This window comes from Bradyrhizobium huanghuaihaiense, assembly GCF_007830635.1.
Taxonomy (GTDB): domain Bacteria; phylum Pseudomonadota; class Alphaproteobacteria; order Rhizobiales; family Xanthobacteraceae; genus Bradyrhizobium; species Bradyrhizobium huanghuaihaiense.
In genome coordinates this window covers 223,429-334,975 of record NZ_VLLA01000004.1, presented here as the reverse complement: position 1 = coordinate 334,975, position 111,547 = coordinate 223,429, and the positions used below count along the sequence as shown (strand labels likewise).

The window sequence follows — 111,547 nt, the reverse complement described above, 5'->3', positions numbered from 1 at the left end:
CAACATCGAATCCAAGATGGAGACCGAGGCGGTCGACGTCGCGGTCGCAGTGGCGCGCAAGCTGTGCGCCGACCTCGTCGCCGCCGAGCCGCTCGGCGAGATCGTCGCGCTGGTCAAGGACTGCTTCTCGCATCTGGTCGCGACGCCGCATCTCGTCGTCCGCATCAACGATTCGCTCTACGACAGCGCGCGCGAGAAGATCGAGCGGCTCGCCAAGCAGAGCGGCTTCGAAGGCCGGCTGGTGATCCTGGCCGAGCCGGAAATTGCCACCGGCGACTGCCGGATCGAATGGGCCGACGGCGGTGTCGTGCTGGAGCGCGGCGCCATCGCGGCCAAAATCGACGACATGGTCGGACGCTATATCGCGTCCCGGAGGGGGAGCTAAGCCATGAGCGACACCGACGGACAGGTCCCGCTGCCCGATCTCAACGGCCCGATGCCGCCTGCCGGCACCGATGTCGGCTACAACGAGGATGAATATGCGGCGCGCGCCGCCGCCGACCTCGAAGCCGTGTTCGACGTACCGGTGCAGGTCTCGGCCGTGCTCGGCCGCTCCAAGATGGACGTCAGCGAGCTATTGAAGCTCGGACCCGGCACCGTGCTCGAGCTCGACCGCCGCGTCGGCGAGGCCATCGACATCTACGTCAACAACAAGCTGGTCGCCCGCGGCGAAGTCGTCCTGGTCGAGGACAAGCTCGGCGTGACCATGACCGAAATCATCAAGACCGAACGCACGTGATGACGCGCAATAGCGCGACCAGACGGACAGGAGACTGACATGCGGCTTCTCATCGTTGGCACATTGAAGGGGCAGCTCACCACCGCCACCAAGATCGCGATGGAGAACGGTGCGACCGTGACCCACGCCGAGGATCACGAGCAGGCGATGCGCGTGCTGCGCGGCGGCAAGGGCGCCGACCTGCTGCTGGTCGATGTCGCCCTCGACATCCGCGACCTCGTGATGCGGCTGGAAGCCGAGCACATCCACGCTCCGATCGTCGCCTGCGGCATCACCAACGACGCCCGCGCCGCAGTCGCCGCGATCCACGCCGGCGCCAAGGAATACATCCCGCTGCCGCCGGATCCAGAGCTGATCGCCGCGGTTCTGGCCGCCGTCGCCAACGATTCCCGCGAGCTGGTCTATCGCGACGAGGCGATGGCGAAGGTGATCAAGCTCGCGCAGCAGATCGCTGGCTCCGACGCCTCGGTGATGATCACCGGCGAGTCCGGCACGGGCAAGGAAGTGCTGGCGCGCTACGTCCACAGCCGCTCGGCCCGCGCCAAGCGTCCGTTCATCTCGATCAATTGCGCCGCGATCCCCGAGCATCTCCTGGAGTCCGAGCTGTTCGGCCACGAGAAGGGCGCCTTCACCGGTGCCGTTGCCCGCCGCATCGGCAAGTTCGAAGAGGCGACCGGCGGCACGCTGCTGCTGGACGAAATCTCCGAGATGGACGTCCGCCTGCAATCGAAGCTTCTGCGCGCCATCCAGGAGCGCGTGATCGACCGCGTCGGCGGCACCAAGCCGGTTCCAGTGGACATCCGCATCATCGCGACCTCGAACCGCAACCTGGCTGAGGCCGTGCGTGAGGGCACGTTCCGCGAGGACTTGCTGTTCCGCCTCAACGTCGTGAACTTGAAGATTCCGCCGCTGCGCGAGCGTCCCGCCGACATCCTCGAGCTCGCCCAGCACTTCGTGAAGAAATATGCCGAGGCCAACGGCGTGCCGATGCGCCCGCTCTCGGCGGAGGCGCGCCGCGTGCTCTCCACCAACCGCTGGCAGGGCAACGTCCGCGAGCTCGAAAACACCATGCACCGCGCCGTGCTGATGGCGCAGGGCGACGAGATCGGCCCCGACGCGATCATCACCCCGGACGGCGATCGCCTCGATCTCGCCAAGACCGCGCCGGCCGTGGCGCACGCGACCATGGCCGCCGAGCAGGTGACGCGCGCGCTTGTGGGGCGCACCGTCGCCGACGTCGAGCGCGATCTGATCCTGGAGACGCTGAAGCACTGCCTCGGCAACCGCACCCATGCCGCCAACATCCTCGGCATCTCCATCCGCACGCTGCGCAACAAGCTCAACGAATACGCCGACGGCGGCATCCCGATCCCGCCCGCGGGCACGCCGGGCGAATATCCGCGCGTGCCGATGATGGGGTGAGCCCTGATCTTCAAGCTCGACGTCTGCACAAAGGCCCGGAGCGCCGCAAGCGTTCCGGGCCCGATCATGTCGCGATCTGTCCGAACTATTTGCCCGGCGGGACGTAGGAGCTTGCGAGCTTCGCGGCCTTTTCCGCGATGCTCTTGAATTCCCCCATCTTCCAGGCGCGCACGGTTTCGATCTTGGAGACGGCGCCACTGGCGGCGGCAACCATTCCAATCGCAATAGCATCGGAGCCGTCGGGAAACTCCGTGACGAGCACTGCGTCGTGCTGACCGGTCGTCATGAAAGCTCCCTGGAGCTTTCCGCCGGCTTTTTCGACCAGCGCACCGATGACTGAGGTACGATCGATCGGCTTGTCGACCATCCCCTTGATGCCCGCGTTTGAGTATGAGACGTACGAGATGAACAGCGGCATGGTTTCTCTCCGTCGAAGTTAGAGCGACAACACCTGTAATTTTGGAAAGAGCCCTCCGAGCGAGAGCAAGGCACGGCCTGCCGACAGCATGCGAGCTGCCTTGAAGATAGAGCTGCGGACCTCGGCACGTCCAACCGGCAGCTTGCGCCGATTGTAACTGACTCAGCAATACTGCGCGAACGGTCAGCCAAGCCTACCCATTTGGAGCGCGACTATCGTGCCGCCGCGAGTGAAGCAGTTCACTATCGATGCGCATCAGGATCGGTAGAATTCTGGAGTGAGATGCCGCGTCCGCCTTCGCGAAAGGCCTTCAAATCGAAAGGGCAAGTCATGAAATACCCTTTGTGGACGATCTCCCGCCTGTCGCTGATTGCAACGCTGATCACAGCCTCGGCGCCGCTGGCGCGCGCCGATATGATCATGGACTGGAATGCAAAGGCCGACGCGATTGCGGCCGAGAAACAGATTCCTCCGGCGCCGCACAGCCGCGCCTTGTCCTTGATGCACGTTGCAATGTTCGAGGCGGTCAACGCGATTGAGCACCGCTATGCGCCATACAAGATCTCGTTGTCGGCAGATCGTTCGACGTCGCGAGAAGCTGCAGCCGCAGTTGCGGCGCACGATGTGCTGCTGTCGATCTATCCGGACCTCAAGCCAGACCTGGATGCGACACTGACGAACGCGCTGGCGCCGATTGCCGATGGCGAGTCCAAGACCGCCGGCATCACCCTCGGGAAAGAGGCGGCAGTGCAGATCATCCAGCTTCGCGCTACCGATGGCAGCGCCGCCGTGGAAACGTACCGGCCCCTGACCACGCCGGGCGCCTATGTCCCAACCGTGGTCCCGCTTTTCTCGACCACGGGTGCGACAACGCCCTGGGTCATGACGTCGGGATCGCAGTTCCGCCCCGGACCGCCGCCCGCGCTCGATTCAGAGGTCTGGACCAGGGACGTGAACGAAATCCGCGAGGTCGGCGGCCGAGGCAGCGCGACCCGGACGCCCGAGCAAACGACGATCGGTCGATTCTGGTTCTTTGTCGGTGCCCGCACCTACAACCCGATCGTGAGGCAGGCCGCTTCGGCCAAGGGAATGGATCTCGTCGACTGCGCTCGCCTGTTCGCGCTGACGTCGATCACCGGCAACGATGCCATCGTCGCCGTGTTCGACGCCAAGTATCACTACAATTTCTGGCGCCCGATCACGGCCATCCGCAACGCCGATCTGACGTCGAATGCCGCGACGCCTCGCGATGCCTCCTGGCTGCCGCTCGGGGACACGCCGATGCATCCGGAATATCCCTGCGCGCACTGCATCGTCTCGGCCGCGATTTCGACCGTGCTCCAGACCGTGGTCGGAGATTTTGGCGAGTTCTCCCTGACCAGCCCGACGGCACCCGGGGTCACGCGCAAATGGTCGCGGCTGCAGGACTATAGCGACGAAGTCTCCAATGCGCGCATCTGGGCCGGCTTTCACTACCGCTTCTCGACCGAAGTCGGCAAGGACATGGGCCGAAAGATCGGTGCGCTGACCGTCGCGACGCAGCTTCGCGGTGTGGAGGCAATGGCGCAGCCAAGCCGCTAGGCCGGCGGCCGTTATGGAGCACCGAACACATAGCCGCACCGCATCCGGCGACTATGTTACGCCCGCACAAGGTCCTATAACCCTGCGTGAGAACCACGAGGGTACATATGTCTGAAGCTCAAATCACGGACTGGCTGGCGTCGCAGAAGCAGGCGATGATCGATCTCTTGCGCGATGTCGTGAACATCGATTCCGGATCCTATGACAAGGAAGGCGTCGATGCGGTCGGTACGCGGTTCGAGCGGCACTTTGCCGAGCACGGCATTCCGGTCCGGCGCGAGGCCAACACCACTTTCGGCGATGCGATCCATGCCGAGGTGGCAAAGCCCGGCAGCAACGAGAAGCCGGTGCTGTTGATGGGCCATCGCGACACCGTGTTCGGCAAGGGCGAAACCGGGCGGCGCCCGTTCACGATTCGAGACGGCCGCGCCTATGGGCCGGGCGTCGCCGACATGAAGTCCGGCCTCGTCATGAACGTGTTCGTGGCGACAGCCTTCCACAAGTTCGGGGGCAGCCCACACCCGATCAAGGTGCTGATCACCTCCGACGAGGAGATCGGCTCGCCCGCCTGCCGCCCCATCATCGAGCGCGAGGGACGGGCCGCGCGCGCCGTGTTCAACTCCGAGCCGGGTCGCCCGACAGGCAATGTCGTGACGGGGCGCAAGGGCGGCATCTTCATGCACATGGCCATCACCGGCAAAGCCGCGCACTCCGGCGCCAATTTCGCCGCAGGCGTCAGCGCGATCGGCGAGCTCGCGCACAAGATCGTCCAGATTCACGCGCTGACCGATCTCGACAAGGGCATCACGCTCAATGTCGGTCTCGTCTCGGGCGGCCAGTCCGTCAACACCACTGCGCCTTACGCCGAAGGCCAGATCGATCTGCGCTATGTCGATCCGGCCGATCGCGCGCGGATCATGGCCGCGATCGAGACCATCGTTGCAACCTCCTACGTGCCGGGCACCAGCGCGACGCTGACGATCAAGGGCGAGTTCGTGCCGGTGGTGCAGAGCGCGGAGTCGAAGACGCTGTTCGAAGGCTATCAGGCTGCCGCAAGACAGGTGGGCCTCACCACGCTGCAAGGCGAGTTCTCCGGCGGCTGCGCCGATTCCGGCTTCACCGCCGCAGTCGGCACGCCGACCATCTGCGGCCTCGGCCCGGTCGGCGGGCTCGCGCACACGCCGGAGGAATATCTCGAGGTCGACAGCATCGTGCCGCGCGCGCAGGCGCTGGCGCTGGCGATTTTAAGGGGGTGAACACAGGTGCCGTAGGGTGGGCAAAGGCGCACTTGCGCCGTGCCCACCATTATCTTCATCGGATGGAACTGGTGGGCACGCTTCCGCCTTCGCTCTTCGAGCTACGGCGGACAAGTCGCTTTGCCCACCCTACGAGACCTGCCGGGTTCTACGAATAACTCGGCGCATCGGGCTTGCGGAAGATGTGGATGGGATCGCCCGGCACGATCGGGCGCCCTGAGAACATCGCGTAGGCGTAGAGCGCGAGATAGGCGACCGCGAGCGCGCCGATGGCGTAGAAGGCTAGGGTCGCGACGCGCTTCATCGATCCGCTCCAATGCCGTCCCGGCGGGACGGCTTAAGCAGCGCTTCTAGAGCGATGAGGCGGAAAAGGCCAGCCGGCACCTACCGGCGGCGATCAAATGCCGCGCCGGCCGCGCGCGGGAAGGCTGACATCGGCGAGCCTTGCGGCGTCCTCGTCCTGGTCCACCGCCACGTACTGGCCGTGCCAATAAGCGAGCGCCGCGTTGCGCGTCGAGTTCCTGACGTCCCTGACACGGCCGATGACGATGCCGTGCGAATGCCGCTCGACGATCTCCTCGACCTCGCAGTCGAACACCGACAACGCACCGACGAGGAGCGGAACGCCTGAGACCGCCGTCACCCATTTGGCGCCGGCAAAGCGGTCGGCGCCCTTCAGCCCGCCCTTGCCGGCAAAGCGCTCGGCAATGTCGAGCTGATCAGCGTTGAGGATGTTCACGCCGAAGGCGCCGTGGCGCTTGATCAGCGGGAAGGACGAGGCATCGCGGTTGATGCTGACCAGCAGCGTCGGCGGCTCGACCGACAGCGAGGTCACCGAGGTCACCGTCATGCCGGTGATGTCCTTGCCCCGCCCGGCGGTGATGACGCTGACGCCGCCGGTGAGGTGGCGCATGGCGCCGCGAAAATCGGCGGGCGAAACGGGGATTTCGGTCATGAGATCGCGGGGCACTACATTCATGGCATGGTCCCCGAAATGGGGTTCCCCTGTATTTAGGTACGATCGTCCGCCGACAAAAGGTGGCTCAGGATCGAGCCTTCGAGCCCCGCGAGCTCGGCCGAGCCGCGTTCCCGCGGCCGGGCGGCGTTAACCACGACATCGTGGGCGATCCGGCCCTCCTCGATCACCAGCACCCGGTCGGCCAGCGCCACGGCCTCGGAAACATCATGCGTCACCAGGATCGCGGTGAAGCCCTGGTCGCGCCAGACCCGCTCGAGGAGGCGCTGCATCGAGATGCGGGTCAGGGCATCGAGCGCGCCGAGCGGCTCGTCGAAGGCGAGCACGCGCGGACGGGAGACCAGTGCGCGGCCGAGCGCGACGCGCTGCTTCTGGCCGCCCGACAGCACCGAAGGCCACTGGTCGCGCTTGTCGGCGAGGCCAACCTCGGTCAACGCCTGCTCGGCGCGCGCATGCGCATCCTTCGATGCGCGATCGCGGCCGAGGCCGACCTCGACATTGGCGAGCACGCGGGCCCAGGGCAACAGCCGCGGCTCCTGGAACATCACGCGGATGTCCTCCGGCTGAACATCCTGGCCGAAGCTGATGCTGCCGGCATCGATCTTGTCGAGGCCGGCGATCAGGCGCAGCAGCGTGCTCTTGCCGCAGCCGCTCTTGCCGACGATGGCGACGAACTGCCCGGCGGGGATGTGCAAATCGATGCCGCGCAGCACCTCGTTGCTGCCGAAGGACTTTCGCAGGCCGCGGATGCTGAGCGGAAGGCCGCTGGCCTGCGCTAGGCGTTCTTCTTGCCGCTCCTCGCGCACGATTCGGGCGTGAGGGGCGAAATTGGCGCGGCTGGCGAGCTCGGTTTCGGGAAGGGACGTACGAAGCGCTGTCTGCATGTGATTCCCAGTATTTCTGCTCAACGTTTCTGGAAGGCGGGGTGCCAGGAGAGTGTCGCCCGCTCCAGCACGCGGGAGGCGCTGTCGGCGAGCTTGCCGAGCAGGGCGTAGATCAGGATCGAGAGCACGACGACGTCGATCAGCATGAACTCGCGGGCCTGCATCGCCATGTAGCCGAGGCCCGATGACGCCGCGATGGTCTCGGCCACGATCAGGGTCAGCCACATGATGCCGAGCGCGAAACGGATGCCGACGAAGATCGAGGGCAGCGCGCCCGGGAAGATCACGCGGCGGAACAGCTCGCCGTCGGTCATGCCGTAGATGCGGCCCATCTCGATCAGCTGCGGATCGACGGTGCGGATGCCGTGCAGCGTGTTGAGGTAGATCGGGAAGAACACACCCAGCGCCACCAGGAACAGCTTGGCGCTTTCGTCGATGCCGAACCACAGGATGACCAGCGGGATCAGCGCCAGATGCGGCACGTTACGGACCATCTGCAGCGTGGTGTCGGTGAGCTTGGCTGAGAGCTGCGACAGACCGTTGGCGAGGCCGAAGGCGAAGCCGATGCTGCCGCCGATCAGGAAGCCGATCGAGGCGCGCCAGAACGAGACCCAGATGTTGCGGACGAGCTCGCCGGAGAGCAGCAGCTTCCAGCCCGCCAGCGCGACGTCGCTCGGCGCCGGCAACACGCGCGTCGGCACGAAGCCGGTGACGCAGGCGATTTGCCAGATCGCGATGATGGCGAGCGGCACGATCCACTGGACCAGGCCATCGACCCGCGGCAGGCGGACGCTGCGCGGGAGAGAGATGCTGTCGATGAGGCTCATGATTGCGATGCCTGTTTGTGCGGGCGGAAGTCGTTGCCGACAGTCTCGCCGAACGGGCCATGGTTGGGATGTAGCCGCGTCACGTTGCTGCCATGACCGAGCGAGAGCAGCGGGAAGACGAGCTCGGCGAAGCGATAGGCTTCCTCCAGATGCGGATAGCCCGACATGATGAAGGTATCGATGCCGATGTCCTGGTACTCCTTGATCCGGGCCGCGACGGTCTGGGCGTCGCCGACCAGCGCCGTGCCGGCGCCGCCGCGGACGAGGCCGACACCGGCCCACAAGTTCGGTGCGATCTCGAGCTTGTCGCGCTTGCCGCCATGGAGCTGCGCCATGCGCTGCTGGCCGACGGAGTCCATGCGGGCAAAGTTCTTCTGCGCGGTGGCGATGGTGTCGTCGCTGACATGCTTGATCAGCTCATTCGCGGCGCGCCAGGCCTCTTCATTGGTCTCGCGGACGATGACGTGAAGACGGATGCCGAAGGAGAGCTTTCGGCCACGCGCCGCGGCGACCTCCCTCACCTTCGCAATCTTCTCCGCAACCAGGGCCGGCGGCTCGCCCCAGGTCAGATATTTGTCGACGGCGTCGACGGCGACGTCGATGCCGGCATCGGACGAGCCGCCGAAATAGAGCGGCGGCCGCGGCGACTGCACCGGCGGGAACAGCAGCTTGCCGTCCTCGATGCGGATGTGCTTGCCCTCGACATTGACCACCTTGCCCGCGAGCAGGTCGCTATAGACGTTGAGGAACTCCCGGGTGACCTCGTAGCGTTCGTCATGGGCGAGGAAGATACCGTCGCCCTTGTTCTCGACGGGATCGCCGCCGGTGACGACATTGATCAGCAGCCGGCCGCCCGTGATGCGATCGAGCGTCGCCGTCATGCGCGCGGCGACGCTCGGCGATTGCAGGCCGGGCCTGACAGCCACGAGGTAGCGCAGTCGTTCGGTGAACGGCGCGACTGCGGAAGCAACGATCCAGGAATCCTCGCAGGACCGTCCCGTCGGCAGCAGCACGCCGAAATAGCCGAGCTGGTCGGCGGCCTGCGCGACCTGGCGCAGATAATTGAAATTGACCTCGCGGCCGCCCGTTGCGGTGCCGAGATAGCGGCCGTCGCCGTGCGTCGGCAGGAACCAGAGGATGTTGGCGCTGGATTGGCTCATGGATGTGCCCCTAGCCGTAGGTCGTGCCGACGGCGGCCGCGACGATGCCGATCGACATGACGATGGCTGCGATCACGCGTTGAACGATGCGCTTCATGTTCAGACCTTTTGAGATGGGAAGATCGGTCGGCACGGTCAGGCTGCCGGATTGCGCCAGACGATGTCGCGGATGACGATCGGCTTGGGGATCAGGCCGAGCTTGTGGAAGCGGTCGGCGACGCCCTGCTGGGTCGCGACGATGTCGTCGGTGACGGGACCGACCACGAAGGACGAGCGGTTGGCGGCGATGGTCTGGATATCCAGGGGGATGCCGGTGACGGCGGCGAGGGACTTTGCCACGTCATCGCGATGCTGCTCGGCCCATTTGGCGGTCGCGGTGGTGACGTCGACGATCTGCTGCAGGATCGCGCCGTGGTTCTTCGCAAAGTCGCGATTGGCGATGTAGAACGAGTTGGCCTTGGTGACCTCGCGCGCGTTGATCAGGATGCGGCCGTTCTGCTTGGTCTCGCCGATCGCGAAGTAAGGATCCCAGATGGCCCAGGCCTCGATGCTGCCATTGGCGAAGGCCGGGCCGGCATCCGGCGGGGTCAGGTAGACCGGGGTGATGTCCGCATAGGTGAGGCCCGCCTTCTCCAGCGTCTGCACCACGATGTTGTGGGCGCTCGAGCCCTTGGTGAAGCCGACGCGCCTGCCCTTCAGTTCGGCGATGGAGCGTATCGGCGACTCCTTCGGCACCAGGATGCCCTGGCCGTTGGTGATCGGCTGTCCCGCGGCATAGACGATCGCGGCGCCCGCGGCCTGGGCGAACACCGGCGGGGAATCGCCGACGGCGCCGTAATCGACGCTGCCGACATTCATCGCCTCCATCATCGGGGGACCTGAGGAGAACTCGACCCATTTCACCTCGATGCCCTGGGCCGCGAAATGTTTTTCCAGGGCGGCCTGCTGGCGCGTGATGACCAGCACGCCGTTCTTCTGGTAGCCGATACGAATTTCCTTCACCGCGCCTTGTGCTATGGCAGGTGACGCGAAGGCAGCGGCGGCTGCTGTTCCAATCGACAGTTTCAGAAAGTCCCGACGCTGCATTCCACACTCCCGGCCGCATGCGGCCGTCATTTCATCTGCGTTCGGGAATGATGGTGCGCCTTATCGGAGGTGTCGAGACGTGCGGAAAAATAGCGATGCGAGCACTGCGCGTGTGGCCGAGTGCATGATTAATCTTTCAAGCGGCCGCGACGATGCAGACGGAATTTTTCCGCACGCGAATGTGAGAGCCGCCCGGATTCGATCCGAGGCCCTGACGGCCCGAACAAAAAAGTCGCAAAACAACCCCATGCACAGTAGCCGGGGCGTGCGAAAACAATGGCTTACGTATTATCCGAAGCTCGTTTGACCCGTCGGGCAAAACAGGGGCATAATGGCATGATCGCAAAGTGGATGCTGAGACGCGCAGGTCCCTCCACCACCGCTGTCATTCCCCGCGACCCGGCTACGCCAAGGCTTCGCCGGGGTTAAGGTCCATGGGCGCCGAAGCTTTAGCGAAGGCGGCAGGCGGGGAATCCAGTACGCCGCAGCCTCTCCGTATCCTCGCACTGCCTCTGGAATACTGGATCGCCCGCCTGCGCGGGCGATGACACCGAACGTATGATGGGATGCGTGCCACGGTCCCCGGGTGCGCGCAGGCATGGGCCGTCCTAGTGCACCCATCTCACCGGCAAATTCTGCAGCCCGCGAAACGCCCAGCCGCCGATCCGCACCGGCTCGTCATCGGCGATCTCGATGCGCCGCGCGCGGGCGAACAATGTCGGCAGCGCGACGTCGGCGATCATGGCGCGCGAAGCGAAGGCGCCGGCGCAAAAGTGCGGGCCGGCGCCGAAGGCAACGCTCTTGGTGGTGTCGCGTCTCACATCGAATTCGTCTGCGCGCTCAAAATGCGTCTCATCGCGGTTGGCGGAGCCGAACATCAGGAACACGCGCTCGTCGGTTTCGAATGCGACATCGCGGATAGTCCACGGCTTTGCGATGCGACGCGGCGACATGCCGATCGGCGAGATCCAACGGGCATATTCCTCGAAGGCCTGCAGCCAGGACACCTCACCACGCAGGACCAGATCGAGCTGGTCGGGATGGGTGAGCAGCGCCCACACCGTGCCGGCAATCGCCTTGCGCGGCTCGTTCTGGCCGCCCGATATCGCGAGTTTTACATTCGCGCGTACGCTCTCCATGGCCATGCCCGAGGCAATGAGCACGCCCAGAATGCTCTGGTCGGGATGCTTGCGCATCACCGGCAGGATGTCATCGATCGCCGCATCGATGCCCGATGTCGCGGCGTGACAGCGCGCCTCGACCGCGGGATCGCCGGCATAGTTGGCGATGCCCTCGATCATGCCCTGCGACCACGCATCCATGTCCTCAAAGCCGATATTGGTGAGGCCGGTGATCGATTTCAGGCATTCGCCGGAGAACGGCAGCGCGAAGTCGCGCATGAAGTCGATCCGCCCCGGCTCAATCGCGTCGAGGATGCGATCGGCATGGGCCTGGAACAGCGCGGTCCAATGCGCCTTCACCGTCTTCGGCGACACCGTCGGGAACATCGCGCGACGCTCGACCTGATGCGCCTCGCCATCCTTGCGCATCATGTTGTGGCCCATCAGCCGGTTCATCAGGCCGGCCGGCTGGTGCGAGGAGAACACGTCGATCTGCTTCTCGGAGATCGAGATGTCGTCACGGCTCGTCAGCAGCGTCGAGCCGAGCTGCGGCACGAAAGCGATCGGCGCTTCCTTTCGCATCTTTGCGAGCATCGGATAGGGATCGGCCCAGAACGAAGCAGGGTCGATGTCGATGCGCGGCGCGGTGCTCAAGCTTCGCTCCCTTGTTGTCTCCTCGGTACCAAGGCTAGCGCGTTCGGGAACGGCCGTCTGTCCCCAGCGATTGGGACAGGCGGCCTGCTAAGACCCTCAAATAGTTGAAATATGGGCATGATTTCTGCTCGGCGTCCATCTGGGCCAACCCGGGAAAAAGTAGCAATTGAGTTCCGCTGAAGGGGGGTATCAAATGCCTTGGACGAGCGAAGCACGAAGGCTCATGCAGCAATGCACGCCGCGCGTTTGAAAGATCGGTCGAATCTGATGGGTCCAGCGCGGCAATGACGGGCATCGATTTCGAGCAGATTGTGGATCGCATCCATGAGGCCGCGACTGTCCCGGAGCTCTGGCCGGACGTCCTGGAGGAAATCGCTCATGCCGCAGGTGCGCATGGCATGGTCATGATCACCACGGACTCCGATCAGTGGTCCGGTGTCTGGAATGGTGTGGTGACGTCGCCGTCGATCCGCGAGGCATTCTCGGCGTTCCTGCGTAGCGACCTCTCAAGCCGGACGGAGACGACCCCGAGACTCCTGGCGCTTGATCATCCCGGCTTCGTCGGCGAGCATGAGGCGTTTTCGCCGGAAGAATGGGAGCGCGATCCCTATCGGGTGGAATGGAATAAGAAATGGGGCTTCGAGCACGCTTGCGCGACGGCCGTCCGCAGCCCTTCCGGTGAGATCATCGTGTTCCATATGGAGAGATTGGCGGGCCGCCCCGCTTTTTCGCGGCAGGATCTCGATTTTCTCGACCGGTTTCGCCCCCATCTCGCGCGGGCAGCTCTGCTGTCGACGCGCTGGCGTCTCACCCGGATGCGGGCAGCGACCGAGGCGTTGTCGCTCGTCGGCTTGCCAGCCCTCGCGATTGCGCGCTCCGGACGGGTTCTGGCAGCGAACGCCTTGATCGAAGGCATGACGGACGTTCTGCACTGGTTGCCGAAGGACCGGATCGCCATCAGGGACCGCGCGGCCGACACCCTGCTGCGCGCCGGCTTGGCTCAGCTGGATTCGCCGGACAAAGCCGTGTGCTCCTTCGCCGCGCGTCGCACAAGCGATCTTGACCGGGTGGTCCTTCATCTCGTCCCGATGCCGGGTGAAGCGCGCGATTTGTTCGATGGGGCGGTTGGCCTCCTTGTTGCGACGCCAGTCACCGCCTCCCAGGCGCCGAGCCTGGCGCTCATTCGGGGCCTGTTCGATCTCACCCCCAGCGAGGCGCGCGTTGCCCGCGGAATCGCGCAAGGACAGACGATCGGCGACATCGCGGCGCATCACGGGCTAAGTCGCGAAACGATCCGCACGCAGATCAAGGCAGTGCTTGCCAAGACGGGAACGCGCAACCAGAAGAGCGCAGCTGCGCTCTTCGGTGCCATCCCCAAATTGCCGCTAAAAAACTGAAGCCGGACTCCTCCAGCCGGATCAGATCTACCTGGTATGAGCAAGCTCCTCTTCACCCAAATGGGTGAAGACACAAATCGGCCCTCCGGGTTCAACTCCGCCCAAATTGGATGCCTGACGAGAAGCGGCGGGGATGGTGACACCGGAGTTTCCGATTTTCGAAGTGACCCTGGCACGGCGCAGGCGGAGGAAATGGAACTGGAGCGTCTGCACCGTCCAGGGCGTGGTCGTGATGCGAGGCCGGGAATCCAGTCGACCTGCCGCAAAGTACCAGGCGGAAAGAGCGCTTTTCATGCTGCTGCTGACCGCGCCCTATCGGTCGCAACTTTCCGTATAGCGCAACGCTCACTTCCGCGGAAGGCAGAGAGGCTTACGCCTCTGCGCAGGCCCCTCATTGCTCACGAACGCCCGCTCTTCTAAGTCCCTCGACAATGTCGTCGTACTCACGACGAAACTGCGGATTGCTCGACCGTGCGTAGCCTATTCTCTGGAACCATTGGACCGTGAAGTCCGGTCTGATTGCATTCAATTCGGCCACCATTTGCTGGGCCATTTCCGACTTACCAGTAGCTCCATATGCTGAAATCAGATCCACATAGGGAAACCAGTCTAGTTTGTTCAAATTGATCGAGCGCCTGCATTCCTCAATGCCTTCGCTATATTGGTGCAGATGCACGTGAGCATGACAAAGGAAAAAGCGCCAAGTACTAGCGGCCGGATCCTTGGGGCTTAGGCGCAACGCAATCTGAACAGGCGCAAACGCTTCGCGCGCGCGTCCCGCCGTAATAAGTGCGATCCCCTTGGATGCATAGGCGACAGGCGAATTGGGATCAACTTCCAGAGCTGCGTCGTATTCAGGTAATGCTTCCTGAGGATCTCCGTAGTTCAAGATATTTCCCTTGCCTATGTACGCGTTTGCGGTGGCCGGGCGTTTTGCAATAACTTGATCGAGTAATTTGATCGCGGTCTTTTTGTCCTCAACGGCGGACGTTGACCATCCGTAGATCACGTCATGGGCTATGCACCACGCTTTCCCGAGCATTGCATCGACGTTGTCCGGATCGAGACGCAGCGCGCTGTCGAACATGTCTTTGGCCTGTGCGTTGGTCGACCTGATCCGGGGTTCATAGAGTTTCGCCCAGCCACGCATGCTGAAATCCACCGCATCTGGATTCCTTGATTGGTCCATTTGGCTGCGCCGGCTTTCAGCCTGGACGAGTTGGACGTTGAGAGAGCGGGCGAGCCGAGCCGTGACCTGCTCCTGCAGGGCGGCAAGATTCGTCCGATCACTGTCGAAGCGGTCCGACCAGACGTCGCGGCCGGTTGACAAGTCGGCAAGCGACACATTCATCCGGACCTGATCGCCGGCCCGCTGCACGGAGCCTTGGACGGCCCAGCGAATGCCAAGGTCCTTGCCGAGGGTTTTGAGATCGACCTGCTTGTTCTTATAGGTAAAGGCCGTCCCGCGCCCGATCACAAATGTACCGGGCATCTGTGCGAGGTCGGTCGTCAGGTCAGTCGTAATACCGTCCGCGAAATAGTCCTGCTCGGGATCGTTGTTGAGGTTCGCGAACGGCAGGACGACAAGAGACAAGCGGGGAGCGATATCGGGCCTGACCGCTGCTTCCTTTTGTGTGTTTTGCCCTTCCCGTAAGACGTCAGTGCGGATCATCTTCAAGAGGACGAGGCCGCCGGCCACCGCACCGACGGCGACAATCGAGGCAAGCACGCCGCGGACAGGCATCAGACGCACTCGCATCCGACCCGCATGACCAGGCCTTGAAAGCGCGCCCCGTCGCGCGCATTCGGCCTGGGCGGCCGGGCCAGGTCCATCCCGAACTACGGCATAGGCCCGCACCGCTCGATCGATATTCTTGAGATTCTGCTCGCCCAGATCGGCGAACTCAACGCCGACCTTCCCCTGGACTTGATCGTAAGCAGAAGCCGAGACGCAGATGCCGCCCGGTTCTGCGATACCCTCCAACCGCGCCGCAATGTTGACGCCATCTCCAAAGATGTCGTGGGGCTCGACGATGATGTCGCCGATATTGATACCCACGCGAAACGCAATGCGCCTATCTTCAGCATCTCCGATCGTCAGTTCATGGACGCGAGCCTGGAACTGTACAGCGCTTCGAACTGCTTCGACTGCGCTTGGAAACTCTGCCAACAACCCGTCGCCGGTGTTCTTCACGATGCGACCGCCGTGCTCGGCAATTGCGGGATGGACAACTTCCATCAGGAGAGCCGTCAGTTTGGCATGCGTGACCTCTTCGTCTTGGTGCATGAGCCGCGAATAACCAGTCACGTCGGCGACCAATATCGCCGACAACCTGCGCTCGACCCGGTCCGGCCGCTCTTGCACCATGCCTGCGATCCAACCTAGACGCGATGTTGTACAACAGGCCACCTGAGATGCCCATACGGGCTGATGCCGCAATTGGGTCACAAGGCGACGGCCTCGGGGGGCGGGCTGCGTGTCCGCTTTGCTCCCGGAAGCAGAGATTGCAGGCTCGGAGTATCCCTCAGTTCAAGCTGCCAGGCCCGGCTAGCAAGCCCAGCACGATCGCAAACAATTCATTCTGCGAGGAGATGCCGAGCCGCTCATAGGCGCGCTTGCGGTAGGTCAGGGTCGAATGCAGGCTGATGCCGAGTCCTTGCGAGATAGCTTCGGAGCTGTAGCCTTCGAGGATACGCCGGCAGACCTCCTGCTCGCGCGGCGTCAGCGCGGAGAGCGGCGCGCGCGTTGCGAACAAGGCGGCGAGAGACTGATCGGGCGTCGTCCTCTCCTGAAAATGACGCGCGACGCTCGCCGCGATCGCCGGCGCGATGGCCTCGAGCCGGTCGCGCTGCGCGGCGCTGAAACGGCCCTGCGCGGCGATGCGATAAAAGTTGACGTAGAAGCAGGTGTCGCCGGTCCAGATCGCGGTCGCGCATTTGTCGACGATGCCGGAATCCTGGAAGAAGATTTTTCGATAACGCGCGCCGTACATGCGCGGCGCGAATGCCGGCAGCATGATCGGCGCGCCGCCCTCGCCTTCGAACAGCGCATCGCGGTTGGGATCGGATTCGTGGAACTGGCCGGCATAGGCCGCGCCGAGATCGCCGCCGATCGGGATGTTGCCGGCATCGAGCAGGCAGCTCGCCAAGCCGGCGCGCGTCAGCGCGAACACCATGCAATGACCGAAGTCCGCCTGCCGGCGTAGGGTATCGATCAGGATTTTTGGGAAATCGGAGCGGCCGATGGCGAGCACCGCGGACGTGACATCACCCGTCGCCAACCCTGAGCCTGTCCCGTGGGACCGCATCGCTTCCTCTGTCAGACGTTGTTTTGCGAAAGGATAGCAGCAACGGGATATCGACGGAAGCCGCGGCGGCCTCAAGTCCGCCTACGAGCGGTCTACTTGCCATCGTTCCATATGTCGGTGGTGAGCTTCCAGTCATTTCCAACCTTTTCCCAAACAACGACGTACTTCCCGGTCACGTCCTGCGGCGTCGGCGCTTTGGTCTTCAGAGCAAACGTGCCGATCTCGCGCGCCGCCAAAGGGCCAAGCGCCTTCACGTCAACAGTCGCGAGCTTGGGATCGCCGACCTGCTCCGCCATGCTTTTCCACATTCCCTCGATGGCTGCTCGACCCTGCACCATCGAAGAACCGGGCGGCAGCACGATCGCATCGTCGCTATAGAGCGATGCAATGCCGGAGAAATCGCCCTTGTTGAACAATTCAACAAATTTGGCATTGATCGCTTCAATCTCGGGCTTCTGTGCCAATGCCGGAGCCGCCAGCGCGATCACGAATACAATCACCAACCCGATGCGCATAATCACCTCCAACTCAAACTACGACTCGAATGCAGCGCGGCCGTCGCACCACAGGGAATGCGTTGAATGCGGCATCCCAGACCGCGTTTGACCAAACAGCAACTCCGGAGGATTACCGTAAGCCATATTGACGAGATGCAGGATGCGGCAAACGAGATGACCGGCGCGACAAGTGTCCGCCGAAGAACCGAGAGCCGGCCCGCGAATTCGCTCAATGGCGCAACAGCACGATATCGCGCAGCGCGCGGCTCGAGCTTAAGACAGAGCCAATACCTAAGGCCATCAGCAGCAAGCCCACCCAGGTTGCCATCCAGCCCCCCTCGTCGGCCGCCTCCGCAACGCGGATGCTCACCGGTGGCACCTGGATAGAGGCCGCGTCGCTCGCGGGCGCACCAAGCTTTTGCACATCCCCTATGGCGGGCACGGCGTTCTCGGGCGTGAGCTGGCCGGCTGGAAGAGGGGCAGGGGTAGCGGCCGCGGCCGACATCAAGGGCGTCGTGCTCGTATCGACAACGAAAGCGGCATCAGCGACCTTGACCTTGCGCGGAGGCTGCGGCGGCTCGACGCCCTCTGCCGGTGCGGAGCGCGCCAACTCGGCGCGCGCATCAACGACCGAGATCCGCCGCCTGGGCGGCGCAGTTTCGTTCTCGACAGGATTGGCGCGGCGATGGGCCACGCGACGATGAGCCGGCTTTTTCACCGTGCTGACATGCTCGGTCAGGAACCAGCATCTGCGGCCCTGGTCTCGCCGATAGACCCAGTGCTGGTCCGCACCGGCCGAGTTGCCGGGCCGCGACAAGCATTCGGCCTGCGCCGGAGCGGTCGCCGCCGGCTCGCGCGCAGGGCTATTGAAAAGATCGGCCAATGGGTCGGAGAACGCAGGTTGCGCTGCCAGAACCCCAACAAGAACCAAACTCGCCTGACAAAGTCGCAAATGACCGGACATCGAAAACTCCCGGTGTTGCGCCCCCACCGGCATGACCCTTCTCGGCGAGATGGGCCGCCATGCGGCTCAAATCTGGCGGAGCCATGGATTCATTGTGCGCGGGTAGCGAGGAACCGTCGGGCGAATGAAAAGCCCGCCCAGTAGCGCCCGGGTGGCAACGCGATGCATCTGATTTGCTGCCCCGAAACGAACCCCAAAAGGAGTTCGGAGCTTCCGACATTGAGAAGCGGTTGGCAGGTGGATTGCGAGCCATCAACGGAAGCCGACTGCCGGTCGACTAATTCCGATTCACCAGTCCAAGCCCAAGCCTACCTAGGTATGTCCCCTTCATACCCCTGCGCAATGGCGCCAATCGAGGGCCTGATGCTACCAATAAGTCCAGAGTGAAAAGCAACGGAACCGGTCTCGCGGGCCGGCAGTTGCGGAGCAGGGTCGGCGGCGTAATGCCCGCCGGCCTTCCTCGACCAGGCGGACTGCCACGGCTAACTGCAGAGAGTACGCCATGAGAAACATCGCCGATCTCCTGATGCGGTTTTGGCAAGGGAGCCAGTCCACATCCGATACCGCGGTTGCGGCTTTTGCCGAAAACCTGGATCGATCCAGCATGGCTGATTTCGTCCGGATCCTGCAGTCCTACGATCAAGACCAGTACGGCAGGAGCTAGAGGCGACCGCGTCAGTCCGTGATGCGATTGTCAGAGCCATCGAAGCTCAGAACTCGAGACCGCCCGCGTCCAGCTTTTCATGTCTGTCATATCCGTTGCGGGTCGGGTCACCCGCGGTGCGGGAGCCATCAAAGTGGCCCCGCTGATCGACGTACACGACCTCTTCCGCGCAGGATGATCAGCCCACCGGCCCCAGTGTCCAGTTGTCCCCTGCAAGCGGGCTGACTTTCACGTCCTTGATGACTCCGCGCTCCAGGCTCGGATCGAAATGGCGCATCGTCCGCTCGTTGAAGTCGATGATGCGGCCGGGCCTGAGTGGTCCCACGTCATTGATCTTGACGATGACCTTCTTGCCGACGGCCTCGACCAGTGCAAATTTCGGCCTCGCACCAAATAGCACTCCACCGAATTTCCGACGCAAGGTCGTCTTGATCGCAGCCGCCCAATCGGAGGGATCATAGCGCTCGCCGGAGGCTGTCTTCGGACCGCCCTCCTCCTTGCCGGGCTTGAACGGATTGTAGGTGGATGCAGCGCCAACGACCGCCTCCCCGGAGGCGGCATCGACGACGGCGTTTGCGTGACCCCCACGCGTTTCACTTCGAGCAACGTTGACAGAAACGGCAAGCGCAATCAGGGCGCCGCAAAGTGCGGCGCTCGAGCGGAACAGCATCATAACTCCTGTGTTTTTTCGTCGACCGGTTCCCGTCCCCGCAAACAGGGCAAGCGAACGCGAAAGCGTTCATGAAGCTTGCGCCGGATTTTTACGGGTTCGTGCCAACCCCTTGGCTATGGAACCGTTGTGCGAACCAAAATGGTTCCCACGCAGTGTTTTACGTTGTCGCCGGTTAAGACAGAGATTGCGTCAGCAACATGACCTGACGAGCGGCCTATTCCGCCGCTGCTTTCACTGGGGCGACATTGATCGCGAGCTTGCCGTAGCGATCCGTAAAAGCCACGGTGTCGATCTCTTCCAGCTTGATCTCACCGCTCATCACGCCTTGCTTCCACGCAGCTTGTGCCGGATCGTTCTGGAACTCCGGCATCACTTCGCGACTGAACAACTCCAGCGATTCGCAGATGTGCTCGTGGCTGTTCTTGCCCGCCTGATTTAGCAAGATGACCTGATCGATATGCGACGACTGGAAGCGCTTCAGCTTCCTTCGGATCGTCTCGGGCGAGCCGATCAGGCCGCCGCGCAGCGCCGCCTCCTGCGCTTCCGGGTTGTCGCGCTTCCACTTGTTGTACTCGTCCCACATGTTGACGGTGTAGGGCGCGGGACGCTGGCGATTTTGCGCGGCGCCGTAGTAGCGCAGCGCGAACTGGAAGAAGGTGGCGCCGTCGGCGCGCGCTCGCGCCTCTTCGTCGGTCTTCGCGCACATGAAGAACGACACCAGCGCCATGTTCGGGTTGATCTCGTAGTCCGCGAGCTTGTGCAGGCGCTTGGTCATGGCGTTGTAATAGGCGTGCACCCAGGCGTGCGCGGCATCGGCGCTGACGAACTGGAAGCCGAGCGCACCAAAACCGTGGCGGCCGGCGCGCTCGATGGTCGGCAGTTGCGAGCAGGCCATCCACAGCGGCGGATGCGGCTTCTGCACGGGCTTCGGCACGACGTTGCGCAAGGGGATGTCGAAATACTTGCCGTGATGCTCGCTGCCTGCGTCCTTGAACATCGGGAAGATCGCGGCGACGGCCTCCTCGAACACCTCCTTCTTCGTCTCCATGTCGCGGCCGAACGGTGTGAGCTCGGTGATGGACGCGCTCTCGCCCATGCCGAACTCGCAGCGGCCGTTGCTGAGCAGGTCGAGCACCGCGACGCGCTCGGCGACGCGCGCCGGATGGTTGGTGGTGAGCTGGAGGATGCCGTGGCCGAGGCGGATGTTCCTCGTGCGCTGGCTGGCGGCGGCGAGGAAGGATTCCGGCGAGGGCGAGTGGGAATATTCCTCGAGGAAGTGGTGCTCGACCACCCAGGCGTGGTCGTAGCCGAGCTTGTCGGCGAGTTCCATCTGCGAGAGGGCATTCTGGTAGAGCGCGAGCTCGTCGCCGGCCACCCAGGGCCGCGGCAGCTGCAGCTCGTAGAAGATGCCGAACTTCATGACGCCTCTCCCGCTTATTGTTGTTGAGGTCATCTTAAAGTGTGAGGCGGAGCTGTCTACGGAGCGGCAATTCCACCGTGCGGGAGAATGATCCCGGTCCTGATATGGCCACGCATGCCCGCCCCGGCGCCGCCGCTGCGACATCCGCGCAAGTCGAGAGATTGATCCAGATCAACGCCGCGGCGGCCCAATTGCAGCAAAAGTGCTGCAAGGCAACGGCCCGGATGCCGTCCCGATGATTCCCATACCATCCCGAAGAGACCGAATATGTCGGCCCCTGACGACACGACCTCGCGCGTGCGCCGTAAGCGCATGGAGATTTTTGCGTTCCTGTTCCTGACCGCGGTCGTGATGCCCGTCCTCGCGGTCGGAACGGTCGGCTCCTACGGGCTCGGCGTCTGGATCTACCAGATGTTCGCCGGCCCTCCCGGCCCGCCGACCTCCGCGCACTGATCGTTCGAACAGCGAAAGACAGGCATCATGGCCCAAGCCAGAGTCACCAGAGCCAAACTCAACCGCCGCGCCCTGATCACCGGCCGCGTGCTCGGCGCCGACCGCATCGTGGCGCCACCGGGCGCCGAGATCGCCAGCATCATCGTGCAGGCGCGCCCCGAAAAGCTCGCCGAGGTCGAAGCCGAGATCACGGCGATGCCCGGCTGCGAGATCCACGCCCGCGACGTGCGCGGCAAGCTCATCGTGGTCACCGAAGCACCCGATGCCGGCAGCCTCGGCACCATGCTCAACACCATCCAGTCGCTGCGATACGTCTATTCCGCGGCGCTGGTCTTCCACGCCATCGAAACCGCCTGAGTCAGGAAGAGCCATCATGACATCGCCGAAGCTCGACCGCCGCCAGATGCTGAAGCTCGAGGCTGCCGCGATCGCCGCGGCCGCTGCCGGGCTCCCGGCGCCGGCGCTCGCCGCCAACCTCGCCGCCGAGCGCGAGGTGAGCGAATTGAAATGGGACAAGGCCGCCTGCCGCTTCTGCGGCACCGGCTGCTCGGTGATGGTCGCGACCAAGGACAACCGCGTCGTCGCCACCCATGGCGACATCAAGGCCGAGGTCAATCGCGGCCTCAACTGCGTCAAGGGCTACTTCCTCTCCAAGATCATGTACGGCCACGACCGCCTGACCCAGCCGATGCTGCGCAAGACAAACGGCAAGTACGACAAGAACGGCGACTTCACGCCCGTGTCCTGGACCGAAGCCTTCGACATCATGGAGCAGAAGTGGAAGGAGGCGATCAAGAAGCGCGGGCCGAACGGCGTCGCCATGTTCGGCTCGGGACAGTGGACGATCTGGGAAGGCTATGCGGCGTCAAAGCTGTTCAAGGCCGGCTTCCGCACCAACAACATCGACCCCAATGCGCGGCACTGCATGGCCTCGGCCGTCGCCGGCATGATGCGCACCTTCGGCATCGACGAGCCGGCCGGCTGCTACGACGACATCGAAGCCACCGACGCCTTCGTGCTGTGGGGCTCCAACATGGCGGAGATGCACCCGATCCTGTGGACCCGGCTTGCCGACCGCCGGCTGTCCGCGCCGCATGTCCGCGTCGCCGTGCTCTCGACCTTCGAGCACCGCTCGTTCGACCTCGCCGACATCGGCATGGTGTTCGTGCCGCAGACCGATCTCTACATTCTCAACGCCATCGCCAACCACATCATCACGACCGGCCGCGTCAACAAGGACTTCGTCAACGCCCATACCATCTTCAGGCGCGGGCAGACCGACATTGGTTATGGCCTGCGGCCCGAGCATCCGCTGCAGAAGAAGGCGACCGGCGCAGCCAAGGCCAACGACTCCACCGAAATGAGCTATGACGAATACGTCAAGTTCGTCTCGGATTACACGCTGGAGAAGGCCGCAAAGATGTCCGGCGTGCCGCTGAATCGTCTGGAGGCGCTGGCGGAGCTCTACGCCGATCCCAAGACCAAGGTGATCTCGTTCTGGACCATGGGGTTCAACCAGCACACCCGCGGCGTCTGGGCCAACAACCTCGTCTACAACATCCATCTTCTGACCGGAAAGATCTCCTCGCCCGGCAACAGCCCGTTCTCGCTGACCGGCCAGCCCTCGGCCTGCGGCACCGCGCGCGAGGTCGGCACCTTCTCGCACCGCCTGCCCGCCGACATGGTCGTGACCAACAAGGCGCACCGCGATCACGCCGAGCACATCTGGCAGCTGCCCGAGGGCACCATTCCCGACAAGAACGGCGCACACGCCGTGCTGCAGAGCCGGATGCTGAAGGACGGCCTGATCAACGCCTATTGGGTCCAGGTCAACAACAACCTGCAGGCCGGTCCCAACGTCAACGAGGAGACCTATCCGGGCTTCCGCAACCCCGACAATTTCATCGTGGTCTCGGATGCCTATCCGACCGTGACGGCGCTCGCCGCCGACCTGATCCTGCCGACCGCGATGTGGGTCGAGAAGGAAGGCGCGTACGGCAATGCCGAGCGGCGCACCCAGTTCTGGCACCAGCTCGTCACCGCGCCGGGCGAAGCCAAATCCGATCTCTGGCAGCTCATGGAATTTTCAAAACGCTTCAAGATCGAGGAGGTCTGGCCCGAGGAGCTGATCGCCAAGAAGCCGGACGTTCGCGGCAAGACGCTGTTCGACGTGCTCTACAAGAACGGCCAGGTCGACAAATTCCCTGTGACGGAGATCGAACAAGGCTACGCCAACGAGGAAGCCAAGGCGTTCGGCTTCTACGTGCAGAAGGGCCTGTTCGAGGAATATGCCCAGTTCGGCCGTGGCCATGGCCACGACCTCGCGCCGTTCGACACCTATCACCGGGAGCGCGGCCTGCGCTGGCCCGTGGTCAACGGCCAGGAGACGAAGTGGCGCTTCCGCGAGGGCAGCGACCCCTACGTCAAGCAGGGCACCGACGTGCAGTTCTACGGCTATCCCGACGGCAAGGCGCGCATCTTCGCGCTGCCTTTCGAGCCGGCGGCGGAATCGCCCGACAACGACTATCCCTACTGGCTCTCGACCGGCCGCGTGCTGGAGCACTGGCATTCCGGCACCATGACGCGCCGCGTGCCCGAGCTGTACAAGGCGTTCCCCGAGGCCGTCTGCTTCATGCATCCGGACGATGCGCAGGACATGAAGCTGCGGCGCGGGGATGAAGTGAAGGTGGTCTCGCGCCGCGGCTTCATCCGCGCCCGCGTCGAGACCCGCGGCCGCGACCGGCCGCCGCGCGGCCTGGTGTTCGTGCCCTGGTTCGACGAGTCCAAGCTGATCAACAAGGTGACGCTGGACGCCACCGATCCGATCTCGCTGCAAACCGACTTCAAGAAATGCGCCGTGCGCATCGAGCGGGTGAACCTGTCATGATGAAACGATTTGGTATCGCCCTGCTCGCGGTCGCGATCGCCGCCGGCGCGAGCTCGCTGACCGCGCAGACGGTGACCTCCGGGCTGCGCGGCGCAGCGCCGCTCAACGACGAGGGCCCGGCGCCGCCGATGCTGCCCAACCGCAACACGTCCGAGAAGGAGGTGCGCAACTATCCGGAGCAGCCGCCCGTCATCCCGCACACGATCGACGGCTACCAGATCGATCTCAACGGCAACAAATGCCTGTCCTGCCACGCGCGGGCGCGCACCGCGGAATCGCAGGCGCCGATGGTGTCGATCACGCATTTCATGGACCGTGACGGCCAGTTCCTGGCCTCGATCTCGCCGCGCCGCTTCTTCTGCACCGAATGCCACGTGCCGCAGAACACGGCCAATCCGCCCGTCAGCAACGATTTCACCGACATCGATACGCTGCTGTCGCGTGCAAGCCCGGGTGGCCGGCGATGACGACGACTGCTGACGAGCCCAAGGAGAAGCTGGAGTCCAAGCGCGGCTTCATCGCGCGAAGCTGGGATTTCCTGCTCGAGCTCTGGGGCGTGCTGACCCGCCCGAGCTCGGTGTTCGCGCTCGGCACGCTGGTGCTGGCGGGCTTCGTGGCCGGCGTGATCTTCTGGGGCGGCTTCAACACCGCGCTGGAAATCACCAACACCGAGAAGTTCTGCACCGGCTGCCACGAGATGAAGGACAACGTCTTCGCCGAGCTGAAGTCGACCATCCACTTCACCAACCGCTCCGGCGTTCGCGCGACCTGCCCGGACTGCCACGTGCCGCACAACTGGACCGACAAGATCGCGCGCAAGATGCAGGCCTCCAAGGAGGTCTGGGGCAAGATTTTTGGCACGATCGACACGCGCGAGAAATTCCTGGATCACCGGCTCGAGCTCGCCGCGCATGAATGGGCGCGCTTCAAGGCCAATGACTCCCTGGAATGCCGCAACTGCCACAGCGCCGATTCCATGGACATCACCAAGCAGTCGCCGCGGGCCTCGGTCGCGCACCAGCGCTTCCTGTTCACCAAGGAAAAGACCTGCATCGACTGCCACAAGGGCATCGCCCACCAGCTGCCGGATATGCGTGGCGTTCCGGGCTGGCAGTAGGGGCGCGGTCAGCCGGATTCGCCCCGCTTGAACCGGCCGGGCGAATGGTTAGTTTTGGGGGATGGCGAATCGCCTCGTTTCGCCCCTCCTCAAGACAGACATGGCCACTTTCACCCCGCATCAGGATGCCGCGCTCAAGGCCGTCGGCGATTGGCTCAAGGCCAAGCCGGGACGGGGCGGCACGCCGCCCGTCTTCCGCCTGTTCGGCTTTGCCGGCACCGGCAAGACCACGCTGGCGCGGCATATCGCCGAAGGCGTGGACGGCGAGGTGAAATTCGCCGCCTTCACCGGCAAGGCTGCGCTCGTGATGCGCAACAAGGGTTGCGACGAGGCCTCCACCATCCATTCGCTGATCTACCGCGCCCGCGAATCCGGCGAGGAGCAGCCGAGCTTCGAATTGTGGGACGACGCGCCGGCGTCGAAAGCCAAGCTGATCGTGATCGACGAATGCTCGATGGTCGACGCCGAGCTCGGCCGCGACCTGATGTCGTTCGACTGTCCGCTGCTGGTGCTGGGCGATCCCGCGCAGCTGCCGCCGATCCAGGGCGGCGGCTTCTTCACCAATTCAGAGCCCGACGCGATGCTGACCGAGGTGCACCGCCAGGCCCAGGACGACCCGATCGTGCGGATGTCGATGGACGTGCGCGAGGGCCGCGAGCTCGACATCGGCCGCTACGGCGAAAGCGAAGTGGTGTCGCGGAAAGAACTCGACCCCGATCGCGTCATGGGCGCCGACCAGGTCCTGGTCGGGCGCAACAACACCCGACGCGCGTACAACATGCGGGTGCGGCAGCGGCAGAACATCGAGGACGTCTTTCCGGTCGCCGGCGACAAGCTGGTGTGCCTGCGCAACAACCGCAAGAAAGGCCTGTTCAACGGCGGCCTGTGGCGCGTGAAGTCGCGCAACACCTCGCGCTCGAAATCGCGCATCCTCTCCATGCGGCTGTCGCCGGACGAGGATTTCGGGCACAAGGTGACCAAGGTGTCCGTGCGCGCCGACTGCTTCGAGGGCGGCATCGAGCAGATCGCCTGGGAGCAGCGCAAGCCCTACGACGAGTTCGACTACGGCTACGTGCTGACCGTGCACAAGTCGCAGGGCTCGCAATGGGACGACGTCGTGCTGTTCGACGAGAGCTTTGCGTTTGGGGAGAGCCGGGCAAGGTGGCTGTATACGGGGATCACGCGGGCGGCGAAGCGGCTGAGCATCGTCGTTTAGAACTCCGCTGCCGTAGGGTGGGCAAAGCGAAGCGTGCCCACGCGCTTTATAGCTTATCGAGAGAGATCGTGGGCACGGCGCGTTGCGCCTTTGCCCACCCTACGGCACTGAATTCGCCGCACGGGCATCGCGCCTCACACTGAGTATTGTTGTCTAACGTCGTCCCGGCGAAGGCCGGGACCCATACCGCGTGATCTATCCGCATCCTGCGGTGCAAGTACCGCGGAAGGTTTGATCACTGCGAGTCTTCGCCAAACTCTTCCCTGTGGTTATGGTCCCGGCCTTCGCCGGGACGACACTGAGTGTGGAGCTCCGGCGTCGCGTCACACCTGCAGCCTACTTCCCCACCACAAAATAGAAATCCTCCCGTCCCGGCGGCGAGCCGTAGGTGAACGGCTGCTGCTCGTGCTTGGTCGCGGCCCAGACGTCGTCGCGGACGATGTCGAACAGCTTTCGGATCTCGACTTTCGGCTCCTTGATCTCGCGGGCGAGCGCGGTGGCGAACGGGCTGTTGGCGGCACCGTCGCCGTCCATGGCGGTCTCGCCGTGCTTGGCGGCATAGACCACCATGAAGCCGGCGCCGGGCTCGATGTTGGAAAAACCCTTGTCGACGAGCTTCAGCGACAGCGTGCGCTGCATGGCCGGCGCGAACGGATTGTCGCGGCAGGCATCGAGGACCACGAGCCGCATTTTTCGCGCGGCACCGACTGCGGCGATGACCTGCTCCAGCGCGACGGCCTGCGTCTCGGCGTCCTTGTCGGCGGCGAGCTTGGCATCGACGGGGACGAGATAATTCACCCCGCCGATCTCAAAACCGTGGCCGGCGTAATAGACCACGGCCCAGTCGGCCTTCTCCGCCTCCTCCGCGAAGGTCTTGAGCGCGTCGAAGAACTTGTCGCGGGTGAGATCGCTGACGGAGATCACGGTCTGGAAACCGACATCCTTCAGCACGCTCGCGATCAATTTCGAGTCGCGCGGCGGATTGGGCAGGGCGTGCACGTTCTTGTAGGCGCCGTTGCCGATCACCAGCGCGACGCGGCGTCCGCTGGGCGTGCCCACTGGGGTCTGCGGCGTCAGCGCCGCGAGCCGCTCCTGCGCGATGGTGCGGGCGCGCGCGACGTCGATCTCGTCGAATCTCGTCAGCGAGTAGGCCGCGGCGCGATAGTCGGCTCTAGCCTGGGCGAGATCCTTCTTCCGCTCGTAGATCTGGCCGCGGCCTGAATGTGCCCGGACATTGTTCGGATTGATCTCGATCGCCGTGTTGTAGTCCTTCAGCGCGGCGTCGAGGTCGCCCTTCATCATGCTGACATCGGCGCGATTGTTGATCGCGAAGACGTTCCTGGGCTGCTTCTGGATCAGGCCGTTGCAGTCGGCAAAAGCCTGCTCAAACTTGCCCATCATGCCCCAGGTGATGCAGCGGTTGCTCGCGATCTGCGGCGCGGCCGGATCGATCTTCTCGGCTTCCGCAAAGTCGGCGATCGCGCCGTTGAAATCCTTCATCAGCGTGCGCACGCGGGCACGATTGGTCCAGCCGAGCAGGAATTTCGGCGTGTACTTGATCGACAGGTTGAAATCGTCGAGCGCGCTTTGCAGCGCGCCACGGCGCAGCTGGATCACGCCGCGATTGTTGTAGGGCACGCCATAGGTCGGCCGCTTCTGGAGCGCGAGGTTGTAGTCGGCCATCGCGAGGTCGTCCTGGCCCTTGCGCTCATAGGCGAGGCCGCGCAGGTTGAGCGCAATGACGTAATCAGGATCGAGGTCGACGGCCATGGACAGGGTCTCGATGGCGTGGACGTAGTCGCGCTTGTTGATCAGGGTGTTGCCGCGCACGGACAGCGCGACGGCCTTGTCCTTGCCGGTCACGCGATCGGCGTTGAGCAGATTGTCGCAGGCCGGTGCGCGGACCTGCATGTCGGCCTGGCGGTCGCGGCAGAGGGCGAGATCGTCGCTGACTTGATCTGCCGCGGCGATCACGACGGTGGCGATCAGGGTGACGAGGGTCAGGGAAACGACGCGCAGCATGTTGTCAGGCCAGCTCCAGCCACCATTTTTCCAGGTCGATCGTCGATCGCGCGGCTTCATCTAGCGCGGAGTTCCCCCCTCGCCAAGCGGGCTGTCTGAAGCAGACACTTTCACAGACTCGTGTCCATCCCGGCGTAACATTCGGCACCCGCGCCCGTATCTCCAGTGACTGAAATGCGGCCGGGCAGGCTGTTCGCCCGGTGCCAACCGACCTAGACTGTCGCAACCTTCCGCCAAAGAGGCTCCGCCATGCGTCGTCCTGCCCTCCTGACCCTGCTCGCCGCCACCGCCGCCGCGACACTGGCCTTTGCCGTGCCGTCCCGGGCCGCCGAGGAAGCCGTCGTGATCCCCGCCCCGGCCGTGGACGCAGCGCCCGCGAGCGGCATCCAGACCGCGGTGGTCGCCGGCGGCTGCTTCTGGGGTGTGCAGGGCGTCTTCCAGCACACCGCCGGCGTCGTCAACGCGGTCTCCGGCTATGCCGGCGGCACCAAGGCGACCGCCGACTACCAGACCGTCTCGGGCGGCCGGACCGGCCATGCGGAATCGGTCGAGATCAAGTACGACCCGAAGAAGATCTCGTACGGAAAGATCCTCCAGATCTACTTCTCGGTGGTGCACGACCCGACCCAGCTCAACCGCCAGGGCCCCGACATCGGCACGCAATATCGCTCGGCGATCTTCACCACCTCCGACGAGCAGAAGAAGGTGGCGGAGGCCTATATCGCCCAGCTCAACGGCGCCAAGGTGTTCGGCAAGGCGATTGTGACCAAGGTCGGCGCGCTGGAGGCGTTCTATCCGGCGGAGGCCTATCATCAGGACTATCTGACGCTGCACCCGAACCAGCCCTACATCGCCTATAACGACCTGCCCAAGGTCGAGAACCTGAAAAAGCTGTTCGCGGATAACTACATCGAGAAGCCGACGCTGGTGAATGCCAGCAAGGCCACCAACTGATCGCGAGATCATCGAAGCAAGATCATCGAGAAACGGGAGACCCATGCCCGACACCAAGGCGAAAACCACCGACGACAAGGTCATCAAGAGCGAAGAGCAGTGGCGGCGCGAGTTGACGCCGATGCAGTACGCGGTGCTGCGCGAGAAGGCGACCGAGCGTCCCTTCACCGGCGAATATGAGCACGACCCTCGCGCAGGTACCTATGTCTGCGCCGGCTGCGGCAACGTGCTGTTCGAATCCGACGCCAAATTCGATTCCGGCTGCGGCTGGCCGAGCTTCACCGCGCCTGCGGTCGAGAGCCATATCGACGAGGAGCGGGATGTCAGCCACGGGATGATCCGCACCGAGGTGCTCTGCTCCAAGTGCAGCGGCCATCTCGGCCACGTCTTCCCCGACGGCCCCGGTCCGACCGGCCTGCGCTACTGCATCAACTCCGCGGCGCTGAAGCTCGAGCCCAAATAACCCGGCGCGCCGTCGGGTTCCCCCATGGAACCCGCGGGCGCGATGTGCTTTTCTTCCTTGGCGGTTCCTTGGCGGTGCGCCGATTAGCGCATTCCGGCGGGCCGCCAGGGAGGATGCCATGACCCTTGGGACCGTCCTGATCATCCTGGTGATCATCTATCTCGTCGGCGGCCTGTCCGGCCGGTTCGGCGGCTACGGCTATGGCCTCGGCCATTCCGGCATGGGCATTGGCGGGGTCGTTCTGGTGGTGCTGATCGTGCTGCTGCTTGCTGGCAAAGTTTGAACCAAATAAGCCATTGAAATAACTTATGTTTATGCGGCTGCGGGGCTGCCATGCGTTGATTCATCATCTCGCATCGCGGGGGTCGCATTTCTGTCAAAACGGCCTATATTAGGGGGCGAAAATGACATGTGCGGCGGGCCCACCCGACGGTGGCCCCTGCCCTCCCAAACCCCACGCGCTTAAAGCCCCAGAGAGATCACGAGGTCTTTGACCATGCGTCCACTGCGTCCGTTCAACTTCAACACTTCCGCCGAACTCTTCCCCGCTGCGATCCGCAAGAAGAAGCGCGCCGGCTTCACCTATCGCCGGTTCGGCACCGCGGCCGAGGCCGTGCAGTTCGCGATGGAGCAGTTGCCGACGGACTCGCTGAACGGCGCCTATCTCCAGGTCGAGGAAGCGCGCTTCGACCAGAACGGCATCCGCTCGCTCTATGAGAGCGAAGCCTTCCCGCTGCCGCGCCGCCCCCGGCCGGCGCCCGCCGCCGAGACCGACGCCGACGCGGCGTAAGTTTTCGCAAAACTCCGATGTGCGCGCAAAGCGCGATGGCCGAAAGGCTGTCGCGCTTTTTGCGTTTTGGACTGCCTCTCCCCCCGTCATTGCGAGCGCAGCGAAGCAATCCAGAATCTTTCCACGGAGGGAATCTGGATTGCTTCGCTACGCTCGCAATGACGACGCAGAGAAATCCGGCGCATTGTCGACCAGATGGAATCGTGGCGAGCGCCCTACATCCGCGGCTGCTTGTCGAGCCAGCGGCGGAGCAGGCGGACGTTGCGCATGTTGGCGCGGAACATGACGTCGAAGGCATCGCCTGCGAACGGGACCATGCCGACCACGCCGTCGACCGCGACATTGCCGAGCATGCGTGCGGTGATGTACCAGGGCACCCCCAGCGCCCTCGCCTCGCGTACCAGCCACAGCGAGATCGCGGTCGTGATGATGTCGCCGACCACGGGGATCAACCCGATCAGCCCGTCGATACCGTAGCGGATCTTGGTGCCGGGCAGGATGAAGGCGACGTCGAGCAGTTTTGCGATGGCCTCGAGCCGCGCGATGCGCTGCTCGCGCGTCAGATTGCCGAACGGATTGCCTTGCCCGAACTCGAAGCGAAACTCGCGAAATCCCTGTTCGAGCGTCTCCGGGCGGATCTCATGCCCTTCCTGATCGATGATCGGTCCGCGCGCCTCGGCGCCTGAAAAGGTCGTGCGCGAATGGCTCCCGGAACGGGATTTGCGGGGCGCAAGAATGTCGTCGTCGGACATGGTCATAACCTGATGGAAACGCGCCAACGCGGCGGAGGTTGCTGCACCGCGCCCGAACGCCGCGCGTTCAGGTCGGTGCCGCCGCGGATTGCGGCTCCTCGACATATCTATGCACGAGCCAGGAGGAAATCACCGACGGCACGAAGCCGACCATGCCGTACAGGATGAACTGCACCACGCCCGAATCCGGCCCGCGCGAGCTGTAGGTCAGCGAGGCCAGCACGAAGGCGAACAGGCCAACGAGGAGCATCCGCAAGGTGGGGCCGATCCGGCGGATGTGGATCAGGATATCGTCGACCGCGCCGATCATCAGCGAAGGCAGGAAGCCGAACAGATAGCTGTATTGCAGGGTCTTGAAGAACACCACGAACAGCTTGCCGACCTCGCCGAGAGTGGTCTGGGTCCAATAGCCGGATTGATACGTCGTCGTCAGCAGCAGCAGGAACCCGCCGACGAACGGTCCAACCAGCGCAAACACCAGATAGCGTTTCATCAAATACCCTCACACATCGCCCCGTTATAGCAGCGCGGCGGGAACCTTGAACAGCGGGGCGCCGGCCGCCTCGAAGGGGAACAAGTAGCAAGGCGACGAGTTCAAACAGGGATCTGAATCATCCCAGTCGGACTGGAGCCGCCGATGTCCCATAAATTCATTCTGGCGACGATCACCCTGGTCGCCCTGAGCGGCCTGCCGGGCGCACCCGCTTTCGCCCAGGGCCACATGGGCACGCCGCAGGAGCAGAATGCCTGCTCGCGCGATGCGTCGCGGCTGTGCCGCAAGGAACTCGGCAATGACGGCGCGGTGCAGAGCTGCCTGCAGGCCAACCGGGCCAAGCTGTCGAAAGGATGCAGCAAGGTGTTCGCCAGCCACGGCATGTGAGGATCGAAAAACGCCCCTGCGAACGGAGAGTGAAGCCATGCTGCGCGACGAACAACTCTCGATCCTCAGGGACATCAGCCAGTCCGTCGCCTTCGCCGACGACAGGCAGGGCAAGATCGGCGAGTTGATCGCCGACGGCTATGTGATGAAGGACGGCGATCTGTTCGAGCTCACCGCGAAGGGCGTCACGGCGGTCGAGGAACATGCCGCTTCGCTCGGTGCTGATGATGCGGAACAGGCGAGCGCATCATCAGACCGGCTGATCTGATCGCGCCACCTCGCTTGTTGCGTGACGTGCGTGCAACAATTGCGAATTCCTTTGCGCTGACCATTGCAGGCCCGTGACAATGGCGCATACTTCGCTCGGGCGGCGCAGCACTTTCGATTCGACATCAAGTAATCGAGCGACCACATGCGGGATCAGGATCCCGGCGTGAAGGCTGTGACATGCGGCAGGTCAAGCCGCGTGCGGCGCCCCAAAACCAAGCGGCTCAAGCCCTACGGAACTCGGGGACCCATCCTTCATGACACGCTATCAGACCATCGCTTCGCTCGTCGCACTCGCCACCACCCTCGCACTCCAGACATCACCCAGTCTCGCCTTCTCGCAAGAAGCCCAGCAGATGTGCTCGGGCGATGCGATGCGGCTGTGCTCCAGTGAAATCCCTGACATCCCCAGGATCACCGCCTGCATGGTGCGGAAAAAGGCCCAAGTCAGCCCCGGCTGCCGCGCGGTGATGGACCGCGAGCACGCAGCCGCTACGGCGGCGCGGAAGCGGGAAGCGGCGGCGCAGTAGGAGGGGTGGCGACGCCTGCCGCTCCGCCGTCGTTGCGAGGAACGCTTGCGACGAAGCAATCCAGAACTGTCACCGTGGAAAGACTCTGGATTGCTTCGCCCGCAATGACGGAGTGTGTGGCGACACCTCCTGCCATGCAGGCCGCGGTCTCTCGGCGCTAACCTAATCGCCCCACTGCGCGAAGGCGTCGTTGAAGGCGCGCTCGCCGGGGGCGCCCTTCTCGATGGCGATGATGGCGCGGCGCTGGTTGGCATAGACCAGCGGCACGTCGAACCAGGAACGCTCCTTCAGGAGCTGGACGTTGCGGGCGCGGTCGGCATCGACATTGGAGAGGCCGACCAGGAAGAAGCCGTCGGTGACCTTGACCGCGAGGCCGGCGAGCGGCGTGCCGCGGGCCTGCTCGTTCGACTTCATCAGGATGCCCGGCACGTTGGAGACGCTGCCGCCCGGAAAATCCGGCGGCAGGATGAAGGTCAGTTCCGCGGTGTGGCTCGCCGGCAGCGAGGAGTCGGTATTGCGGCGGAACGACATCGTCATCTTGAACTTGCGGTCGGGGATCTCGATCTCGGCCCGCACGGCAACGTCGGCCTTCTGGTTGCCCGACGCCTTGATCGGCTCGAGCCGCCACACCACCGAGCCGACATATTGCTTGCCCTTCGGATCGGACGGATCCTCGTCATAGAGCACGACCTTCTGCGCCACCGGCGCAACCGGCTGGTCGCTGGCCGAGGGCTGGCCGACGCGGTCGGGGATCTTCGGCTTGCTCTGCGGCTGCGACGGATCCTTCGGCGCCTCCACCACCTGGGTCGGCGAGGACTTGAACAGGTTGGTGGCGGTCTGGAGCAGCGGCTTGCCCCAGAGGATGCCGGCACCGATCAGGATCAGCACGATGCCGACGGCGATCGCGCTCTTGAACGGGAACGCGGAGCCGCGGCGCTTGGCCTTCTTGGCGTCGCGGTCGAGGACGGGGATGTGCGGGCGCGGCGAAGGCGGCTGCGGCGTGTAGCGCTCGGCCTCCTCGACCGACTCGTCATAGGAATAGGGGGCGTCCTGCTCGCCGGCGCGGTTCTCCAGGCTCGGCTCGAGCCGGTCGAATTCCGGCGAGGGCGAGGGCACGTTGGCGTAGGTGCGGCGCGCGGCGCGGTTGGCCTGCGCGGCCGCGCCGCCGAGATCGTTGGCATCGGCCGTGATGTCGCGGAAGCCGCGCACGCCCGGGGCCGGCGGCAGCGCCGGCGGCGGTCCGATATCAGGCGGACGGCGCCCACCCGCACGGCCTGCCGGTGGCGGCGCCGGCGGCTCCGGCGTCGGCGCCGGCGGACCCGGCTGGCGCGGCGCGTCGAAACGCGGTGCGCGCGGCGGACGCTGGGCATCGCCCTGGTCATCGACGTTGAAGGACGGGCGGTCGGCCCGCGGCGGCGTCGGGGCCGGACGGGTGCGCGGCTGGGACGGGGGCGGGCCCGCCTCGGTGGCACGGGTGCTGGCGCGGCGGAAGGCATCGCCGCTGCCGCCGCTGCGGCCACCACCAGCACCACCACCGGGGCGCGAGGCGTCGCGGGCGCGCTGGGCGGCTTCCGATTCGACCTTGCGGACGGCCTCTTCCAGCGACAGCCGTTCGCGGGTGATCTCGGACTCGGAGAGCGGCGGCTGCACGCTGCGCAGCTGCGCGATCAGTGCCGTGCGCGCCCGCTCATAGAGCGCGCGACGGCTTTCGCCGGGAGCGTTGGGGTCCAGGGCGGCAATAGCGCGGGCGATCAGCGGATAGTAATCAGCCATTTCTACTCAACTATACGCGCGTCCCGGTAAGATATCGTTAAGCCTCAAACGGATTTTGCACCAGGATAGTATCCTCGCGTTCGGGGCTGGTGGAAAGCAGCGCGACCGGACACCCGACCAATTCCTCGATCCGGCGGACATATTTGATGGCCTGGGCCGGCAGTTGCGCCCACGACCGGGCATTGGCGGTCGGCTCCTTCCAGCCCTCGATGGTCTCGTAGATCGGCTCGACCCGGGCCTGGGCGCCCTCACCGGCCGGGAAATGGTCGATCTCCACGCCGTCGAGCTTGTAGCCGGTGCAGACCTCGATCGTGTCGAAGCCGTCGAGGATGTCGAGCTTGGTCAGCGCGAGACCGTTGATGCCGCAGGTGCGGACCGCCTGGCGGACCAGCACGGCGTCGAACCAGCCGCAGCGGCGGGGCCGCCCGGTATTGGTACCGAACTCGCGGCCGCGCTCGCCGATCTTGCGGCCGATCTCGTTGTCCTGCTCGGTCGGGAACGGGCCCTGGCCGACACGGGTCGTGTAGGCCTTGCACAGGCCGAGCACATAGCCGACCGCGCCCGGCCCGAGGCCGGCACCGGTCGCGGCCTGCGCCGCCACCGTGTTGGACGAGGTGACATAGGGATAGGTGCCGTGGTCGACGTCGAGCAGCGCGCCCTGCGCGCCCTCGAACAGCATGCGCTTGCCGGCGCGCCGCTCGATGTCGAGCAGGCGCCACACCGTCTCGACATAGGGCAGCAGCTGCGGCGCCAGCGCGCTCAATTCCTTCAGGATCTCCTTGCCGTCGAACTCCGGCAGGTTGAGACCGCGGCGCAGCGCATTGTGGTGCGCCAGCAGCCGGTCGATCTTGTGCGGCAGGGTGTTGAGGTCGGCGAGATCCATCAGGCGGATGGCGCGGCGGCCGACCTTGTCCTCGTAAGCCGGACCGATGCCGCGGCGGGTGGTGCCGATCGCGGTTGCCGCGTTCGAGGACTCGCGCAGGGCGTCGAGCTCGCGGTGCAGCGGCAGGATGAGGGTGACGTTCTCGGCGACGCGAAGATTGTCCGGGGAGACCGCGACGCCCTGCGAGCGCAGCTTGGTGACCTCGTCGAGGAAGGCGGTGGGATCGAACACCACGCCGTTGCCGATCACCGACAGCTTGCCCTCGCGCAGGACGCCGGAGGGCAGCAGCGCAAGCTTGTAGGTCTTGCCGTTGATCACCAGCGTGTGGCCGGCGTTATGGCCGCCCTGGAAGCGGACGACGATGTCCGCCTGCTCCGACAACCAGTCGACGATCTTGCCCTTTCCTTCGTCGCCCCACTGGGCGCCGACGACGACAACGTTGGCCATTCGCGGGTAATCCCTGTTCAATCTGTCTTCAGGAGGCACGATCCTCGCGGAAAACCGGTGTCCACTTTTCCGGGATCATGCCTGACGCCCAGCCGATCCGCGGCCCAGGACCGCTCGCACGCAAGGCAGCCAACCGGATAAAGGAAGCGGCCCCTCTAGGCAAGCAAGAACGGGGCTTTTTCGAGGTCCGGGGGCCGGTCCAAGCCTTTGATATCCCCTTAAAATCTCGCAACCTTTGCCGCCGGCGCCAGGGCTTCGACCAAAGCCTGAGAAGCCACCTTCGCCGCGGCATGGGCGCGATGCATCCGCCCCCCGTTGATGCAACCGCGATTTCCGTGTCTTTGGACCGTGCCGGGCGATTGAAGCCGGCCCGGATATCGCCGGGCCGGGGCCTCGGCGCATGACGCGGGGCCATAACAACCACAATGTCCGCCACCGGCCAGACCACGAGCGCCGACACATCCGGTCACAACTGGGTCGCCAACCAGCCTTATCTGCTGCTCAGCATCACCGCACTGTGCTGGGCCGGCAACGCCATCGTCGGGCGGCTCGCCGCCGGCCATATCCCGCCGGTGACGCTGTCGTTCCTGCGCTGGCTGCTCGCCTTCCTGCTGGTGCTGCCGTTCGCCTGGAAACACCTGGTGCAGGATTGGCCCGCGATCCGCGGGCGGCTCGGACTGATGGTCACGCTCTCGATCACCGGCATCGGCGCCTTCAACACGCTGCAATACTGGGCGCTGGAGCATACGCAGGCGCTCAACACACTGCTGCTGCAGTCGGCTGCGCCGCTGCTGGTGGCGCTGTGGTCGCTGGTCATCCTCGGCATCCGCCTCACCGCGGCGCAGGCCTTCGGCGTGCTGCTGTCGATGTGCGGCGTGCTGACCATTCTCCTGCATGGCGACTTCACCACGCTGTCGAACATCGAGTTCAACAAGGGCGACCTGATCTTCCTGCTCGCGCTTCTGATCTTCGCGCTCTATTCGGTGCTGAGCCTGAAGCGGCCGGCGATGCACGGCCTGTCGTTCCTCGCCTTCACCTTCGGTGCCGGCGCCGCTTGCCTCATCCCGCTGGAGATCTGGGAGCTCTCCGCGCGTCCGGTGATGAAGCTCGATGCGCAGAACCTGCTCACCCTGCTCTACGTCGCGGTGTTCCCCTCGACCCTCGCCTATCTCTGCTTCAATCGCGGCGTGCGCCTGATCGGCGCCAACCGCGCCGCGCCGTTCTTCCACGTCGTGCCGGTGTTCGGCTCGATCATGGCGATGGTGTTTCTCGGCGAGCACCCGCAGGCCTTCCACTTCATCGGCTTCGCGCTGGTGCTGTCAGGCGTGTTCGCGGCGTCGAGGAAGCAGGCGGGTTAATTCGCTCTCGTAGGGTGGGCAAAGCGAAGCGTGCCCACCATGCCAGCTGCAACGGAGAGGATGGTGGGCACGGCGCGCGAAGAGCGCGCCTTTGCCCACCCTACGAATCTGTCAGACGCGGAGAGCCAGGCCTTCGATGTTCAACATATTAGCCGCCAATGACACCTCCTCAGGTGATGCGCGCATTGTAGCATTGCGGCCCTGTGACTTGTGCCACGGCGGCGATCGGGCGCAAGTTGTATCCGACACCCATGACGATTGCTTCGCCCGCGCCACCGGCCGCCAATCCGGCCAGCTGGCTCAACAACCAGCCTTATCTGCTGCTCAGCCTGAGCTCGCTGTTCTGGGCCGGCAACATCGTGCTCGCGCGCCATGTCGGCGCGCATGTGCCGCCGCTGACGATGACCACCATCCGCTGGTTCGGCGTGTTCCTGATCCTGTTGCCGTTCGCCTGGCCGCATCTGAAGCGCGACTGGCCCGCACTGCGCAGGAGCCTGCCCTTGATGCTGTTCCTGTCGCTGGTGGGCTTCGCCTTCAACAACGCGATCTCGTACTGGGCGATGCAATACACCGAGGCGCTGAATGCGCTGCTGATCCAGTCGGCAGGTCCGCTGTTCGTGGCGCTGTGGTCGCTGGTGCTGTTCGGCGTGCGGCTGACCGGCGGGCAGCTCGCCGGCATCGCGATCTCGCTGCTCGGCGTGCTGATCATCATCCTGCGCGGCGATCTCGCCGCGCTCGCCGGTATCAGCTTCAACCGGGGCGATCTCATGTTCGCCTACTCGCTGATCGCGTTCGGCCTCTACTCCGCCTTCATCCCGCGCCGGCCCAAGGTCCACCAGCTGTCCTTTCTGTCCTTCACCACCTGCTGCGGCGCGATGATGCTGCTGCCCACCGCGATCTGGGAGGCAATGAGTGGCCGCGTCCTGCATTTCGATGCGCTGACGCTGGCAACGCTGGGCTACATCCTGATCTTCCCCTCGACGCTGGCCTATCTCTTCTTCAACCGCGGCGTCGCGCTGATCGGCCCGAACCGGGCCGCACCGTTCTTCCATCTGGTGCCGGTGTTCGGCTCGGCGATGGCGATCGTCCTGCTCGGCGAAAAGCTGCAGCCGTTTCATTTGATCGGCTACGCGCTGGTGCTCGCCGGCGTCGTGATCGCCTCGCGCCAGGGTTCGGCGGCGAAGTAATTCCGCAGCGCGGACGCAAGTCTCGTGTCCCGGACGCGGCGCAGCGCGAAGCGGTGCGACGCAGAGCCGGGACCCAGATTCCGCAGAGATAGGCCCCGGTTCAGCAGCGCATCACTACGTGCTGCGCTGCGCCCGGGGCACGAGACCAAGTTGACTCACGTCTTCCGATTTTTACGAGGACAAGCTAGGTTCCCCGCCAACGAAAAAGAGGGAACGACCAGACATGCTTTCAGCGTTGATCCGAAACCTGCGCATCGTCGGCACGGCCGCGCTTTGTCTCGCCGCGTCAGCCGCTCAAGCCGACACTTACCCCAGCCGCAACATCACGCTGGTGCTGCCGTTCGCGGCCGGCAGCGGCACCGACACCACGACGCGGCTGATCTCGCAGCACCTGTCGCAGGCGCTCGGCGTCGGCATCGTGATCGAGAACAAGGCCGGCGCCAACGGCATGATCGCCGCGACCTTTGTCGCGCGCGCCGCTCCCGACGGCTACACGCTGCTGGTGACCACCAACACCACGCATTCGGCCAATCCCTATCTGCTCAAGAGCCTGACCTACGATCCGGTCAAGGATTTCACCCCGATCGCGCGCACCGGCGATCTGCCCTTCATGCTGGTCATTCATCCCGACGTCCCGGCCAAAACCGTCGGTGAGCTCGTCGCTTACGGTAAGGCCAATCCGGGCAAGCTGAGCTACGCCTCGGGCTCGTCCTCGGCGATCGTGTCGGGCGCGACCTTTGCGCACAATGCCGGGCTCGATTTGTTGCACGTGCCCTACAAGAGCTCGCCGCCGGCGCTCAACGACGTCATGGGCGGCCGCGTCTCGATGATGTTCGTGGACATCCTGACCGGCCTGCCCCACGTCCAGGGCAACGCACTACGCGCGCTCGCCGTCACCACCAAGGACCGCTCGCCGCTGGTGTCGAACCTGCCCTCGATGCAGGAGGCCGGCGTGCCCGATTTCGACATCTCGTCGTGGCAGGGCTATTTCGGCCCCGCCGGCATGCCGAAGGAGATCGTGACGCGGCTCAACGCCGAGATCCGCAAGATCGTCGAGAAGCCGGAGATCAAGGCCCAGCTCGCCACGCTCGGCATGGACGCCTTCTCAGGCACGCCGGAGCAGCTCGGCACGTTCGTGAACGAGCAGCTGGTGCTGTGGGAGAAGCTGATCACCAACGCGAAGATCGAGAAGCAGTAGGACGGTCTCGTAGGGTGGGCAAAGCGCAAGCGTGCCCACCGAGACGTCACCGCGAACTCAAAAAGAGAAGGTGGGCACGACGCTTCGCGTCTTTGCCCACCCTACGAGATCAGTGGGGGAATTTACGCCGCCCGCACCTTGGCGAGGAAGCCATCCACCGCGTTGCGCAGCGCGCCGGATTGGCTGTCCAGCTCGCGGGCGTTGGTCAGCACGTCGCCGGCCGCCGCTCCGGTCGCTTCCGCGGCCGAGGTGACGCTGCCGATATTGGCGTTGATCTCGCTCGAGCCGGCGGCGACCGACTGGATGTTGCGGGCGATCTCGCGGGTCGCCTCGCCCTGCTGCTCGATCGAGGCGGAAATGCCCGCCGTGATCTCGCTCATCTCCGCGATGGTCTGGGTGATGCCGCCGATCGCCGCGACCGCATCGCTGGTCGAGGTCTGCATCGCCGCGACCTGGGCGGAGATTTCCTCGGTGGCCTTGGCGGTCTGGTTGGCGAGCGCCTTGACCTCGGAGGCGACGACCGCGAAGCCGCGGCCGGACTCGCCGGCACGCGCCGCCTCGATGGTGGCGTTGAGCGCGAGCAGATTGGTCTGCGCCGCGATCGAGTGAATGAGCTTGACCACCTCGCCGATCTTCTCGGCGCCGGTGGAGAGTTCCTGCACCGTGGCGTTGGTGCGCTCGGCATCGCTGACGGCGCGGCTCGCGACTTCCGTCGAGCGCGTCACCTGGCGGGAGATTTCCGCAACCGAGCTCGACAGCTCTTCGGCCGCCGCAGCAACCGTGCCGACGTTGCCGGAGGCCTTCGACGAAGCGGCACCAACCGTTGCAGCACGCGAGGAGGCGTCGCTGGCGGTCGCGGTCATCGACTGCGCCGTGCTCTGCATGCCGGCTGCGGCCGAGGAGACCGAGCGGACGATGCCGTTGACGCTGCGCTCGAAGTCGCTGGCGATCTCTTCCATCGCGCTGCGACGTTCCGCCGCGGCGCGTTCCTTGGCATCCGCCTCGGTCTTCTCGAGGTCGCGGATGCGGACCGCGTTGTCCTTGAAGATCTGGACGGTCGCAGCCATCGCGCCGACCTCGTCGCCGCGACCGACGCCGGGAATCTCACCCTCGAGCTTGCCGTCGGCGAGATCCTTCATGCGCGTGCCGAGCAGGGCCAGCGGACGGCTGATGCTGCGGCCGATCATCCAGGCGACGCTGCCGGCGACGATGACGATGCCGAGCATGGCGAGGCCGAGCAGCCAGTAGACCGGACCCATCTTCTCGTCGATGTCCTCGAGATAGGCGCCGGTGCCGAGATACATCTCGAAGCCGGGGACGGCGACCGCATAGCCGAGCTTGCGGATCGGCTTCTCCTGGCCGGGCTTCATGTATTCGTAGAAGAGCAGGAGTTCACCGTTGGCCTTGACGCCGTCCATGATCTCGCGGGACAGCTTGCGGCCGTTCGTCTCCACATCCATGCGGTTCTGGCCGATCACCTTCGGATCGGGCGCAAGCTGCGTGATGCCGTCATAGCTGGTGCCGAACAGATAGCCGGAGCCCTTGTCGTAAGTCATCGCGTTGCCGTAGCGGCGCAGTTCCGCAAACGCGGCGTCCTTGGTCATCTCGCCGGCATTGACCCGCTTCATCAGCGTCGCGGCGTAGTTGCGGGCCAGTTCGACGATCGCTTTGGTCTGGTCGATGCGCGCATTCACCATCTCGCGCTTCATCAGGTAGCCGGCGAGAACTCCGGAGATGCACAGGCCGAACAAGGTGACGCCGACAAGGATGCCAAGCTTGGGGGCGATCTTCAGATTGCTCAACTTCACGGGATAGCTCCGGCAAAAAAGGGATACGGGCACGCGAGTGAATCGATCGAAATTGAATCAACCTTTAGTGTGAGACCCCTTAGCAAGTTACTTACGCGCCTCCGTAGAAGCCCCGACAATGCCGGCAAAACCGGCAATATTCATCGGTCCGGACAACCGGCAATTGTACGCACCCGCCTCGATTTCGCGTAAAAGACGCAAAGGCCCGGGAGAAGGCCGGGTCACAACAAGAAACCAAATCGGGAGCAGGAAATGCCGAAATACAAGGTGGTGACGCCGAAGGGCGCGAGCTTCACGGTCGCGGGCAGCGATTATTCCTTTGAGCGCGAAGCGCTCGATCCGATCGATGCCGAGATCGTCGAAGCCCCCGCGAACGAGGCCGAGTTCATCGCCGCCGCCAAGGATGCCGATGCCATCTATGCCAAGGGCATCCCGATCACCAAGACCATCATCGACAGCCTGCAGAGCTGCAAGGTCATCACGCTCGGCTCGGTCGGCGTGGACAGCGTCGACGTGAAGGCCGCCACCGCCCGCGGAATTCCCGTCACCAACATTCCCGACACTTTCATCGAGGAGGTCGCCGACCACGCCATGATGCTGCTGCTCGCCGGCTTCCGCCGCCTGGTCGAGCAGGACCGCATGGCGCGCGACGGCCGCTGGGCCGAGGGCCGGCCGGCGCTGCTCAAGATCCCGAGGCTGATGGGCCAGACGCTCGGCTTCATCTCGTTCGGCCGCGTCGCGCGCGCGGTTGCGAAACGCGCGGCGCCCTTCGGCCTGCGCATGATGGCCTACGATCCCTTCATCCAGGAAACGCTGATGTACGACCACGGCGTGATCCCTGCGACACTGGGCGAGGTGCTGTCGCAATCCGACTTCGTCTCGATGCACGCACCCGCGCGGCCCGAGGTGCACCACATGCTGACCGAGAAGCACTTTCGGCAGATGAAGAAAGGCTCGATCTTCATCAACACCGGGCGCGGCGCCACGGTGGACGAGGAGAGCCTGATCAAGGCGCTGCAGGAGGGGTGGATCGCGCACGCCGCCCTCGACGTGCTGGAGAAGGAACCGCCTTCGCACAACAATCCGCTGCTCGGCATGGAGAACGTGACCCTGACCGCCCATGTCGCCTCGGCCTCGGCACGGTTCGACGAGGCGCGCAAGCGCCGCGTGGGCTACGAATTGTCACTGGTGCTTCAGGGCATGTGGCCGGTAAGCTGCGTCAATCCGTCGGTGCTGCAGAACACCGCGCTCCGCCGCTGGCAGCCCGTCAGCATGGACCGCGGACCGAACAGCTAGGCGGCCGGCGCAACAAGCGCCGAAGACCGAAACGGCCGTTCACCGGCGATCAACGCCGGGAAGGGAACACATAGGGAGGTACTGATGAGGAGCGACATCACACGTCGTGATGCCTTGGCGCTGGGCCTGTCCGCTGCAACGCTCGCGGCCACCGGTGCTGCAGCGCAAACATCCAATATCAAAGCGGCCGATGTCACGGCCCCCAAGTTCGAGATCGAGAAGGGCGCATCGCTGCGCATGCTGCGCCCGGTACGCTTCGTCCAGGCCGACGAGGACGTGTTCCGCGCCAATGCGGCCAAGTTCACCAAGGACACCGGGGTCGAGGTCAAGGTCGACTTCGTCGGCTGGGAAGACATCAACCAGCAGACCGCGGTGACCTCGAATTCCGGCGCCGGCCCCGACATCATCATCGGCTTCTCCGACGCGCCTCACATCTACATCGACAAGCTGATCGAGCTCACCGACGTCGCCGACTATCTCGGCAAGCGCTATGGCGGCTGGCTGCCGCTGGCGCAACGCTACGGCAAGAAGAACAAGAGCGAGGCCTGGATCGGACTGCCGTTCGGCGCCACTGCGGGTCCCCTGATCTACCGCAAATCGGCCCTGCAATCGGTCGGCTTCGACAAGGTGCCGGAAGATCATGCCGGAATTCTCGACCTGTGCCGCAAGCTGCACAAGGCCGGCAAGCCGGCCGGTTTCGCACTCGGCAACGCCAAGGGCGACGGCAACGGCTTCGCCAACTGGGCGCTGTGGTCGCACAACGCCTCGCTGCTCGACGAGGAAGGCAACGTCATCATCAACAGCAAGGAGACGATCGCCGCCCTGAACTGGGTCAAGGAGGTATACCCGACCTTCATCGCCGGCACGCCGTCATGGAACGACGTCAGCAACAACCGCGCCTATTCCTCGCAGGAGATCTTCCTGACCGCCAACGGCGTCTCGCTGTATTTCTCACTGAAGAACGACCCGGCGACGAAGGCGATTGCCGAGGACAGCGAGCATCAGCTGCTGCCCAAGGGTCTCGCCAAGGTCTCGCCGATGGCGGGCCTGACGCTGAACGCCATGGTGTTCAAGCACAGCCCGTACCCCAACGCCGCAAAGGCCTTCCTGCAATACATGCTGGAAAAGGACCAGTACGAGCCGTGGCTCAATGCCAACTCGGGCTACTGGTCCCAGCCGCTGGCCGCCTATGCCGAGGCCGCCGTGTGGTCGCAGGATCCCAAGGTGAGGCTGTTCAAGGACACGATGAACAGCACCTACTATGACGGCTACAAGGGCCCGATCTCGACCGCGACCGGCGCGGTCAGCGCCGACTATGTGCTGATTCAGATGTGTGCGTCCGTCGCCACCGGCGCTGCCACGCCGGAAGCCGCGGCCGCGGAAGCCGAGCAGCGCTGCAAGCGGTACTTCCGGCGGCAGAGATAGAGACCGTCATTGCGAGCGAAGCGAAGCAATCCAGTCCGTCCCCGCAGCGACAGCCTGGATTGCTTCGTCGCTTCGCTCCTCGCAATGACGACGTGGTGAAAGCTTAGAACAGGACAACGCCCTAATGTCCGTGACGACCCTCTCTTCCCCCGCGCTGGCGCAGCGGCAGCCGTCGTGGCTCGTGCGGCTGTTCGACTACAAGCCGTTCCTGATCGTGATGTGCCTTGCGCCGGCGCTCGGGCTGCTCGCCGTCTTCCTCACCTATCCGCTCGGCCTCGGCGTCTGGCTCGCCTTCACCGACACCACGATCGGGCGGCGCGGCATCTTCGTCGGCCTCGAGAATTTCCAGTATCTGCTGACCGATCCCTTGTGGTGGAACGCGGTGTTCTACAGCGTGTTCTACACGGGGATCGCGACCTTCGGAAAGTTCGCGCTCGGCTTCTGGCTCGCGCTGCTGCTCAACAACCATTTCCCGTTCAAGAGCGTGCTGCGCGCCATCGTGCTCTTGCCCTGGATCGTGCCGACGGTGCTCTCGGCGCTGGCGTTCTGGTGGATCTACGATCCGCAATTCTCGATCATCTCGTATCTGCTGGTCGACGTGCTGCACTGGAAGTCGAGCAATATCGACTTCCTCGGCTCGCCCTGGCCGGCGCGGTTCTCGCTGATCGCCGCCAATATCTGGCGCGGCATTCCCTTCGTCGCGATCTCGCTGCTGGCGGGCCTGCAGACCATCTCGCCCTCGCTGTACGAGGCCGCGATGCTCGACGGCGCCAGCGCCTGGCAGCGTTTCCGCTACATCACCTTCCCGATGATGATGCCGATCCTCGCCATCGTCATGACGTTCTCGATCATCTTCACCTTCACCGACTTCCAGCTCGTCTACGCCATCACCCGGGGCGGTCCGGTGAACTCGACCCACCTCTTGGCGACGCTGGCGTTCCAGCGCGGCATCGCCGGCGGCGAGCTCGGCGAAGGCGCCGCGATCGCGGTGTCGATGATCCCGTTCCTGGTGTTCGCGACGCTGTTCTCCTATTTCGGCCTGGCGCGCCGCAAATGGCAGCAGGGAGAGGCCAATGACTGACACCCTCGCGCAAGGCTCCGCCGTCACCAAAGCCGCACCCGACACCATGGCCTGGGATTCCGGGCTGCGGCGGCTGATGATGATCTATCTGCCGCTCGGCTGCTTCGTGCTGATCCTGCTGTTTCCGTTCTACTGGATGGCGATCACCTCGTTCAAGCCGAACGCCGAGCTGATGAACTACCGGGATAACAACCCGTTCTGGATCTCCTCGCCCACGCTCGCGCACATCAAGCATCTGCTGTTCAACACCGCCTATCCGCACTGGCTGAAAACGACGATGCTGGTCGCGATCGGCTCGACCACGCTGTCGCTGATCGCGTCTACGCTGGCGGCCTATGCGATCGAACGCCTGCGTTTCCGCGGCAGTCCCTATGTCGGCCTCGGCATCTATCTGGCCTATCTCGTACCGCCGTCGATCCTGTTCATTCCGCTCGCGACCGTCGTGGTGCAGTTCGGCCTGTTCGACTCGCCGTTGGCCCTGATCCTGGTCTATCCGACCTTCCTGGTGCCGTTCTGCACCTGGCTCCTGATCGGTTATTTCAAGTCGATCCCCTACGAGCTCGAGGAATGTGCGCTGGTCGATGGCGCCACGCGCCTCCAGATCCTGCGCCGGATCACGCTGCCGCTGGCGGTGCCCGGCCTGATCTCGGCCGGCATCTTCTCCTTCACGCTGTCCTGGAACGAGTTCATCTACGCGCTCGCCTTCATCCAGAGCGGCGCCAACAAGACCGTGCCGGTCGCGATCCTGACCGAGCTCGTCACCGGCGACGTCTACCAATGGGGTGCGCTGATGGCGGGCTCGCTGCTCGGCTCGCTGCCGGTCGCAATCTTCTATTCGCTGTTCGTGGACTACTACGTGTCGTCCCTGACAGGTGCGGTAAAGGAATAGCCAAATTAGGCCAGCCGGGCCTTGAGGCGCGGGGTGGCCCAATCCAGAAAGGCGCGGAGCTTGAGCGGCGCAGGCTTTCGCTCCGCATAGATGATATGCACGGGCCAGGGCTCCTGCTCGAATTCCTCCAGCATGAGGACGAGCTTGCCGGCACGCCGCGCAGCCTCCATCTTGTAGGACATCACGCGCGTGATGCCGGCACCTGCGACGGAAGCTTCGATCGCCGCCTCCGAATCGCTCACCGTCAATCTCGACCGTATCGGCACCGTGACTTCGCTGCCGTTTTGGACGAACTTCCAACTCTTCTGCGCCGCATGGCTGTCGACGCCGATACAATCGTGCGACGCGAGATCGGCGGGCTCGTTGGGATGCCCCCGCTTCGTGAGGTATCCGGGACTGGCGCAGAGCACGAACCGGACCGAGCCAACCCGGGTCGCGATCAGGTTGCTGTCCGGCAGACTGCCGATTCGAATCGAAACATCGATATTCTCGTCGACAGTGTTGACGATGCGGTCGGTGAGGACGAGCCGCAGTGCGATCTCGGGATAAGCCTCCATGAACTCGAGCGCAATCGGCAGAAGATGCATGTGGCCCAGTCCCCACGGCGACGTGACCGCGAGATCGCCCCTCGGACTTCTGTACTCGCCGGAGACCTCCCTCTCGGCATCGTCCACCTGCTCGATGATCCGCTTGCAGGCCTCGATATAGGATCGTCCCGCATCGGTCAGCGTCATCTGGCGCGACGACCTCTGAAACAGCTGGGCGTTCAGTCGCGTCTCCAGCTCGGCAACCGTTCGGCTGACTGTTGCGACCGGCATATGGAGGCGCCGGGAGGCTGCCGAGAAGCTTCCTGTATCATTGACGGCGATGATCACCGACATCGCCTCCAGCCGGTCCATCAGACGCGTCTTTCCGTAACCTGAGAAGTAGCTTCTCGATCATATGGACTGATCCGGGCGGTCGCAATCGGTTACCCGAAGCTTGCCGCGGACTTTGGAATGGGACGGCTGGAAGCTTGCCTGGAAAATAATCATGACCGAGAACATCACACGTCTATCAGCCGGCCTCGATCGCCGACACCTCGTCCTTGGCTTGTCCGGGGTTGCCGTTGGCGCCGCTACGCCGGCTGCCGCGGCGAAACCGCAACACGATCGCTCCGGGACCGGCGGCTATCCGGTCACGTACCATCGCACCAAGACCATCGACGGGATCAATATCTTCTACCGTGAAGCCGGGCCGAAGGATGCGCCCGTGGTGCTGCTGCTGCACGGCTTTCCGACCTCCTCCCACATGTTTCGCAACCTGATCCCGGCGCTCGCGGACCGGTACCATGTGATCGCTCCCGATTATCCCGGCTACGGCCAGAGCGACATGCCGCCGCGCGCCTCATTCAAGTACACGTTCGATCGCTTCGGCGAGCTCGTCGATGGTCTGCTCGACCAGCTCGGCGTCAAGCGCTACGCGATGTATGTCATGGATTACGGTGCTCCGGTGGGCTGGCGGCTGGCGCTGAAGCATCCCGAGCGCATCAGCGGCCTCATCGTCCAGAACGGCAACGCCTACGATGAAGGACTGAAGGAGTTCTGGAATCCGATCAAGCAATACTGGGCCGACGGGTCAGCGACAAGCCGTCAGGCGTTGATGAAACTGCTGACGCTGGAGACGACGAAATTCCAGTACACCGACGGCATGTCGGACGCGGGCCGGATCTCGCCGGACAACTGGGTCCATGATCAGGCGCTGCTGGACCGGCCGGGCAATAACGACATCCAGCTGGACATGTTCTACGATTACCGGACCAATCTGCCGCTGTATCCGGCGGTGCAGGCCTACTTCCGCAAGCACAAGCCGCCGACGCTGATCGTCTGGGGCAAGAACGATTTCATCTTCCCTGCCGATGGCGCCCATCCCTACAAGCGCGACCTGCCCCAGGTGGAGTTTCATCTGATCAACTCCGGCCATTTCCTGCTCGAGGACAGGTTCGACGAGGTCACTCCCCTGATCCGCGATTTCCTCGCCCGCAAGATCGCCTGACCTTGTCGGATTTCGCGAGGTTGCCGCGCCGGCGGCTACGCTGCCGGTTGCGATCTTCTACTCGCTGTTCGTGGATTATTACGTGTCGCCATTGACCGGCGCGGTAAAGGAGCATCTGAAACCAAGCCTTGAGGCGATCGAAGGCGCCGTACAAGCACGCCTTCGCGCTTCCGCGACGTCTTTACACCCGACGATCTCCTGCATAGGCTCCAGGGCATTGTCTATTTTTTCTGGAGCATTTGACATGAAGACTTTGGCCCTGATCGTCGTCGCGACTTTGCTTCTCATCCCTGCCGCATCCAGCGTGCAGGCGCAGACCGGAGGAAGCTCGACTTCCGCCAAGAAGAGCACCAAGCAACCACAGGCGAACAACCTCCCGCGATGCAGCCGCGCTATGAAGATGTCCGGCAAACCGTGTTACGGCGGATAATGCTCGGCAGCAGGTAAAGCCAAGCCCCGGACGTCGTCCCGGGGCCCGAGCTGCGGCCTTTCGCCCGGCTTCACAAAACTGCAATACGCCATCCGCATAAGGCGTGCGTCCGCCAACAGGAGACGCACATGCGCGCGACTTTTCTCAGCACCGTCGCAACGATCATTCTCACCGCGAGCACCGCGCTCGCCCAGAACGAGGGCGAATTTCCGGCCAAGCTCGCCGGCCACGTGGTGATGCCGGCCGCTACCTTCATCGACGCGCCGGCGGATGCGCCGGCCGATCTCAAGACCTCCGGCAAGTACACCACGGGAAAACGCGTCGACGCGCTCGGCACCGTCATGGGCAAGTCCTATGAGCGTCCGACCGGCGTGTCGCTGCCGTTCAAGGGCCAGCCGCTGCAGGGCCATTCCGGCATCAAGCACATGCCCGACGGCAGCTACTGGGTGATCACCGACAACGGAATGGGCGCACGCGCCAACTCGCCGGATTCGATGCTGTACCTGAACCGCTACAAGATGGACTGGGCCAACGGCAAGATCGAGCGCCAGGAGACCATCTTCCTGCACGACCCCGACAAGAAGGTCCCGTTCCGCATCGTGCATGAGGACACGCAGAAGCGTTACCTCACCGGCTCTGATTTCGACACCGAGGGCTTCCAGATCATCGGCGACACCTTCTGGATCGGCGACGAGTTCGGCCCCTACATCCTGAAGGCGGACAAGACCGGAAAAATCCTCGGCGTGTTCGAGACGGTTGCCGACGGCAAGCCGGTGCGCTCGCCGGACAACTGGGCCGTCGCGACGCCGGGCGCGCCGGGCGCGACCTACACCAACGTCAACCTCCGCCGCTCCAAGGGCTATGAGGGCTTCGCCGCGTCGAAGGACGGCAGGTTCCTCTACGGCCTGCTCGAGGGGCCGCTGTGGGATGCCGACAAGAAGGACTGGGAGAAGGTCGACGGCAAGGAAGCCTCGCGCATCCTCGAATTCGACGTCGCCGCCGAGAAGTTCACCGGCCGCTACTGGCAGTATGTGTTCGAGCAGAACGGCAACGCCGTCGGCGACTTCAACATGATCGATCAGGCCTCCGGCCTCATCATCGAGCGCGACAACGGCGAAGGCACCGCCGACAAGGCCTGCCCGCAAGGCCAGCGCGGCGAGAACTGCTTCCCCGACATCGCCAAGTTCAAGCGCGTCTACAAGATCGAGCTCTCCGACGCCAATGTCGGCAAGCCCGTACGCAAGATCGGCTATATCGACCTGATGAAGATCCAGGATCCCGACAAGAAGGCGAAGAAGACGCTGAATGACGGCGTCTACACCTTCCCGTTCTTCACCATCGAGAACGTCGATCGCGTCGACGACACCCACATCATCGTCGGCAACGACAACAACCTTCCGTTCTCCTCCAGCCGCGATCCCAACAAGGCCGATGACGACGAGTTCATGCTGCTCGAGGTCGCGGACTTCCTGAAGGCGAAGTAAGGCGACGCTCTCTCCTCTCCCGCTTCGCGCGGGAGAGGAGCCCGGTCACCTCCCGAAGATCACCGGGATGTTGATGGGGACCGTCGCATAGGTGATCTCGGGCGGCATTGCTGGAAATGGTTGCGCCTGACGCACCATTGCCGCGGCCTGGGCGTCGAGCGCCGCAACGCCCGACGATCCGCTGACGCGGCTGGACAGCACCTGGCCGCCGCGGCCGAGCGTGAAGCTCAGCCTGACGACACCTTTCTGACCATTGGCACTTGCCGGATACTGGTGGAAGCGCATCAGGTGCGCACGGACGCGCTGGTAATAGGTCGCCATCGCGGAAGCGACCGCGCCCGCACTCACGGCGGAGGCCAGCGGGGCCTGGCGTTCCGCGCGCGGCGGCGCGCTGGTGCGGGGAGCGGGCGGCGCCTCCGACGGCTTCCGGGCGTCGGGGCGCACCACCCTGGGCTTTGCCGGCGCCGGCTTCTCCACGGGCTCAATTTTCGCAGGCTCAGGCTTGGGCGGACTTGGCTCGAGCTTCTGCTCCGGCGGCGCAACCACATCCGGCTTTTCCTGCGGCGGTGTCGGTGCAAGCATCTCTTCGACCGCCTGCTGCTGCACCGGCTCGGGCGGCGACGCATCCGCCTGCTCCATCACCGGTCCCGGCGCGATATCCAGCGGCGTCGATTGCGGCGCCGACGTCTCCGGCGTCATGTCGATGAGGATCGCCGGCATGTTGACGCCCTGGTCCGGCACCTGCTTCAGCCAATTCATCGCAAGCAGTGCGACAGCAAGATGCAACGCCACGATCACCATCGCCGATACACCCCAGCGCGCGGTTTCGCGTTCGCCGGGCGGTTCGTGCAAGGCAAAGGCGTTCGCGGCCATCAGCTGCGTCCGTCGAGGCCGACCAGAGCGACCTTGAGATAGCCGGCATTGCGCAAGGTGTTCATCACCTCCATCAGGTCGCCATAGCTCACGGCCTTGTCGGCGCGCAGATAGATGCGTTCGTCCTTGCGGCCCCTGGTTGCGGCGTCGAGTGCGTTGACGAGACCATCGCGGGTCATTCTGTCCTCGCCGACGGCAACGGTGAGATCCGGCTTCACCGTCACGAAGGTCGGCTTGTCCGGCCGCGGCTGCGGCTCGGCCGCGGTCGCGGGCAGCTCGACGCCGATGTCGACGGTGGCGAGTGGAGCTGCCACCATGAAGATGATCAGCAGCACGAGCATCACGTCGATGAACGGCGTGACGTTGATCTCATGGGTGACGTCGAGATCACCGGGGTCGCCGCGCTTGAGTGGCGAACGTGCGCCGAGCTTCGCAGCCATGGCCTACTCCGCCGCCCGCGCCAGGCGGAACTCCCTGTGGTCGCGCTGGCGGCTGACCAGCAGCATGAGTTGCGCCGAGGCGTCGCCCAGCAGCGCGCGGTAATTGGCGATGCCGCGGACCAGATGGTTGTAGATCACCACCGCCGGGATCGCGGCGACGAGGCCGAGTGCGGTGGCGAGAAGCGCTTCCGCGATGCCGGGCGCGACCACGGCAAGGCTCGTGGTGTGGCTCTCGGAGATGCCGATGAAGGCGTTCATGATGCCCCAGACCGTGCCGAACAGGCCGACGAAGGGCGCGGTGGCGCCAATGGTCGCGAGCACGCCGGTGCCGCGTGCGATCTGCCGCGACATCGCCGCCTCGACGCGCTCCAACCGCAGCGCCACGCGTTCCTGAAGGCCGTCGTCGATGATGCCGCCGGAGAGCTCCGCCTCCTTCGCGCAGGACTGGATGAGCTGGGCGACGGCATCGTGCGCATCTCCGGTCCGCTCCGCTGCCTCAGCGAGCTTCATCCTGCCTTCGAGCGCGCGCGTGCGCGCTACGGCGAGCGTGCCCTTGCGGCGCAGCTCGATGCTCTTGGCGAGCCACACCGTCCACGTCACCAGCGAGGCGACGGCGAGCCCGACCATCACCGTCTTCACGACGATGTCGGCACCGAGAAACATGCCCCAGGGCGACAGATTGCGCGGCAGCAACGCCTCGTCGATGGCGAAGGCCGGCGCCGGCGCGAGCGTCATCGCGGTTGTTAGGATCACGTGCCGAAATCTGGACCTGCTTTGCATCCTGATCTCCCGACAAAAACAGAAGCTACGCCGCGATCCGATCTGCGAGCTGACGGAACCGCAGCAGCTGGTCGCTGCGCAGCGCGCGCGTCTCGTCGCGGCCGACGAACACCTTGAACATGATGCCGCCGTCGGCATTGACGAAGGCGATGAAGGCGGACGTCTTGCCCATGAAGGGCCGCTCGACGAGAGCGACGGCCGCGCAACGCTCGTGGCGGAGATGACCGTGCAATCCCTTCGGCTGCATCAGGTTGAAATAGCCGCGGCCGATCTCGCCCTTGGGAATTGCGCCCGTGAACTCGAAGATCGCGTCATCCGTGTGGACGATCAGCGTCACCTCGCCCCATTCCACGATGTCCTGCATGGCGGCGGCGAAATGCTCGCCGCTGCCGATGCGCACCATGGACGGCGGCAGCGCCTCGATCACCGCACGCGGTGTGACCTTGCGCTCGCGCGCAACGTCCTCAATCACCGCGCCGGGATTGTCGGCCATGTATGCCTCGAGATCGGCGAGATCGGTGCTCAGCATGTCCGGCTTCCTTTCGTGATCAGCCGCGATCTCAAGCGGCTGCGCTCGCCTTGCGCTCGGTCATGATGACCTCGAACCCTTCGAACTTGGGATGGCCCAGATAGAGGCTTTCGCCGGTCTTGTTGTCGGCGCGCGCATGCGCGCGGCGGAATTCCTCCGAACGCGTCCAGGCCTCGAAGGCCGCCTTGTCGACCCACACCGTGTGCGAGGAATACAGCGTGTGGTCCTCGGCGACCGGCCCCTTGAGCAGATGGAATTCGACGAAGCCCGCCATGCTGCCGAGATAGGATTCGCGGGTGCGCCAGACGGTCTCGAACGCGGCTTCCGAGCCGAGCTTCACCTGGAAACGATTCATGGCGATGAACATAAAGGTCTCTCCTTGTTATCAAGACGAACGGGTTATCAAGACGAAAACGCACCGAAGCCGCGCTGGAGCATCAGCGCGGCCCGGCGGAAGTTCATGGTGTTGCGGCGCCTTCCGGCCTACGCACCTCCGAAGTGGATCTTCATGCCGGCCTTGTAGACCCTGCCCGGTCCCGGGCTCGACCACAGCACGTCGTTCTGCGTGGTGCCGTCGGCCGAGGCGCCGGGAATGGCATAAGGCCGGTAGTACTGGTTCAGGAGATTGTCGATCGACGCCGAGAACACGATGTCCTTGGTCGCGTTGTAGGTCAGGTACAGATTGACCAGCTCGTACCCGGTCGCCGGCAGATAGCCGGCCGGCACGTCGTTGTTGGGACCGAACGAGGCCCACTGCGCCGACAGGATCAGCGTGCGATCGAGCAGGCGGACACCGCCGGTCGTGACCACCTTGCGCGGGGTGATGGTCGCGAGCCCGACATTGGTGACTGCATTCTTGCCCTGGATGTAGTGGCCGGCGACACCGACGAACCAGTTACCGGCGTCGTACATCGTCTCCGCCTCGAAGCCCTGGATGCGGGCCTGCGCGATGTTCTGATACTGGTAGTACTGCGCGAACGAGCCGACGCCCGGGAACGTCACGAATCCGAACGAGACGAGGTCGATGTAGTCGCTGACGTCGTTGCGGAACAGGTTGATCTTGCCGCGGAAAGAGTCGGACGCGGTGAAGATGTTGTCGTACTTCAGATTGAAGCCGACTTCCTTGTTCTTGCCGACCTCGGGACGGAGGTTCGGGTTGGGCAGGAAGCAGAACAAGCCGACGGTGCCGTCGGGACAGGGGAAGAGAGCCGGTCCGCCACCGGTCGCGTGAGCGCCCGAGATCACGGTCTCGGTGATCGACGGGGCACGATAGCCTTCGGCATAGCTCACATAAGGCTGGAAGCCCGGCACCGGCGTGACGCCGAGCGTGATCTTCGGCGAGAAGCGGTCGCCGCTGCCGTTGGTCTTGCCCGATTCCAGATCGTAGCGGTCGTAGCGAATCGCGCTCACTGCCTCGAACCAGCTGCTGTAGTTCTGCTTGAGCTGGACGAAGCCGCCCGACACGGTGCGGATGCCGCTCGGCGTGGTGATGTTGGAGTTGCCGCGGCTGTCGGTCGTGATCACATCATCCTGGAAGGCATCGAAGCCCACGGTGAGTGCATTGCGCCAGTCGCCGACGTTGAAGCGCGTGGTGTTGTTCGCGTCGATGCCGTAGGTGTTGAGGACATAGCCACGCTTGTCGCCGACACAGCCGGAGATGTTGTTGCCGAAATTGCCGGTGCCGCACAAGGCCGCGCCCGACGTCGAATAGTGATAGGTCTTGGTCTGGTCGTTGTCGACGCGATTGCCGTAGATCGACACGTGCGAGTCGAACAGATTGTCGCTCGGCAGCGAGTAGTTCCAGGTCAGCGTTCCCGTGTAGTTCTTGGCGTCGGACGCATAGACCGACGAGCCCTGATAGAGCGCGCGCTGTGCCGCGGTTGCCACGGGGCCGCGATTGAGCTGGCCGATATCGTATTGATAGTCCTGGAACACGGCGCCGAACTTGACCTCGTGACCGAGGGCCGGCCGCACCGTGAGCTTCATCAGGCCGGCCTCGACCTGGTTGCCGGTGTTGCCGATCTCGGTGCCGTTGCCGTCCTTGTAATTGCCTTGCGTGCGGTAAACCGCGCCGCCGAAGATATCGACGTCGGGGGTGGCGCGCACGCCGCCGAAGACCGAGCCGAGGCCGCGATTGTTGTTGGAGCCGTAGGAACCCGAGAGATCGACGCCCCAGCGCTCGCCGGGACGCAGCACGTCCTCGATGTCCTTGGTGCGGAACGAGACCAGGCCGCCGATCGCGCCGGAGCCGTAGATGTTCGCGGTCGGGCCCCGCACGACGTCGACGCCGCCGATCAATTCAGGATCGAGGAAGAAGGAGCCGTTGGCGTTGTGACCGGTGCGCTGATAGTTCTGCCGCGCGCCGTCGACGACCACCGCAACGCGCCCGAACTCCTGCAAGCCGCGGATATTGATGACCGTCGCCGGATCGTCGCCGCGCTCCTGGAACGACACGCCGGGAATGGCGTAGAAGATATCCGACAGCCGGTTCGGCTGCAGCCCCTGGATCTTTTCGAGCGTCACGGTGCTGACCGGCGCGAGCGAGTCGATCGCACGCTCCTCGACCTTCGTTGCCGCAACCGTAATCGCGTCGAGCGTCTGAACGGGCGCAGCGCCACCGGCCTGCGCGCGGGCGTTCAGGACTTCAGGCGCTGCTTGCTGTGCGGCTTGCGGCTTGGACGGCTTGCGCTTGGCCTGCTTCGAGGACGCGTTTTCAGCCTGCGGCGATGCGGTCTGCGCAAAGCCGCTTGCCGGCAGCACTGCCGCAATTGAAACCACCGACGCGCCCAAAATCAGGGCGCGCGAATACCTAGCCCCGTCAGCCATATCAGCCCCAGCCTGCACTTCACTTCAGTTTTGTTGTCGTAGTTTTGTTGTCTGGCTGGCGTGCGCCGCACGACGCGGCGACTGGCTGGCTGATTTCTCAAGGCGCGGATATCCGTCCGCTGCCATATTTGGTTACGTGGCAACACTCTGACGGTCAATGACGCCGGGTTGCAGTTTATATCAATTGTAAATTGCCGCCGTTGGATTGCGCCTGATGCCGCCTATACAAGCAGGCAGCATCTGAATTTACGAAAGCGCATCACACCCAATATGTCGGCAACATCAGGAGACAATGGCGGCGATGCGGCAGGGCCGACACAAAGCCCTTCTGCGACAACGAGAACTCTCACCATGCGCGGAAGCCGGATCGACAGCCGCGAGCTGTTCGCGCATGAGCGCGAGATCATCATCGCACATGGCGAGGACAGCTATCGGCTTCGCCTGACCTCGCAGAACAAGCTGATCCTGACGAAGTAACCTGCAATGACATTTTGTCGCACCCTTGCAAACCTCGTGCTCACTGGCACCATCGCGCTTGCGTCCAACGCGCAGGCCGCAGGCATCACGGTGCATGACGCGCGCAATCGCGACGTCACTGTCGCCGACTTCGCGCGCACGGTCTCGATCGGCGGCGCCATCACCGAGATCCTCTATGCGCTCGGACTGGAAAACCGGCTGGTCGGCGTCGACACCACGAGCCTTTATCCGGCGGCCGCGCTGCACGACAAACCCAATGTCGGCTACATGCGCCAGATCTCGGCCGAGGGCGTGCTCGGCCTCAACCCGACGCTGATCCTCGCGATCCAGGGATCGGGCCCGCGCGAGACCATGGACGTGCTGGAGACGGCGAAGGTGCCGCTGGTGCTGGTGCCCGAGACCTTCTCCGAGGACGGATTGATCGAGAAGATCAAGCTCGTCGGCCACGCCATGGGCGTCGATGCGCGCGCCGAGTGCCTGAGCGCTGCGGTCGGTGCCGATCTCAAACAGCTCAGCGCGTTGCGCGCCAAGGTGAAAAAGCCAGTGCGCGTGATGTTCGTGATGTCGCTGCAGAACGGACGCGCCATGGTCGCCGGCCACAAGACCGCGGCCGACGAGATCATCCAGCTCGCGGGCGCTGCCAACGCCGTCGACGATTACGACGGCTACAAGGTCATCGGCGACGAGGCGATCGTGGCCGCAAAACCGGACGTCGTGCTGTCGATCGAGCGCGGCAAGGATTCGCTGCAGGCCGATGCGGTCTACGCGCATCCCGGCTTTGCGCTGACGCCGGTCGCGGCCAACAAGAGCTTCATCACGATGGATGGGCTCTATCTGCTCGGCTTCGGGCCGCGGACGGCCGCGGCGGCGCGCGATCTCTCGGTCAAGCTCTATCCGGCCCTGGCCGATGGCGGCGCATTCACGTCGGCCCTGTCGGCGGCGAATTGCCGGCAATGAGCGTGGCGGTCGGGACCAAGGCACGGAGCCTGCGACGACATGCAGGACGTCGGTCCGCATCGTTCGCGATCCCTCTTCTGCTTGCGGTGCTGTTCGCCACCGCCATCGTCGCCCTGACGGTCGGCGCAGCCGGCATTCCGCTCTCCAGGCTGCCTGCGGCACTCGGCTTTGCAGGCAACACGACCGCCGATGCCATGACCGCGCGTGACCAGCTCGTGCTGTGGTCGATCCGCATCCCCCGCATCGCCGCGACCGCGATGGTCGGCGGGCTGCTGGCGGCGGCCGGCGCGATCATGCAGGGGCTGTTCCGCAATCCGCTCGCCGATCCCGCCCTGGTCGGTGTCTCCAGCGGCGGCGCGCTCGCCGCCGCGAGCGCGATCGTGTTCACGGATTCGCGCTTCGGCGAGGCGCTGCGCTTCCTGCAGACCGAGCTGCTGCCGCTGGCGGCCTTCGCGGGGTCGCTGGCAACGACCGCCATTCTCTACGGCATCTCCAGCCGCTCGGGGCGGACCTCGATCGCGATCTTCCTGCTTGCGGGTGTCGCCATCACCGCGATCGCCAACGCAGGCATCGGGCTTCTGGTGTTCATCGCCGACGACCGCCAGCTGCGCGACATCACGTTCTGGATGCTGGGCTCGATGAGCGGCGCGACCTGGACCAAGGCCGCCGTGCTCGCGCCGGTTCTCGTCATCGGGCTCGGAGCCTGCGCCTTCATCGCGCGCGGTCTCGATTTGCTGGTGCTTGGTGAAGCGGATGCCTTTCACGGCGGGGTCGACGTCGAGCGTCTCAAGCGGATCTCGATCGTCATGGTCTCCGCCGTGACCGGCGTTGCCGTGTCGATCAGCGGCGTGATCGGCTTCGTCGGCATCGTGGTGCCGCATCTGCTGCGCCTCGTCATTGGACCTGCGCATCGGCTGCTGCTGCCCGCCTCGATACTGCTTGGCGCGATCCTGATGGTCGGCGCCGACACGCTGGCGCGCACTATCGTGGCACCGGCGGAGATGCCGATTGGCATCCTGACCGCGGCAGTGGGCGCACCGGTCTTCCTCGGCATCCTGCTGCGGCAGCGCGGGCTCGCTGCGCTATGAGCGCGGTGATCGAGGCACGCGGCCTGGTCAAGCGCGCCGGCCGCGCGACGTTGCTCGACGGCGTCGGCCTGACGGTTGCGGCCGGCGAGATGGTCGCCATCATCGGCCCCAACGGCGCCGGCAAGTCGACACTGCTGCGGCTGCTCTCCGGCGACCTCCGCCCGAGCGAAGGCGAGGTGCGGCTGAAACAGCGCGACATCGGCAGCTACACGCCGCGCGAGCTTGCCGCGCGCCGCGCCATGCTGTCCCAGCACATCAACGTCACCTTCCCCTTCACGGTCGAGGAGATCGTCCTGATGGGCGCGGGCGAGCGCAGCCCGCGTGACACCGGTCCGCTCGTCGACGCCGCCCTGGACGAGGTGGGCCTTTCGCATTTCCGCGAGCGGCAATTGCCGACGCTGTCGGGCGGCGAGCAGCAGCGCGCCCATTTCGCCCGCGTGCTGGTGCAGCTCGCCTGCGGCGAGGCCGAGCATGGACCGGGACTTCTGCTGCTGGACGAGCCGACCTCGAGCCTCGACCTGCGCCACCAGATCGACCTCGTCGAAGCGGCGCGCCGCCGCGCCAGCACCGGCACCGCCGTGATCGCGATCCTGCACGATCTCAACCTCGCGATCCGCTTCGCCGACCGGCTGGTCGTGCTGAGCGGCGGCAGGCTCGCAGCCGACGGCCCGCGCGCCGAGGTCGTCACGCGCGAGAGGATTCGCGACATTTTCGAGATCGACGCCGTCGTCCATCAGGCCGACGGCGTGCCGTATGTGCTGCCGCAGTCGATGCGGGCGGTACCCCGGTGAAGGTGCGCTCCCTCGCCCCGTTCTTACGGGGAGAGGGTTGGGGAGAGGGTGTCTCCACAACGGGACAATCCCCTAGAGGAGAGAGCCCTCACCCCAGCCCTCTCCCGCAAGCGGGAGAGGGAGCGCACTTCCTTCGCGGCTAGCGTCCTACCCCGCCGGCACGATCACCATGCTCTTGTCCTTCGGCCAGCGGATGCGCCAGGCGAAGTTGATGTCCTTGACTTCGCCCGGCTTGGCGTCGAACGACCATTCCAGCACGCCGCGCCTGTCGCGGATGTTGCTCGCGGTCGGCGCGGTGGTCGAGGGCAGCATCTCGACGACGATGTCCTCGTTCTCGCTGACCGGCAACTGGTCCTCGATCGCGACCTTGATCGGGAAGTCGTGACCGTTGCGGATCGTGGTCTTGAACGAACGCTCGTCGGTCTTCGACGTCGTGACCAAGAGGCCGGCCGAGCCTTCGTTGCGCTTGAGCACGGCGCGCTCGATCTTGATCTTGTCGTCGGCGCCGAAGCCGAGCCGCACGATGTCGTCCTTGGCCGAAGCCGATATCTTGCCGCGGCCGACGAAGACGCCGTCGCGATAGATCGCAACCTTGCCCGGCAGCAGGGTGGTGTCGTCGGTCTGCTTGAAGCTGGCTTCGAGGAAGGCGGTGGTATCCATCACCGGCGCTGCGCGGACTGCAAGATCGGCAGGCACGTTCATAGAAGCGATTTTCAGGCTCTTGGCGCCTTCGGCGGCGCCGAGGCTGACGCGGCCGGGAATCTTGAAGGTGGCCTGGAAGTCGCCGATCTCGGCGACGGCCTGCTGCTCGTCGGCGCGCTCGCGCAGCTCACCCGCCTCGGCGACTTTTGCCGAAAGATGGGGTTGCATCTGACGTGCGACCGGGGCGGGCCGCGCCAGATCCGAGGCCGTACCGAGCGCCATCGGCTTCGGCACTTGCGGATATTGCGCCATCAGCGAACCCAGTTCGGGCGCGCTGCCGCCGCGGCTGATGCGGACCGTGGAGACGCCCAGCGTCACGTTCGACCAGTCCTCGCCGGTCGATTGCGTGATCTCGGCGCGGCGGACCAGCTCCAGCTGCGGCTTGCGGTCCTTGGCGCCGGTGTCGAGCCGGGCGTCATAGAGCGGCAGCCAGCGCGCATTGCGCACATTGTAAGTGACCCGCAACGTCGCCTTGGTCGCGGCTGTAGCGGCGATGTCCATGCGGACCTCGAGCTTGCTCGGCGGCTTGGCCTTGCGCTCGACATCGAGCTGGGCGATCTGCCGGTCGATATCGCGCATCTTGCGCGTGGCGTCACGGATTGTGGTATCGGCGCTCGCAATTTCGTCGCCGACTGCGGTAAAGGCCGTACGCCATTCAGCGATCGGCCGCGCCTCGCCCTTCTCGCCGATGCCGACGGGGGCGGCTTCCGCAAAATGCTCCGCAAACTTGCGCCGTGCGTTGGCCGAGTCGATTGCGCCCTGCAGATCGGCGCGCTGGTCGTTCAGCGCCTCGATCCGCTTGTCCAGCTCGGGCAGATTGACCGGCGCCGCGCGCGGCGGCCGCGCGTCGATGGTGCCGATGGTGAGCTTTGCGCCCCCCTCCCCCTCGACGCGGATGGAGGACGCATCGAGACCGAGCGGGAAGTCCTTGGCCACCAGCGTCGAGTCACCGGACGGCAAATCGACCGTGATGACGCGGGTGACGGTGGCGCCATCAGGGTAAACCGTGACGGTGTCGATCGCCGAATTGGCGTCGAGATCAGCGGCCCATGACGGCGACGCAACTGCCATGGTCACAAGAACAAGGCTCGTCGTTGCCAAACATCTTGCGGTGATGCGCATAAAGTCCCTCCTGCCGTATCGCCGCGCCGCCAGCCGGACGCGCGATCAAAATGCCTCGCCAACATGGTTGGACGCGGCAGCGAAGGAACCGGTTCGATTGGGGTTTCCGTGGGGCGCCGCTGCGGCAGCACCAAGGCCGCGGAACGTGTCATCGCCCCGCGGCGGCGGCCGTCAGACCTGAGCGGGCGAGCCCTGGCCGAAGATGCGGCGAAGCAGATCGGTCACGTTCTTGGCACCGGCCTTCTTCAGGATGCTGGCGCGGTAGCCTTCGACCGTCCGGGCGCTCAGGTGCATGCGCCGGGCGATCTCCTTGTTGGTGAGACCGGCGGCAAGATGTTCGAGCACGTCGCCTTCGCGCCCGGTCAGGGGCTCGCAGCCGGGCAACCAGCGCTGCCGGCTCGCGCCGGGCTGCGCGACCTCGTCGATGGCGGCATCGATCCGGCCAACGATGTCGTGGGTGCGGAACGGCTTTTCGATGAAGTCGGTCGCGCCGTTCTTGATCGCATCGACCGCCATGGCGATGCTGCCGTTCGCCGAGGTCACCAGGACCGGCGCCATGCAGTTCTCCTCGCGCAGCCGCTTCAGCACTTCGAGCGCAGAGCGATCCGGCGGCATCTCCAGCAGCACGCAGGCCGGCATCCGCGCCTTGGCTTCCGAGAGCAGGGACGCCCCGTCGGCAAAGCAGATCACGTCATAGGCGCTCTGTTGGAGCGCGATGGAAAGTTGTTCGCGGGAGGCCGCGTCAGTTTCAATGACGAATACCTCACCCTTGGAAAGCATGTTCCCCGGCATAGTCCCGATCCAGCAATGTCTTGGTCAAATGGTCCGAGACGGCCGGGGGCCCCGTCGCCCTGCCGCGCCGTCATACGCACGGCATTCACGCCCGTGCTTCGGTTTCTCTTATGTATGTTCCGTCCTGTTCCGGGATTTGACGGATGGGGACAGAAACTTTACATTTCGGGACATCTGCGGGAATGGCTGGCAGGAACGGTTCACATGACCGACCTCATTCGCAGCGCAGGCTTGAGCTATTACCCGGAGGTCGCCCGGTCAGTCGGGCTCGACCCCAGGCAGATGATGCGCAAGGTCAGGCTGCCGCAGGCCGTGCTCGACAAGCCCGATACGCCGATTGCAGTGACCAGCCTGCGCCGTCTGCTCGAATTGTCGGCAGAGGCGTCGGGTGCTGAAGATTTCGGTTTGCGGCTCGCCGAGCGCGGCGGACTCACCAATTTCGGAGCGGTCGGCCTGATCGTGCGCGAACAGGCGACCGTCGGTGAAGCCATCGAGGCGTTCTCGCGCTTCATCCATGTCCATCATGAGGGCATGCGGCTGGACGTGACGCGTGGCAAGCAGACCGTGACCATCACGCTGCACCTGCGCGGCCGGCAGCCGCGCGCGCCGCGGCAGTCGATCGACATGGCGCTCGGCAGCGTCCACCGCATCATCCAGTCGCTGTTCGGCAGCGATTGGCGGCCGCAGGCAGTGCACCTGCACTATCCGCCGCCGCACGACCGCAAGCGCTATCGCGACTTCTTCGGCTGCCGCGTGACCTTCAATGCCGATGACGATGCGATCCTGCTGTCGGCGCACGACATGGAGCGCCGCATTCCGAGCGCTCATCCCCTCATCGCGAATTACCTGCGCAAGCGGATCGAGGCGATCGAGACCCGGCCGGCAAGCTGGGAGGGAAAGGTCGACGAGGTGGTGCGGACCCTGCTCGCCAGTGGCGAGTGCACCGTCGAGCGCGTGGCCGAGCATCTGGCCTGCACCCGTCGCACCATCCACCGCCACCTCGCCGCGTCAGGCACCAGCTTCTCGGCCATCCTCGACGCGCAGCGCGCCGATCTCGTGATCCAGCTGATCGACGATCCCGACCGGCCGCTGGCCGATATCGCCGCGCAGCTCGGCTTCTCCGCGCAAAGCGCGATGGCCCGCTGGTTCCGCGGCCGCTTCGGCTGCACCATCACCGCATGGCGCAAGGGCGTGCGGCCGCTGGCCGAGCCAGCGGATGTCCCCTCGGCGAGCGCGGCTTAGGTTCAGCGTGCCGGAGCGGGCACGCCCATGATGGCAAGGGCGCGCCGGGGGCTGCCGGCGAGCAGTGGGCCGAACGCGATCGCAAAGCCGAGGAATGCCGCGACCCAGCCGAAGGCTGCGACATGCAGCAGCACGTCACCATGCGCAGGCACGACCACTGCGCAGACCCGCGCCAGCGCCGCGACGACGATCGCGACATAGATGGCTTGCGTCGCCGGTGAAGCCGTCAGCGCCTGCCCGGTGTGACCGAGGCTTGCACGCGTCATCACCGCGAGCGTCATGGTCCCTGCCGCGCCGGCCATCCAGGCATGAATGCCCGCGCTCGGCGGCAGTTCGCCGAAGGCGGCCAGGGCATTCAGGATGAAGCCGAGCGGCACGAAGACGTAACCGACATGCAGGATCAGCAGCAGCCGCTCGCGCGTGGTGCGGTCGCCGGCCCAGCGTGCAAGCCGAACCAGATGCAGCGCGCCGACCACGGCCATCACGATGCCGGTGATCATGTTCAGCGGCGCCACGATCCACGCGATCAGCGCCAGTGCGCTCGCTCCGATCACCGCGCCGTCAAAACGTCCGAACGGCACCGGCAGGCGTCCGGGATTGAACTTGACCAGCCAGTTGCGGGTGAAGCTCGGAATGATGCGGCCGCCGATCAGCGCGATCAGCAGCATCACCACACTGACGCCGACGCGGATGCTGACATCGGCCGCGCCTTCGAAATGCGCTTCGAGATGAAAGCCGACATTGCCGGCCAGCAGCATGAGCACCAGCACCACCACCGGCAGGTTGCGCCAGTTCCCGCCCGCGATGATCTCACGCGTCGCAGCCGCAACGACCAGCGCCAGGAAAGCGGCATCGACGACCAGCGCGAAGGCCCATCCGATATCGGCCGACAAGGTCACGGCAAGGCGTCCGGCCAGCCAGACCACCAGCAGCGCGCCGAGCGAGGTCCCCTGGATCGGCAGCCGCCCGGTCCAGTTCGGGATCGCCGTGAACAGGAACCCGGTGATGACAGCCGGCAGGAAGCCATAGAGCATCTCGTGGACGTGCCAGTCGCGCGGCGCAAAGGCTGAGGTCACCGACAATTCACCGTAGAACATCGGCAGCCAGGCCAGAATCGACAGCCCGGCCTGGACGGCAGCGAGCAGGAAAAAAGGCCGAAAACTGTTCGCAAACAGCGGCCAGCCCGCAAAATTGCGGGATCGGGCGCCAGCCATGGGGCAACTCCTGTCAATTCAGATCGTCGTTTGGAAAAATACTGCCGTCCGGGGCGGCCGGTTTTGCGCTATCGCAAATTGCAGGACGATTGCAGGTGCCATCACACTCCGGAGCGCCAAGGAGGCAGAATGGCCAAGGTCGACACATCGCTGGTTGCGCATTTGCCGCTGTTTGCCGGGGTCGCGCCGGACGCTCTGGACGAGATCCTGCGCGAGGCCCGCTCAGTGCGCTACCCGAAGAACACCGCCATCTTCGAGCAGGGCGCAGACGCGCAGTCGTTCTTCCTGCTGCTGCACGGCCATGTCCGCGCGGCCAAGACCACCCCGACCGGCGAGCAGATCGTGGTGCGCTACGTCGCGCCCGGCGAGACGTTCGGGCTCGCGATGGCGATCGGAGCCACGCGCTACCCAGCCACCGCGATGGCCGTCGACGACAGCGTGGTGCTGATCTGGCCGACCTCGGCCTGGCCGCGGCTGATCGAGCGGTTTCCCTCGCTCGCCGCCAACACGCTCCAGACCGTCGGCGCGCGGCTGCAGGAGAGCCACACCCGCATCCTGGAAATGTCGACCCAGCAGGTCGAGCAGCGCATTGCCCATGCGCTGCTACGCCTCGCCAAGCAGTCCGGCAAGAAGCTCGACCAGGGCATCGAGATCGACTTCCCGATCAGCCGCCAGGACATCGCGCAGATGACCGGCACCACCCTGCACACCGTGAGCCGCATCCTGAGCGGCTGGGAGAGCCAGGGTCTCGTCGAGAGCGGCCGTCAGCGCATCATCCTGCGCGAGCCGCACAAGATCGTCGTGCTGGCGGAACGGACTCCCGACAGCGGCGCGGCGTGAGCGCCGCACCGCTGTCGCTGAAAATAGGGGTGAGGGCGCTTCCGCTCGCGGCAGAAGCTTGACCCTCACCCGGGAATCCGCGCGCGCCCGCGCGAACTCCGGATCGTCTCACGCCGGCACGCAGTCGCAGAGTGCAGCGAGGAATTTGTCGCGGTCGATGCCGTGCTCACGGCAGGCGTCTTCCACCGTGTGGAAGGTTGCGATCGGGCAGCCGACGCAGGCCAGCCTGAAAGCAAGAAACACGCGGATCGTGTGGGGCGCCGTGCGCATGATGTCATCGACCAGATCGTCGGATCGAAAGGGCATGGACAACTCCGTTCGGAAACGACGATAGCGGAGCGGGGGCCGGTTTCTTTGTTGGAGCGCAAGCTGGGTTGTCATTCCGGGGCGCGCCGTTAGGCGCGAGCCCGGAATCCATCATGCAGCGGATATCGTGGATGAATGGATTCCGGGCTCGTGCTTCGCACGCCCGGAATGACGGAGAGAGTCTACACCGCCCTGCTGTGCAGCTGCTTTCCCGGATCCAGATGCGCGTCGAACGCGGCGGCGACGCTGCGGACCAGGAAGCGCGAGTCGCTTGCGACTGCGAGCCGGTCGCCGTCCAGCCTGACGACGCCGTCCGAGATCAGCGGCTTCAGACGCGACGCCGATTTGAGCATCGCTCCGGCCTCGACACCATGGCGCGCGCAGATGTCGCCGAGATCGGCGCTGAACTCGCACATGATGCGCTCGATGATGTCGGCACGCAGCCGGTCGTCGTCGGTGAGCCCGTAGCCCTTGGCGGTGGCCAGACGGCCGCTGGTGATGTTTTGGGCGTAGGCGCCGATCTGCACCTCGTTCTGGACATAGCCTTGCGGCAGGTGTCCGATCGCGCTCGCACCGAAGCCGAGCAGGACTTCGCCCTTGTCGGTGGTATAGCCCTGGAAATTGCGCCGCAGCGTGCGCTCCTCGAAAGCCACAGCCATGGCATCGTCAGGCCGCGCGAAATGATCGAGCCCGATTTGCACATAGCCGGCCTCCTTCAGCGCATTGGCGATCGCGCAGGCCTGGTCGTGACGCGCCAGGCCGTCGGGCAGCACCGCCTCGTTGATCATGCGCTGGTGCTTCTTGAAAGCAGGCACGTGCGCATAGCCGAACACCGAGAAGCGATCGGGTGCGAGCTCGAGCGCGCGCCGCACGGTGTCGAGACAGGAGGCGACGGTCTGATGCGGCAGCCCGTAGATCAGGTCGAAATTGACTCCTGCGATGCCCGCACCCCGAAGCATCTCGACGACGGACGCGGTCTGCTCAAAGCTCTGCACGCGGTTGATCGCGCGCTGCACGACGGGATCGAAACTCTGCACCCCCAGGCTGGCGCGGTTGACGCCGGACAGCCGCATGGCCTCGACCATGTCGGCGGTCAGCGTCCTCGGGTCGATCTCGACCGCGATCTCGGCCGTCGGCAGCACGAAGAACGAATGCCGCATCGCCGCCATCAACTCGGCAAAGGCCTCCGGCGCCATGATCGTCGGCGTGCCGCCGCCGAAATGGATATGCTCGACCTTGATGCGGCGGCCGATGGTTTCGGCGACCTGGGAGATCTCGCTGCGCAACGTGCGCTGATAGGCCGCAATCAGCCCGTCGCGCCGCACGATCTGGGTATGGCAGCCGCAATACCAGCACATTTCGCGACAGAACGGCACGTGCAGATAAAGCGAGGCGCTGGCACCGGCAGGGAGCTCGGACAGCCACCGGGCGTAGGTCTCGGCGCCGATTGCCGCCGAGAAGTGCGGCGCGGTCGGATAGCTCGTGTAGCGCGGCAACCTCTCTTCGCCGTAGCTCGCTGCGAGATCTAGTCTCATGTCTTACCCATTCGTAAATCAACGCCGCGGCGTGGCGCGGCAAATCCCGGTTGGCATTGGATTACCCGTTTTCGGGCGAGCGACCTTGCGCTCGCTCAAAGTCTGAGCGCCTGACTTGGCCGATGATGACGTTTAAGCGTTGCTTCCTGGAGATAGGCCATGGCGTCGTTCGCGCTCGATCTCGTTCTTTGGCTCGCCGGCATCCGCGGCCACATCCCGCGCTTCGACGATTTCCGTCCTGTCCCTGCCGCGCCCGCAAGCGGTGCAAATTATCTCGCGCGCGTTCTGGCAATCATGGCCACCGTCTTTGCCGCGTTGTCGCTCGCAGTCTGGGGCACGGTCTGGATGGCGATACACCTGCTCTGATCGACCACATCCATACGTTCACGACCGAATGCAACTGAACATGCGAACGATTTGCCGCTTGCGCGGCTGACGATGCGAGATCGTAGCCATCGTCGATGCGACTTCGGCGCACCTCGTAAGGAATTTACCGGAGGCGAATCCGGCAGAAGCTTGTCGCAGCGCAAACACTCTTGCCGCAACAGGCGCACACTGCATCCGTCATCAAGACCATTTCAGATGAAGGATGCTTCCGATGTTCACCCGCAGAGCCGCATTGATCAGCGCCGCCGCGACCGCCCTGATGCTGGCGACACCCGCCCTGGCTGCCGATGATCTCAAACTGCCGCGTCAGAAGGTCGAGCTGGTCGCTCCGCCCTTCGTGCATGCGCACGAGCAGGCGACCAAGCAGGGTCCCAAGATCATCGAGTTCAAGCTGACGATCGAGGAGAAGAAGGTCGTCATCGACGAGAAGGGCACGACCTTCCAGGCCATGACCTTCAATGGCTCGATGCCGGGCCCGCTGATGGTGGTGCATGAGGGCGATTACGTCGAGACGACGCTGGTCAATCCCGCGACCAACACCATGCCGCACAACATCGACTTCCATTCCGCGACCGGTGCGCTCGGCGGCGGCGCGCTCACGCTGATCAATCCCGGCGAGCAGGTGGTGCTGCGCTGGAAGGCGACCAAGACCGGCGTGTTCGTCTATCACTGCGCGCCGGGCGGCCCGATGATCCCCTGGCACGTCGTCTCCGGCATGAACGGCGCCGTGATGGTGCTGCCGCGCGAGGGACTGAACGACGGCAAGGGCCACGCGCTGAAGTACGACAAGGTCTACTATATCGGCGAGCAGGACATGTACGTGCCGCGCGACGAGAAGGGCAATTTCAAGTCCTACGACTCGCCGGGCGAGGCCTTCACCGAGACCGAAGAGGTGATGAAGAAGCTCACCCCGACCCACGTCGTGTTCAACGGCAAGGTGGGCGCGCTCACCGGCAAGAATGCGCTGACCGCCAATGTCGGCGAGAACGTGCTGATCGTGCACTCGCAGGCCAATCGCGACAGCCGTCCGCATCTGATCGGCGGCCATGGCGACTATGTCTGGGAGACCGGCAAGTTCGGCAATGCGCCCGAGGTCGGGCTCGAGACCTGGTTCATCCGCGGCGGCTCGGCGGGAGCTGCGCTGTACAAATTCCAGCAGCCCGGCATCTACGCCTATGTCACGCATAATCTGATCGAGGCCGCCGATCTCGGTGCCACCGCGCACTTCAAGGTCGAAGGCAAGTGGAACGACGATCTGATGATGCAGGTGAAGGCGCCTGCGGACATCCCGGCCAACACCAACTAGACGCGACAAGGGGCCGGTGATCCACCGGCCCCTTCTTCCCTTCGGGGGACGACCATGCTGATCGCATTCAAGCTGAAACTGCTGCTCGCCTGCGCCGCCGGGCTCGCAGGGCCGATCGCGATGGCGCCCCTGGTCTCGGACATGGCGGTCCACGGCACGGCCGCGGAGCCCGCGATCGTCAGGATCGCGCCTGGCAATGTCTCCTATCGCGAAGCCGGCGATTTCACGCGTGGCGGGCAGCAGGCGGAAGCACCGCTGCGCGCGATGCGATTCACGAGGCCGCTGCACATCATGCGCAATCAGGTCTCGTCGTCCGACTATCAGCTTTGCGTGCAGGACGGCGCCTGCCGCGCACTCGATCGCGGGGTGGCGGTCGCGATCGATCGTCCCGCGGTGCAGGTGAACTGGCACGACGCCGAGGCCTATGCCGGCTGGCTGTCACGCAAGACCGGCCAGACGTGGCGCCTGCCGAGCGATGCGGAATGGGCGTTTGCGGCGGGCTCCAGATTCAAGGACGATGGCGCGCCGGTGGACCGGGACAATCCCTCGAAGCGCTGGATCAGCCGCTATGAGCGCGAATCCGAGCGCGATCCCTTCGACACCGCGGCCCATCCGTTCGGCAAGTTCGGCGTGAACGAGCACGGCATCGAAGATCTCGCCGGCAACGTCTGGGAGTGGACCTCGACCTGCTTCGTGCGCTCGCGCGTCGACGAGGCCGGCCATGCCGGCCGGGCGACCGTGAACTGCGGCGTGCGCGTCGCCGAAGGCGCGCACCGCGCCTATGTCACCGACTTCATCCGCGACGCCCGCGCCGGCGGCTGCGCCCAAGGCGTGCCGCCCGCCAATCTCGGCTTCCGCCTGGTGCGGGAGGAGCGGACGTGGATGGCCAACGTGTCGGCGCGGTGGGGCAAGGCGTGGGCGGCGCGGTCGTAAGCAGGACCGCCGCCTGAATTGGAAAACGACGGCAGCGCCTCATGCTCCGTCATCGCGAGCCACCGGGTCCGCGCGAAGCGCGGCCCGATGACAGGCTCCGCGAAGCAATCCAGAATCTCTCCGCGGAAGCAGCCTGGATTGCTTCGTCGCAAGAGGTCCTCGCAATGACGGTGTGGAGGCAGCGCGCCAAGCCTCTCCAACGTCGTCCTGGCGAAGGCCAGGACCCATAGCCACCGAACAAAGTTTGGCGAAGGCCGGTCGTTCGGGACGATCACCGCCCGCGAAACGATGGACCTCGCGGTATGGGTCCTGGCCTTCGCCAGGACGACACCGAGGATGAGGAGAGAACCTCCTGCCTCACCGACTCTTAGGAGCGCTCATCGTGGATCGCCCGTAGGTCAAACGAAAATGGCCGGGCAAGCCCGGCCATTTGGCAGCTGCTTTCAACTCTCTCAGGTGTTCTTCAGCGCGACGCGGAATTCGGCTTCGGTCTTGGCCTTGACCTCGTCGAGCGAGACGCCGTCGGCGAGCTCGATCAGGGCCATGCCGCCGTCGCCGTGCTTGTCGATGGTGAAGACCGCGAGATCGGTGACGACCATGTCGACCACGCGCTCGCCGGTCAGCGGCAGGTTGCACTGCTTCAGCAGCTTCGGGCCGTCCTTGGCCGAATGCTCCATCACCACGACGACGCGCTTGACGCCGGCGACGAGATCCATCGCGCCGCCCATGCCCTTGACCATCTTGCCGGGGATCATCCAGTTGGCGAGATCGCCGTTCTGAGCCACCTGCATGGCGCCGAGGATCGAGAGGTCCATGTGGCCGCCGCGGATCATGCCGAAGGAATCCGCGCTCGAGAAATACGAGGTCGAGGGCAGCTCGCTGACGGTTTGCTTGCCGGCGTTGATCAGGTCCGCGTCCACCTCGTCTTCATAGGGGAACGGGCCCATGCCGAGCATGCCGTTCTCGCTCTGCAAGGAGACGTCCATGCCGTCGGGGATGTAGTTCGAGACCAGCGTCGGGATGCCGATGCCGAGATTGACGTAGTAGCCGTCGCGCAATTCCTTCGCGGCGCGCGCAGCCATCTGTTCACGGGTCCAGGCCATGTGAGTCTCCTGTTACGCTTAAGCGGCGGTACGCGGGCGGGTGTTGCGGAATTCGATGCGCTTCTTGGCCGTGCCGACCTCGACGATGCGCTTCACGAAGATGCCGGGCGTATGGATATGGTCGGGATTGAGTTCACCGGCCGGAACCAGATGCTCGACCTCCGCCACCGTGATCTTGGCGGCGGTCGCCATCATCGGGTTAAAGTTGCGCGCGGTCTTGCGGTAGATGAGGTTGCCGGCGGTGTCGCCCTTCCAGGCGTGCACGATGGCGAGGTCGGCGAACAGGCCGCGCTCCATCAGGTACTTCTCGCCGTCGAACTCCTTCACTTCCTTGCCTTCGGCGATCAGCGTGCCGACGCCGGTCTTGGTGTAGAAGGCCGGGATGCCGGCGCCGCCGGCGCGGATGCGCTCGGCCAGCGTGCCCTGCGGGTTGAATTCGAGTTCCAGCTCGCCGGCGAGGAATTGCTGGGCGAACAGCTTGTTCTCGCCCACATAGGACGAGATCATCTTCTTGATCTGCCGGGTTTCCAAGAGGCGGCTGAGCCCGATGCCGTCGACGCCGGCATTGTTGGAGACGACCGTCAGCCCCTTGACGCCCGATTCGCGGATCGCGTCCGACAGCTCCTCGGCAATGCCGCAGAGGCCGAAGCCCCCCGACATGATCATCATGTTGTCTTTCAGAATGCCGTCGAGCGCCGACTTGGCGTCGGGATAGACCTTGTTCATGCAAAAAACCTCGACTGAACCTTCGGCTTGCAGCCGCCGCACCTTGTTGGCGGCGATTATTAGGCGAAATCCGCCAAAGCCGTCAATGATACGGGGTTCTCCGCTCCGCGGGGCGGTGGTAGAAGCTGCCCAGCCCGTGGGCAGAACCGCCCGCGGCCTTGAAAGCGACAAGAAAACCCATCAAGTTGCGGCACTTAACCTAACGGGACTTGTGACCTAACAAGACTTGTAACCTGACCGAACTTGTAGCCTAACAGACCTTGGGCGTGGGGCGCGCAGGTTTCCCGGCCCGCCCTTCTGGACCCAACAACCAACCCGATCAGGACATGCCATTGACCATGGCCCAAGGAATGAAGCGCCTCGGGACGCCGATCGCGGCGCTGCTCGGCATCGCGCTGATCGCCCTGGTCGCGACCTCATGGCTCATCAACCGCGACGCGCTGCGCAAGGCGGTGGAGGCGCAGATCCGCGACGTCACGGGCCTGGAGCTCAATGTCGCAGGCAGCATCGACATTTCGGTGCTGCCGGCGAGCTACATCTCCTTCCATGACGTCGGCCTGAAGGGTGGCGGCACCAGCGATCCCGCGCTCCATGTCGACGTGCTCACCGCCAATCTGCGGCTGTTACCGCTGCTGCTGCAACGGTTCGAGATCGCCGACCTGACGCTGCTCAGGCCGCGCATCCATGTCAGCCTCAAGCCGGACGGCGAGAGCAACTGGACGCCCTTCATCCAGACCATTGCCCGCACCATGAAGCCCGGGGCCGACAACCAGGTGTCGTTCTCCGAGATCAGGATCCAGGACGGCCTGCTCAATTACGAGGACGCCGCCACCCGCGCCACCGAGAAGTTCGAGGACATCGACCTGTCGCTGGCCTGGCCGTCGATCTCGCGCTCCTTTGCCGCAACCGGGCAGTTCGACTGGCGGGGCGAGCGGGTCGACGGCTCGATCAGCTTCTCCGATTTCGTCGCCGCCCTCTCGGGCGACCGGTCCGGCCTGAAGGCGCGGATCGCGAGCGCGCCGCTCAAGCTCGCCTTCGACGGCAGCGTCGCCAACCGCACCAGCCCGATGATGGAGGGCACGCTCACCATCGACAGCCCGTCCCTGCGCAACGCGCTGCGCTGGACCGGACAGCCGCAGCCGGCCAGCGGCGGCTTTGGCCGCTTCGCGCTGAAAGCGCGCGCCAACGTGGTGGGCGCCTCGATCGCGCTCACCAATGTCAATGTCGAGCTCGACGGCAACACCGCCGAGGGCGTCATGACCTACGCCAATAACGGCCGGCAGACGCTGCAGGCGACGCTCGCCGCCGACGCACTCGACTTCACACCTTATATTTCGACCTTCCGCCTGCTCGCGAGCGGCGCCCGCGACTGGAACAGGCAGCTGTTCGATCTCAACGGGCTGTCGACCACCGACCTCGACATGCGCCTGTCGGCGGCGCGGCTGACCGTCGGACCGACGAAGCTCGGCCGCACCGCGATCGGCGCCAATTTGCGCAACGGCACGCTGGCGCTCTCGGTCGGCGAGGCCCAGGTCTACGGCGGCATCGCCAAGGGTTCGTTCGGCATCGCCCGCACCGACAGCGTCGCCGACATCAAGGCGCAATTCCAGTTCACCGACGTCGATCTGCAGGCCTGCGCCACCGAGCTGTTCGGCCTCAACAAGCTGTCCGGCCGCGGCAACATCAACGTCTCCCTCCTTGCCTCCGGCTCGAGCCCGTTCGGCCTCGTTCAGTCGCTCGACGGCAGCGCCACGGTCACCGGGCATGACGGCGCGATCTCGGGCTTCAACGCCGAGCAGCTGCTGAAGCGGCTGGAGCGGCGGCCGCTGTCGGGCGGCGGCAATTTCCGCAGCGGCTCGACCCCCTACGACAAGCTCACCATCGCGGTAAAATTCTCCGACGGCATCGCCACCGCCGAAGACATCCGCGTCGAAGGGCCGACGGCGAAGATCACGCTCACCGGCACCGCATCGGTGCCGACGCGCGAATACGACATGAAGGGCGTCGCGAGCCTCAACAGCTCATCGGGCTTCGAGTTGCCCTTCGTGGTGCAGGGGCCCTGGGATGATCCCCTGATCTTCCCCGATCCGGAAAGCCTGATCCGCCGCTCGCCGGCTTCCGCGCCGCTGCTCGACATGCTGAAGGACCGCAAGGGAAGCGATGCCGTGCGCTCCGCAATCGAGCGCATCACCGGCGCAGGCAAGCGTCCCGCACCGGCGGAATCGCCGACGGCGGAGAACGCCAAAGAAAACGCCAAGGAAAACGCCAAGTCGAACTAGTGCCACATCATTGAGCGCCGATCGGCCGGCAGCGGCCGACCAGAGCGAATTGATCCGGGCGAATTGATGCGGCGATTGGATCGATGCGCACGTTAAGCATCTCCTCCGGCGCAAGGCCCACGACCTAGGTCTGACAAGATGCCGCTAGATCGGCTCTCCGCCATGCGCTAGTGTTTTACACGACCGGTTAAAAACACCGGCCGTTTGAGGGAGAAAAACGTGAGATCCAAGGTTATTGGCGCAGTGTCACTGGCGGTCGCTGCGGTTGGGCTGTTCGCGGTCACTGCACCCGCCTTTGCGCAGCAGAAGACGATTACGGTCTGGTGGGGCAAGGGCTTCTATCGCTCCGAAGACGACGCGCTGATCGATACGATCAAGAAATTCGAAGCCAAGACCGGCATCAAGGTCGAATTGTCGCAATACGCGATCCAGGACATGATTCCGAAGACGGTTGCCGCGCTCGATGCCGGCACCGTGCCCGACGTGGCCTATTCCGATTCCTATGACGTGCAGGCGCAGGGCAAGTGGGCCTACGAGGGCAAGCTCGAGGACCTCTCGGACGTCATGGAGCCGATCAAGGACCGGTTCGTGCAGAACACGCTGGACGCCTCGATCCTCTATAACGACGTCGCCAAGAAGAAGGCCTATTACGGCTTCCCGCTGAAGCAGCAGAGCATGCACGTCCAGATCTGGAACGACATGCTGGAGAAGGCCGGCTTCAAGCAGAGCGACATCCCGAACGACTGGACGGGCTACTGGACGTTCTGGTGCGACAAGGTGCAGCCGGCGATCCGCAAGGCCACCGGCCAGCGCATCTACGCCGTCGGCCAGCCGATGGGCGTGGAATCCACCGACGCCTTCCAGTCGTTCTACACCTTCATGGACGCCTACCACGTCAAGCTGGTCGACAACGACGGCAAGCTCCTGGTCGACGATCCCACGGTTCGCGAGAACCTGATCAAGGCGATGAAGGACTACACCGACACCTACATCAAGGGCTGCACGCCGCCCTCCTCGACGACCTGGAAGGATCCGGACAACAACGTCGCCTTCCACAACAAGACCATCGTGATGACCCACAACTTCACGATCTCGATCGCGGCGAAGTGGTTCGAGGACTCGCAGAACCAGGCCCTGACCCAGGAGCAGCGCGACGCCGGCAAGAAGGCCTACGAGCAGGACATCGTCACGGCGTCCTTCCCGAAGGCGCCTGATGGCTCGACCATCCGCTACCGCTCCGACGTCAAGACCGGACTGATCTTCACCGCGGCCAAGAACAAGGCCGAGGCCAAGCAGTTCATCAGCTTCCTGCTCCAGGAAGAAAACGTCCGTCCCTATATCGAGGGCGCACTCGGCCGCTGGTTCCCGGTGACGAAGGAAAGCCAGGAAAGCCCGTTCTGGCAGGCTGACAAGCACCGCAAGGCCGTCTATGCGCAGTTCAAGGGTGGCACCGCGGCGTTCGACTTCACCAAGAACTGGAAGTTCACGATCCTCAACAACGAAAACGTGTGGGCGAAGGCGATGAACCGCGTCGTCAGCGAGAAGGTTCCTGTCGACAAAGCCGTCGACGAACTGATCGCCCGCATCAAGCAGGTCGCGGGTTAAGGTATATCCCTTCCTCTCCCCGCATCTCGCGGGGAGAGGCGAAACGCTAACACCGGCCGCCTCGTGCGGCCGGAAGTCCTTTCAAAGAGTCCGAAAAGAATGGCGATCACGCTCTCTGGCGATCAGGCACTCCCCGGCCCGCCCCTGTCGTCGCGGCTGACCCCGGCGCAGGTCTGGGGCATTATTCTGCTCGCGCCCTATCTGCTGGTTTTCCTTGCCTTCGTCGTCTATCCCGTCTGCTACGGGCTGTGGCTGGCGCGGGACCCCGCGAACTATGTCGCACTGTACAACGATCCGATCTTTGCGCGTGCCGCAGTCAACACGCTGATCTTCCTGGTCATCGGCATCAACATCAAGATGCTGATCGCGCTGTTCCTGTCCGGCTTCTTCGCCATGCAGCGCACCTGGATCAAATGGCTCTCGGTGATCTTCATTCTGCCCTGGGCGGTGCCGTCGATCCCGACCATCCTGTCGGTGCGCTTCATGTTCAATCCCGAATGGGGCGTCATCAACCACCTGATCTTCTCCTTCACCGGCGATGACGGCCCGAACTGGCTGAACGACCCGGCCGTGGCGCTCAGCATGGCGATCGGCGTGCACATCTGGAAGTCGCTGCCGTTCTGGACGCTGATCCTGATCACCGGACGCCTTGCGATCTCGCACGACCTGTTCGAGGCCGCCGAAGTGGACGGCGCGAGTTGGTGGCAGAAATTCCGCTTCATCACCTGGCCGTCGATGCAGACGCTCTACGTGACCTGCACGCTGCTCTCGATGATCTGGACGCTGGGCGATTTCAACAGCGTCTACCTCCTCACCGGCGGTGGCCCGGCCGACCTCACGCACGTGCTGGCGACGCTCGGTATCCGCTATCTCCGGCTCGACCAGCTCTCGCTCGCGATGGCCTCCATCGTCTGCGCGATGCCGTTCGTCCTGCCGCTCGTGTACTTCATGATGAAACGGTTGTCGCGATGAAGCTTCCCTCTCTCCGTGACGTCGCGACGGAAGCGCGGCTGCTCCTGATCGGCATTCCCGTCTTCCTGTGGACGATGATCCCGATCTACCACATGTTCCTGTTCGCGATCTCGCCCAAGGAGGACGCGTTCTCGGGCAAGCTGTGGCCGGACCATCCGACGCTGCACAACTTCGAGATCGTGTTCAAGCAGCAGCACTACTTCCTGCGCGACTTCTACGTCCAGTTCTGGAATTCGACGCTGATCGCAGCAGCCGTCGGCGTGCTGACGCTGTTCATCGCCACGGCCGCGGCGTTCTCGATCTCGCGGCTGAAAGTGCCGGGCGGGCGCATGGTGCTGAACCTCGCGCTCTTCACCTATTTCATCCCCGCGGCGTTCCTCGCGGTGCCGATGTATCGCACCATGGGCAATTACGGCCTGCTCAACAATCACTGGTCGCTGATCCTGGCCATGGTGACGATCGCCTCGCCTTACGCGATCTGGGTGCTCAAGCAGGCCTCCGACAAGCTGCCGGTGGAGCTGGATGAAGCCGCGGTCATGGACGGCGCCACCACGCTGCAGATCTTCCGCCTGGTCTATCTGCCGCTGATGATGCCCTCGCTCGTCGCGATCGGCACCTATGCGGTGCTGCTCGCCTGGAACGAATATCTCTACGCGTTCCTGCTGCTGTCGAACGACCGCGAGATCACCCTCCCCGTCGCGCTCGGCAACTTCCTCGCCGCCGACGACTCGCCGTGGGAGCTACTGATGACCACCGGCTTCATCTACGCGCTGCCGCCGGCCGCGGTCTATTACGCCTTCCGCCGCTACATGGTGGGCGGGCTCACGGCGGGTGCGGTGAAGTCCTGACGCGACAGGACGCACCGGGTCGTCGCAAGCACAGCGCTTGAGCGACAACGCGGGCAATTGCGGGTTGTCTGCGTCTGCTTTAACCTCCATGCCCCAATGTTACGGGGCACGGCAGCATGCGCAGCAACGACGCGATCCATCTCGGCCTGATGCTGCTGGCGCTCGCTGCCGCCTATCTGGTGCCGTTCGAGCTGTTGCTGCTGGCCTATGTCGTGCTCGGCCCCGCACATTATTTCACCGAGATCTCGTGGCTGCACGACCGCAGCTACTACCTGCCTCACCGCGGGATTGCGGTGGTCCTGGCCATCGTCGCCGTGGTCGCGGCCCTGATCGACAACGCCTCGTGGTTCGGCTTCGCGATGTGGGGCGCGCTGGTCGTCTGCGCCATGCTGGCGGCGACCGCCACGGCGATCGAGAGCATGCTGCTGTTCATGGTGGCGATCGCGCTGTCCGCGATCATGTATTCGAGCGGATCGTCGCTCGCCGTCATCGGCATCCTGATCCCGACGCTCATCCACGTCTCGCTGTTCACGCTGATCTTCATGGTGCTCGGCGCCTATCGGTCCGGCAGCCGCGTGCAGGCCGCGCTGGTGGTGATCTACCTCGTCGCAATCGCCACGATCCTGCTGCTGCCGCCGGCCGCCGAAATCCGGATCGCGAGCTTTGCCCGCGTCGGGCAGGACTATTTCGGCAATGTCGGCCCGGCACTTAGCCGGCTGTTCGGCGTGCCCGGGCTCGTGCTCGACACCAGGCTGACCAGCCTGCTCGCCTTCGTCTACACCTATCACTACCTCAACTGGTTCATCAAAGCCGACGTGATCCGCTGGGCCGAGGTGCCGAAGGCACGGCTGGCGGCGATGGCCGCTGCCAGCGCGGCGTCCACCGCGCTGTATTTCTACGACTATGCGTTCGGCTTCACCTTCCTGCTGGCGCTCAGCCTGATCCACATCCTGCTGGAGTTTCCGCTCAACAGCCTCGCGCTGCGCCAGCTCGGATCCGCTATCCAGGGCACAGTGCGCGCGCGCTACGTCGGGCCCGTCGTGATGACAACGACGCGGTCGCGCTCTACCGGCCCAAAAGCCGCGAAACGAGCCCCCCGGTCGCGCTGATCACCCCGCCTTGCGCACGGTCTGCAGGAACTCCGCCACGTCCTTCTTGAGCGCGCGTGCCTGATCCTGCAAGGCCGAGGCGGCCGTGAGTGCGGCTTCGGCGCCGGCATCGGTCTCGCCGGCCACGGTGCGGACCGCGCCGACCTGGTCGGTGACCGCCGCTGTCCCGTTCGCGGCCTGCTCGACATTGCGCGCGATCTCGCTGGTTGCGGCCCCCTGCTCCTCGACGGCGGAGGCAATCGTCGTCGCGATCTCCGTCATCTCGGCGATGGTTCTGCCGATCTGGCCGATCGCAGCGACCGACTGTCCGGTCGAGCCCTGGATCTCGGCGACGAGCCCTGCGATCTCCTCGGTGGCGCGCGCGGTCTGGGTTGCGAGGCTCTTCACCTCGTTGGCGACCACGGCAAAACCCTTGCCGGCATCGCCGGCCCGTGCCGATTCGATCGTGGCGTTGAGCGCAAGAAGGTTGGTCTGGCTCGCGATCGCCTGGATCAGCTGGACCACCGTACCGATCCGCTCGGCTGAATCCGACAGCGCCCGCATCAGCGCCTCGGTCCGTGAGGCCTCCTCCTTGGCCTGATCCGATACCGATACGGAACGGGCGACCTGGCTGGAAATCTCCTTGATCGAGGCGGCGAGTTGATGCGTCGCCGCCGCAACGGTCTGCACATTCGAGGACGCCTGGGCCGATGTCGCGGCGACCTGCTCGGCAAGCGAGCGCCCCCGCTCGGCGACTCGCGCAAGACTTCCGGCGCTCTGCCCCATCTCTTCGGCACGGCTCGAGACGCCGCCAATGACGCCCTCCATGCCGCGATCGAAGCGATCTGCGAGCTGCGTCATCATCGCCGCGCGTTCCGTGTCGGCCGCGGCACGCTGCGCGGCAGCGTCCTGCTCCATGCGCCGGACGGTCTGCGCGCTCTGGCGGAACACCTCGACCGCGCCGGCCATGTGACCAATTTCGTCGCCACGCTCGCCGCCCGGGATCGCCTCGTCGAGCTCACCCGCCGCAAGGCTCTGCATGCGCAAGGTCATCTGGCCGATGGGGCGCGACACGCTGCGTCCGATCAGCCAGGCCAGCAATGCGCCCAGGACGAGCGCGGCAGTGGCCACCGTGAACACGAGATTGCGGGTTTGATCGACCGATCCAGCCGTCAGCCGGCTCTGCTCGGTGCGCGTCGCGCCGAGGGCCCGGCTGATCTCGGCCGCCTTGGCATCGATCGCGCTGCTGGATTTGACGAGATCGGCCTGCGCCTTGCGCAGCTCGCTCATCGCGGCAGCAAGCTCCTTCAGCGTCGCCGATTGATCGGCGAGCACCTTCTTCAGGGCCGCGATCAGATACTTCAATCGCGGCGCCTCGGCATCGGCGATCTCCGCCTCGCTATCGGCCACCGCGGCCAGTGCATAGCCGATCGTCAGCCCGCTATCGTCGGCGTCGACCTGGGCCTGGGTGATGGTGAAACGCAGCATCGCGACGCGTATCGCATCCACCGTGCCGGCCAGGCGCAGCGGCTGGAGCAGGCGGTCGGGCTGGTTGGCGAGCGTCACATTGATCGCGCCGACGGCGAGACCTGCCGAGGCGCCGAGCGCCTCGCTCCTGGTGCTGGCGGTGCGCAGACGATCGACGGCGGCGGCGACCGCCGTGAAGGATTGTCGATAGGTGCCAAGCGCGTCCACCAGCGCGCTCCGGCCAGCGGCAATCGCCGGCAGGCGAGCGAATTGCTGGTCGACCTGGTCGAAGGTCTGGCCAAAGCCGTCGATCGCCTTCGTGGCGCTATCGCGGTCGCCGAGATTGCGCGTGCGGACGAATTTCTCGACCGCGACATTCGACGAGAGCAGCGCGGCATGCACCCGCGCCATGCCGGCATCGCCATCGGCGCTGGTGACGAGCTCGCCGACGGTGCCGCCGATCTCGGACAGCCGCATGACGGCGAGCAGCGCCAACACGCAGAGGAAACCCAGGACCAGCGCGAAGCCGCCGAAGATACGCGGGCGGATGCCGATGCGCGACAGGAGCAATGACAGGTTCATGATGTTTCCCGCGATTACGGCGTAGCCCGGATCCGGGCGAGCAGATCCTTGCCGAAGCGCTTCTCGAATTCGGGCTCCAGGGACTTCACGGCGTCGATGAAGGGCTGGCGATCGACCTTCTCGATGATCTCCATGCCGCCCTTGCGCAGCTCCTCCAGCTTCTTCGTCTCCTCCGCGACGCCACTCTGCCAGGTCGCCTCCGCACCGGCCTTGGCCGCGGCGATGATGGCGGCCTGGTCGGCGGGCTTCAGGGCCTGGAACACCTCGCGATTGGCGACGAAGGCGATCGGCGCGAAGAAATGGCCGGTCAGGCTGGCATATTTCTGCACTTCCTCGAGATGGCTGGCGGCGATCGTCGCGACCGGGTTCTCCTGCCCGTCGATGCGACCGTCCTTCAGCGCGGAATAGACCAGCGTGAACTCCATCGGCACGACCTCGGCGCCCAGCGCCTTGAAGGTCATCTGATAGACCTCGTTCGGCAGCACGCGGATCTTCAGGCCGCGGAGGTCCGCAGGCGAATGAATCGGCCGCTTCGAATTCGTGACATTGCGAAAGCCCTGCTTGCCGATCGCGAGCAGCACCAACCCCTTGTCGGCGAAATGCTTGGCGAACAGCGCGCCGACCGGGCCCTCTGCGACTGCCTTGGCCTGCGCCGCATCGCGGAACAGGAACGGCACGTCGAAGACGCCGAACTCCGGCACGGCCGAGCTGACCACCGAGCCCGACAGCGTCGCCATGTCGACCACGCCGCTGCGCATGGCGGCCAGGATCGCCGTCTCGCTGCCCATCGCGTTGCCAGCGCGTTCATCGAGGATGACACGGCCCTGTGCGATCTCGGCGAGCTTGCGGCGAAATTCGTCGGAGCCGATCTGCTGCGGCGACTGCGGCGAGCCGTTGTACACGAGCGACACCATCTGCGTCGCACCGGCCGACGGCTGAACAGCAAGACAGAGTAACGCCAGAACCGTGCTGGCCACACCAATATAAAGCCGCTTCATCGCCCCTCTTCCCCAAGCAAGGCGACGATAGCCAGATAAGCTATATGAATTGTTAACTATGTCAGGCGGTGCCTGAGCACCACAGGCGTTCGGCTTCACCCTGCACTTCGGTTGCGCCGATCATTCCTCCGCGCGCTTGCGTCGATACGCGACCAGCAGCGCGATGGTCGAGCCGATGAAATAGCCGGCGGTGGCGCCGGAGACGGCACGTCCGATGATGATCGCAAGCGCGCGGTCGCTGGCATCGATCGCCGAAATCACACCAACCGCGTATTGCAAGACAAACACGATGAGATTGCGGATCAAGGCGAAGTTGCTGCCGGGACGGATGATCTCGCCTGTCTTATGATCCACGTCGAACGGACGCGGCGTCAGTACGCCGACCGGCAACAGAGCAAGCGCGGCCGCGGTCCAGGCGACCATCGGCCATGAACTGTCCTGATGTCCGAGGCCGATCCGTGAGACGCCCCAGACGATGAACACGACCGGCACAATCAACGCCCGCCAGATCGATGTCGTGCGCCGCTGCATCGCCTTGATGCCCTGCCAAACAAGATAAGCCAGTAGCATCCAAACCCAGAGCGGCGTGTGGATCAGGACCTGATAGGTGAACATCATGGCCCGTCTCCCTCCTACAGCGGCGCGGCGCTCTCGCCCTGCGAGCTCGAGAGTTTCGAGGCCAGCGAGGCGATGACGATGACGACCGCGATCAGGGCGATCACCAGCGTGCAGATCGCGTTGATCTCGGGCTTCACCCCGAGCCGCACCTCCGAATAGATCCGGATCGGCAGCGTTGCCGAGCCGGGGCCGGTGGTGAAGCTCGCGATCACGAGATCGTCCAGCGACAGCGTGAACGCCAGCATCCAACCGGCGACGATCGCGGGCGCGATCAGCGGCAGGGTGACGGCGACGAATGCGCGGACCGGGTTGCAGCCGAGGTCCATTGCCGCCTCCTCCAGCGAGCGATCGAGCGAGCCGAGGCGGGACTGCACGACCACCGCGACGAAGCACATCGTCAGCGTGGTGTGGGCGATCGTCACCGTCCAGAAGCCGCGCTCGGCGTTCAGCGCCACGAACAGCAGCAGCAGCGACAATCCGGTGATCACCTCCGGCATCACCAGCGGCGCATAGAGCATGCCGGAGAACAACGTGCGGCCGCGAAAGCGCTCGCCGCGCGACAGCGCCACCGCCGCGAGTGTGCCGAGCAGCGTGGCGATGGTCGCGGAGGCGACCGCGACCCTCAGGCTCATCCAGACCGCCTCGATCATGGCGCGGTCGTTGAAGAATTCGCGATACCAGCGCAGCGACCAGCCGCCCCACACCGTCACCAGACGCGAGGTGTTGAAGGAATAGAGCACGAGGATCAGGATGGGCAAATAGAGAAACGCCAGCCCGAGCGCCAGCGAGGCGATATTGAAGCGGGACAGGCGGGAGACCTTGCGCATCATCTCAGCGCCCCTGTTCGAGCTGCCGCTTCTGCAGCCGCTCATACAGCAAGAGAGGCACCAGCAGCACGACGAGCAGCACGATGGCCGCGGCGGAGGCGACCGGCCAGTCCTTGTTGGTGAAGAATTCGAGCCACAGGGTCTGGCCGATCATCAGCGAATTGGAGCCGGCCAAGAGATCCGGAATCACGAACTCGCCGACGATCGGGATGAAGCACAAGAGTACGCCGGCGCCGACGCCGGGCAAGGACAGCGGAAAGGTGACGAGCCAGAATACCTGCCACGGCGGCGCACCGAGATCGGAGGCCGCCTCCTCCAGCGCCGGCTCCATCTTGGCGAGCGTGGCGTAGAGCGGCAGGATCATGAACGGCAGATAGGAATAGACGATGCCGATATACATCGCGGTGTCGGTGGAGAGCCACACCACGGGCTGGCTGACCAGATGCAGCGCCAGCAGGATCTGGTTGAGCAGGCCGTCATGCTGGAGGATGTTGATCCAGGCATAGATGCGGATCAGGAACGAGGTCCAGAACGGCACGATCACCAGCACCATCGCCACCGCCTGCCAGCGTTTTGGCAATCGCGCCATGCCATAGGCGATGGGGTAGCCGATCAGGAGCAGCAGCGCGGTCGCCGTGACGGCAACGGTGAGACTGCGGACATAAGCAAAGACATAGATGTCGTCGGAGCCGAGCAGTTTGAAATTGTCGATCGAGAGCGCTGCAAAGGCCGCCTTGAGCGCTTCCCATCCTGCAGTCAGATCAAACACCGGCTCGTAGGGCGGCTGCGCGATCGCGGTCTGCGACAGGCTGATCTTGAGCACGAAGGCGAACGGCACCAGGAAGAACAGCGCCATCCAGACATAGGGCGCGATCGCAGCGAAGCGCGCCGGCCGTGCGAAGATGCGGCGGGAGCTCATGACGGCAGCACCACGCAATCGTCGGGCGTGAACCAGGCGACGACGTTCTGATTCAGGCTGTACGCGTCGACGTCGGTGCGTGCGCTGTTGGCGACCGAAGCCTGCAGCATCCCGCCGGTATCGAGCTTCACCTTGTAGGTGGTGGTGCCGCCGAGATAGCAGATATCGGCAATGACGCCGTCCAGCCGGTTGATCGCCGTCTCACGACCGGCCTCGCTCACCGGGCCGCGGCGCGACAGCTTGACCTTCTCGGGGCGGATCGCGACCGCGAACCTTCCCGCGCCGACCGGCTCGCGCGGTTCGGCCACCACCAGCGTACCCGCATCACGCGTGCCAATGACCAGACGATGGCCGTCGCGCAATCTGGACTCGCCGTCGAACAGATTGATGTCGCCGACGAACTCCGCGATCCAGCGCGAGCGCGGTGCCTCGTAGAGCTCGCGCGGGGGCGCGATCTGGGCGAGCTTGCCTGATTTCATCACCCCGATCCGGCTCGCCATCGTCATCGCCTCCTCCTGGTCATGAGTGACGATGATGAAGGTCATGCCGAGCCGGCGCTGCAGCTCCATCAGCTCGCCTTGCGTGCTCTCGCGCAGCTTCTTGTCGAGGGCTGCGAGCGGCTCGTCGAGCAGCAGGAGTTGCGGCCGGCGCGCCAGGGCGCGGGCGAGTGCCACGCGCTGGCGCTGGCCGCCGGACAGCTGGTCGGGCTTGCGCTTTTCCAGCCCATCGAGCTTCACCAGCGCGACCATTTCCCCAACGCGGGTAGCGATGTCCGCGCGCGCCATGCCGGCACGCTTCAGGCCGAAGGCGATGTTGTCGCGCACCGACAGGTGCGGAAACAGCGCGTAATTCTGGAACATCATGTTGATCGGGCGCTCATGCGGCAGCGCCTGCGCGATATCCTTGCCGCCGAGCAGGATGCGCCCCTCGTCCGGCGCCTCGAAGCCGGCGAGCATGCGCAGCAGCGTGGTCTTGCCGCAACCGCTGGGGCCCAGCAGCGCAAAGAACTCGCCAGCCTTGATGTCGAGCGACACGCCGTCCACGGCCCGGAACGTCCCAAAGGTCTTGGCCACGCCCTCGATGCGCAGCAGCGGCTGCCCCGCCGCGGGATATGCCTCTCCGGCGGCTGCATCGGCCGCCAAATTCGTTCCGGGCAACTCTTCCGCCATGGTCCCTGCCAACCCCGATTCCGCCGCACGCTAGCGGTCGATTGGCCTTTGCTCAACCCGGGGAAGATCGTCCCAGATAGGCGTTCGTACATTGCAGCCCCGTAGCCCGGATGGAGCGTCAGCGTAATCCGGGACGGTCCATCGCAGGCAAGACTTTCCCGGATTGCGCTTCGCTCCATCCGGGCTACGGCACCTAGCTCACACCCGCCATGAACGCCGCCAGCGCGTCACGATCCGCCGTCGGCATGGTCAGGCCGAGCTTGGAGCGGCGCCACAAGACATCCTCGGGGAAGCGCGCCCATTCGTGGGTCATCAGGTAGCGCACCTCCGCGCCGGTCAGTTCCGGTCCGAACGCGGGGCCGAGTTCGTCGCGGCTCTTCGCCTCGCCGAACACCGCCGGCAGCCGTGAGCCGTAGGCCGCGACCAGGCGCTGGGCCTCCGGCTCCGACAGAAAGCGCCAGCGGTCGCGCGCAAGGTCAACCTCGGTGTCGAAACGATCCCAGGCGAAATCGCCACCGGGCAGCGCAGCGCCGGCGGTCCAGGGCGGCGACATCGGATAGAACGGGGTCAGCTTCGTCACCGCCCGCTCTGCGCGGAGGCGCGAGGTGGTGACGTCGCCGCCGAACATCGTCAGCAGCGGTGCCTTGCGCCGGCGCGCATGGAACAGCGTCGTGCCCTCGCGCCCGCGCGCGGACGCCAGCGCCAGGTTGACGCCGGAGACGGTGCGGACCACGTCGGTCGGCCCGACGCGCTCGCGGAAATAGCGGCTGGCGGCCTCGCAGAGATAGCTGACCTCGGCACCGGGCATCGCGACGATGGCAGGATCGCCGGTGAAAGCATGGGTGACAGTGCCGATCAGCGTGAAGTCGCGCTCGAAAGGCCGGGCGAAGATCAGCCGCCCGTCAGTATGCTGGAAGACGTAGACGTTTTCAGAATCGAACAGGCGCGGCACGACGATCTGGCTCATCTGCATGGCCGCCATCGGGGCTTGCTGCTGCCGCAGCACGGTGTCCGCGACCATCGAGGTCCAGGCGCCGGTGGCGTTGGCCAGGGCCCGCGCCGTGACGATACGCCGATAGCCGCGATCGACCACGGCGAGCCGCCAGGTCTCGGTTCGATCGGCACGCACGCAGCGCGCCCCGGTCCGGATCGCAGCGCCACGCTCGGCGGCATCCAGCGCCGTGAGCACCACCAGGCGGGAATCGTCGACGACGCAGTCCCAATATTCGAACGCCGTGCCGAACGGACGTTTCAGTGCGTTGCCGACCGGATGATGCGTAATGTCGAGGGTCGCTGACGGCGGCAGGCCGCCCCGGTTCGTGAGGCCGTCATAAACATACAGACCTGCCCGCAAGAGCCATGGCGGACGCTCCTCGGAATGCGCGGGGATCACGAAGCGCATCGGCCGGACCAGGTGGGGCGCGATGGCGAGCCAGATCCGGCGCTCGGCGAGCGCGCGGCGTACCCGCCAGAAGCCGCGGCGCTCCAGCACCGACAGGTCGCCGTGGATCAGCCGCGGTGTCGCCGACGACGCGGCGCCGGCGAGATCGCCCTGCTCGAACACAATCACGCGCAGGCCGCGGCCGGCCGCATCGCGCGCGAGGCTGACACCGTTCAGGCCGCCGCCGATGATCGCAAGGTCATAGTCCGCCATGAAGCCGTCGAGAAGGAGCGAAGCCCTCTCATCACTAGAGCCATTTCCGCTCCGATGAAATCGGAACAGGCTCCAGATTTTTGTTTCGGCGCGTTTTCTTGACGCGAACCGGCATCCACCTTGCTCGAGGACGCTCTAGCCGGTCTTGAGCGCAAGCTCCATGGTCTCGGCGCGGCCGACGAGATCGGCATATTTGCCGATCGGCAGCGGCTTGCCGAGCAGATAGCCCTGCACGCCGTCGCAGCCCTCCTTGGCGAGGAAGGCCAGCTGTTCGAGCGTCTCGACGCCCTCGGCGATGATCGACATTTCGAGGCCGTGGCCGAGATCGATCACGGCACGCACGATCGCCGCCGATTGCGGGTTGCGGCCGAGATTGATGATGAAGGCGCGGTCGATCTTGATCTTGTCGAACGGGAACGCCTGGAGATAGCTCAGCGAGGAATAGCCGCTGCCGAAATCATCCATGGAGATGCGCACGCCCAGCGCCTTCAAGCGGCGCAACAGCGCCAAGCCGCGATCAAAATCCTCGATCAGCACGCCCTCGGTGATTTCCAGCTCGAGCCGGCCGGGCGCAAGGCCGGTCTCGATCAGGATCGAGTGGACCAGCCCGACTACGTCGCCGTGCATGAACTGCGCCGGCGACAGATTGACCGCGACCTGGAGCGGCTTCGGCCAGGACGCCGCCTCGCGGCAGGCCTCGCGCAGGATCCACTCGCCCATTTCGACGATCAGGCCGCTCTCCTCGGCGATCGGGATGAATTCGGCCGGCGAGACCTGGCCGCGTACTGGATGCTGCCAGCGCGCCAGCGCCTCGAAACCGATGATCTCGCTCTCGGCGACGCTGTGGCCCGCGGCCCCCTGCGGCTGGAAGGCGAGCGAAAGCTCGCCGTTCTTGATCGCCATCGAGAGGTCCTGGTGCAGCACGCGGCGATCGCGAATCTGCTGGTCCATCTCCGGCTGGTAGAGGCTGATCGTGCCGCGCGACTTCTGCTTGGCGCGGAACAGTGCCGCGCCGGCATTGGCGAGCAGCGAGGCGCCATCCGTGCCATTGTGCGGGAAGACCGCCATGCCGGTAGTAACGCCGGCACGGACCGGCCGGCCGTCGATCTGGAACTCCTGCGCGACGGCTTCGCCGATCTGCTGCGCCAGTGCGAGGCCCGCTTCCGGCTGCTTGCCGTCGATGATCAGGCCGAACTCGTCGCCGGACAGGCGCGCCACCACGCCGCCGCGGGCGGAATCCTGCAGCCGCTGGGCCACCTCGACCAGGAGCTTGTCGCCGAGCGCATGGCCGAAGACGTCGTTGACCTCCTTGAGGCCGTCGAGGTCGACGCAAAGCACGGCGAACTCCTCGCCGGTGCCTTCGCAGGCCTCGATCATCTGGGTCAGCGCCTGCAGGAAGGCGGCGCGGTTGGGCAGATCGGTGAGGCCGTCGTGGTAGGCCATGTGCGCCATGCGCGACTCGGTCTGCCGGCGGTCGGTGACGTCTTCATGGGTCTTGATCAGATATTGCGGCTCGCCGGCATCGCTGAGCACGGTGGCACGGCGGGTCAGGAACAGCCGCAGGCCGTCCTTGGTGGAGATCGGATGCTCCTCGGTGATCATCCCACGCTTCTTAATCGCCGCCTCGTCGCGGGCGATGATCAGCTTGGCTTCCTTGGGATTGAAGATGTCGGACGCGGTCAGGCCCGTGGCTTCCTCGCGCCGGCGGTTGAGGATCGTCTCGGCGCTGCGGTTGGCGAGCAGATAACGGCCGTCCTTGACCTGCTCCACGATCAGCGCGACCGGGATATTATCGACCACGAGCTCGAGGAACTTCTTGGTGCTTTCCAGCTCCTGCGACAGCGAGCGGCGGTCGGTGATGTCCTCGAACACCAGCAGCAGGAATTCGGGCTTGTTGCTCTCGTTGCGGACGACGATCCGGATCGAGGCGACCATGCGCCGCTCACCGCCGCGGTCGACCTCGAATTCATTGCGGAATTGACCATCCGGCGCCGCCAGCGCCGCACGGTCGGCCGCCTCGATGCTCGCTGCCGAGCCCGGCGCAAACAGCTCCCGCGCATTCCTGCCGACGGCGTAGTCCCGCGACAGTCCCCAGAACCGCTCATAGGCGCTGTTCGCGAAGATGTAGCAACCGTCGTCGATGTTCTTGGCGGCCACGCAGGCCGGCACATGGTCGAGCACCGATTCCAGGAACTGCTTGGTGGAGGCGAGCTGCCGCGACAGCTTGCGCTGGTCGCTGACGTCGAGATGAGTCGCGACCGATCCGCCGTTCGGCAGGATGAAATATTTCACCAGGATGGCCCGCCCGTCGGGCAGCTCGGTGATCAGGCCGTTGGGGCTTGCCGCCTTCTCGTAGAATTCGTCGTCCGAGATGCCGCCGAGGACGCCCCGCTTGCGCCTGAGCTCGAGGATGTCGTAGCCGTTCATGCCGGCCCACAGGTCCGAGCGGGTCAGGCCGTAAATATCGAGATAGCGGTCGTTGCAGAAGATGATGCGCCGCTGCGCATCGGTCATCACCACGCCCTGGTTGAGATTGTTCATGGCGGAGGAGACGAAGGCGTTGCGCCGCAATTGCAGCCGCCTCGTCCGCCGCAGCGCCGAATGAACCCACAAGGCGACGGAGGCCAGGAACGCGCAGACGACGATGCCCGCGATCAGGACTTCCCAGATCAGGTTGGGATCGAGCTGGCCGATGTAGCTCGGCGGGGCGAGGCCGTCCGAGAGCGCAAAGGCGCGCGCAGGCGCGACCGCGCTGGCCAGGCACACGACGGCCTGCACAGCAATCGGAAGCGTGCTGCCCACGTGCCAGTTCTTCTCAGCCATCAGCCACCCGCGATTTCAACGTCGGATTGTCTGGCCTCGCGGGTTTGGATCGGGTAAACGCCTGTACGTGCAACAGAAAAATGTGACGCCAAATACGGCAATTGCCCTGACATGATAAATGCTTCCTTAACGGAAAACGGCCCCAAGCCCTCGTTCTCAGGTCCAATTCCACCGGCGCTTCCAGCGAACGTCCTGCACAACCATGGATAAGGTCGACTGCATCGTCATCGGAGCCGGCGTCGTCGGGCTTGCGGTGGCCCGGAGGCTTGCGCAGGCCGGGCGCGAGGTCATCGTGCTCGAGGAAGCCGAGGCCATCGGCACCATCACCTCCTCGCGCAACAGCGAGGTGATCCATGCCGGCATCTACTACCGCGCCGGAAGCTGGATGGCCCGGATGTGCGTCAGCGGCAAGCACGCGCTCTACCGCTACTGCGGCGAGCGCGGCATCCCCCACAAGAACTGCGGCAAGCTGATCGTAGCGACCAACGCGAAGGAAACCGAGAAGCTGCAATCGATCAAGGCGCACGCCGAGGCCAATGGCGTGCTCGACATGCAGCTGCTCACGGGAGAGGCCGCACGCGCGCTGGAGCCTGCGCTGGCCTGTGACGCCGCGCTGCTCTCACCCTCGACCGGCATCATCGACAGCCACGCCTACATGCTCTCGCTGCGCGGCGAGGCCGAGGAGGCCGGCGCGGCCTTCGCGTTTCACACGCCGCTGCTCCGCGCCAAGGCGGCGGCCGGCGTGATCGAAGTCGAGGCCGGCGGCGAGGCGCCGATGACGCTGCAATGCAGCCTCCTCGTCAACGCTGCGGGACTCTCGGCAACGACGGTCGCACGCAACATCGAGGGCATGCCGCTGGACCGGATTCCGCCGGCCTATCTCGCCAAGGGAAACTACTTCAGCTGCAGCGCCAGGGCGCCGTTCTCGCGCCTGATCTATCCGGTGCCCGAGCCCGGCGGGTTAGGCGTGCATTTGACGCTGGATATGGCAGGGCAGGCGCGTTTCGGTCCTGATGTCGAGTGGATCGAGACGATCAACTACGAGGTCGACCCGTCACGTGCCGAGCGCTTCTATCCGGCGATCCGCAAGTACTGGCCGACGCTGCCCGACGGCGCGTTGATGCCGAGCTATTCGGGCATCCGTCCGAAGATCGTGCCACCGGCGGTCGCCACGCAGGATTTTTTGATGCAGGGGCCGCGCGATCATGGCGTCGCAGGCCTGATCAACCTGTTCGGCATCGAATCGCCGGGACTGACGTCCTCGCTCGCGATCGCCGATCACGTTGCCGAGCTCGCAGAGATCTAGGCCACGCGCAACGATGATTGCGCGAGGTCTCGCACCTTGCAGCAGGGATGAGCGCAAAGGCTCTCATCCCTGCGTGAAAGGGTACGATCAACTCAACACTGTTACGGGGGTTACTAGTGGAGCGTATCGCCTTGCTTCAGACGCTCGATCTGGTCCTTGACCATCAACTTCCGGCGCTTCAACTCAACAATTTGCAGGTCGTCTGTTGAAAGGTGCACGAGAGCTTCGTGCAATTCGTTTTCGAGAAGTTTGTGTTTCCGCTCCAATTCAACAAGATGTGCCTGAATTGTCATTCGAAACCTCCTCGGTAGGGTTGAACCTCAGGATTCGATCCGGACGGCGAAGTCTACATCACCGATTCGTTCTGTCGATGGGTATCCGTCGTCGCTCCGTCATTTTTGAAAATTCATATGTAATAAGGCGTGAGTACGGAACCGCGCGGGAAAAATCCATGATATCAATGCGCTTGCGCAGTGCCGCAGCGAACCGTTGAAATATCTTGCGGGAGATCGGTGCGCGACGGCCCGAGATCGCTTGCGGTCCCGCCGCGCAAGGACGATAATTTCCACAGGGCATCCACAGCCCAGATCACACGCCTATCGGTTTTCGGCCACCGCAGACATGACCCATGAAGACGAGCGTGAGCTCGAAGCCGAGCTCACCCGGTTGCAGCAGGAACACCGAGATCTCGATGCCGCGATCGATGCACTGCATCAATCGCCTGCCCCCGACCTATTGCGGTTACAGCGGCTGAAGAAGCGCAAGCTGTTGTTGCGCGACCGCATCGCGTTCATCGAAGACCAGATCACCCCCGACATCATCGCCTGATCGCGTCTCGCGCTGTCGTGACGCCTCACCGCGCCTGAATCAGCTTGACTCAAAAAGAACAAAATAGGAACATTTCTCAGACCGACGCCCCCAGGAAACGCCCAAGGGAAACCTCCGAGGGAAACGCCCCGAGGAAAACTCACGAGGACAGCGCAGATGCCGGCACCCGCCCTTTTGGACAACAGCCACTATGAACAGGCCTGCGATCAGGCGATCGCGATGTGCGACGGCAATCTGCGCAGCACCATCAAGGCGCTGATCATGGCCAACGAATATCTGGAGGCGGAGCTCGAAGAATTGCAAGCGGCAATTTCCGCCGGCTGCATTCCCGAGACCACGCGCAGCAAGGTGCGGAGCAAGAGCAGCGCCGCTTAACTTTCAACATTGGAGCAACGCCATGTCGGATGTGACCTATTACGTTGCAATGCCCTTTTTGATCGATGCCGACGGATCACCGGTCGCAGGCGCGGCTGAGGAGTGTCAGTCCTCGTCGGCAGCACTGCGGCGCGCCGAGATTCTGGCGCGCGGTGCCGGCCATATCGGCGCGGTCGCCTTCAGCCGCAGCGGCGATCCCATGACCGGCGAATTCGGCGACGCGACGCTGCTGCGCAAATTCGGCAACGTGCCGGAAGATCTCGCCACGCTGTAAGAGTAATTGTTTGAGCATGATTTTTTCGGAAAACCGCTTCACACTTTTCCGGATCATGCTCTAGCTGCTGATGAGCCTGATCCGCGGCTCGTGTCGGCGACGCGCCTTGCGCACGTACATGGCGGCATCGGCCTCCTCCAGGGCGCGGCCTGCATCGGAATGCGGACCGAGCAAGGCTATTCCTGCGGAGGCGCCCGCGGTCACGTGCTGCCCGCGGAAGTCGAAGGACAGATCGTCGATCGCCTGCTCGAAGGTCGCGGCCTTCGCCTTGGCATCGGTCTCATTGAGATTCCACAACAGCAGCGCGAACTCGTCGCCACCGAGCCGGCCGACCACGTCGGAGGCGCGGACCTGCCGCGTCAGCGTCGCGACGATCGCCTCGAGCACCACGTCGCCGGCGGCATGGCCGTAGGAATCGTTGATCGGCTTCAGCCGGTCGACATCGAGCACGATCAGCGCGCCGCTGGCGCGATACCGCTTCATGTAGGCAATGGCGCGCGTGAGCTCGCGCTCGAAGCCGCGCCGGTTGGGAATCTCGAGCAGGAAGTCGGTGTCGGCGGCCGCCTCGAGTTCCGAGACCCGCAGCAGGGCCGCCTTGAGCTTGCCCCTGAGGTTTCGGATGGTCGCTTTGCTGTCATCGGCAGCCGGCGCTCTGCGCGAGGCCAGCCTGGCCGGGCGATTCGAGACGGCTTTGGATCGGCCGGCGCTGGTCTTCCGGCCCTTTTTGGCCTTCGCAGCGCTCGCCCTTTTTGGTTTCTTCATGGGCATCCTGCTCAATGAAGGCTTGCGGGGATTCACCAAGACAGGATAGTGCATTCCCTTCTCCTTGCCACCGCCTTGCGAGCCGCCGGCCGGAACCGTTAATCTGGCCTATGTTTCTCTTTTCCCGAGCACAATTGACGTCATGACCGCGCCGATCGCCATCATCATGGGAAGCCAGTCGGATTGGGACACGATGCGGCATGCCGCCGAGACGCTCGACGCGCTCGGCGTCGCCGCCGAGACCCGCATCGTTTCGGCCCACCGTACTCCCGACCGGCTGTTTGCCTTCGCCAAGGGCGCCAAGGCGGCAGGTTACAAGGTCATCATCGCCGGCGCCGGCGGCGCTGCGCATCTGCCGGGCATGGCGGCGGCGCTGACGGAACTGCCGGTGTTCGGCGTTCCCGTCGAATCGAAGACACTCAAGGGCCTCGATTCGCTTTATTCGATCGTGCAGATGCCCGCGGGCGTCCCGGTCGGCACCCTCGCCATCGGCAAGGCCGGCGCGATCAACGCGGCGCTGCTTGCGGCCGCCGTGCTGGCATTGTCCGACCCGGCCCTGTCCGGCCGCCTCGCCGCCTGGCGCAAGGCGCAGACCGACGCGGTTGCCGAGCGTCCGGAGGACAAGGCGTGACTGACGCAAAGCAGGTGAAGCTGAAGCCCGGCGACACCATCGGAATCCTCGGCGGCGGACAATTGGGGCGGATGCTGGCGATGGCTGCGGCGCGGCTCGGCCTGCGCTGCCAGGTGTTCTCGCCCGATCCGGATTCGCCGGCCTTCGACGTCGTGCTGAACGCGACTTGCGCCGAATTTGCCGACGTCGAAGCGCTGGAGCTGTTCGCCCACGACGTCGACGTCATCACCTACGAATTCGAGAACGTGCCGGCGGCCGCCGCGATGGTGCTGGACGCACGCCGCCCGGTGCTGCCCAATCGCCGGATCCTCGAGACCACCCAGGACCGGCTCGCCGAGAAGGATTTTGTGACGAAACTCGGCATCGGCACTGCGGCCTATGCTGACGTCACCTCCGTCACCTCGCTGCGCGAGGCGATCCTGAGGATCGGCCTCCCGGCGGTGCTGAAGACCCGCCGCTTCGGCTATGACGGCAAGGGCCAGGCCATCATCCGCGACGGCGACGACATCGCCAAGGTGTGGACCAGTCTCGCCACCAAATCGGCGATCCTGGAAGCCTTCATCCCGTACGAGCGCGAGATCTCCGTGATCGCCGCGCGCTCGGCCACAGGTGAGGTCGAGTGTTTCGACGTGACCGAGAACGAGCACCGCGACCACATCCTGAAAATATCGCGCGCGCCCGCACCGATCCCGGACGCGCTCGCGGACGAGGCGCGCAACGTCGCGAGCAAGATCGCGACTGCGCTCGACTATGTCGGCGTGCTGGCGGTGGAGATGTTCGTGCTTGCCAACGGCACCGGCCCGAAGGTGCTGGTCAACGAGATCGCCCCGCGCGTGCACAATTCCGGGCACTGGACGCTGGACGGCGCCTCGGTCTCGCAGTTCGAGCAGCACATCCGCGCCATTGCCGGCTGGCCGCTCGGCAAGCCGGTGCGCCACGGCGAGATCGTCACCATGACCAATCTGATCGGCGACGAGATCAACGACTACGACAAATGGCTGACCGTCCCGGGCGCCACGGTGCACATCTACGGCAAGGGCACGCCGCGCCCCGGCCGCAAGATGGGCCACGTCACCGAAGTCCGGCCCGCCAAGGAGAAGTGAGCGGGACTGCAGCAGAGGCTGCAATCCCGCTTGGCGATCACGCCGTCTTCACGCCCGCGACGACGCCGGTGGGCTCTTCGCTGAGCCAGCGATAGATCACCCCGCCGAGCGCACCGCCGATCAGCGGCGCAACCCAGAACAGCCAGAGCTGCGCCAGCGCCCAGCCGCCGACGAACAGCGCAGGGCCGGTGCTGCGCGCCGGGTTCACCGACGTGTTGGTGACGGGAATGCTGACGAGATGGATCATCACCAGCGCGAGCCCGATCGCGAGCGGCGCGAAGCCCGCAGGTGCCCTTCCGTGCGTGGCGCCCATGATGATGAACAGGAACATCATCGTCATCACGACCTCGGTGAGGAAGCAGACCATCATGCTGTACTGACCGGGCGAATGGGCATCGTAGCCATTGGACGCGAAGCCCTTGGTGACGTCGAAGCCCGGGGCGCCGCTGGCGATCACATAGAGCAGCGCAGCTGCAACGATCGCACCGACGACCTGCGCGACGATGTAGGGCAGGATCTGTCCGGTTGGAAACCGGCCGCCCGCTGCAAGACCGACCGTGACCGCCGGATTGAGATGGCAGCCCGAGATGTGGCCGATGGCGTAAGCCATGGTGACCACGCTCAGGCCGAACGCCAGGGACACACCGACCAGACCGATTCCGACCTGCGGGAAGCCGGCCGCGATCACCGCGCTGCCACAACCTGCGAATGTGAGCCAGAAGGTGCCGATGGCTTCGGCAGCATATTTTTTCATATCCATTGTCGTCCCCTGATTTCAAAGATTCCGGAACAAAGCTCCGGTCGCGGCCCCGCCAAGGGCGTCAAACCGCCCAAATCAGGGCCGCGCAGGGCCATTTTCGCCTCATTTAATGGCTGAACTTGGCCCGAAAGACCTCTTGGCAGGTGGACATCTCAGGTTTTGTCTGATACATCCGCGCGCTCAAGGTTAAGGGCGTCGGGCTTTTTGCCATCCCCTTTGACTTACCAGAATTCAAATCCGATCCACTGAAGAGGATGCCGCGTGCAGGTTCTCGTTCGCGATAACAATGTTGATCAAGCCCTCAAGGCGCTGAAGAAGAAGATGCAGCGCGAGGGGATTTTCCGCGAGATGAAGCTCCGCGGTCACTACGAAAAGCCCTCCGAGAAGAAGGCCCGCGAAAAGGCCGAGGCTGTGCGCCGCGCGCGCAAGCTGGCCCGCAAGAAGCTGCAGCGCGAAGGCCTGCTGCCGATGAAGCCGAAGCCGGTGTTCGGCGCCGGCCCCGGCGGCGACCGTGGTGGTCGTGGCGGCCCGGGTGCAGGTCCGCGCGGACCGCGCTGATCTTTCGGGATTTACCAGACTTCAGTTTTCGATGACGCGGGCCCAGAGCCCGCGTTATTATTTTGTAGCGGTGCCTTTCTGGGACGGGGCACTTACCGATGCGGCACCAGCGCGAGCGAACCGTAGATGGCCTCCCCTCTCCCCGAGCGCCGCTTGGCGCGACGACGCCTGATCTTGCGCCAGCCGCTCGCGCTGACTTTGATGGGAATTGCGCTCTGCGGCTGCTCCTTCGACCTGGGATCCTTGATGCCGGAGAAGGAGAAGCCGCAGGAGGCGCCGAAGGCGGCGGCGACCGCCGAGAGCGCGGTCAGCGCCGGCAACGTCACCGAAGCCCAGGCCCATACGGCAAAGGCCCAGTCCCTCGCCAAGTCAGGCGAGACCGCGGCCGCGCTCGACGAGTTCAACCGCGCCGTGGGGCTCGATCCCTACAACGCACAGGCGCTCTATGGCCGCGCGCTGATCTACCAGGGCAACAACCAGCACGATTTCGCAATCGCCGATTTCAGCGCGGCAAGTGGGCTCAACCCGCAAAAGGCCGAGCCGCTGCTCGGCCGCGCCATCAGCTATCTCGCGCTCGGCAAGGTCAAGGAGGCCACGGCCGACCTTGATGAAGCCTCCGAGGCCGATCCGCACAATGCCCAGGTCTGGACCGCGCGCGGACAGGCCTATGAGCGGCTCGGCGACAGGGCCAAGGCGGCGGCGTCCTACAACAAGGCCGTTGCCCTGCGGCCACGCGACGATGCCGCCCGCAGCGGCCTCGCCCGCGTCGGCGGCTGACAGCGGGGTGAAGCCGCCGGCTTAATCGGGAGTGGAGCTCTTCGGCAGGACGGAGTGGAACATCGACTTCATGCCCGACAGCATCTCGTCCGCGACGTTGGTCTTCTTCGGCCGAGGCATGGTCGCGCCGGCATCGGCACGCAGGTCGAGCGGCGGTGCGATCACCGGAACGGGAATGTCAGCCGGCGGCGAGATCCGATTCGGGTCGTCGTTGCCGACCGAGGCCGTGTAGGACGGCGGCGAACCGGCATTGCCATACGACTCCGGTGAGGGCGTAGACACCGTGATCGGCGGCGGCAGCGGACGGACCGCGGACGGCTCCGTCGTGACGACACGCGGGGCCTCGGGGACGCGGGTGGCTTCGCGCACCGCGGGCTCAGGGGTCCGCTCGACCGGCTTGGTCTCGGCAGCTTTGGCTTCGGCAGCCTTGGCTTCGGCAGCCTTGCCCTCAGGCGACTTGCGAAGACGCTCGATGGCGGCACGCGCCAGATCGTTGGCGTCGGGGGCCGCAGCCGGGGACGCAGCGGCCGGCGCGGAATTGGCCTCCACCACCGGGGTGGTGGCTGTCGGGGTCGACTTCGCGGCCGCCTTCTCGCGCGCCGGGCGGCCATGCGAGGCGGTCTCGGCGGGAGCTGTGTCCGCAGCCTTGGTCTCGGGCTTGTCGGCAGCCTTCGCGGCCGCAGCCTTGTCCGTCACACTCTTCTCGGAGACGCTCTTCTCGGAGACACCCTTGGCCTTGACGCCGGGCGCGGGAAGGTTGGCGGTATCCGTCGGCTTGGCGTCCTTGCCGGCCTCGGCAGGCGCAACGACGGCCGTGGGGGTATCCGCCGCCGGCTTGGCATTGATGTAGTGGTTAACGATGTAGGCCCCGATGATCGTCGCGAGCACCGAGGGGAAAATATCCATCGAGATTTTAGCGAGGTATTTCAGCATTTCTCGGCCACTCCCCGCGCGACCAGATGCGGGAACTTTGGGGCAATTGTAAGGGATCAACTGCGACGGATCGATGGCAAAGGGTAACCCTACGCCTTCAGCTCGATCTCAAGGAACACGATCTCAGTTGAGGTTTCGTTAAGTACGTCGTGCTGGACGCCGGCCTTGCGGAAGTAGGATTTTCCGGCGGCAAGCTGCGCCTTCGAGCGCTCGCCATTGGGCGCCACGATGGTCATTTCGCCGGCGACGACGGGAACAATCACATAGTCCATCCCGTGGGTGTGGTGCCCGGTCGCGCTGCCCGGGGCGAGCCGCCACTCGGTCACCCGGACCTCTTCGTTGTCGATCTGGACGTCGGACTTGGCGGCAAGCATCGGGAACCTTTCCTGGGACGGAGCACTTCAGGGCACGAAAACCATGAACACGTAGACGGCAAATACCACCATATGGACCAGGCCGAACAGGACATTGGTCCTGCCTGTGCCGAAGGTCAGCATGCTCAGGAAGAAGGTCAGCAGCAACAGCACGCTGCCCTGGGCGCTGAGGCCGAGCTCGAGCTCCTTGTCGAGCGCGTAGGTGGCGACACCGACGGCGGGGATGGTCAGGCCGATGGTCGCCAGGGACGAGCCGAGCGCGAGATTGATGCTCTTCTGGAGATCGTTCTTGCGGGCCGCCGCGATGGCCGCGACGCCCTCGGGCATGAGGATCAGCAGCGCGACCAGAAGGCCGGCGAAGGCCGGTGGCGCGCCGATCCTGGCGCCGACGGCATCGACCACCAGCGAGAATTTCTTGGCCAGCAGCACGACCGCCAGCAGCGAGACCAGGAGCAGCGCCACGGTGAGCGCGAGCGCTCCGACCGACAGGTGCACCGCACCACCCTCGCCCTCCGCCCGTTCATGAACGAAGTAATCCTTGTGCAGGACGGTCTGGGTGTAGAGGAACACCGCATAGAGCGCGAGCGTGACCACATCGACGAAGCCGAGCTGAACGCTCGAATAGACCGGCCCCGGCGTGGTGGTCGTATAGTTCGGCATGATCAGCGTGATGGTCGCGAGCGCGAACAGGACGCTGAGATAGACGTTGGCGCCGGAGAGCTGAAAGCCCTGCTCACGATAGCGCAGCCCGCCGATGAAGATGCAGAGCCCGACGAGGCCGTTGCAGACGATCATGACCACGGCGAACACGGTGTCGCGCGCCAGTTCCGGCGCCGGCTTTTCGCCCAGCATGATCGTGGTGATCAGCGCCACCTCGATGATGGTCACCGAGAGCGTCAGCACCAGCGTGCCGTAGGGTTCACCGACCCGTTCGGCGATCACTTCGGCATGATGGACGGCGGCGAACACCGTTCCGAACAGGATGACCAGGAGGACGACGGCGAAGCCGAGCCCGGCCAGCGACAGCGTGAAGACGTAATCCGTCACGCTGACGGCTACGAACAACAGCACGGCCAGCGCCGGGAAAATCCAGGCCGACCGGGGCATCGGATTATGCGCGCTCATCCACTGGCTCCAGTTGTGCAACCGAGCAGTAGCAAATCGGCAGTCAGATTCAATGCCAGTGCAGGATCGGCGCGACCGGCAGGACCGTCAGCAGCAGGAACAGCGGGATCAGCACCGCGCCAGCGCGCAGCAGATAGCCGAAGAAGCTCGGCATCTCGATGCCGTTCTCGTTGGCGATGCTGCTGACCATGAAGTTCGGCGCATTGCCGATATAGGTGAGCGCGCCCATGTAGACCGCGCCCATGGAGATGGAGGCGAGCGTGCCCGACAGGGCATGCATCAGCACTTGCGGGTCGCCGCCGGCCAGCTCGAAGAACAAGAGATAGGTCGGCGCATTGTCGAGGAATGCCGACATCAGCCCGGTGCACCAGAAATAGGCGACCTCGCGCGGCGTGCCGTCCGGCGCCGTGACCGCCGACAGCAGCCAGGCGAAGGCGCCGTGATGGCCGGCATCGAGCATGGCAATGACCGGAATGATGGCGACGAAGATGCCCGCGAACAGCTTTGCGACCTCGCGGATCGGCTCCCAGGTAAAGCCGTTGGCCTGCCTGTGCTCGTCCGGCGTCAGCCACACCGACAGCGCCGCAATCGCCAGCAGCGCCACGTTGCGGGCGAGGTCTTCCAGCTCCAGCTTCGTTCCGAGAACATCGAAGGCGATGCCGGGCTTCCACATCGCCGACACCAGCAGGCTGGCGACGATCGCCGCGATCAGCACCAGATTGACGAGGCCGCGGATCCGCACCGGCTTCCCAGGCCCCGCGTCGCTGAGTTGCGGCTCGCGCCTGAAACGCCAGACGTCGACGGCGACAAAGATCACGAGCAGCAGTCCGGCAACGATCATCGTCTGCAACCAGATGTTCCGCGTGGTCCAGAAGAAGTCGACGCCGTGCAGGAAGCCGACGAACAGCGGGGGATCGCCGAGCGGGGTCAGCGCGCCGCCGACGTTGGCCACCAGGATGATGAAGAAGATGACGACATGAGCATTGCGGCGCCGCGGCCGGTTGGCGCGGATCAAGGGACGGATCAGGATCATCGCCGCCCCGGTGGTGCCGACGACGCTCGCCATCAGCGTACCGAGCGCGAGGATGCCGGTATTCGCCGCCGGCGTGCCCTTGATGTCGCCCGTGATGAGGATGCCGCCGGCCACGACATAGAGCGAGAACAGCAGCACGATGAAACCGAGATATTCGGCAAGCATGGCGTGAACCAGCGCGGCCAACGTCGCCATGCTTCCAGCAAAGAGCACGAGCGAGCCGAGCGCGAGCAGCGACCAGATCGCGGCGATCTTGCCGTAGTGATGGTGCCAGAATTTTGCGAACAGCAGCGGCCCGAGCGCGATCGACAGCAACAGGCCGGCAAAGGGCAGCGCATAGGGCCAGCGCATCGCCGCGCCGTCGATCCCCATTGCCGCCCACGCGGGCTGCGGCAACAGCGCGAGAGGCGCGGCCATGACCACGCAGCCCCGCCAGGTCGCAAACCGTCTAGGGAGCAATGAAGCGCCTCGCTGTCTCGATGGCGCCGAACGCATCGAGATTGTCGTGTCCGCCGCCCGCAAAGCGAACGAACTGCTTCGGTTCATGCGCGAGCGCGAACAGACGCTCCCCGAACACCATCGAAATGGCAAGGTCATTGGTGCCATGCATGACCAAGAGCGGCACCGTGACGCGCGCGATGCGCTCGTCGGAGCGAAACTGATCGCGCATCAGGAGGCGGACCGGAACGAAGCGGAACGCCGCGGCGGCCACGTCGACGGTCGAAGTGTACGGCGCCTCCAGGATCAATTTGCCGACGGGATGTTCGGAGGCGATGGCAACCGCAACGCCCGTCCCCAGCGAGAAGCCCCATGCGACGATTTGGTCCGCGGCATAGCGCGCGGTGGTGAAGGCGTAGGCGGAAGCGGCATCGCGCAGCAGTCCCTCTTCGCTCGGCGCCCCGCTAGAGCCGGCATAGCCGCGATAGGACAGCGCGACGAGACCGGTGCCGTCGGCCGTCATCGCCTTGAAGCGATCGATGCGGCCGGCGAGGTAATCACCATTGCCCGGAAAGAACAGGATCACGGGACGGCCGGGCCTCGCCGGCACGTGCCAGACGATGACCTTCTCGCCATCGGACGTGGTCAGGACATGCTCTTCCGCCTCTGGCAGACCAGCGGCTTCGGGCGCGGTGCGGCCGACCGGCGGGATCGGAAACAGCATCTCGCGCTGGCGGACATACAGCATGACGAGACCGGCAAGATAGACGGTCACGAGCAGGATGAGGGTCCATTTGACGATGGTCATCATGTGCGCGAGCCGGCCCCCGATCCAGACTAGGGCTTGCGATGGCTCCGCAGCAATTTCATGACGTCGGCGCGGATGCTGGCGGGAACGTCGCGGCAGCCGCACGCCGCCTTGTGGGCGGCGTGCCAGGCGATGCGCTGCTCGCGCGTTGCCTTGGGCGGCATGCGATGGGACCGGTGCCATTCCTTGTTGATGGCCACGGTCCCTCCCGCATTACATCGCCTTGACGATGTTCTCGGTGACCTTCTTGGCGTCGCCGAGCAGCATCATGGTGTTGTCGCGGTAGAACAGCGGATTGTCGATGCCGGCATAGCCCGACGCCAGCGAGCGCTTGATGAACATCACCGTGCCGGCCTTCCAGACCTGCAGCACCGGCATGCCGTAGATCGGCGAGGTCTTGTCCTCTTCGGCGGCCGGGTTGGTGACGTCGTTGGCGCCGATCACGAAGGCGATGTCGGCCTGCGCGAACTCCGAGTTGATGTCCTCGAGCTCGAACACCTCGTCATAGGGCACGTTGGCTTCGGCGAGCAGCACGTTCATGTGGCCGGGCATGCGGCCCGCGACCGGGTGGATGGCGTACTTCACCTCGACGCCTTCCTTCTTCAGGATGTCGGCCATCTCGCGCAGCGCGTGCTGGGCCTGCGCCACCGCCATGCCGTAGCCGGGCACGATGATGACCTTGGAGGCGTTCTTCATGATGAAGGCGGCATCGTCCGCCGAGCCGAGCTTGGCAGGCTTCTGCTCGCCCGTGCCGCCGCCGGCCGCAGCGGTCTCACCGCCAAAGCCGCCAAGGATGACCGAGATGAAGGACCGGTTCATCGCGTGGCACATGATGTAGGACAGGATCGCGCCCGACGAGCCGACCAGCGCGCCGGTGATGATCAGCGCCGAGTTGCCCAGCGTGAAGCCGATGCCGGCCGCGGCCCAGCCCGAATAGGAGTTCAGCATCGAGATCACGACCGGCATGTCGGCGCCGCCGATCGGGATGATCATGAGCACGCCGAGCGCCAGCGCCAGGATGACGATCATCCAGAAGTCGAACGCGCCGCCGGTGAGCACGAGCCGGACGATGAAGAACACCAGCGCCAATGCGAGCGCGATGTTGATGCCGTGGCGGAACGGCAGGATGATCGGTGCGCCGCTCATGCGTGCGGACAGCTTCAGGAACGCGATGACCGAGCCGGTGAAGGTCAGCGCGCCGATGGCGACGCCGAGCGACATCTCGACCAGGCTCTGCGGATGAATATTGCCCGGCGTACCGATGTCGAAAGCCTCGGGCGCGTAGAACGCGCCGGCGGCGACCAGCACCGCGGCCATGCCGACCAGCGAGTGGAAGGCCGCGACGAGCTCCGGCATCGAGGTCATCGGCACGCGCCGCGCGATCACCGCGCCGATCGCAGCGCCGATCGTGATGCCGACGATCACCAGCACCCAGGCGAGACCGTCTGCCGGCGGATGGTTAGCTAGCGTCGTGGCGACCGCGATCGCCATGCCGATCATGCCGAACAGATTGCCCTGGCGCGACGAAGCCGGGCTCGACAACCCGCGCAGCGACAGGATGAACAGCACTCCCGCCACGAGATACAGAAATGCAGAGAGGTTGGCGCTCATCTCAGGTCCCCATTGATCCCATCAGCCCGAGGTGGCCGCTTACTTCGACTTCTTCTTGTACATCGCCAGCATGCGCTGGGTGACAAGGAAGCCGCCGAAGATGTTGATGCAGGCAAAGATCAGCGCAACGAAGCCGAAGGCGCGCGCCCAACCCGAGCCGCTCGAAACATTGGCGACACCGCCCGCAAGCAGCGCGCCGACCACGATCACCGAGGAAATCGCATTGGTCACGCTCATCAGCGGCGTGTGTAGCGCGGGCGTCACCGACCACACCACGAAATAGCCGACGAAGACGGCGAGAACGAAGATCGACAGCCGGAAGATGAAGGGGTCGACGACCTGTGCAGCATGCTCCATGGCGGCTCTCCTTAAACCTTCGGCTGGAAGTTCGGGTGGACGACGGCGCCGTCTTTGGTCAGCGCGGTGGCCTTGACCAGCTCGTCGTCCCAGTTCACGGCGAGCTTCTTCTCCGTCTTGTCGACCATGGTCTCGATGAAGGAGAACAGATTGCGTGCGTAGAGGCTGGAGGCCGAGGCAGCGACGCGGCCGGCGACGTTGGTGTAGCCGACGATCTTGATGCCATCGAGGTCGACGACCTCACCGGCCTTGGCGCCTTCGACATTGCCGCCGCGCTCGACGGCGAGATCGACCAGCACCGAACCCGGCTTCATCGACTTGACCATGTCGGCGCTGACGAGCTTCGGCGCCGGCCGGCCCGGGATCAGCGCCGTGGTGATCACGATGTCCTGCTTCTTGATGTGCTCGGCGGTCAGCGCAGCCTGCTTGGCCTGGTACTCCTTGGACATTTCCTTGGCGTAGCCACCGGCGGTCTGCGCGTTCTTGAACTCCTCGTCCTCGACCGCGAGGAACTTTGCGCCGAGCGACTCGACCTGTTCCTTTGTTGCGGGCCGGACGTCGGTCGCGGTCACCACGGCGCCGAGGCGGCGCGCGGTCGCGATCGCCTGGAGGCCGGCAACGCCGACGCCCATCACGAATACCTTGGCGGCGGGCACGGTGCCGGCCGCGGTCATCATCATGGGAAAGGCGCGGCCGAAGGCCTCGGCGCCCTCGATCACAGCGCGGTAGCCGGCGAGGTTAGCCTGCGAGGACAGCACGTCCATCACCTGCGCACGGGTGATGCGCGGCATCAGTTCCATCGCGAAGGCGGAGACGCCGGCATCGGCCATCGTCTTCAACGCAGCCTCGTTGCCGTAGGGGTCCATGATGGCGATGACGAGTGCGCCGCGCTTGTACTGCGCAAGCTCGGAGGCCTCGGGGCGCTTCACCTTGATGATGATGTCGGCGTCCTTGAGCGCGTCGGCGCTGACGGTGGCACCCACGGCGGTGAATTCGGAATCCGGCAGGCCCGACTTGATGCCGGCACCTGGCTCAACGGCGATCTCGGCGCCCAGCGCCTTGAACTTCTTCACCGTATCAGGCGAAGCGGCGACACGCGGCTCCGACGGATCGATTTCCTTGGCAACGGCGATCTTCATAGGCCCTCCGGCGACGCGGGACAAAGCGCGCACGCGAACTTAGCGTCACTCCCGCAACGTTGGATACCGGTTTTGGCACCGGCTTGAATGCAAATTTTATGAGCACCGACGACGCTGGCGGTGCACCAGGCGATGGATCAGGTGAGGAAAATCGCCATCAGGATCACGATGAGCGCGACCGAGGCCGTGCCGTACTTCACCAGCTTGATGAAGCCCTCATAGGTCTGCTCGTGGGCAACGTAGTCGTTGCCGTCGGCAGTGGTGTACGCCACTTCGCTATGGTCAGCCATGGATTGTCCCCAGTCGAAAGTCGAATTCTCGGGCTGGGATACCTTAAACCTTTGGGCAGGGCAACGGCACAGCTGCGCAGTTTTCCCGCAAATCGGCTCATTTGGAATCCCAATTGTCGCGGATCCAGCGCGTGAGGCTCTGCTCGCTGACTTCGCCGGCGGCGAGAGAGAGGATGATGGTTGTCGCTTCCGCCGGATCGGGACTGAACGCCACGCCGTTCTTGTGCAGAAAGATCATCATCGCCATGAAGGCAATGCGCTTGTTTCCGTCGACGAATGCGTGATTTTTCGCGAGGCCGAATGCGTATGCCGCAGCGAGCTCGTCCATCGGCGCCTGCTCATAGCGCCATTTGTTGACCGGCCGCTCCAGCGCCGAGCGCAGCATGCCCTCGTCGCGCAGTCCCGGCGCCCCGCCAAAACGGCGAAGTTGCCGGCCATGAATTGCGACGGCCTGCTCGTAGGTGATCCAGAGCGGCTCCTGAAGATCGCTCATGCGCGCAGCCGGCTATTTTGCAAGCGCGGCGAGCGTGTCGCGATACTTGTCCATCACCTCGTCGGCGATTTCCATCGTCCGCTCGAAGTCGGGGTCGTAAGGCAGCAGCTGGAAACCACCGCCGGGTAATTCCACGATGTGCAATTGCTGCCCGCGCTTGAGATCGAGCCGCTGCATCAATTCACGAGGCAGCAGCAAACCATCGGAATTGCCGATCTTCTTGATCTCAATTTTCATGGTCTTGGCTCCAGTGCGTTATACATATGTATAACATCGCCGGAGACTTGGTTCAACAGATGTTTTACGGCCGCGAGAAGGCGCCCGGGCGCCTCAGCCCATCGCCTCCAGCTCGTCGATCATGCCGGCGATAACCGAGAGACCACCGTCCCAAAACTTGGGATCCTTGGCATCGAGCCCGAACGGCCGCAGCAATTCGGAATAGTGCTTGGTGCCGCCGGCGGCGAGCATGTCGAGATAGCGCTCGGCAAAGCCTTCGGCCGCGTTCTCGTAGACGGCGTAGAGCGAGTTCACGAGGCAATCGCCGAAGGCATAGGCGTAGACGTAGAACGGCGAATGGATGAAGTGCGGGATGTACATCCAGTAGTTCTCGTAGCCGGCCTTGATCTCGATTGCGGGCCCGAGAGATTCGCCCTGCACCGACAGCCAGATCTCGCCGAGCCGCGTCGCGGTGAGCTCGCCGTTCTTGCGCTCGGTGTGGACCGCGCGCTCGAAGGAATAGAACGCGATCTGCCGCACCACGGTGTTGATCATGTCCTCGACCTTGCCGGCGAGCATCGCCTGACGCTGTTTTGCGCTTTTGGTCTGGGCCAGCAGCCGCTTGAAGGTGAGCATCTCGCCGAACACGCTCGCGGTCTCCGCCAGCGTCAGCGGCGTCGGTGCCATCAGCGCGCCGTTCTTCGCCGCCAGAACCTGGTGCACGCCGTGGCCGAGCTCATGGGCGAGCGTCATCACGTCGCGCGGCTTGCCCTGGTAGTTCATCAGCACGTAGGGGTGCGCCGATGGCGTGGTCGGATGCGAGAACGCGCCCGGCACCTTGCCCGGACGCACCGGCGCATCGATCCAGCGATCGGTGAAGAAGCGCTCGGCGATGTCGGCCATTTTAGGCGAGAAGCCCCGATAGGCCGTCAACACCATGTTGCGCGCATCGGGCCAGCCGATGACGTCGGTCGCGGCAAAGGGCAGCGGCGCGTTGCGATCCCAATAGGCCAGCCGCTTCTTGCCGAACCATTTCGCCTTCAGCGCGTAATAGCGATGCGACAGCTTTGGATAGGCGGCGCGGACCGAGGCGACCAGCGCATCCACCACTTCGCGCTCGACGCGGTTGTTCAGATGGCGGGAATCCGCGACGTCCTTGAAACCGCGCCAGCGGTCGGAGATGTCCTTGTCCTTGGCGAGCGTGTTGGTGATCAGCGCGAAGGTGCGCTCGTTGGCCTTGAAGGTTTTTGCCAGCGCTTCGGCCGCTGCCTTGCGCTTGGCGCCGTCGCGGTCCTGCAGGAAATTGAGCGTCGGCTCGATTGCCAGTTCTTTCGCACCGACCTTGAAACGCAGGCTGGAGATGGTCTGGTCGAACAGGCGGTTGAAGGCGGAATAGCCGGTCTGCGCCTTCTCCAGGAAGAGCTGTTCGAGCTTGTCGTCGAGCTGATACGGCTTCTCCTTGCGCAGATCCTCGATCCACGGACGGTAATACGCGAGCTCCGGAGCCTGCATCGCGCGGGTCAAAATATCGTCATCGATGCGGTTGAGCTCGAGCGCGAAGAACAGAAGATGCGTCGACGCCGCCGTCAGGCGTTCGGACACATCGCCGTAAAACTTTGAAATCTTGGGATCAACGCTGTCGCCGGCATGGACCAGACCAGCATAGGAGCCGAGACGGCCGGCGAGATCGTCGATCGCCTCATAGCGCCGCACGGCTCCCGCGAGCCATTTTCCGCCATCTTCGTTTGCTGTCCCTGTCGCGAGCTTGCCCTTGTAGTCGGTCTCGAACGCGACGCAATCGGCATCCATCTTCTCGAGATCGCGCGCCACTTCCGGTGCATCGATCCCGGAATAAAGATCGGCGAGGTTCCACTCCGGAAGCTTGCCGGTCTTGCTCGCAGCTTTGGAGGACTTGACCTTGGCGGCAGATTTCTTGGTGCTTGGCTTGCGGAGAGCGGGCTTGCTGGAGGCAGACTTCTTGGGAGCGGGCTTTTTGAGAGCGGGCTTGGAGCGCGAATTCATTGTGTGGGAAACCTGTGTTCAACAAGCGCGACGGCGGGCGGGGACTTCAAGGTTTAAGAGTGCGTTAATCGGCTTCGGCCAGAGTGCCCCGATTCGAGACAGATAGTAGTAGCGTGCGGGGAACACCATGGCTGCCTGTATTTTGATCGCCGACGATGACGCTGTAGCCCGCCGGCTGGTCGAGAACATGGTGCAGAAATGCGGCTATGAAACGGTCGTCGTGGAGTCCGGCGACGCCGCGATTGCCGCCCTCACCGCCCCCGACGCGCCCGCCATCGACGGCGTCATCCTCGATCTCGTGATGCCCGGCCTCGACGGCTTGGGCGTGCTGGCGAAGATCCGCGAAGCGGGCCTCTCCGTACCCGTCATCGTACAGACCGCCCATGGCGGCATCGACAATGTGATCTCGGCGATGCGCGCAGGCGCCGCCGATTTCGTGGTCAAGCCGGTCGGCTTGGAGCGGCTCCAGGTCAGCTTGCGCAACGCGCTCAACACCTCCGCGCTCAAAGGCGAATTGCAGCGCATCCGTCACAGCCGCGAAGGACGGCTGACCTTCTCCGACATCATCACCCGCGCCGAGGCGATGGCACCCGTCATGCGCGCGGCGCAGAAGGCGGCGAATTCCTCGATCCCCGTGCTGATCGAAGGCGAGTCCGGCGTCGGCAAGGAGATGTTCGCGCGCGCCATCCATGGCAGCGGCGAGCGCAAGGCAAAGCCCTTCGTCGCGGTCAATTGCGGCGCAATCCCCGACAACCTCGTCGAGTCCATCCTGTTCGGCCACGAGAAGGGTGCCTTCACCGGCGCCACCGAACGCCACACCGGCAAGTTCGTCGAGGCCCATGGCGGCACGCTGTTCCTGGACGAGGTCAGCGAGCTGCCGCTGACCGCTCAGGTCAAGCTGTTGCGCGCACTCCAGGAAGGCGCGGTCGAGGCGGTCGGCGGCCGCAAGCCGGTCAAGGTCGACGTCCGCATCGTCTCGGCGACCAACCGCAAGCTGCTGGAGCGGGTGAAGCAGGGCCACTTCCGCGAAGACCTGTTCTATCGCCTGCACGTGCTGCCGCTGACGGTCCCCTCGCTGCGCGCCCGGCGCGAGGACGTCCCGCATCTGCTGCGGCATTTCCTGGCGCGCTTTGCCGCCGAGGAGAACCGTCCCATCACCGGCATCAGCGGCGAGGCCGTGGCACATCTCGCCCAGCTCGACTGGCCCGGCAACATCCGCCAGCTCGAGAACGCGGTCTACCGCGCCGTGGTGATGAGCGACGGCGACCAGCTCGGCCTCGCCGACTTCCCCCTGCTCACCACCCAGCCGCATGGCGCAACGGACATCCCGACCGCTCCGCTGATACTAGAGCCGATCGCCGCGCCCTCGGTGGTGTCGGGTAGTGAAATACCAATCGCGCCGCTTCCCCTGGCGGGAAACCTGTCGATGCTCACGCCGACCGGCGACGTCCGCCCGCTGGAGGACATGGAGAGCGAGATCATCCGCTTTGCGATCTCGCACTATCGCGGACAGATGTCGGAAGTCGCCCGCCGCCTCAAAATCGGCCGGTCCACCCTTTACCGGAAACTCGACGAAGCCGGGGTTCCCGGCCATGGCGGGAAAAGCGGTGAGGAGACGCACTGAGCCTCATGCGAACGCACGTTCGCGCGAGGCTGGGAAGCGACCGCAAGCCGTTGAATTACGGCAAAATTCGACTGTGGCTTGAACCGTGACTTGGAAGTGACAGACAGAGGGAAAAGCGCGCGCGGCAAGCGCACAATCCGTTGCCAAGAGGCTCCCTTGAAGTCAGTTTGTCGTGAGTTGTCCCGGGTAGCGCTGGCTGCAAAATCGGGGCCTGTATATCGTCTGGCGTAGGGAATCGTTGCGTGCAGGCGTGCGACTTTCGAGAGGCCGGCGCGATTAGCCGAAACTCAATTAGGCGATAACGAAGCTGTTCCACGAGGGACAGTTCACCCGAGGGGTGTGACACAATGCGTGACTGTTTGAACCACCGTGCAGGCTTTGACCGTGTCTTGATGACGGTCGCGGCAACCTTCCTCACGGTGTCGGCCGGCTCGGCGCTGGCGCAGGATCAGGCGCGCAGCAGCGCGGCCGAGCTCGCGATCGAAGCCGCGATCCCGCGCCCCGAGCCCGCCAACGTTCCGCCCCCGACCGCTTCCGACATCAAACTCGACACCACCGCCACCGTGCAGGATCCGGCGAAGGAAACTGTCAAGGAGCCCGTCAAGGCGGACGCCGCGCCCGCGCCCGACAAGGTCGAGACCAAGCCGTCCGATGTCGCCACCACGCCCGCGCCGGAGGCACCGAAGAGCGAGACGGCGAAGACTGAGCCGGCAAAGACTGAACCCGCCAAGGCTGACACCGCGACCGCCCCGCCGGCCGCGCCCGCGGCGCCTGCCACTGCGGCGGCTCCGGCCGCCGAGCCGGTCAAGGCTGCCAGCAACGTTCCCGCCGCCGACCAGCCGGTCGCCGACAAGCTCAAGGACATCATCGGCGCCAAGACCTCGCGCCATTTCGACCGCAAGAACGAGCGCGCGGCGATCGAGAAGTTTTATGGCGCCCGCGACTTCGCGCCGGTGTGGACACAAGGCGGCAGCCTGACTGCTGCGGCCAAGGGCGTGATCGCACGGCTCAAGGATGCGGCCTCCGACGGTCTCAATCCCGCCGACTATCCGGTGCCGGATTTCGCCGCCGCCACGACGCCCGACGCGCTCGCCGACGCCGAGCTCAAGCTCACCGCCAGCATGTTCGACTATGCGCGCCAGGCGCAGAGCGGCCGCATGCACTGGTCCCAGGTCAGCGGCGACATCCTCTATCCCGAGCATCCGGTCGACCCGAGCGAGGTGCTCGCCAAGGTCACGACCGCGACTGACGCGTCCGCGGCGCTCGACAGCTACAACCCGCCCCACAAGCTCTACAAGGAGCTGAAGGCCAAGCTCGCGGAGCTTCGCGGCCAGGGCAGCGGCCCGGCGATCGAGATCGCCGACGGTCCGGCGCTGAAGTACACCCCGGCCGGCAAGAAGCAGGCGGAAATCGTCGTGGACGATCCGCGCGTGCCGCAGCTGCGCGCCAAGCTCGGGATCACCGAGAACGCCAGCGACACCCGCTATGACGCTGCGGTTGCCGAAGCCGTGCGCAAATTCCAGAACGGCGCCGAGATGAAGCCGACCGGCATCCTCGACGACAAGACGGTCAAGGCGCTCAACACCCCCAAGCGCGACAAGCAGATCGACACCGTGCTGGTGAACATGGAGCGCTGGCGTTGGCTGCCGCGCGACCTCGGCGTGCCCGCGCTGGGCGATGCCTATGTCATCCTCAACATTCCCGACTACACGCTGAAGGTGATGCAGCGCGGCCAGCAGGTCTGGACCACCCGCGTCGTCACCGGCAAGCCCGGCCAGCACGCCACCCCGCTGCTGACCGAGACGATGAAGTACATCACGGTCAACCCGACCTGGAACGTGCCTCCGTCGATCGTCTACAACGAATACCTGCCGGCGCTTCAGCAGGATCCGACCGTCCTCCAGCGCATGGGCCTCAAGCTCGAGCAGAACCGCGACGGCTCGGTGCACATCTCGCAGCCGCCCGGTGAAGCCAACGCGCTCGGCCGCATCCGCTTCAACTTCCCGAACAAGTTCCTGGTCTATCAGCACGACACGCCGGACAAGAACCTGTTCGCCCGGGACGACCGCGCCTTCAGCCATGGCTGCATGCGCGTGCAGAACCCGGATCAGTACGCCTCCGTGCTGCTCAACATCGCGATGCCGAACGAGAAGTACACGCCCGAGCGCGTGCGCAGCATGTACGGCAAGAGCGAGATCGACCTGAAATTCCCCACCCCGAT

Annotated in this window: 113 protein-coding genes (2 of these 113 running past the window's edge); 54 read left to right on the top strand and 59 right to left on the bottom strand. The window is 64.8% G+C overall.

What is annotated here, in order from left to right:
• The 3 genes in view from IQ16_RS12115 to flbD are tightly spaced (at most 39 nt apart) and all read left to right on the top strand, a layout consistent with a single transcriptional unit that may run on beyond the window.
• Window positions 1-385, top strand: partial view of a FliH/SctL family protein gene (locus IQ16_RS12115; protein ID WP_018641466.1) — the 3' portion only. It extends 239 nt beyond the left edge of the window; 385 of the gene's 624 nt are visible here — the last part of the coding sequence; its start codon lies beyond the left edge, outside the window; the stop codon is at window positions 383-385.
• A 3-nt stretch (window positions 386-388) separates the two neighbouring features.
• Window positions 389-739, top strand: a complete 351-nt coding sequence (gene fliN, locus IQ16_RS12110; RefSeq protein WP_018641467.1) for a flagellar motor switch protein FliN — start codon at window positions 389-391, stop codon at window positions 737-739.
• 39 nt (window positions 740-778) lie between these two features.
• Complete coding sequence (gene flbD / locus IQ16_RS12105) at window positions 779-2,161, top strand: sigma-54-dependent transcriptional regulator FlbD (protein ID WP_018641468.1); 1,383 nt, start codon at window positions 779-781, stop codon at window positions 2,159-2,161.
• 85 nt (window positions 2,162-2,246) lie between these two features.
• Here flbD and IQ16_RS12100 read toward each other — a convergent pair whose 3' ends face one another.
• Window positions 2,247-2,579 (bottom strand): GYD domain-containing protein, encoded by a 333-nt coding sequence (locus IQ16_RS12100; protein ID WP_018641469.1) that lies wholly within the window; start codon window positions 2,577-2,579, stop codon window positions 2,247-2,249.
• Window positions 2,580-2,909: 330 nt separating this feature from the next.
• Between IQ16_RS12100 and IQ16_RS12095 the strand changes: the two genes are divergently transcribed.
• Complete coding sequence (locus IQ16_RS12095; RefSeq protein WP_026311757.1) at window positions 2,910-4,160, top strand: vanadium-dependent haloperoxidase; 1,251 nt, start codon at window positions 2,910-2,912, stop codon at window positions 4,158-4,160.
• 107 nt (window positions 4,161-4,267) lie between these two features.
• Entirely contained in the window at window positions 4,268-5,416 is a 1,149-nt protein-coding gene (locus IQ16_RS12090; protein ID WP_018641471.1) for a M20 family metallopeptidase, read from the top strand.
• Window positions 5,417-5,564: 148 nt separating this feature from the next.
• Here IQ16_RS12090 and IQ16_RS45590 read toward each other — a convergent pair whose 3' ends face one another.
• From IQ16_RS45590 to IQ16_RS12060, 8 genes are all read right to left on the bottom strand, one after another.
• Window positions 5,565-5,720: a hypothetical protein gene (locus IQ16_RS45590; RefSeq protein ID WP_018641472.1), complete on the bottom strand. Its 156-nt coding sequence runs from the start codon at window positions 5,718-5,720 to the stop codon at window positions 5,565-5,567.
• A 93-nt stretch (window positions 5,721-5,813) separates the two neighbouring features.
• Window positions 5,814-6,395, bottom strand: coding sequence for a flavin reductase family protein (locus tag IQ16_RS12085; RefSeq protein WP_018641473.1), 582 nt, complete (start codon window positions 6,393-6,395; stop codon window positions 5,814-5,816).
• A gap of 32 nt (window positions 6,396-6,427) precedes the next feature.
• Entirely contained in the window at window positions 6,428-7,276 is an 849-nt protein-coding gene (locus IQ16_RS12080; RefSeq protein ID WP_018641474.1) for an ATP-binding cassette domain-containing protein, read from the bottom strand.
• A 20-nt stretch (window positions 7,277-7,296) separates the two neighbouring features.
• Window positions 7,297-8,103, bottom strand: a complete 807-nt coding sequence (locus IQ16_RS12075) for an ABC transporter permease subunit (RefSeq protein WP_018641475.1) — start codon at window positions 8,101-8,103, stop codon at window positions 7,297-7,299.
• Window positions 8,100-9,263 carry an FMNH2-dependent alkanesulfonate monooxygenase gene (gene ssuD, locus IQ16_RS12070; RefSeq protein ID WP_018641476.1) on the bottom strand — a complete coding sequence of 388 codons (1,164 nt, stop codon included), beginning with the start codon at window positions 9,261-9,263 and terminating at the stop codon, window positions 8,100-8,102. The genes IQ16_RS12075 and ssuD overlap by 4 nt, the downstream gene beginning before the upstream one ends.
• A gap of 10 nt (window positions 9,264-9,273) precedes the next feature.
• The gene (locus tag IQ16_RS47265; protein WP_020607804.1) at window positions 9,274-9,396 is read right to left on the bottom strand and encodes a hypothetical protein; all 123 of its coding nucleotides are present in this window, start codon (window positions 9,394-9,396) and stop codon (window positions 9,274-9,276) included.
• Between the two features lie 2 nt (window positions 9,397-9,398).
• Window positions 9,399-10,349, bottom strand: coding sequence for a sulfonate ABC transporter substrate-binding protein (locus IQ16_RS12065; RefSeq protein ID WP_018641477.1), 951 nt, complete (start codon window positions 10,347-10,349; stop codon window positions 9,399-9,401).
• Between the two features lie 608 nt (window positions 10,350-10,957).
• Window positions 10,958-12,124: a cytochrome P450 gene (locus IQ16_RS12060; protein WP_018641478.1), complete on the bottom strand. Its 1,167-nt coding sequence runs from the start codon at window positions 12,122-12,124 to the stop codon at window positions 10,958-10,960.
• Window positions 12,125-12,408: 284 nt separating this feature from the next.
• On the opposite strand from IQ16_RS12060, the gene IQ16_RS12055 reads away from it, so the two are divergent.
• Entirely contained in the window at window positions 12,409-13,521 is a 1,113-nt protein-coding gene (locus IQ16_RS12055) for a helix-turn-helix transcriptional regulator (RefSeq protein WP_018641479.1), read from the top strand.
• A gap of 391 nt (window positions 13,522-13,912) precedes the next feature.
• Here IQ16_RS12055 and IQ16_RS12045 read toward each other — a convergent pair whose 3' ends face one another.
• The 4 genes from IQ16_RS12045 to IQ16_RS12025 form a co-directional block, all read right to left on the bottom strand.
• Window positions 13,913-15,889: an adenylate/guanylate cyclase domain-containing protein gene (locus IQ16_RS12045; protein ID WP_026311759.1), complete on the bottom strand. Its 1,977-nt coding sequence runs from the start codon at window positions 15,887-15,889 to the stop codon at window positions 13,913-13,915.
• Between the two features lie 157 nt (window positions 15,890-16,046).
• Window positions 16,047-16,829, bottom strand: a complete 783-nt coding sequence (locus tag IQ16_RS12035) for a helix-turn-helix transcriptional regulator (protein WP_018641480.1) — start codon at window positions 16,827-16,829, stop codon at window positions 16,047-16,049.
• A 92-nt stretch (window positions 16,830-16,921) separates the two neighbouring features.
• Window positions 16,922-17,344, bottom strand: coding sequence for a YybH family protein (locus IQ16_RS12030; RefSeq protein ID WP_018641481.1), 423 nt, complete (start codon window positions 17,342-17,344; stop codon window positions 16,922-16,924).
• 211 nt (window positions 17,345-17,555) lie between these two features.
• The gene (locus tag IQ16_RS12025; protein WP_026311761.1) at window positions 17,556-18,290 is read right to left on the bottom strand and encodes a hypothetical protein; all 735 of its coding nucleotides are present in this window, start codon (window positions 18,288-18,290) and stop codon (window positions 17,556-17,558) included.
• Window positions 18,291-18,792: 502 nt separating this feature from the next.
• Between IQ16_RS12025 and IQ16_RS45585 the strand changes: the two genes are divergently transcribed.
• A complete protein-coding gene (locus tag IQ16_RS45585; RefSeq protein ID WP_018641483.1) occupies window positions 18,793-18,954 on the top strand; it encodes a hypothetical protein in 162 nt (53 codons plus the stop codon).
• A gap of 178 nt (window positions 18,955-19,132) precedes the next feature.
• Here IQ16_RS45585 and IQ16_RS12020 read toward each other — a convergent pair whose 3' ends face one another.
• Window positions 19,133-19,627, bottom strand: coding sequence for a septal ring lytic transglycosylase RlpA family protein (locus IQ16_RS12020; protein ID WP_018641484.1), 495 nt, complete (start codon window positions 19,625-19,627; stop codon window positions 19,133-19,135).
• A gap of 214 nt (window positions 19,628-19,841) precedes the next feature.
• Window positions 19,842-21,047 carry an LLM class flavin-dependent oxidoreductase gene (locus tag IQ16_RS12015; protein ID WP_026311762.1) on the bottom strand — a complete coding sequence of 402 codons (1,206 nt, stop codon included), beginning with the start codon at window positions 21,045-21,047 and terminating at the stop codon, window positions 19,842-19,844.
• Between the two features lie 267 nt (window positions 21,048-21,314).
• On the opposite strand from IQ16_RS12015, the gene napE reads away from it, so the two are divergent.
• The 6 genes from napE to IQ16_RS11985 all read left to right on the top strand — a co-directional run bounded on the left by napE (window position 21,315) and on the right by IQ16_RS11985 (window position 26,720).
• Complete coding sequence (gene napE, locus IQ16_RS12010; protein WP_018641487.1) at window positions 21,315-21,500, top strand: periplasmic nitrate reductase, NapE protein; 186 nt, start codon at window positions 21,315-21,317, stop codon at window positions 21,498-21,500.
• A gap of 27 nt (window positions 21,501-21,527) precedes the next feature.
• On the top strand, window positions 21,528-21,857 hold the full coding sequence (locus tag IQ16_RS12005; protein WP_018641488.1) for a chaperone NapD: 330 nt from the start codon (window positions 21,528-21,530) through the stop codon (window positions 21,855-21,857).
• Between the two features lie 16 nt (window positions 21,858-21,873).
• Window positions 21,874-24,387: a nitrate reductase catalytic subunit NapA gene (gene napA / locus IQ16_RS12000; protein WP_018641489.1), complete on the top strand. Its 2,514-nt coding sequence runs from the start codon at window positions 21,874-21,876 to the stop codon at window positions 24,385-24,387.
• Window positions 24,384-24,854: a nitrate reductase cytochrome c-type subunit gene (locus tag IQ16_RS11995; RefSeq protein ID WP_026311763.1), complete on the top strand. Its 471-nt coding sequence runs from the start codon at window positions 24,384-24,386 to the stop codon at window positions 24,852-24,854. The genes napA and IQ16_RS11995 overlap by 4 nt, the downstream gene beginning before the upstream one ends.
• Complete coding sequence (locus IQ16_RS11990; RefSeq protein WP_018641491.1) at window positions 24,851-25,504, top strand: NapC/NirT family cytochrome c; 654 nt, start codon at window positions 24,851-24,853, stop codon at window positions 25,502-25,504. Before IQ16_RS11995 ends, IQ16_RS11990 begins: the two co-directional genes overlap by 4 nt.
• 100 nt (window positions 25,505-25,604) lie before the next feature.
• Window positions 25,605-26,720, top strand: a complete 1,116-nt coding sequence (locus IQ16_RS11985) for an ATP-dependent DNA helicase (RefSeq protein WP_026311764.1) — start codon at window positions 25,605-25,607, stop codon at window positions 26,718-26,720.
• Window positions 26,721-27,056: 336 nt separating this feature from the next.
• On the opposite strand, the gene IQ16_RS11980 is transcribed toward IQ16_RS11985, so the two are convergent.
• On the bottom strand, window positions 27,057-28,742 hold the full coding sequence (locus IQ16_RS11980; protein ID WP_020607806.1) for a caspase family protein: 1,686 nt from the start codon (window positions 28,740-28,742) through the stop codon (window positions 27,057-27,059).
• Window positions 28,743-28,991: 249 nt separating this feature from the next.
• Here IQ16_RS11980 and msrA point away from each other — a divergent pair, with 249 nt between their 5' ends.
• From msrA to IQ16_RS11960, 4 genes are all read left to right on the top strand, one after another.
• Window positions 28,992-29,696: a peptide-methionine (S)-S-oxide reductase MsrA gene (gene msrA / locus IQ16_RS11975; RefSeq protein ID WP_018641494.1), complete on the top strand. Its 705-nt coding sequence runs from the start codon at window positions 28,992-28,994 to the stop codon at window positions 29,694-29,696.
• Window positions 29,697-29,739: 43 nt separating this feature from the next.
• On the top strand, window positions 29,740-30,159 hold the full coding sequence (msrB, locus tag IQ16_RS11970; protein ID WP_018641495.1) for a peptide-methionine (R)-S-oxide reductase MsrB: 420 nt from the start codon (window positions 29,740-29,742) through the stop codon (window positions 30,157-30,159).
• Window positions 30,160-30,277: 118 nt separating this feature from the next.
• Complete coding sequence (locus IQ16_RS11965; RefSeq protein ID WP_018641496.1) at window positions 30,278-30,442, top strand: DUF3309 family protein; 165 nt, start codon at window positions 30,278-30,280, stop codon at window positions 30,440-30,442.
• Window positions 30,443-30,655: 213 nt separating this feature from the next.
• A complete protein-coding gene (locus IQ16_RS11960; RefSeq protein ID WP_014492502.1) occupies window positions 30,656-30,949 on the top strand; it encodes a hypothetical protein in 294 nt (97 codons plus the stop codon).
• Between the two features lie 215 nt (window positions 30,950-31,164).
• On the opposite strand, the gene IQ16_RS11955 is transcribed toward IQ16_RS11960, so the two are convergent.
• Together IQ16_RS11955 and IQ16_RS11950 are read right to left on the bottom strand one after the other, a co-directional pair.
• On the bottom strand, window positions 31,165-31,707 hold the full coding sequence (locus tag IQ16_RS11955) for a DUF4112 domain-containing protein (RefSeq protein WP_018641497.1): 543 nt from the start codon (window positions 31,705-31,707) through the stop codon (window positions 31,165-31,167).
• Window positions 31,708-31,768: 61 nt separating this feature from the next.
• Complete coding sequence (locus tag IQ16_RS11950; RefSeq protein WP_018641498.1) at window positions 31,769-32,194, bottom strand: DUF5413 family protein; 426 nt, start codon at window positions 32,192-32,194, stop codon at window positions 31,769-31,771.
• A 144-nt stretch (window positions 32,195-32,338) separates the two neighbouring features.
• On the opposite strand from IQ16_RS11950, the gene IQ16_RS11945 reads away from it, so the two are divergent.
• From IQ16_RS11945 to IQ16_RS11935, 3 genes are all read left to right on the top strand, one after another.
• A complete protein-coding gene (locus IQ16_RS11945) occupies window positions 32,339-32,581 on the top strand; it encodes a cysteine rich repeat-containing protein (protein WP_018641499.1) in 243 nt (80 codons plus the stop codon).
• Window positions 32,582-32,618: 37 nt separating this feature from the next.
• The gene (locus IQ16_RS11940; protein ID WP_026311765.1) at window positions 32,619-32,849 is read left to right on the top strand and encodes a hypothetical protein; all 231 of its coding nucleotides are present in this window, start codon (window positions 32,619-32,621) and stop codon (window positions 32,847-32,849) included.
• A gap of 256 nt (window positions 32,850-33,105) precedes the next feature.
• Window positions 33,106-33,378 (top strand): hypothetical protein, encoded by a 273-nt coding sequence (locus IQ16_RS11935; protein ID WP_026311766.1) that lies wholly within the window; start codon window positions 33,106-33,108, stop codon window positions 33,376-33,378.
• Window positions 33,379-33,540: 162 nt separating this feature from the next.
• Here the strand turns inward: IQ16_RS11935 and IQ16_RS11925 are convergent, their stop codons facing one another.
• Together IQ16_RS11925 and IQ16_RS11920 are read right to left on the bottom strand one after the other, a co-directional pair.
• Window positions 33,541-35,151 (bottom strand): hypothetical protein, encoded by a 1,611-nt coding sequence (locus tag IQ16_RS11925; protein ID WP_018641500.1) that lies wholly within the window; start codon window positions 35,149-35,151, stop codon window positions 33,541-33,543.
• Between the two features lie 37 nt (window positions 35,152-35,188).
• On the bottom strand, window positions 35,189-36,481 hold the full coding sequence (locus IQ16_RS11920; protein WP_018641501.1) for an adenylosuccinate synthase: 1,293 nt from the start codon (window positions 36,479-36,481) through the stop codon (window positions 35,189-35,191).
• A 425-nt stretch (window positions 36,482-36,906) separates the two neighbouring features.
• Between IQ16_RS11920 and IQ16_RS11915 the strand changes: the two genes are divergently transcribed.
• The 3 genes from IQ16_RS11915 (at window position 36,907) to IQ16_RS11905 (ending at window position 40,224) form a co-directional block, all read left to right on the top strand.
• On the top strand, window positions 36,907-37,839 hold the full coding sequence (locus IQ16_RS11915; RefSeq protein ID WP_018641502.1) for a DMT family transporter: 933 nt from the start codon (window positions 36,907-36,909) through the stop codon (window positions 37,837-37,839).
• Window positions 37,840-38,090: 251 nt separating this feature from the next.
• On the top strand, window positions 38,091-39,026 hold the full coding sequence (locus tag IQ16_RS11910; RefSeq protein WP_018641503.1) for a DMT family transporter: 936 nt from the start codon (window positions 38,091-38,093) through the stop codon (window positions 39,024-39,026).
• 223 nt (window positions 39,027-39,249) lie between these two features.
• Window positions 39,250-40,224, top strand: coding sequence for a Bug family tripartite tricarboxylate transporter substrate binding protein (locus IQ16_RS11905; RefSeq protein WP_018641504.1), 975 nt, complete (start codon window positions 39,250-39,252; stop codon window positions 40,222-40,224).
• A gap of 122 nt (window positions 40,225-40,346) precedes the next feature.
• Here IQ16_RS11905 and IQ16_RS11900 read toward each other — a convergent pair whose 3' ends face one another.
• Complete coding sequence (locus IQ16_RS11900) at window positions 40,347-42,032, bottom strand: methyl-accepting chemotaxis protein (RefSeq protein WP_018641505.1); 1,686 nt, start codon at window positions 42,030-42,032, stop codon at window positions 40,347-40,349.
• Between the two features lie 252 nt (window positions 42,033-42,284).
• Between IQ16_RS11900 and IQ16_RS11895 the strand changes: the two genes are divergently transcribed.
• The 4 genes from IQ16_RS11895 to IQ16_RS11880 all read left to right on the top strand — a co-directional run bounded on the left by IQ16_RS11895 (window position 42,285) and on the right by IQ16_RS11880 (window position 46,723).
• Entirely contained in the window at window positions 42,285-43,328 is a 1,044-nt protein-coding gene (locus tag IQ16_RS11895; protein WP_018641506.1) for a C-terminal binding protein, read from the top strand.
• 84 nt (window positions 43,329-43,412) lie between these two features.
• The gene (locus IQ16_RS11890; protein ID WP_018641507.1) at window positions 43,413-44,753 is read left to right on the top strand and encodes an ABC transporter substrate-binding protein; all 1,341 of its coding nucleotides are present in this window, start codon (window positions 43,413-43,415) and stop codon (window positions 44,751-44,753) included.
• A gap of 124 nt (window positions 44,754-44,877) precedes the next feature.
• Complete coding sequence (locus tag IQ16_RS11885; protein WP_018641508.1) at window positions 44,878-45,834, top strand: carbohydrate ABC transporter permease; 957 nt, start codon at window positions 44,878-44,880, stop codon at window positions 45,832-45,834.
• Window positions 45,827-46,723, top strand: a complete 897-nt coding sequence (locus IQ16_RS11880; protein WP_018641509.1) for a carbohydrate ABC transporter permease — start codon at window positions 45,827-45,829, stop codon at window positions 46,721-46,723. Before IQ16_RS11885 ends, IQ16_RS11880 begins: the two co-directional genes overlap by 8 nt.
• A 5-nt stretch (window positions 46,724-46,728) precedes the next feature.
• On the opposite strand, the gene IQ16_RS11875 is transcribed toward IQ16_RS11880, so the two are convergent.
• Complete coding sequence (locus IQ16_RS11875) at window positions 46,729-47,622, bottom strand: LysR family transcriptional regulator (protein WP_018641510.1); 894 nt, start codon at window positions 47,620-47,622, stop codon at window positions 46,729-46,731.
• 133 nt (window positions 47,623-47,755) lie between these two features.
• On the opposite strand from IQ16_RS11875, the gene IQ16_RS11870 reads away from it, so the two are divergent.
• The 3 genes from IQ16_RS11870 (at window position 47,756) to IQ16_RS11860 (ending at window position 50,671) form a co-directional block, all read left to right on the top strand.
• Complete coding sequence (locus IQ16_RS11870; protein ID WP_018641511.1) at window positions 47,756-48,757, top strand: alpha/beta fold hydrolase; 1,002 nt, start codon at window positions 47,756-47,758, stop codon at window positions 48,755-48,757.
• Between the two features lie 82 nt (window positions 48,758-48,839).
• Window positions 48,840-49,187: a hypothetical protein gene (locus tag IQ16_RS11865; protein ID WP_145831473.1), complete on the top strand. Its 348-nt coding sequence runs from the start codon at window positions 48,840-48,842 to the stop codon at window positions 49,185-49,187.
• A 128-nt stretch (window positions 49,188-49,315) separates the two neighbouring features.
• Complete coding sequence (locus IQ16_RS11860) at window positions 49,316-50,671, top strand: esterase-like activity of phytase family protein (RefSeq protein WP_018641513.1); 1,356 nt, start codon at window positions 49,316-49,318, stop codon at window positions 50,669-50,671.
• Window positions 50,672-50,716: 45 nt separating this feature from the next.
• Here IQ16_RS11860 and IQ16_RS11855 read toward each other — a convergent pair whose 3' ends face one another.
• The 6 genes from IQ16_RS11855 to IQ16_RS11830 form a co-directional block, all read right to left on the bottom strand.
• Window positions 50,717-51,544: a TonB family protein gene (locus IQ16_RS11855; RefSeq protein ID WP_018641514.1), complete on the bottom strand. Its 828-nt coding sequence runs from the start codon at window positions 51,542-51,544 to the stop codon at window positions 50,717-50,719.
• Complete coding sequence (gene exbD / locus IQ16_RS11850) at window positions 51,544-51,984, bottom strand: TonB system transport protein ExbD (protein WP_018641515.1); 441 nt, start codon at window positions 51,982-51,984, stop codon at window positions 51,544-51,546. Before exbD ends, IQ16_RS11855 begins: the two co-directional genes overlap by 1 nt.
• Before the next feature lie 3 nt (window positions 51,985-51,987).
• The gene (exbB, locus tag IQ16_RS11845) at window positions 51,988-52,764 is read right to left on the bottom strand and encodes a tonB-system energizer ExbB (protein WP_018641516.1); all 777 of its coding nucleotides are present in this window, start codon (window positions 52,762-52,764) and stop codon (window positions 51,988-51,990) included.
• A 25-nt stretch (window positions 52,765-52,789) separates the two neighbouring features.
• Window positions 52,790-53,293, bottom strand: coding sequence for a heme utilization cystosolic carrier protein HutX (gene hutX, locus IQ16_RS11840; RefSeq protein WP_018641517.1), 504 nt, complete (start codon window positions 53,291-53,293; stop codon window positions 52,790-52,792).
• A gap of 31 nt (window positions 53,294-53,324) precedes the next feature.
• Window positions 53,325-53,660, bottom strand: a complete 336-nt coding sequence (gene hmuQ / locus IQ16_RS11835; RefSeq protein ID WP_018641518.1) for a heme-degrading protein HmuQ — start codon at window positions 53,658-53,660, stop codon at window positions 53,325-53,327.
• 116 nt (window positions 53,661-53,776) lie between these two features.
• Window positions 53,777-56,119, bottom strand: coding sequence for a TonB-dependent hemoglobin/transferrin/lactoferrin family receptor (locus tag IQ16_RS11830; protein WP_026311767.1), 2,343 nt, complete (start codon window positions 56,117-56,119; stop codon window positions 53,777-53,779).
• 270 nt (window positions 56,120-56,389) lie between these two features.
• Here IQ16_RS11830 and IQ16_RS46515 point away from each other — a divergent pair, with 270 nt between their 5' ends.
• Genes IQ16_RS46515 through IQ16_RS11810 form a run of 4 tightly spaced genes read left to right on the top strand, consistent with a single transcriptional unit; the run spans window position 56,390 to window position 59,432 of the window.
• Window positions 56,390-56,596 (top strand): hemin uptake protein HemP, encoded by a 207-nt coding sequence (locus tag IQ16_RS46515; protein ID WP_026311768.1) that lies wholly within the window; start codon window positions 56,390-56,392, stop codon window positions 56,594-56,596.
• A 6-nt stretch (window positions 56,597-56,602) separates the two neighbouring features.
• Window positions 56,603-57,553 carry a heme/hemin ABC transporter substrate-binding protein gene (locus tag IQ16_RS11820; RefSeq protein ID WP_018641521.1) on the top strand — a complete coding sequence of 317 codons (951 nt, stop codon included), beginning with the start codon at window positions 56,603-56,605 and terminating at the stop codon, window positions 57,551-57,553.
• Window positions 57,550-58,641, top strand: a complete 1,092-nt coding sequence (locus IQ16_RS11815) for a FecCD family ABC transporter permease (RefSeq protein ID WP_018641522.1) — start codon at window positions 57,550-57,552, stop codon at window positions 58,639-58,641. Before IQ16_RS11820 ends, IQ16_RS11815 begins: the two co-directional genes overlap by 4 nt.
• Window positions 58,638-59,432 carry a heme ABC transporter ATP-binding protein gene (locus IQ16_RS11810; protein WP_018641523.1) on the top strand — a complete coding sequence of 265 codons (795 nt, stop codon included), beginning with the start codon at window positions 58,638-58,640 and terminating at the stop codon, window positions 59,430-59,432. Before IQ16_RS11815 ends, IQ16_RS11810 begins: the two co-directional genes overlap by 4 nt.
• A 147-nt stretch (window positions 59,433-59,579) precedes the next feature.
• Here the strand turns inward: IQ16_RS11810 and IQ16_RS11805 are convergent, their stop codons facing one another.
• Window positions 59,580-61,256 carry a mucoidy inhibitor MuiA family protein gene (locus tag IQ16_RS11805; protein ID WP_018641524.1) on the bottom strand — a complete coding sequence of 559 codons (1,677 nt, stop codon included), beginning with the start codon at window positions 61,254-61,256 and terminating at the stop codon, window positions 59,580-59,582.
• Window positions 61,257-61,427: 171 nt separating this feature from the next.
• Window positions 61,428-62,048, bottom strand: coding sequence for a response regulator transcription factor (locus IQ16_RS11800; RefSeq protein WP_026311769.1), 621 nt, complete (start codon window positions 62,046-62,048; stop codon window positions 61,428-61,430).
• Between the two features lie 204 nt (window positions 62,049-62,252).
• Here IQ16_RS11800 and IQ16_RS11795 point away from each other — a divergent pair, with 204 nt between their 5' ends.
• A complete protein-coding gene (locus IQ16_RS11795) occupies window positions 62,253-63,290 on the top strand; it encodes an AraC family transcriptional regulator (RefSeq protein ID WP_145831472.1) in 1,038 nt (345 codons plus the stop codon).
• A gap of 2 nt (window positions 63,291-63,292) precedes the next feature.
• Here the strand turns inward: IQ16_RS11795 and IQ16_RS11790 are convergent, their stop codons facing one another.
• Entirely contained in the window at window positions 63,293-64,504 is a 1,212-nt protein-coding gene (locus tag IQ16_RS11790; protein ID WP_018641526.1) for an NnrS family protein, read from the bottom strand.
• Window positions 64,505-64,633: 129 nt separating this feature from the next.
• Here IQ16_RS11790 and IQ16_RS11785 point away from each other — a divergent pair, with 129 nt between their 5' ends.
• Window positions 64,634-65,344 (top strand): Crp/Fnr family transcriptional regulator, encoded by a 711-nt coding sequence (locus tag IQ16_RS11785; RefSeq protein ID WP_018641527.1) that lies wholly within the window; start codon window positions 64,634-64,636, stop codon window positions 65,342-65,344.
• 108 nt (window positions 65,345-65,452) lie between these two features.
• Here IQ16_RS11785 and IQ16_RS11780 read toward each other — a convergent pair whose 3' ends face one another.
• Window positions 65,453-65,650, bottom strand: a complete 198-nt coding sequence (locus tag IQ16_RS11780) for a DUF1858 domain-containing protein (protein WP_008138765.1) — start codon at window positions 65,648-65,650, stop codon at window positions 65,453-65,455.
• 182 nt (window positions 65,651-65,832) lie between these two features.
• Window positions 65,833-67,185: an oxygen-independent coproporphyrinogen III oxidase gene (gene hemN / locus IQ16_RS11775; protein ID WP_018641528.1), complete on the bottom strand. Its 1,353-nt coding sequence runs from the start codon at window positions 67,183-67,185 to the stop codon at window positions 65,833-65,835.
• Between the two features lie 159 nt (window positions 67,186-67,344).
• On the opposite strand from hemN, the gene IQ16_RS11770 reads away from it, so the two are divergent.
• The 3 genes from IQ16_RS11770 to IQ16_RS11760 all read left to right on the top strand — a co-directional run bounded on the left by IQ16_RS11770 (window position 67,345) and on the right by IQ16_RS11760 (window position 69,811).
• Entirely contained in the window at window positions 67,345-67,551 is a 207-nt protein-coding gene (locus IQ16_RS11770) for a hypothetical protein (protein WP_018641529.1), read from the top strand.
• 232 nt (window positions 67,552-67,783) lie between these two features.
• The gene (nirK, locus tag IQ16_RS11765) at window positions 67,784-68,878 is read left to right on the top strand and encodes a copper-containing nitrite reductase (RefSeq protein WP_026311770.1); all 1,095 of its coding nucleotides are present in this window, start codon (window positions 67,784-67,786) and stop codon (window positions 68,876-68,878) included.
• Between the two features lie 54 nt (window positions 68,879-68,932).
• Window positions 68,933-69,811, top strand: a complete 879-nt coding sequence (locus IQ16_RS11760) for an SUMF1/EgtB/PvdO family nonheme iron enzyme (RefSeq protein WP_018641531.1) — start codon at window positions 68,933-68,935, stop codon at window positions 69,809-69,811.
• Between the two features lie 452 nt (window positions 69,812-70,263).
• Here the strand turns inward: IQ16_RS11760 and IQ16_RS11755 are convergent, their stop codons facing one another.
• Together IQ16_RS11755 and IQ16_RS11750 are read right to left on the bottom strand one after the other, a co-directional pair.
• On the bottom strand, window positions 70,264-70,914 hold the full coding sequence (locus IQ16_RS11755; protein WP_018641532.1) for a CoA transferase subunit B: 651 nt from the start codon (window positions 70,912-70,914) through the stop codon (window positions 70,264-70,266).
• Window positions 70,915-70,932: 18 nt separating this feature from the next.
• Window positions 70,933-71,640, bottom strand: coding sequence for a CoA transferase subunit A (locus IQ16_RS11750; protein ID WP_011089830.1), 708 nt, complete (start codon window positions 71,638-71,640; stop codon window positions 70,933-70,935).
• A gap of 338 nt (window positions 71,641-71,978) precedes the next feature.
• On the opposite strand from IQ16_RS11750, the gene IQ16_RS11745 reads away from it, so the two are divergent.
• From IQ16_RS11745 to IQ16_RS11725, 5 genes are all read left to right on the top strand, one after another.
• Window positions 71,979-73,919, top strand: coding sequence for an AsmA family protein (locus IQ16_RS11745; protein ID WP_018641533.1), 1,941 nt, complete (start codon window positions 71,979-71,981; stop codon window positions 73,917-73,919).
• Between the two features lie 219 nt (window positions 73,920-74,138).
• Window positions 74,139-75,524, top strand: a complete 1,386-nt coding sequence (locus IQ16_RS11740; RefSeq protein WP_020607807.1) for an ABC transporter substrate-binding protein — start codon at window positions 74,139-74,141, stop codon at window positions 75,522-75,524.
• A 99-nt stretch (window positions 75,525-75,623) separates the two neighbouring features.
• Window positions 75,624-76,496, top strand: a complete 873-nt coding sequence (locus tag IQ16_RS11735) for a carbohydrate ABC transporter permease (RefSeq protein WP_018641535.1) — start codon at window positions 75,624-75,626, stop codon at window positions 76,494-76,496.
• Entirely contained in the window at window positions 76,493-77,344 is an 852-nt protein-coding gene (locus tag IQ16_RS11730; RefSeq protein WP_018641536.1) for a carbohydrate ABC transporter permease, read from the top strand. The genes IQ16_RS11735 and IQ16_RS11730 overlap by 4 nt, the downstream gene beginning before the upstream one ends.
• Window positions 77,345-77,460: 116 nt before the next feature.
• A complete protein-coding gene (locus IQ16_RS11725; protein ID WP_145831470.1) occupies window positions 77,461-78,453 on the top strand; it encodes a hypothetical protein in 993 nt (330 codons plus the stop codon).
• Here the strand turns inward: IQ16_RS11725 and IQ16_RS11720 are convergent, their stop codons facing one another.
• The 8 genes from IQ16_RS11720 to IQ16_RS11685 all read right to left on the bottom strand — a co-directional run bounded on the left by IQ16_RS11720 (window position 78,454) and on the right by IQ16_RS11685 (window position 89,489).
• Window positions 78,454-80,481: a methyl-accepting chemotaxis protein gene (locus tag IQ16_RS11720; RefSeq protein ID WP_018641538.1), complete on the bottom strand. Its 2,028-nt coding sequence runs from the start codon at window positions 80,479-80,481 to the stop codon at window positions 78,454-78,456.
• Window positions 80,482-80,495: 14 nt separating this feature from the next.
• Complete coding sequence (locus IQ16_RS11715) at window positions 80,496-81,479, bottom strand: TRAP transporter substrate-binding protein (RefSeq protein ID WP_026311771.1); 984 nt, start codon at window positions 81,477-81,479, stop codon at window positions 80,496-80,498.
• A 120-nt stretch (window positions 81,480-81,599) separates the two neighbouring features.
• Window positions 81,600-82,097, bottom strand: coding sequence for a DUF6622 family protein (locus tag IQ16_RS11710; RefSeq protein WP_018641540.1), 498 nt, complete (start codon window positions 82,095-82,097; stop codon window positions 81,600-81,602).
• Window positions 82,098-82,111: 14 nt separating this feature from the next.
• A complete protein-coding gene (locus tag IQ16_RS11705) occupies window positions 82,112-82,924 on the bottom strand; it encodes an ABC transporter permease (protein ID WP_026311772.1) in 813 nt (270 codons plus the stop codon).
• Between the two features lie 4 nt (window positions 82,925-82,928).
• Complete coding sequence (locus IQ16_RS11700; RefSeq protein WP_018641542.1) at window positions 82,929-83,843, bottom strand: ABC transporter permease; 915 nt, start codon at window positions 83,841-83,843, stop codon at window positions 82,929-82,931.
• Window positions 83,840-85,012, bottom strand: a complete 1,173-nt coding sequence (locus IQ16_RS11695) for an ABC transporter ATP-binding protein (protein WP_018641543.1) — start codon at window positions 85,010-85,012, stop codon at window positions 83,840-83,842. Before IQ16_RS11695 ends, IQ16_RS11700 begins: the two co-directional genes overlap by 4 nt.
• A 193-nt stretch (window positions 85,013-85,205) precedes the next feature.
• Complete coding sequence (locus IQ16_RS11690) at window positions 85,206-86,666, bottom strand: glycerol-3-phosphate dehydrogenase (protein ID WP_018641544.1); 1,461 nt, start codon at window positions 86,664-86,666, stop codon at window positions 85,206-85,208.
• Between the two features lie 135 nt (window positions 86,667-86,801).
• On the bottom strand, window positions 86,802-89,489 hold the full coding sequence (locus IQ16_RS11685; RefSeq protein WP_018641545.1) for a sensor domain-containing protein: 2,688 nt from the start codon (window positions 89,487-89,489) through the stop codon (window positions 86,802-86,804).
• Window positions 89,490-89,691: 202 nt separating this feature from the next.
• On the opposite strand from IQ16_RS11685, the gene IQ16_RS11680 reads away from it, so the two are divergent.
• Entirely contained in the window at window positions 89,692-90,795 is a 1,104-nt protein-coding gene (locus IQ16_RS11680; protein ID WP_018641546.1) for an NAD(P)/FAD-dependent oxidoreductase, read from the top strand.
• Window positions 90,796-90,908: 113 nt separating this feature from the next.
• Here IQ16_RS11680 and IQ16_RS11675 read toward each other — a convergent pair whose 3' ends face one another.
• Window positions 90,909-91,088, bottom strand: a complete 180-nt coding sequence (locus IQ16_RS11675; RefSeq protein ID WP_025034152.1) for a YdcH family protein — start codon at window positions 91,086-91,088, stop codon at window positions 90,909-90,911.
• 328 nt (window positions 91,089-91,416) lie between these two features.
• Here IQ16_RS11675 and IQ16_RS11670 point away from each other — a divergent pair, with 328 nt between their 5' ends.
• From IQ16_RS11670 to IQ16_RS11660, 3 genes are all read left to right on the top strand, one after another.
• On the top strand, window positions 91,417-91,623 hold the full coding sequence (locus IQ16_RS11670; protein ID WP_018641547.1) for a YdcH family protein: 207 nt from the start codon (window positions 91,417-91,419) through the stop codon (window positions 91,621-91,623).
• 156 nt (window positions 91,624-91,779) lie between these two features.
• Window positions 91,780-91,998, top strand: coding sequence for a hypothetical protein (locus tag IQ16_RS11665; protein WP_018641548.1), 219 nt, complete (start codon window positions 91,780-91,782; stop codon window positions 91,996-91,998).
• Window positions 91,999-92,020: 22 nt separating this feature from the next.
• On the top strand, window positions 92,021-92,272 hold the full coding sequence (locus IQ16_RS11660) for a hypothetical protein (RefSeq protein ID WP_018641549.1): 252 nt from the start codon (window positions 92,021-92,023) through the stop codon (window positions 92,270-92,272).
• A 60-nt stretch (window positions 92,273-92,332) separates the two neighbouring features.
• On the opposite strand, the gene IQ16_RS11655 is transcribed toward IQ16_RS11660, so the two are convergent.
• Entirely contained in the window at window positions 92,333-93,034 is a 702-nt protein-coding gene (locus IQ16_RS11655) for a GGDEF domain-containing protein (RefSeq protein WP_167526320.1), read from the bottom strand.
• Window positions 93,035-93,176: 142 nt separating this feature from the next.
• Between IQ16_RS11655 and purE the strand changes: the two genes are divergently transcribed.
• Together purE and IQ16_RS11645 are read left to right on the top strand one after the other, a co-directional pair.
• Complete coding sequence (gene purE, locus IQ16_RS11650) at window positions 93,177-93,665, top strand: 5-(carboxyamino)imidazole ribonucleotide mutase (RefSeq protein ID WP_018641551.1); 489 nt, start codon at window positions 93,177-93,179, stop codon at window positions 93,663-93,665.
• On the top strand, window positions 93,662-94,768 hold the full coding sequence (locus IQ16_RS11645; protein ID WP_018641552.1) for a 5-(carboxyamino)imidazole ribonucleotide synthase: 1,107 nt from the start codon (window positions 93,662-93,664) through the stop codon (window positions 94,766-94,768). The genes purE and IQ16_RS11645 overlap by 4 nt, the downstream gene beginning before the upstream one ends.
• 37 nt (window positions 94,769-94,805) lie before the next feature.
• Here the strand turns inward: IQ16_RS11645 and aqpZ are convergent, their stop codons facing one another.
• Window positions 94,806-95,528, bottom strand: coding sequence for an aquaporin Z (gene aqpZ / locus IQ16_RS11640; protein WP_018641553.1), 723 nt, complete (start codon window positions 95,526-95,528; stop codon window positions 94,806-94,808).
• A 261-nt stretch (window positions 95,529-95,789) separates the two neighbouring features.
• Here aqpZ and rpsU point away from each other — a divergent pair, with 261 nt between their 5' ends.
• Window positions 95,790-96,086 (top strand): 30S ribosomal protein S21, encoded by a 297-nt coding sequence (gene rpsU / locus IQ16_RS11635; RefSeq protein ID WP_008546194.1) that lies wholly within the window; start codon window positions 95,790-95,792, stop codon window positions 96,084-96,086.
• A gap of 126 nt (window positions 96,087-96,212) precedes the next feature.
• Window positions 96,213-96,863: a tetratricopeptide repeat protein gene (locus IQ16_RS11630; RefSeq protein WP_018641554.1), complete on the top strand. Its 651-nt coding sequence runs from the start codon at window positions 96,213-96,215 to the stop codon at window positions 96,861-96,863.
• 21 nt (window positions 96,864-96,884) lie between these two features.
• Here the strand turns inward: IQ16_RS11630 and IQ16_RS11625 are convergent, their stop codons facing one another.
• From IQ16_RS11625 to IQ16_RS11570, 13 genes are all read right to left on the bottom strand, one after another.
• Window positions 96,885-97,796: a hypothetical protein gene (locus IQ16_RS11625; protein ID WP_018641555.1), complete on the bottom strand. Its 912-nt coding sequence runs from the start codon at window positions 97,794-97,796 to the stop codon at window positions 96,885-96,887.
• A gap of 89 nt (window positions 97,797-97,885) precedes the next feature.
• The gene (locus IQ16_RS11620; protein ID WP_018641556.1) at window positions 97,886-98,170 is read right to left on the bottom strand and encodes a cupin domain-containing protein; all 285 of its coding nucleotides are present in this window, start codon (window positions 98,168-98,170) and stop codon (window positions 97,886-97,888) included.
• A 27-nt stretch (window positions 98,171-98,197) separates the two neighbouring features.
• Window positions 98,198-99,295, bottom strand: coding sequence for a calcium:cation antiporter (locus IQ16_RS11615; protein ID WP_018641557.1), 1,098 nt, complete (start codon window positions 99,293-99,295; stop codon window positions 98,198-98,200).
• A gap of 49 nt (window positions 99,296-99,344) precedes the next feature.
• Window positions 99,345-100,745 carry a sodium:proton antiporter gene (locus IQ16_RS11610; RefSeq protein WP_080648020.1) on the bottom strand — a complete coding sequence of 467 codons (1,401 nt, stop codon included), beginning with the start codon at window positions 100,743-100,745 and terminating at the stop codon, window positions 99,345-99,347.
• Window positions 100,746-100,776: 31 nt separating this feature from the next.
• On the bottom strand, window positions 100,777-101,574 hold the full coding sequence (locus IQ16_RS11605; protein WP_026311773.1) for an alpha/beta hydrolase: 798 nt from the start codon (window positions 101,572-101,574) through the stop codon (window positions 100,777-100,779).
• Between the two features lie 29 nt (window positions 101,575-101,603).
• Window positions 101,604-101,774, bottom strand: a complete 171-nt coding sequence (locus tag IQ16_RS45580) for a hypothetical protein (RefSeq protein ID WP_018641560.1) — start codon at window positions 101,772-101,774, stop codon at window positions 101,604-101,606.
• A 13-nt stretch (window positions 101,775-101,787) separates the two neighbouring features.
• A complete protein-coding gene (locus IQ16_RS11600) occupies window positions 101,788-103,185 on the bottom strand; it encodes an NAD(P)(+) transhydrogenase (Re/Si-specific) subunit beta (protein ID WP_018641561.1) in 1,398 nt (465 codons plus the stop codon).
• Window positions 103,186-103,224: 39 nt separating this feature from the next.
• Entirely contained in the window at window positions 103,225-103,542 is a 318-nt protein-coding gene (locus IQ16_RS11595; protein WP_014492434.1) for a proton-translocating transhydrogenase family protein, read from the bottom strand.
• Window positions 103,543-103,553: 11 nt separating this feature from the next.
• A complete protein-coding gene (locus IQ16_RS11590) occupies window positions 103,554-104,681 on the bottom strand; it encodes a Re/Si-specific NAD(P)(+) transhydrogenase subunit alpha (RefSeq protein WP_026311774.1) in 1,128 nt (375 codons plus the stop codon).
• Window positions 104,682-104,818: 137 nt separating this feature from the next.
• On the bottom strand, window positions 104,819-104,971 hold the full coding sequence (locus tag IQ16_RS11585) for an aa3-type cytochrome c oxidase subunit IV (protein ID WP_008136857.1): 153 nt from the start codon (window positions 104,969-104,971) through the stop codon (window positions 104,819-104,821).
• Window positions 104,972-105,068: 97 nt separating this feature from the next.
• Window positions 105,069-105,464 carry a type II toxin-antitoxin system death-on-curing family toxin gene (locus tag IQ16_RS11580; RefSeq protein WP_018641563.1) on the bottom strand — a complete coding sequence of 132 codons (396 nt, stop codon included), beginning with the start codon at window positions 105,462-105,464 and terminating at the stop codon, window positions 105,069-105,071.
• Window positions 105,465-105,476: 12 nt separating this feature from the next.
• Window positions 105,477-105,701, bottom strand: a complete 225-nt coding sequence (locus IQ16_RS11575) for an AbrB/MazE/SpoVT family DNA-binding domain-containing protein (protein ID WP_018641564.1) — start codon at window positions 105,699-105,701, stop codon at window positions 105,477-105,479.
• 93 nt (window positions 105,702-105,794) lie between these two features.
• Window positions 105,795-107,702: a M3 family oligoendopeptidase gene (locus tag IQ16_RS11570; RefSeq protein ID WP_018641565.1), complete on the bottom strand. Its 1,908-nt coding sequence runs from the start codon at window positions 107,700-107,702 to the stop codon at window positions 105,795-105,797.
• Window positions 107,703-107,829: 127 nt separating this feature from the next.
• Here IQ16_RS11570 and IQ16_RS11565 point away from each other — a divergent pair, with 127 nt between their 5' ends.
• Together IQ16_RS11565 and IQ16_RS11560 are read left to right on the top strand one after the other, a co-directional pair.
• Window positions 107,830-109,326 carry a sigma-54-dependent transcriptional regulator gene (locus IQ16_RS11565; RefSeq protein ID WP_018641566.1) on the top strand — a complete coding sequence of 499 codons (1,497 nt, stop codon included), beginning with the start codon at window positions 107,830-107,832 and terminating at the stop codon, window positions 109,324-109,326.
• Window positions 109,327-109,673: 347 nt separating this feature from the next.
• On the top strand, window positions 109,674-111,547 hold the 5' portion of the coding sequence (locus IQ16_RS11560; RefSeq protein WP_018641567.1) for a L,D-transpeptidase family protein. 319 nt of this gene lie beyond the right edge of the window; the window shows 1,874 of its 2,193 coding nt (coding positions 1-1,874); it begins with the start codon at window positions 109,674-109,676; the stop codon falls past the right edge of the window.

Coding starts and splice junctions, on each gene's coding strand:
- IQ16_RS11980 (WP_020607806.1), bottom strand. CDS start 28,742: ATGCTGCGCGTCGTTTCCCTGACCCTCGTCACCCTGATCGCCACCGTC.
- IQ16_RS11985 (WP_026311764.1), top strand. CDS start 25,605: ATGGCCACTTTCACCCCGCATCAGGATGCCGCGCTCAAGGCCGTCGGC.
- IQ16_RS11955 (WP_018641497.1), bottom strand. CDS start 31,707: ATGACCATGTCCGACGACGACATTCTTGCGCCCCGCAAATCCCGTTCC.
- IQ16_RS11910 (WP_018641503.1), top strand. CDS start 38,091: ATGACGATTGCTTCGCCCGCGCCACCGGCCGCCAATCCGGCCAGCTGG.
- IQ16_RS11730 (WP_018641536.1), top strand. CDS start 76,493: ATGAAGCTTCCCTCTCTCCGTGACGTCGCGACGGAAGCGCGGCTGCTC.
- IQ16_RS11670 (WP_018641547.1), top strand. CDS start 91,417: ATGACCCATGAAGACGAGCGTGAGCTCGAAGCCGAGCTCACCCGGTTG.
- IQ16_RS11875 (WP_018641510.1), bottom strand. CDS start 47,622: ATGGACCGGCTGGAGGCGATGTCGGTGATCATCGCCGTCAATGATACA.
- IQ16_RS11995 (WP_026311763.1), top strand. CDS start 24,384: ATGATGAAACGATTTGGTATCGCCCTGCTCGCGGTCGCGATCGCCGCC.
- ssuD (WP_018641476.1), bottom strand. CDS start 9,263: ATGAGCCAATCCAGCGCCAACATCCTCTGGTTCCTGCCGACGCACGGC.
- IQ16_RS45590 (WP_018641472.1), bottom strand. CDS start 5,720: ATGAAGCGCGTCGCGACCCTAGCCTTCTACGCCATCGGCGCGCTCGCG.
- IQ16_RS11895 (WP_018641506.1), top strand. CDS start 42,285: ATGCCGAAATACAAGGTGGTGACGCCGAAGGGCGCGAGCTTCACGGTC.
- nirK (WP_026311770.1), top strand. CDS start 67,784: ATGTTCACCCGCAGAGCCGCATTGATCAGCGCCGCCGCGACCGCCCTG.
- IQ16_RS11715 (WP_026311771.1), bottom strand. CDS start 81,479: ATGAAGCGGCTTTATATTGGTGTGGCCAGCACGGTTCTGGCGTTACTC.
- IQ16_RS11565 (WP_018641566.1), top strand. CDS start 107,830: ATGGCTGCCTGTATTTTGATCGCCGACGATGACGCTGTAGCCCGCCGG.
- IQ16_RS11935 (WP_026311766.1), top strand. CDS start 33,106: ATGACACGCTATCAGACCATCGCTTCGCTCGTCGCACTCGCCACCACC.
- IQ16_RS11760 (WP_018641531.1), top strand. CDS start 68,933: ATGCTGATCGCATTCAAGCTGAAACTGCTGCTCGCCTGCGCCGCCGGG.
- IQ16_RS11940 (WP_026311765.1), top strand. CDS start 32,619: ATGCTGCGCGACGAACAACTCTCGATCCTCAGGGACATCAGCCAGTCC.
- IQ16_RS11870 (WP_018641511.1), top strand. CDS start 47,756: ATGACCGAGAACATCACACGTCTATCAGCCGGCCTCGATCGCCGACAC.
- IQ16_RS11695 (WP_018641543.1), bottom strand. CDS start 85,012: ATGGCGGAAGAGTTGCCCGGAACGAATTTGGCGGCCGATGCAGCCGCC.
- IQ16_RS11700 (WP_018641542.1), bottom strand. CDS start 83,843: ATGAGCTCCCGCCGCATCTTCGCACGGCCGGCGCGCTTCGCTGCGATC.
- napA (WP_018641489.1), top strand. CDS start 21,874: ATGACATCGCCGAAGCTCGACCGCCGCCAGATGCTGAAGCTCGAGGCT.
- IQ16_RS11755 (WP_018641532.1), bottom strand. CDS start 70,914: ATGGCCTGGACCCGTGAACAGATGGCTGCGCGCGCCGCGAAGGAATTG.
- IQ16_RS11890 (WP_018641507.1), top strand. CDS start 43,413: ATGAGGAGCGACATCACACGTCGTGATGCCTTGGCGCTGGGCCTGTCC.
- IQ16_RS11685 (WP_018641545.1), bottom strand. CDS start 89,489: ATGGCTGAGAAGAACTGGCACGTGGGCAGCACGCTTCCGATTGCTGTG.
- IQ16_RS12065 (WP_018641477.1), bottom strand. CDS start 10,349: ATGCAGCGTCGGGACTTTCTGAAACTGTCGATTGGAACAGCAGCCGCC.
- flbD (WP_018641468.1), top strand. CDS start 779: ATGCGGCTTCTCATCGTTGGCACATTGAAGGGGCAGCTCACCACCGCC.
- IQ16_RS11675 (WP_025034152.1), bottom strand. CDS start 91,088: ATGACAATTCAGGCACATCTTGTTGAATTGGAGCGGAAACACAAACTT.
- fliN (WP_018641467.1), top strand. CDS start 389: ATGAGCGACACCGACGGACAGGTCCCGCTGCCCGATCTCAACGGCCCG.
- IQ16_RS11860 (WP_018641513.1), top strand. CDS start 49,316: ATGCGCGCGACTTTTCTCAGCACCGTCGCAACGATCATTCTCACCGCG.
- IQ16_RS11575 (WP_018641564.1), bottom strand. CDS start 105,701: ATGAAAATTGAGATCAAGAAGATCGGCAATTCCGATGGTTTGCTGCTG.
- IQ16_RS11800 (WP_026311769.1), bottom strand. CDS start 62,048: ATGCCGGGGAACATGCTTTCCAAGGGTGAGGTATTCGTCATTGAAACT.
- IQ16_RS11820 (WP_018641521.1), top strand. CDS start 56,603: ATGACATTTTGTCGCACCCTTGCAAACCTCGTGCTCACTGGCACCATC.
- IQ16_RS11610 (WP_080648020.1), bottom strand. CDS start 100,745: ATGGCCGCGCCTCTCGCGCTGTTGCCGCAGCCCGCGTGGGCGGCAATG.
- IQ16_RS12015 (WP_026311762.1), bottom strand. CDS start 21,047: ATGAAGTTCGGCATCTTCTACGAGCTGCAGCTGCCGCGGCCCTGGGTG.
- IQ16_RS11780 (WP_008138765.1), bottom strand. CDS start 65,650: ATGCCCTTTCGATCCGACGATCTGGTCGATGACATCATGCGCACGGCG.
- IQ16_RS11790 (WP_018641526.1), bottom strand. CDS start 64,504: ATGGCTGGCGCCCGATCCCGCAATTTTGCGGGCTGGCCGCTGTTTGCG.
- IQ16_RS11680 (WP_018641546.1), top strand. CDS start 89,692: ATGGATAAGGTCGACTGCATCGTCATCGGAGCCGGCGTCGTCGGGCTT.
- hemN (WP_018641528.1), bottom strand. CDS start 67,185: ATGAGACTAGATCTCGCAGCGAGCTACGGCGAAGAGAGGTTGCCGCGC.
- exbD (WP_018641515.1), bottom strand. CDS start 51,984: ATGGCTGCGAAGCTCGGCGCACGTTCGCCACTCAAGCGCGGCGACCCC.
- IQ16_RS11570 (WP_018641565.1), bottom strand. CDS start 107,702: ATGAATTCGCGCTCCAAGCCCGCTCTCAAAAAGCCCGCTCCCAAGAAG.
- hmuQ (WP_018641518.1), bottom strand. CDS start 53,660: ATGTTCATCGCCATGAATCGTTTCCAGGTGAAGCTCGGCTCGGAAGCC.
- IQ16_RS11625 (WP_018641555.1), bottom strand. CDS start 97,796: ATGCTGAAATACCTCGCTAAAATCTCGATGGATATTTTCCCCTCGGTG.
- IQ16_RS11725 (WP_145831470.1), top strand. CDS start 77,461: ATGCGCAGCAACGACGCGATCCATCTCGGCCTGATGCTGCTGGCGCTC.
- msrA (WP_018641494.1), top strand. CDS start 28,992: ATGCGTCGTCCTGCCCTCCTGACCCTGCTCGCCGCCACCGCCGCCGCG.
- IQ16_RS12090 (WP_018641471.1), top strand. CDS start 4,268: ATGTCTGAAGCTCAAATCACGGACTGGCTGGCGTCGCAGAAGCAGGCG.
- IQ16_RS11630 (WP_018641554.1), top strand. CDS start 96,213: ATGGCCTCCCCTCTCCCCGAGCGCCGCTTGGCGCGACGACGCCTGATC.
- IQ16_RS11585 (WP_008136857.1), bottom strand. CDS start 104,971: ATGGCTGACCATAGCGAAGTGGCGTACACCACTGCCGACGGCAACGAC.
- msrB (WP_018641495.1), top strand. CDS start 29,740: ATGCCCGACACCAAGGCGAAAACCACCGACGACAAGGTCATCAAGAGC.
- IQ16_RS12080 (WP_018641474.1), bottom strand. CDS start 7,276: ATGCAGACAGCGCTTCGTACGTCCCTTCCCGAAACCGAGCTCGCCAGC.
- IQ16_RS12095 (WP_026311757.1), top strand. CDS start 2,910: ATGAAATACCCTTTGTGGACGATCTCCCGCCTGTCGCTGATTGCAACG.
- IQ16_RS11960 (WP_014492502.1), top strand. CDS start 30,656: ATGCGTCCACTGCGTCCGTTCAACTTCAACACTTCCGCCGAACTCTTC.
- IQ16_RS45585 (WP_018641483.1), top strand. CDS start 18,793: ATGAGAAACATCGCCGATCTCCTGATGCGGTTTTGGCAAGGGAGCCAG.
- IQ16_RS11665 (WP_018641548.1), top strand. CDS start 91,780: ATGCCGGCACCCGCCCTTTTGGACAACAGCCACTATGAACAGGCCTGC.
- IQ16_RS11590 (WP_026311774.1), bottom strand. CDS start 104,681: ATGAAGATCGCCGTTGCCAAGGAAATCGATCCGTCGGAGCCGCGTGTC.
- aqpZ (WP_018641553.1), bottom strand. CDS start 95,528: ATGGATATGAAAAAATATGCTGCCGAAGCCATCGGCACCTTCTGGCTC.
- IQ16_RS11880 (WP_018641509.1), top strand. CDS start 45,827: ATGACTGACACCCTCGCGCAAGGCTCCGCCGTCACCAAAGCCGCACCC.
- IQ16_RS11660 (WP_018641549.1), top strand. CDS start 92,021: ATGTCGGATGTGACCTATTACGTTGCAATGCCCTTTTTGATCGATGCC.
- IQ16_RS11750 (WP_011089830.1), bottom strand. CDS start 71,640: ATGAACAAGGTCTATCCCGACGCCAAGTCGGCGCTCGACGGCATTCTG.
- IQ16_RS46515 (WP_026311768.1), top strand. CDS start 56,390: ATGTCGGCAACATCAGGAGACAATGGCGGCGATGCGGCAGGGCCGACA.
- IQ16_RS11615 (WP_018641557.1), bottom strand. CDS start 99,295: ATGAGCGCGCATAATCCGATGCCCCGGTCGGCCTGGATTTTCCCGGCG.
- IQ16_RS11950 (WP_018641498.1), bottom strand. CDS start 32,194: ATGAAACGCTATCTGGTGTTTGCGCTGGTTGGACCGTTCGTCGGCGGG.
- IQ16_RS12025 (WP_026311761.1), bottom strand. CDS start 18,290: ATGTCCGGTCATTTGCGACTTTGTCAGGCGAGTTTGGTTCTTGTTGGG.
- IQ16_RS11620 (WP_018641556.1), bottom strand. CDS start 98,170: ATGCTTGCCGCCAAGTCCGACGTCCAGATCGACAACGAAGAGGTCCGG.
- IQ16_RS12045 (WP_026311759.1), bottom strand. CDS start 15,889: ATGGTGCAAGAGCGGCCGGACCGGGTCGAGCGCAGGTTGTCGGCGATA.
- hutX (WP_018641517.1), bottom strand. CDS start 53,293: ATGCTGAGCACCGATCTCGCCGATCTCGAGGCATACATGGCCGACAAT.
- IQ16_RS11915 (WP_018641502.1), top strand. CDS start 36,907: ATGTCCGCCACCGGCCAGACCACGAGCGCCGACACATCCGGTCACAAC.
- exbB (WP_018641516.1), bottom strand. CDS start 52,764: ATGCAAAGCAGGTCCAGATTTCGGCACGTGATCCTAACAACCGCGATG.
- IQ16_RS11600 (WP_018641561.1), bottom strand. CDS start 103,185: ATGAGCGCCAACCTCTCTGCATTTCTGTATCTCGTGGCGGGAGTGCTG.
- IQ16_RS11705 (WP_026311772.1), bottom strand. CDS start 82,924: ATGCGCAAGGTCTCCCGCCTGTCCCGCTTCAATATCGCCTCGCTGGCG.
- IQ16_RS11965 (WP_018641496.1), top strand. CDS start 30,278: ATGACCCTTGGGACCGTCCTGATCATCCTGGTGATCATCTATCTCGTC.
- IQ16_RS11595 (WP_014492434.1), bottom strand. CDS start 103,542: ATGGAGCATGCTGCACAGGTCGTCGACCCCTTCATCTTCCGGCTGTCG.
- IQ16_RS11905 (WP_018641504.1), top strand. CDS start 39,250: ATGCTTTCAGCGTTGATCCGAAACCTGCGCATCGTCGGCACGGCCGCG.
- IQ16_RS12075 (WP_018641475.1), bottom strand. CDS start 8,103: ATGAGCCTCATCGACAGCATCTCTCTCCCGCGCAGCGTCCGCCTGCCG.
- IQ16_RS11830 (WP_026311767.1), bottom strand. CDS start 56,119: ATGGCTGACGGGGCTAGGTATTCGCGCGCCCTGATTTTGGGCGCGTCG.
- IQ16_RS11655 (WP_167526320.1), bottom strand. CDS start 93,034: ATGAAGAAACCAAAAAGGGCGAGCGCTGCGAAGGCCAAAAAGGGCCGG.
- IQ16_RS11795 (WP_145831472.1), top strand. CDS start 62,253: ATGACCGACCTCATTCGCAGCGCAGGCTTGAGCTATTACCCGGAGGTC.
- IQ16_RS11885 (WP_018641508.1), top strand. CDS start 44,878: ATGTCCGTGACGACCCTCTCTTCCCCCGCGCTGGCGCAGCGGCAGCCG.
- IQ16_RS11855 (WP_018641514.1), bottom strand. CDS start 51,544: ATGGCCGCGAACGCCTTTGCCTTGCACGAACCGCCCGGCGAACGCGAA.
- IQ16_RS11920 (WP_018641501.1), bottom strand. CDS start 36,481: ATGGCCAACGTTGTCGTCGTCGGCGCCCAGTGGGGCGACGAAGGAAAG.
- IQ16_RS11710 (WP_018641540.1), bottom strand. CDS start 82,097: ATGATGTTCACCTATCAGGTCCTGATCCACACGCCGCTCTGGGTTTGG.
- IQ16_RS11605 (WP_026311773.1), bottom strand. CDS start 101,574: ATGACCATCGTCAAATGGACCCTCATCCTGCTCGTGACCGTCTATCTT.
- napE (WP_018641487.1), top strand. CDS start 21,315: ATGTCGGCCCCTGACGACACGACCTCGCGCGTGCGCCGTAAGCGCATG.
- IQ16_RS11990 (WP_018641491.1), top strand. CDS start 24,851: ATGACGACGACTGCTGACGAGCCCAAGGAGAAGCTGGAGTCCAAGCGC.
- IQ16_RS11720 (WP_018641538.1), bottom strand. CDS start 80,481: ATGAACCTGTCATTGCTCCTGTCGCGCATCGGCATCCGCCCGCGTATC.
- IQ16_RS11770 (WP_018641529.1), top strand. CDS start 67,345: ATGGCGTCGTTCGCGCTCGATCTCGTTCTTTGGCTCGCCGGCATCCGC.
- purE (WP_018641551.1), top strand. CDS start 93,177: ATGACCGCGCCGATCGCCATCATCATGGGAAGCCAGTCGGATTGGGAC.
- IQ16_RS11580 (WP_018641563.1), bottom strand. CDS start 105,464: ATGAGCGATCTTCAGGAGCCGCTCTGGATCACCTACGAGCAGGCCGTC.
- IQ16_RS11745 (WP_018641533.1), top strand. CDS start 71,979: ATGGCCCAAGGAATGAAGCGCCTCGGGACGCCGATCGCGGCGCTGCTC.
- IQ16_RS11925 (WP_018641500.1), bottom strand. CDS start 35,151: ATGGCTGATTACTATCCGCTGATCGCCCGCGCTATTGCCGCCCTGGAC.
- IQ16_RS12020 (WP_018641484.1), bottom strand. CDS start 19,627: ATGATGCTGTTCCGCTCGAGCGCCGCACTTTGCGGCGCCCTGATTGCG.
- IQ16_RS12100 (WP_018641469.1), bottom strand. CDS start 2,579: ATGCCGCTGTTCATCTCGTACGTCTCATACTCAAACGCGGGCATCAAG.
- IQ16_RS11815 (WP_018641522.1), top strand. CDS start 57,550: ATGAGCGTGGCGGTCGGGACCAAGGCACGGAGCCTGCGACGACATGCA.
- IQ16_RS12085 (WP_018641473.1), bottom strand. CDS start 6,395: ATGAATGTAGTGCCCCGCGATCTCATGACCGAAATCCCCGTTTCGCCC.
- IQ16_RS11785 (WP_018641527.1), top strand. CDS start 64,634: ATGGCCAAGGTCGACACATCGCTGGTTGCGCATTTGCCGCTGTTTGCC.
- IQ16_RS12005 (WP_018641488.1), top strand. CDS start 21,528: ATGGCCCAAGCCAGAGTCACCAGAGCCAAACTCAACCGCCGCGCCCTG.
- IQ16_RS12030 (WP_018641481.1), bottom strand. CDS start 17,344: ATGCGCATCGGGTTGGTGATTGTATTCGTGATCGCGCTGGCGGCTCCG.
- IQ16_RS12035 (WP_018641480.1), bottom strand. CDS start 16,829: ATGCGGTCCCACGGGACAGGCTCAGGGTTGGCGACGGGTGATGTCACG.
- IQ16_RS11690 (WP_018641544.1), bottom strand. CDS start 86,666: ATGGCGGACTATGACCTTGCGATCATCGGCGGCGGCCTGAACGGTGTC.
- IQ16_RS12055 (WP_018641479.1), top strand. CDS start 12,409: ATGACGGGCATCGATTTCGAGCAGATTGTGGATCGCATCCATGAGGCC.
- IQ16_RS11945 (WP_018641499.1), top strand. CDS start 32,339: ATGTCCCATAAATTCATTCTGGCGACGATCACCCTGGTCGCCCTGAGC.
- IQ16_RS11735 (WP_018641535.1), top strand. CDS start 75,624: ATGGCGATCACGCTCTCTGGCGATCAGGCACTCCCCGGCCCGCCCCTG.
- IQ16_RS11805 (WP_018641524.1), bottom strand. CDS start 61,256: ATGCGCATCACCGCAAGATGTTTGGCAACGACGAGCCTTGTTCTTGTG.
- IQ16_RS11810 (WP_018641523.1), top strand. CDS start 58,638: ATGAGCGCGGTGATCGAGGCACGCGGCCTGGTCAAGCGCGCCGGCCGC.